At 70.7% G+C, this 113,046-nt stretch carries 105 protein-coding genes (1 of these 105 cut by a window edge); 59 read left to right on the forward strand and 46 right to left on the reverse strand.

From position 1 onward, the window contains the following. On the reverse strand, positions 1-490 hold the beginning of the coding sequence (locus tag AB0H54_RS13455) for an ATP-binding protein (protein ID WP_357345401.1). Its footprint begins 554 nt before the window's first position; only the first 490 of its 1,044 coding nucleotides appear in the window; the start codon lies at positions 488-490; its stop codon lies off the left edge, out of view. Continuing rightward, entirely contained in the window at positions 487-1,188 is a 702-nt protein-coding gene (locus tag AB0H54_RS13460; protein WP_357345403.1) for a response regulator transcription factor, read from the reverse strand. The genes AB0H54_RS13455 and AB0H54_RS13460 overlap by 4 nt, the downstream gene beginning before the upstream one ends. Positions 1,189-1,459: 271 nt before the next feature. Here AB0H54_RS13460 and AB0H54_RS13465 point away from each other — a divergent pair, with 271 nt between their 5' ends. Continuing rightward, positions 1,460-2,479, forward strand: a complete 1,020-nt coding sequence (locus AB0H54_RS13465; RefSeq protein WP_357345405.1) for a DMT family transporter — start codon at positions 1,460-1,462, stop codon at positions 2,477-2,479. On the opposite strand, the gene AB0H54_RS13470 is transcribed toward AB0H54_RS13465, so the two are convergent. Next, positions 2,440-3,120, reverse strand: a complete 681-nt coding sequence (locus tag AB0H54_RS13470) for a TetR/AcrR family transcriptional regulator (protein ID WP_355275705.1) — start codon at positions 3,118-3,120, stop codon at positions 2,440-2,442. The two genes, AB0H54_RS13465 and AB0H54_RS13470, sit on opposite strands and share 40 nt — an antisense overlap. Before the next feature lie 144 nt (positions 3,121-3,264). Between AB0H54_RS13470 and AB0H54_RS13475 the strand changes: the two genes are divergently transcribed. Then, on the forward strand, positions 3,265-4,839 hold the full coding sequence (locus tag AB0H54_RS13475) for a succinic semialdehyde dehydrogenase (protein WP_357345407.1): 1,575 nt from the start codon (positions 3,265-3,267) through the stop codon (positions 4,837-4,839). A 34-nt stretch (positions 4,840-4,873) separates the two neighbouring features. Continuing rightward, a complete protein-coding gene (locus AB0H54_RS13480) occupies positions 4,874-5,701 on the forward strand; it encodes an SDR family oxidoreductase (RefSeq protein WP_355275702.1) in 828 nt (275 codons plus the stop codon). A gap of 84 nt (positions 5,702-5,785) precedes the next feature. Here the strand turns inward: AB0H54_RS13480 and AB0H54_RS13485 are convergent, their stop codons facing one another. Next, the gene (locus AB0H54_RS13485; protein WP_357345409.1) at positions 5,786-6,589 is read right to left on the reverse strand and encodes a putative protein N(5)-glutamine methyltransferase; all 804 of its coding nucleotides are present in this window, start codon (positions 6,587-6,589) and stop codon (positions 5,786-5,788) included. Positions 6,590-6,635: 46 nt separating this feature from the next. Next, positions 6,636-7,508 (reverse strand): YdcF family protein, encoded by an 873-nt coding sequence (locus tag AB0H54_RS13490; protein WP_357345411.1) that lies wholly within the window; start codon positions 7,506-7,508, stop codon positions 6,636-6,638. A 169-nt stretch (positions 7,509-7,677) separates the two neighbouring features. Between AB0H54_RS13490 and AB0H54_RS13495 the strand changes: the two genes are divergently transcribed. Further along, positions 7,678-8,529 (forward strand): bifunctional 5,10-methylenetetrahydrofolate dehydrogenase/5,10-methenyltetrahydrofolate cyclohydrolase, encoded by an 852-nt coding sequence (locus AB0H54_RS13495; protein ID WP_357345412.1) that lies wholly within the window; start codon positions 7,678-7,680, stop codon positions 8,527-8,529. A gap of 25 nt (positions 8,530-8,554) precedes the next feature. On the opposite strand, the gene AB0H54_RS13500 is transcribed toward AB0H54_RS13495, so the two are convergent. The 3 genes from AB0H54_RS13500 to AB0H54_RS13510 form a co-directional block, all read right to left on the reverse strand. Continuing rightward, the gene (locus tag AB0H54_RS13500) at positions 8,555-9,640 is read right to left on the reverse strand and encodes a hypothetical protein (protein ID WP_357345414.1); all 1,086 of its coding nucleotides are present in this window, start codon (positions 9,638-9,640) and stop codon (positions 8,555-8,557) included. A gap of 108 nt (positions 9,641-9,748) precedes the next feature. Next, a complete protein-coding gene (locus AB0H54_RS13505; protein WP_357345416.1) occupies positions 9,749-10,501 on the reverse strand; it encodes a L,D-transpeptidase in 753 nt (250 codons plus the stop codon). Between the two features lie 160 nt (positions 10,502-10,661). Further along, positions 10,662-11,099 carry a helix-turn-helix domain-containing protein gene (locus tag AB0H54_RS13510; protein WP_357345418.1) on the reverse strand — a complete coding sequence of 146 codons (438 nt, stop codon included), beginning with the start codon at positions 11,097-11,099 and terminating at the stop codon, positions 10,662-10,664. Positions 11,100-11,165: 66 nt separating this feature from the next. Between AB0H54_RS13510 and AB0H54_RS13515 the strand changes: the two genes are divergently transcribed. Next, entirely contained in the window at positions 11,166-12,056 is an 891-nt protein-coding gene (locus AB0H54_RS13515) for an NADP-dependent oxidoreductase (protein WP_357345420.1), read from the forward strand. A gap of 1 nt (position 12,057) precedes the next feature. On the opposite strand, the gene AB0H54_RS13520 is transcribed toward AB0H54_RS13515, so the two are convergent. Then, positions 12,058-12,717 carry a cyclodeaminase/cyclohydrolase family protein gene (locus tag AB0H54_RS13520; RefSeq protein ID WP_355275687.1) on the reverse strand — a complete coding sequence of 220 codons (660 nt, stop codon included), beginning with the start codon at positions 12,715-12,717 and terminating at the stop codon, positions 12,058-12,060. Positions 12,718-12,867: 150 nt separating this feature from the next. On the opposite strand from AB0H54_RS13520, the gene AB0H54_RS13525 reads away from it, so the two are divergent. After that, the gene (locus AB0H54_RS13525; protein ID WP_355275685.1) at positions 12,868-13,905 is read left to right on the forward strand and encodes an LLM class F420-dependent oxidoreductase; all 1,038 of its coding nucleotides are present in this window, start codon (positions 12,868-12,870) and stop codon (positions 13,903-13,905) included. Between the two features lie 67 nt (positions 13,906-13,972). Here AB0H54_RS13525 and AB0H54_RS13530 read toward each other — a convergent pair whose 3' ends face one another. Further along, entirely contained in the window at positions 13,973-14,308 is a 336-nt protein-coding gene (locus AB0H54_RS13530) for an STAS domain-containing protein (RefSeq protein ID WP_357345423.1), read from the reverse strand. A gap of 182 nt (positions 14,309-14,490) precedes the next feature. Between AB0H54_RS13530 and AB0H54_RS13535 the strand changes: the two genes are divergently transcribed. Continuing rightward, positions 14,491-15,018 carry a pyridoxamine 5'-phosphate oxidase family protein gene (locus AB0H54_RS13535; RefSeq protein WP_357345425.1) on the forward strand — a complete coding sequence of 176 codons (528 nt, stop codon included), beginning with the start codon at positions 14,491-14,493 and terminating at the stop codon, positions 15,016-15,018. Positions 15,019-15,023: 5 nt separating this feature from the next. Here the strand turns inward: AB0H54_RS13535 and AB0H54_RS13540 are convergent, their stop codons facing one another. Genes AB0H54_RS13540 through AB0H54_RS13550 form a run of 3 tightly spaced genes read right to left on the reverse strand, consistent with a single transcriptional unit; the run spans position 15,024 to position 18,841 of the window. Further along, the gene (locus tag AB0H54_RS13540; RefSeq protein WP_357345427.1) at positions 15,024-16,745 is read right to left on the reverse strand and encodes an aldehyde dehydrogenase family protein; all 1,722 of its coding nucleotides are present in this window, start codon (positions 16,743-16,745) and stop codon (positions 15,024-15,026) included. Then, positions 16,742-18,202 carry a flavin monoamine oxidase family protein gene (locus tag AB0H54_RS13545; protein ID WP_357345429.1) on the reverse strand — a complete coding sequence of 487 codons (1,461 nt, stop codon included), beginning with the start codon at positions 18,200-18,202 and terminating at the stop codon, positions 16,742-16,744. The genes AB0H54_RS13540 and AB0H54_RS13545 overlap by 4 nt, the downstream gene beginning before the upstream one ends. An 18-nt stretch (positions 18,203-18,220) precedes the next feature. Continuing rightward, complete coding sequence (locus tag AB0H54_RS13550) at positions 18,221-18,841, reverse strand: TetR/AcrR family transcriptional regulator (RefSeq protein ID WP_357345430.1); 621 nt, start codon at positions 18,839-18,841, stop codon at positions 18,221-18,223. 99 nt (positions 18,842-18,940) lie between these two features. Here AB0H54_RS13550 and AB0H54_RS13555 point away from each other — a divergent pair, with 99 nt between their 5' ends. From AB0H54_RS13555 to AB0H54_RS13570, 4 genes are read left to right on the forward strand one after another with little or no spacing between them, the layout of a single operon-like run. Further along, on the forward strand, positions 18,941-19,540 hold the full coding sequence (locus tag AB0H54_RS13555; protein ID WP_357345432.1) for a DUF1345 domain-containing protein: 600 nt from the start codon (positions 18,941-18,943) through the stop codon (positions 19,538-19,540). A gap of 56 nt (positions 19,541-19,596) precedes the next feature. After that, a complete protein-coding gene (locus tag AB0H54_RS13560) occupies positions 19,597-20,076 on the forward strand; it encodes a TrkA C-terminal domain-containing protein (protein WP_355275672.1) in 480 nt (159 codons plus the stop codon). A 60-nt stretch (positions 20,077-20,136) separates the two neighbouring features. Next, complete coding sequence (locus AB0H54_RS13565; protein WP_355275671.1) at positions 20,137-20,619, forward strand: TrkA C-terminal domain-containing protein; 483 nt, start codon at positions 20,137-20,139, stop codon at positions 20,617-20,619. A gap of 5 nt (positions 20,620-20,624) precedes the next feature. Further along, positions 20,625-21,824, forward strand: a complete 1,200-nt coding sequence (locus AB0H54_RS13570; RefSeq protein WP_357345435.1) for a cation:proton antiporter — start codon at positions 20,625-20,627, stop codon at positions 21,822-21,824. 50 nt (positions 21,825-21,874) lie between these two features. Here the strand turns inward: AB0H54_RS13570 and AB0H54_RS13575 are convergent, their stop codons facing one another. Both AB0H54_RS13575 and AB0H54_RS13580 read right to left on the reverse strand, forming a co-directional pair. Next, the gene (locus tag AB0H54_RS13575; protein ID WP_357345437.1) at positions 21,875-22,528 is read right to left on the reverse strand and encodes a response regulator transcription factor; all 654 of its coding nucleotides are present in this window, start codon (positions 22,526-22,528) and stop codon (positions 21,875-21,877) included. Beyond that, a complete protein-coding gene (locus AB0H54_RS13580; RefSeq protein WP_357345439.1) occupies positions 22,525-23,511 on the reverse strand; it encodes a histidine kinase in 987 nt (328 codons plus the stop codon). Before AB0H54_RS13580 ends, AB0H54_RS13575 begins: the two co-directional genes overlap by 4 nt. 181 nt (positions 23,512-23,692) lie before the next feature. On the opposite strand from AB0H54_RS13580, the gene AB0H54_RS13585 reads away from it, so the two are divergent. From AB0H54_RS13585 to AB0H54_RS13595, 3 genes are read left to right on the forward strand one after another with little or no spacing between them, the layout of a single operon-like run. Continuing rightward, positions 23,693-23,962, forward strand: coding sequence for a hypothetical protein (locus tag AB0H54_RS13585; RefSeq protein ID WP_357345441.1), 270 nt, complete (start codon positions 23,693-23,695; stop codon positions 23,960-23,962). 6 nt (positions 23,963-23,968) lie between these two features. Then, the gene (locus AB0H54_RS13590) at positions 23,969-24,427 is read left to right on the forward strand and encodes a CBS domain-containing protein (RefSeq protein WP_357345443.1); all 459 of its coding nucleotides are present in this window, start codon (positions 23,969-23,971) and stop codon (positions 24,425-24,427) included. Positions 24,428-24,436: 9 nt separating this feature from the next. After that, positions 24,437-25,720 carry an ArsB/NhaD family transporter gene (locus tag AB0H54_RS13595; RefSeq protein WP_357345445.1) on the forward strand — a complete coding sequence of 428 codons (1,284 nt, stop codon included), beginning with the start codon at positions 24,437-24,439 and terminating at the stop codon, positions 25,718-25,720. A gap of 10 nt (positions 25,721-25,730) precedes the next feature. Here AB0H54_RS13595 and AB0H54_RS13600 read toward each other — a convergent pair whose 3' ends face one another. The 7 genes from AB0H54_RS13600 to AB0H54_RS13630 form a co-directional block, all read right to left on the reverse strand. Beyond that, the gene (locus AB0H54_RS13600; RefSeq protein WP_357345446.1) at positions 25,731-26,747 is read right to left on the reverse strand and encodes an iron-siderophore ABC transporter substrate-binding protein; all 1,017 of its coding nucleotides are present in this window, start codon (positions 26,745-26,747) and stop codon (positions 25,731-25,733) included. Between the two features lie 61 nt (positions 26,748-26,808). After that, positions 26,809-27,621, reverse strand: a complete 813-nt coding sequence (locus AB0H54_RS13605) for an ABC transporter ATP-binding protein (RefSeq protein WP_357345448.1) — start codon at positions 27,619-27,621, stop codon at positions 26,809-26,811. Then, a complete protein-coding gene (locus AB0H54_RS13610; protein WP_357345450.1) occupies positions 27,618-28,637 on the reverse strand; it encodes an iron ABC transporter permease in 1,020 nt (339 codons plus the stop codon). The genes AB0H54_RS13605 and AB0H54_RS13610 overlap by 4 nt, the downstream gene beginning before the upstream one ends. Next, complete coding sequence (locus tag AB0H54_RS13615) at positions 28,634-29,644, reverse strand: iron ABC transporter permease (protein ID WP_357345452.1); 1,011 nt, start codon at positions 29,642-29,644, stop codon at positions 28,634-28,636. Before AB0H54_RS13615 ends, AB0H54_RS13610 begins: the two co-directional genes overlap by 4 nt. A 198-nt stretch (positions 29,645-29,842) precedes the next feature. Then, positions 29,843-30,757, reverse strand: coding sequence for a formimidoylglutamase (gene hutG / locus AB0H54_RS13620; protein WP_357345454.1), 915 nt, complete (start codon positions 30,755-30,757; stop codon positions 29,843-29,845). A 10-nt stretch (positions 30,758-30,767) separates the two neighbouring features. After that, positions 30,768-31,943 carry an imidazolonepropionase gene (gene hutI / locus AB0H54_RS13625; protein WP_357345456.1) on the reverse strand — a complete coding sequence of 392 codons (1,176 nt, stop codon included), beginning with the start codon at positions 31,941-31,943 and terminating at the stop codon, positions 30,768-30,770. Between the two features lie 13 nt (positions 31,944-31,956). After that, on the reverse strand, positions 31,957-33,393 hold the full coding sequence (locus AB0H54_RS13630) for a cytosine permease (protein WP_357345747.1): 1,437 nt from the start codon (positions 33,391-33,393) through the stop codon (positions 31,957-31,959). A 246-nt stretch (positions 33,394-33,639) separates the two neighbouring features. Between AB0H54_RS13630 and AB0H54_RS13635 the strand changes: the two genes are divergently transcribed. Together AB0H54_RS13635 and hutH are read left to right on the forward strand one after the other, a co-directional pair. Next, on the forward strand, positions 33,640-35,052 hold the full coding sequence (locus tag AB0H54_RS13635) for an amino acid permease (protein ID WP_357345457.1): 1,413 nt from the start codon (positions 33,640-33,642) through the stop codon (positions 35,050-35,052). A gap of 41 nt (positions 35,053-35,093) precedes the next feature. Then, positions 35,094-36,668, forward strand: coding sequence for a histidine ammonia-lyase (gene hutH / locus AB0H54_RS13640; RefSeq protein WP_357345459.1), 1,575 nt, complete (start codon positions 35,094-35,096; stop codon positions 36,666-36,668). Between the two features lie 232 nt (positions 36,669-36,900). On the opposite strand, the gene AB0H54_RS13645 is transcribed toward hutH, so the two are convergent. After that, positions 36,901-37,488, reverse strand: coding sequence for a TetR/AcrR family transcriptional regulator (locus AB0H54_RS13645; protein ID WP_357345461.1), 588 nt, complete (start codon positions 37,486-37,488; stop codon positions 36,901-36,903). Positions 37,489-37,543: 55 nt separating this feature from the next. Here AB0H54_RS13645 and AB0H54_RS13650 point away from each other — a divergent pair, with 55 nt between their 5' ends. Then, positions 37,544-38,062, forward strand: coding sequence for a GNAT family N-acetyltransferase (locus tag AB0H54_RS13650; protein WP_357345463.1), 519 nt, complete (start codon positions 37,544-37,546; stop codon positions 38,060-38,062). A gap of 59 nt (positions 38,063-38,121) precedes the next feature. After that, positions 38,122-38,619 (forward strand): NUDIX domain-containing protein, encoded by a 498-nt coding sequence (locus tag AB0H54_RS13655; RefSeq protein ID WP_357345465.1) that lies wholly within the window; start codon positions 38,122-38,124, stop codon positions 38,617-38,619. On the opposite strand, the gene AB0H54_RS13660 is transcribed toward AB0H54_RS13655, so the two are convergent. Then, on the reverse strand, positions 38,616-39,536 hold the full coding sequence (locus AB0H54_RS13660; protein WP_357345467.1) for a MerR family transcriptional regulator: 921 nt from the start codon (positions 39,534-39,536) through the stop codon (positions 38,616-38,618). The two genes, AB0H54_RS13655 and AB0H54_RS13660, sit on opposite strands and share 4 nt — an antisense overlap. 68 nt (positions 39,537-39,604) lie before the next feature. Between AB0H54_RS13660 and acpM the strand changes: the two genes are divergently transcribed. Continuing rightward, positions 39,605-39,910, forward strand: a complete 306-nt coding sequence (gene acpM, locus AB0H54_RS13665) for a meromycolate extension acyl carrier protein AcpM (protein WP_357345469.1) — start codon at positions 39,605-39,607, stop codon at positions 39,908-39,910. Between the two features lie 51 nt (positions 39,911-39,961). Here the strand turns inward: acpM and hutU are convergent, their stop codons facing one another. Then, positions 39,962-41,641, reverse strand: a complete 1,680-nt coding sequence (hutU, locus tag AB0H54_RS13670; protein ID WP_357345471.1) for a urocanate hydratase — start codon at positions 41,639-41,641, stop codon at positions 39,962-39,964. Between the two features lie 146 nt (positions 41,642-41,787). Between hutU and hutC the strand changes: the two genes are divergently transcribed. The 3 genes from hutC (at position 41,788) to AB0H54_RS13685 (ending at position 43,809) form a co-directional block, all read left to right on the forward strand. Continuing rightward, a complete protein-coding gene (hutC, locus tag AB0H54_RS13675; RefSeq protein ID WP_357345473.1) occupies positions 41,788-42,561 on the forward strand; it encodes a histidine utilization repressor in 774 nt (257 codons plus the stop codon). Between the two features lie 369 nt (positions 42,562-42,930). Continuing rightward, positions 42,931-43,188, forward strand: a complete 258-nt coding sequence (locus tag AB0H54_RS13680) for a hypothetical protein (RefSeq protein WP_355275632.1) — start codon at positions 42,931-42,933, stop codon at positions 43,186-43,188. Positions 43,189-43,197: 9 nt separating this feature from the next. Next, positions 43,198-43,809 (forward strand): hypothetical protein, encoded by a 612-nt coding sequence (locus tag AB0H54_RS13685; RefSeq protein ID WP_357345475.1) that lies wholly within the window; start codon positions 43,198-43,200, stop codon positions 43,807-43,809. Here the strand turns inward: AB0H54_RS13685 and AB0H54_RS13690 are convergent, their stop codons facing one another. Beyond that, positions 43,810-44,307: a diadenosine tetraphosphate hydrolase gene (locus AB0H54_RS13690; RefSeq protein WP_357345477.1), complete on the reverse strand. Its 498-nt coding sequence runs from the start codon at positions 44,305-44,307 to the stop codon at positions 43,810-43,812. Between the two features lie 895 nt (positions 44,308-45,202). On the opposite strand from AB0H54_RS13690, the gene AB0H54_RS13695 reads away from it, so the two are divergent. The 12 genes from AB0H54_RS13695 (at position 45,203) to AB0H54_RS13750 (ending at position 58,927) form a co-directional block, all read left to right on the forward strand. Next, positions 45,203-46,228 (forward strand): polyprenyl synthetase family protein, encoded by a 1,026-nt coding sequence (locus AB0H54_RS13695; protein ID WP_357345479.1) that lies wholly within the window; start codon positions 45,203-45,205, stop codon positions 46,226-46,228. Beyond that, positions 46,225-47,496, forward strand: a complete 1,272-nt coding sequence (locus AB0H54_RS13700; protein WP_357345481.1) for a hypothetical protein — start codon at positions 46,225-46,227, stop codon at positions 47,494-47,496. The genes AB0H54_RS13695 and AB0H54_RS13700 overlap by 4 nt, the downstream gene beginning before the upstream one ends. A 58-nt stretch (positions 47,497-47,554) precedes the next feature. Further along, on the forward strand, positions 47,555-48,547 hold the full coding sequence (locus tag AB0H54_RS13705) for a fatty acid desaturase (RefSeq protein ID WP_357345483.1): 993 nt from the start codon (positions 47,555-47,557) through the stop codon (positions 48,545-48,547). Beyond that, positions 48,538-49,347 carry an isoprenylcysteine carboxylmethyltransferase family protein gene (locus tag AB0H54_RS13710; protein ID WP_357345485.1) on the forward strand — a complete coding sequence of 270 codons (810 nt, stop codon included), beginning with the start codon at positions 48,538-48,540 and terminating at the stop codon, positions 49,345-49,347. Before AB0H54_RS13705 ends, AB0H54_RS13710 begins: the two co-directional genes overlap by 10 nt. 77 nt (positions 49,348-49,424) lie before the next feature. Continuing rightward, positions 49,425-50,465 (forward strand): mevalonate kinase, encoded by a 1,041-nt coding sequence (gene mvk, locus AB0H54_RS13715; protein ID WP_357345487.1) that lies wholly within the window; start codon positions 49,425-49,427, stop codon positions 50,463-50,465. Next, the gene (gene mvaD / locus AB0H54_RS13720) at positions 50,462-51,514 is read left to right on the forward strand and encodes a diphosphomevalonate decarboxylase (RefSeq protein ID WP_357345489.1); all 1,053 of its coding nucleotides are present in this window, start codon (positions 50,462-50,464) and stop codon (positions 51,512-51,514) included. Before mvk ends, mvaD begins: the two co-directional genes overlap by 4 nt. Continuing rightward, entirely contained in the window at positions 51,511-52,605 is a 1,095-nt protein-coding gene (locus AB0H54_RS13725) for a phosphomevalonate kinase (RefSeq protein WP_357345491.1), read from the forward strand. Before mvaD ends, AB0H54_RS13725 begins: the two co-directional genes overlap by 4 nt. Further along, positions 52,602-53,699, forward strand: a complete 1,098-nt coding sequence (fni, locus tag AB0H54_RS13730) for a type 2 isopentenyl-diphosphate Delta-isomerase (protein ID WP_357345493.1) — start codon at positions 52,602-52,604, stop codon at positions 53,697-53,699. Before AB0H54_RS13725 ends, fni begins: the two co-directional genes overlap by 4 nt. Next, complete coding sequence (locus tag AB0H54_RS13735) at positions 53,692-54,750, forward strand: hydroxymethylglutaryl-CoA reductase (protein ID WP_357345495.1); 1,059 nt, start codon at positions 53,692-53,694, stop codon at positions 54,748-54,750. The genes fni and AB0H54_RS13735 overlap by 8 nt, the downstream gene beginning before the upstream one ends. Then, the gene (locus AB0H54_RS13740; RefSeq protein WP_357345497.1) at positions 54,747-55,919 is read left to right on the forward strand and encodes a hydroxymethylglutaryl-CoA synthase; all 1,173 of its coding nucleotides are present in this window, start codon (positions 54,747-54,749) and stop codon (positions 55,917-55,919) included. The genes AB0H54_RS13735 and AB0H54_RS13740 overlap by 4 nt, the downstream gene beginning before the upstream one ends. A gap of 9 nt (positions 55,920-55,928) precedes the next feature. Continuing rightward, positions 55,929-57,452: an NAD(P)/FAD-dependent oxidoreductase gene (locus tag AB0H54_RS13745; protein WP_357345499.1), complete on the forward strand. Its 1,524-nt coding sequence runs from the start codon at positions 55,929-55,931 to the stop codon at positions 57,450-57,452. Further along, positions 57,449-58,927, forward strand: a complete 1,479-nt coding sequence (locus AB0H54_RS13750) for an NAD(P)/FAD-dependent oxidoreductase (protein ID WP_357345501.1) — start codon at positions 57,449-57,451, stop codon at positions 58,925-58,927. The genes AB0H54_RS13745 and AB0H54_RS13750 overlap by 4 nt, the downstream gene beginning before the upstream one ends. A gap of 492 nt (positions 58,928-59,419) precedes the next feature. On the opposite strand, the gene AB0H54_RS13755 is transcribed toward AB0H54_RS13750, so the two are convergent. The 6 genes from AB0H54_RS13755 to mftR form a co-directional block, all read right to left on the reverse strand. After that, positions 59,420-61,750, reverse strand: coding sequence for a SpoIIE family protein phosphatase (locus AB0H54_RS13755; protein WP_357345503.1), 2,331 nt, complete (start codon positions 61,748-61,750; stop codon positions 59,420-59,422). 10 nt (positions 61,751-61,760) lie between these two features. Next, on the reverse strand, positions 61,761-62,384 hold the full coding sequence (locus tag AB0H54_RS13760) for a stage II sporulation protein M (RefSeq protein ID WP_355275602.1): 624 nt from the start codon (positions 62,382-62,384) through the stop codon (positions 61,761-61,763). Next, positions 62,377-62,790 carry an ATP-binding protein gene (locus AB0H54_RS13765; protein WP_355276000.1) on the reverse strand — a complete coding sequence of 138 codons (414 nt, stop codon included), beginning with the start codon at positions 62,788-62,790 and terminating at the stop codon, positions 62,377-62,379. Before AB0H54_RS13765 ends, AB0H54_RS13760 begins: the two co-directional genes overlap by 8 nt. Next, a complete protein-coding gene (locus AB0H54_RS13770; protein WP_218719716.1) occupies positions 62,780-63,163 on the reverse strand; it encodes an STAS domain-containing protein in 384 nt (127 codons plus the stop codon). The genes AB0H54_RS13765 and AB0H54_RS13770 overlap by 11 nt, the downstream gene beginning before the upstream one ends. A gap of 10 nt (positions 63,164-63,173) precedes the next feature. Further along, positions 63,174-64,079 carry an STAS domain-containing protein gene (locus AB0H54_RS13775; protein WP_218719715.1) on the reverse strand — a complete coding sequence of 302 codons (906 nt, stop codon included), beginning with the start codon at positions 64,077-64,079 and terminating at the stop codon, positions 63,174-63,176. 118 nt (positions 64,080-64,197) lie between these two features. Next, on the reverse strand, positions 64,198-64,797 hold the full coding sequence (gene mftR / locus AB0H54_RS13780; protein ID WP_355275599.1) for a mycofactocin system transcriptional regulator: 600 nt from the start codon (positions 64,795-64,797) through the stop codon (positions 64,198-64,200). A 64-nt stretch (positions 64,798-64,861) separates the two neighbouring features. Here mftR and mftE point away from each other — a divergent pair, with 64 nt between their 5' ends. The 3 genes from mftE (at position 64,862) to AB0H54_RS13795 (ending at position 67,428) form a co-directional block, all read left to right on the forward strand. Further along, entirely contained in the window at positions 64,862-65,566 is a 705-nt protein-coding gene (gene mftE / locus AB0H54_RS13785) for a mycofactocin biosynthesis peptidyl-dipeptidase MftE (protein WP_357345506.1), read from the forward strand. Continuing rightward, positions 65,563-66,780: a pre-mycofactocin synthase MftD gene (gene mftD / locus AB0H54_RS13790; protein ID WP_355275596.1), complete on the forward strand. Its 1,218-nt coding sequence runs from the start codon at positions 65,563-65,565 to the stop codon at positions 66,778-66,780. Before mftE ends, mftD begins: the two co-directional genes overlap by 4 nt. A gap of 162 nt (positions 66,781-66,942) precedes the next feature. Then, positions 66,943-67,428 (forward strand): hypothetical protein, encoded by a 486-nt coding sequence (locus tag AB0H54_RS13795; protein WP_357345508.1) that lies wholly within the window; start codon positions 66,943-66,945, stop codon positions 67,426-67,428. A 3-nt stretch (positions 67,429-67,431) separates the two neighbouring features. On the opposite strand, the gene AB0H54_RS13800 is transcribed toward AB0H54_RS13795, so the two are convergent. Then, positions 67,432-67,962 (reverse strand): MarR family winged helix-turn-helix transcriptional regulator, encoded by a 531-nt coding sequence (locus AB0H54_RS13800; RefSeq protein WP_357345510.1) that lies wholly within the window; start codon positions 67,960-67,962, stop codon positions 67,432-67,434. Between the two features lie 221 nt (positions 67,963-68,183). Between AB0H54_RS13800 and AB0H54_RS13805 the strand changes: the two genes are divergently transcribed. The 6 genes from AB0H54_RS13805 (at position 68,184) to AB0H54_RS13830 (ending at position 75,009) form a co-directional block, all read left to right on the forward strand. Further along, a complete protein-coding gene (locus AB0H54_RS13805) occupies positions 68,184-69,860 on the forward strand; it encodes a fumarate hydratase (protein ID WP_357345512.1) in 1,677 nt (558 codons plus the stop codon). 131 nt (positions 69,861-69,991) lie between these two features. Further along, positions 69,992-71,365: an AarF/ABC1/UbiB kinase family protein gene (locus tag AB0H54_RS13810; protein WP_357345750.1), complete on the forward strand. Its 1,374-nt coding sequence runs from the start codon at positions 69,992-69,994 to the stop codon at positions 71,363-71,365. Positions 71,366-71,473: 108 nt separating this feature from the next. Then, the gene (locus AB0H54_RS13815; protein ID WP_357345514.1) at positions 71,474-71,878 is read left to right on the forward strand and encodes a hypothetical protein; all 405 of its coding nucleotides are present in this window, start codon (positions 71,474-71,476) and stop codon (positions 71,876-71,878) included. Between the two features lie 103 nt (positions 71,879-71,981). Continuing rightward, the gene (locus AB0H54_RS13820) at positions 71,982-73,085 is read left to right on the forward strand and encodes a PLP-dependent cysteine synthase family protein (protein ID WP_357345516.1); all 1,104 of its coding nucleotides are present in this window, start codon (positions 71,982-71,984) and stop codon (positions 73,083-73,085) included. Then, positions 73,082-74,401: an MFS transporter gene (locus tag AB0H54_RS13825; protein ID WP_357345518.1), complete on the forward strand. Its 1,320-nt coding sequence runs from the start codon at positions 73,082-73,084 to the stop codon at positions 74,399-74,401. Before AB0H54_RS13820 ends, AB0H54_RS13825 begins: the two co-directional genes overlap by 4 nt. Positions 74,402-74,496: 95 nt before the next feature. Beyond that, positions 74,497-75,009 carry a M15 family metallopeptidase gene (locus tag AB0H54_RS13830; protein WP_355275582.1) on the forward strand — a complete coding sequence of 171 codons (513 nt, stop codon included), beginning with the start codon at positions 74,497-74,499 and terminating at the stop codon, positions 75,007-75,009. A 66-nt stretch (positions 75,010-75,075) separates the two neighbouring features. On the opposite strand, the gene AB0H54_RS13835 is transcribed toward AB0H54_RS13830, so the two are convergent. After that, positions 75,076-76,212: an epoxide hydrolase gene (locus tag AB0H54_RS13835; RefSeq protein ID WP_357345520.1), complete on the reverse strand. Its 1,137-nt coding sequence runs from the start codon at positions 76,210-76,212 to the stop codon at positions 75,076-75,078. An 82-nt stretch (positions 76,213-76,294) separates the two neighbouring features. Here AB0H54_RS13835 and AB0H54_RS13840 point away from each other — a divergent pair, with 82 nt between their 5' ends. Beyond that, positions 76,295-77,254 carry a transcriptional regulator gene (locus tag AB0H54_RS13840; RefSeq protein ID WP_357345522.1) on the forward strand — a complete coding sequence of 320 codons (960 nt, stop codon included), beginning with the start codon at positions 76,295-76,297 and terminating at the stop codon, positions 77,252-77,254. A gap of 2 nt (positions 77,255-77,256) precedes the next feature. Here the strand turns inward: AB0H54_RS13840 and AB0H54_RS13845 are convergent, their stop codons facing one another. The 6 genes from AB0H54_RS13845 to AB0H54_RS13870 all read right to left on the reverse strand — a co-directional run bounded on the left by AB0H54_RS13845 (position 77,257) and on the right by AB0H54_RS13870 (position 87,576). Next, positions 77,257-77,688 (reverse strand): hypothetical protein, encoded by a 432-nt coding sequence (locus tag AB0H54_RS13845; RefSeq protein WP_355275576.1) that lies wholly within the window; start codon positions 77,686-77,688, stop codon positions 77,257-77,259. After that, positions 77,685-78,479: a hypothetical protein gene (locus AB0H54_RS13850; protein ID WP_357345524.1), complete on the reverse strand. Its 795-nt coding sequence runs from the start codon at positions 78,477-78,479 to the stop codon at positions 77,685-77,687. The genes AB0H54_RS13845 and AB0H54_RS13850 overlap by 4 nt, the downstream gene beginning before the upstream one ends. Before the next feature lie 527 nt (positions 78,480-79,006). Then, complete coding sequence (locus AB0H54_RS13855; protein WP_357345526.1) at positions 79,007-83,410, reverse strand: TIGR02680 family protein; 4,404 nt, start codon at positions 83,408-83,410, stop codon at positions 79,007-79,009. A gap of 4 nt (positions 83,411-83,414) precedes the next feature. Beyond that, positions 83,415-84,797 (reverse strand): DUF2398 family protein, encoded by a 1,383-nt coding sequence (locus AB0H54_RS13860; protein WP_357345527.1) that lies wholly within the window; start codon positions 84,795-84,797, stop codon positions 83,415-83,417. After that, on the reverse strand, positions 84,794-86,296 hold the full coding sequence (locus AB0H54_RS13865; protein ID WP_357345752.1) for a TIGR02677 family protein: 1,503 nt from the start codon (positions 86,294-86,296) through the stop codon (positions 84,794-84,796). Before AB0H54_RS13865 ends, AB0H54_RS13860 begins: the two co-directional genes overlap by 4 nt. Before the next feature lie 140 nt (positions 86,297-86,436). Further along, positions 86,437-87,576: an XRE family transcriptional regulator gene (locus AB0H54_RS13870; RefSeq protein WP_357345529.1), complete on the reverse strand. Its 1,140-nt coding sequence runs from the start codon at positions 87,574-87,576 to the stop codon at positions 86,437-86,439. A gap of 333 nt (positions 87,577-87,909) precedes the next feature. Between AB0H54_RS13870 and AB0H54_RS13875 the strand changes: the two genes are divergently transcribed. Then, a complete protein-coding gene (locus AB0H54_RS13875; protein ID WP_355275569.1) occupies positions 87,910-88,215 on the forward strand; it encodes a hypothetical protein in 306 nt (101 codons plus the stop codon). On the opposite strand, the gene AB0H54_RS13880 is transcribed toward AB0H54_RS13875, so the two are convergent. Both AB0H54_RS13880 and AB0H54_RS13885 read right to left on the reverse strand, forming a co-directional pair. Further along, positions 88,117-90,660, reverse strand: a complete 2,544-nt coding sequence (locus AB0H54_RS13880) for an AMP-binding protein (protein WP_357345531.1) — start codon at positions 90,658-90,660, stop codon at positions 88,117-88,119. The genes AB0H54_RS13875 and AB0H54_RS13880 overlap by 99 nt on opposite strands. 72 nt (positions 90,661-90,732) lie before the next feature. Continuing rightward, a complete protein-coding gene (locus AB0H54_RS13885) occupies positions 90,733-91,617 on the reverse strand; it encodes a PAC2 family protein (protein WP_357345533.1) in 885 nt (294 codons plus the stop codon). Between the two features lie 138 nt (positions 91,618-91,755). Between AB0H54_RS13885 and metH the strand changes: the two genes are divergently transcribed. The 10 genes from metH (at position 91,756) to AB0H54_RS13935 (ending at position 104,556) form a co-directional block, all read left to right on the forward strand. Then, positions 91,756-95,352 carry a methionine synthase gene (gene metH / locus AB0H54_RS13890; RefSeq protein ID WP_357345535.1) on the forward strand — a complete coding sequence of 1,199 codons (3,597 nt, stop codon included), beginning with the start codon at positions 91,756-91,758 and terminating at the stop codon, positions 95,350-95,352. 220 nt (positions 95,353-95,572) lie between these two features. Further along, positions 95,573-97,420: a serine/threonine-protein kinase gene (locus AB0H54_RS13895; protein WP_357345537.1), complete on the forward strand. Its 1,848-nt coding sequence runs from the start codon at positions 95,573-95,575 to the stop codon at positions 97,418-97,420. Between the two features lie 77 nt (positions 97,421-97,497). Beyond that, complete coding sequence (locus AB0H54_RS13900; RefSeq protein ID WP_355275560.1) at positions 97,498-98,193, forward strand: HAD family phosphatase; 696 nt, start codon at positions 97,498-97,500, stop codon at positions 98,191-98,193. 154 nt (positions 98,194-98,347) lie between these two features. Continuing rightward, entirely contained in the window at positions 98,348-99,211 is an 864-nt protein-coding gene (locus tag AB0H54_RS13905; protein WP_357345539.1) for an arpA protein, read from the forward strand. Positions 99,212-99,223: 12 nt separating this feature from the next. Continuing rightward, a complete protein-coding gene (locus tag AB0H54_RS13910; protein WP_357345541.1) occupies positions 99,224-100,039 on the forward strand; it encodes a class I SAM-dependent methyltransferase in 816 nt (271 codons plus the stop codon). A gap of 9 nt (positions 100,040-100,048) precedes the next feature. Continuing rightward, the gene (locus AB0H54_RS13915; RefSeq protein ID WP_357345543.1) at positions 100,049-101,869 is read left to right on the forward strand and encodes a choline/carnitine O-acyltransferase; all 1,821 of its coding nucleotides are present in this window, start codon (positions 100,049-100,051) and stop codon (positions 101,867-101,869) included. A gap of 80 nt (positions 101,870-101,949) precedes the next feature. Then, positions 101,950-102,213, forward strand: a complete 264-nt coding sequence (locus tag AB0H54_RS13920; protein ID WP_043652956.1) for a phosphoribosyl-ATP diphosphatase — start codon at positions 101,950-101,952, stop codon at positions 102,211-102,213. Between the two features lie 57 nt (positions 102,214-102,270). Beyond that, positions 102,271-103,122, forward strand: coding sequence for an ATP phosphoribosyltransferase (gene hisG / locus AB0H54_RS13925; protein WP_357345545.1), 852 nt, complete (start codon positions 102,271-102,273; stop codon positions 103,120-103,122). Between the two features lie 172 nt (positions 103,123-103,294). Then, a complete protein-coding gene (locus tag AB0H54_RS13930; RefSeq protein WP_357345547.1) occupies positions 103,295-103,429 on the forward strand; it encodes a hypothetical protein in 135 nt (44 codons plus the stop codon). After that, positions 103,429-104,556 (forward strand): putative sulfate exporter family transporter, encoded by a 1,128-nt coding sequence (locus tag AB0H54_RS13935; RefSeq protein ID WP_357345549.1) that lies wholly within the window; start codon positions 103,429-103,431, stop codon positions 104,554-104,556. Before AB0H54_RS13930 ends, AB0H54_RS13935 begins: the two co-directional genes overlap by 1 nt. Before the next feature lie 37 nt (positions 104,557-104,593). Here the strand turns inward: AB0H54_RS13935 and AB0H54_RS13940 are convergent, their stop codons facing one another. Continuing rightward, positions 104,594-105,493: a PD-(D/E)XK nuclease family protein gene (locus tag AB0H54_RS13940; RefSeq protein WP_357345551.1), complete on the reverse strand. Its 900-nt coding sequence runs from the start codon at positions 105,491-105,493 to the stop codon at positions 104,594-104,596. 133 nt (positions 105,494-105,626) lie between these two features. Between AB0H54_RS13940 and AB0H54_RS13945 the strand changes: the two genes are divergently transcribed. The 3 genes from AB0H54_RS13945 (at position 105,627) to AB0H54_RS13955 (ending at position 107,724) form a co-directional block, all read left to right on the forward strand. Further along, positions 105,627-106,178: a hypothetical protein gene (locus AB0H54_RS13945; RefSeq protein WP_357345553.1), complete on the forward strand. Its 552-nt coding sequence runs from the start codon at positions 105,627-105,629 to the stop codon at positions 106,176-106,178. 77 nt (positions 106,179-106,255) lie between these two features. Continuing rightward, the gene (locus tag AB0H54_RS13950) at positions 106,256-107,089 is read left to right on the forward strand and encodes a tRNA (adenine-N1)-methyltransferase (protein ID WP_355275547.1); all 834 of its coding nucleotides are present in this window, start codon (positions 106,256-106,258) and stop codon (positions 107,087-107,089) included. A gap of 125 nt (positions 107,090-107,214) precedes the next feature. Further along, complete coding sequence (locus AB0H54_RS13955) at positions 107,215-107,724, forward strand: DUF4442 domain-containing protein (protein ID WP_357345555.1); 510 nt, start codon at positions 107,215-107,217, stop codon at positions 107,722-107,724. A 5-nt stretch (positions 107,725-107,729) separates the two neighbouring features. Here the strand turns inward: AB0H54_RS13955 and AB0H54_RS13960 are convergent, their stop codons facing one another. Then, positions 107,730-109,280, reverse strand: a complete 1,551-nt coding sequence (locus tag AB0H54_RS13960) for an acyl-CoA carboxylase subunit beta (RefSeq protein WP_357345557.1) — start codon at positions 109,278-109,280, stop codon at positions 107,730-107,732. Positions 109,281-109,430: 150 nt separating this feature from the next. Next, positions 109,431-109,955 carry a hypothetical protein gene (locus tag AB0H54_RS13965; protein ID WP_355275542.1) on the reverse strand — a complete coding sequence of 175 codons (525 nt, stop codon included), beginning with the start codon at positions 109,953-109,955 and terminating at the stop codon, positions 109,431-109,433. Between the two features lie 200 nt (positions 109,956-110,155). Here AB0H54_RS13965 and arc point away from each other — a divergent pair, with 200 nt between their 5' ends. Further along, the gene (gene arc / locus AB0H54_RS13970) at positions 110,156-111,916 is read left to right on the forward strand and encodes a proteasome ATPase (RefSeq protein WP_355275541.1); all 1,761 of its coding nucleotides are present in this window, start codon (positions 110,156-110,158) and stop codon (positions 111,914-111,916) included. Between the two features lie 307 nt (positions 111,917-112,223). On the opposite strand, the gene AB0H54_RS13975 is transcribed toward arc, so the two are convergent. Further along, positions 112,224-112,919, reverse strand: coding sequence for a peptidylprolyl isomerase (locus AB0H54_RS13975; protein ID WP_357345560.1), 696 nt, complete (start codon positions 112,917-112,919; stop codon positions 112,224-112,226). Between the last annotated feature and the right edge of the window lie 127 nt (positions 112,920-113,046).

The raw sequence follows: 113,046 nt of genomic DNA on the forward strand, positions 1-113,046 counted from the left end.
CGGGTTCGCTCACCCCGTCGACGATGTTCTCCAGCACCGCGTGCAGGGCCGTCACCGGTGTGCGCAATTCGTGCGAGACATTGGCGATGAGGTCGCGGCGCTGGCGATCGGCCGCGGCCAGGTCGGCCGCCATCTGATTGAACGCGGTCGCGAGCTGACCTACCTCGTCGCGGGAACTGGCCCTGACTCGGAAACTGTAGTCGCCGTGCGCCATCCGCCGCGCGGCCGCGGTCATCTCGCGCAGCGGACGGGTGATGCCGTGCGCGAGGAACTGCGAGGTGACCAGCGCGATGATCATGGCGGTGAGCGTGGTGAACGCCGGCAGCCAGCCGATCCGCAACCAGAAGTAGGCGAACGCGACCGCACCCGAACACACCATGAGCACGGCCAGCTTCATCTTGATCGAGCGCAGCGGATCCAGCGGCCGGGGCATCCGGTCGGCCACCCGGTCGAGGAAGGTGCGCGGGGCGTCCGCGGACAGCTCGCTCATCGCGCGTCCAGGGCGTAGCCGACACCGTGCACGGTGCGGATCAGATCGGCGCCGAGCTTACGGCGCAGGGCCTTGATGTGGCTGTCGACCGCGCGGGTGCCCGAGGCGTCCGACCAGTCCCAGATGTCCTCGAGCAGTCGCTCCCTCGCCAGGACCGCGCGGGGGCGCTGGGCGAGGCGGGCCAGCAGGTCGAATTCCAGCGGGGTCAGCTTGGCCTCGGTCGCGCCGCGCCAGACCCGCCGCTCGTCGAGGTCGATCCGCAGATCGCCGACGACGATGGCGCTCTCACCGCGCTCGGCGGCCCGGTCGACTCGCCGTAGCAGGGCGTGCACGCGGGCGGCCAGCACCCGCATCGAGAACGGCTTGGTCAGGTAGTCGTCGGCGCCGACCCCGAGGCCGACGAGCTGGTCGGTCTCGTCGGTGCGGGCGGTGAGCATGAGCACCGGGACGTGCCGGTCGGCCTGGATGCGCCGGCACACCTCGAGCCCGTCGAAACCGGGCAGCATCACATCGAGCACCACCAGGTCCGGTTCCGCCGTGGCGGCCGCGGCCACGGCGCCCGGACCGTCGTGGGCCACCTCCACGGTGAAGCCCTCCGCGCGTAATCGCGCCGCGACCGACTCGGCGATCGTCACCTCGTCGTCGACGACGAGGATGCGCCGCGCCGGCGCTCCGGTCCCGCCCCCACTGATGTCCATGGACAGACCCTAGCGAGCGGGTGTGGAGGGTTGCGTCGTCAAATGTGGAGATTCTGTGTGCAGCGCGCCGGGTACGATGACCACGTGCATCAGCGTTTCCGCTCCACGCCGCCGCCCGCCTCCTGAGCGAGGTGCCCCGAGGGCGCGTGCCACCCGCCGGGTAGGCGCGGCGCCGATCACCGCTCGGGCGTCGATGGCGTATGCCCGCACGGCCGCTGTTCGCACCTCGTTTCCGCGACCTCATCCCTCTGTCGCAGGAGCGAATTCCCTGATGTCTGTTTCCCTTTCCGTGTCCGCGCCCGCCCGGCGTGGATTGTTCCCACTCGTCGCCGCCGGTGTGCTGTGGGGTACCGGCGGCCTGCTCGGATCCCTCGTCCAGCAGCGCACCGGCCTCGCCCCGATCGCGGTCGCCACCTATCGGCTCGGCGTCGGCGGCGCGATCCTGGTCGTCGTCTCGCTGCTCGGGTGCCGCGGTGTCCCGCGGGGGCGGGCGGCCGTGCGGCGGATCGGCGCCGTCGGCGCGCTGGCCGCGATATTCCAGGCCTGCTATTTCGCCGCGATCGCCGCGTCCTCGGTCGTGCTGGCGACGCTGGTCACCATCGGCGCGGCCCCCGTCGTCGTCGCGCTGGCCGACCACGTGACCGGCCGCCGTCGGCTCGACCGCGGGCGCGGCGCGATCCTCGCGCTGGCGATCACCGGCCTGACGATCCTGGTCGGCGTTCCGGCCGAGGACACGTCGGGCATGGTCGCGGGCGTCGCGCTGGCCCTGGTCGCCGCCACCGCCTTCGCCGCGGTCACCCTCGTCACCGCCCACCCCGTTCCCGGTCTCGACGCGGTGACCGCCACCGGCTACGGATTCCTCGGCGGCGCGGCGCTTCTCGCCGTCCCGGCCGCGACGACCGGCCTGGCCATCACCCCGACCCCGGCGAACCTGTTCGCCGTCACCGTCCTCGGCCTGGCACCCACCGCCGTCGCCTACGCCCTGTTCTTCCACGGTCTGCCCGCCGCGGGCGCCGCCACCGCCGCGGTCCTCACCCTGCTCGAGCCCCTGACCGCCACCCTGCTCGCTGTCGTCCTCCTCGGCGAACGACTCACGCCCGTCGCCTGGACCGGCGCGGCCCTGCTCGCGCTCGCGCTGGTTCTGACGGCTACCACCGCCGATCGCGAGCAATCGGCTTCCGCCGGATGGCCAGGGGCCGGTGGCACGTCGGCCGGTGCGCAGCTCGGTGCGCGAGGCCGCCGGGACGAGCCTCAGGGCTCGGGGAACAGGCCGGGCAGTTCCATGGCGTAGGCGAGGTCGTCGCGGGTGCCGAGGGTGACCAGCAGGACGCGGATCATCGTGATCCGCGCTTCGGAATCCAGCACGGGATCGGGGTCGCTGCCGGGCTCGGTGCCCATCGTGAGGCGATAGACGACGTATTCGCACACGTGCAGCGCCGTGTCCATGTCCAGGGGCGTGGGCACCGGGCGGCCCAGCTCGACGAAGGTCTTGCGGACCAGGGCGCGGATGTCGTCGAGGGCGCGTTCGCGGTAGGCCGACACCAGGGAGGCGGGGTCGTGCAGCTCGGCGAAGAGCGGCCGCAGCATCGGGCCGTGGCCGCGCGCCCAGTCGATGAAGGCGTCGATCAGCCGGATGCCCAGCTGGACCGGCTCGTCGGTGCCCGACAGTGCGTCGCGGATCGCGCCGACCAGGCCGTCGTTGGACGCGGTGAGGACCACGTGCAGCGGCTCGGCGGCATTGCCGAAATAGCGGTAGAAGGTCGGCCTGGCCAGCCCGGCCTGCTCGATGATCTGGGCGACGCTGAGCCCGCGCGACCCGTTGCGGGCGAACACGGCGGCCGTCGCCTCGACGATCCGGGCGCGGACCTCGTCGGCCTGCTCCCGGGTCTGCGGTGGACGCCCACGGCGCACCGTGGCGGAATCACCGGACATCGCACCTCCTCACAACCGCGAGACGCCCACGGAAAGCTTGACACGGCACCGGCTCGAACCATTAATCTAACACTAGTGTTCAGCAAATAGCCGAACCTGCGCGATCGCTCCGCGCGACCCATCTGTTGAGGAGAAGGGCCGACAATGACGACAGCCCCCGAGCTGACCGCCGAACCAACCGCGCTGCCGACCGCGCTGGTCAAGCCCCTGTTCGACCGTGGTGTCGCGGGTGGCGCGCCGTCGGTGCCGATCTTCGCGCCCGCCACCGGACACAAGATCGGTGACCTGCCGCAGTCCTCGATCGAGGACATCGACCGCGCCTTCGCCGTGGCCCGCCACGCGCAGCGCGACTGGGCCAAGGTGCCGGTCAAGCAGCGGGTGGAGATCCTGCGCCGCTTCCACGACATCGTCCTGGCCGAGCAGGACACCATTCTCGACATCGTGCAGACCGAGACCGGCAAGTCCCGCCCGCACGCGTTCGACGAGGTCGGCGATGTCGCGCTGAACTCGCGCTACTACGCCGCCGTTGCGCCCAAGCTGCTCGCCGACCGCAAGCCGCGCGGCGTGCTGCCGGTGCTCACCTCGGTCGAGGTGCGCAACCGGCCCAAGGGTGTCGTCGCGGTGATCTCGCCGTGGAACTACCCGCTCGCGCTGTCGGCCTCCGACGCCCTGCCCGCCCTGGTCGCGGGCAACGCCGTGATCGCCCGGCCGGACAACCAGACCGCGCTGTCGGCGCTGTGGGCCATCGACGCCGCCGAGCGCGCGGGCCTGCCGCGCGGGCTGTGGCAGGCGGTCCTCGGCCGTGGCCGCGAGATCGGTGGCGACGTGATCGCCCGCGCCGACTACGTCGACTACACCGGTTCCAGCGCCACCGGCCGCACCATCGCCCAGCAGGCCGGTGAGCGCCTGATCGGCTACTCGCTCGAGCTCGGCGGCAAGAACCCGCTGCTCGTGCTCGCCGACGCCGACGTCTCCAAGGCGGCCAAGCTGGCCGTGCGCGCCTGCTTCTCCTCGGCCGGCCAGCTGTGCGAGTCGATGGAGCGCATCTACGTCGACGCCGCGGTCTACGACCAGTTCGTCGCCGAGTTCGTCGGCAACGTCAAGAACATGTCCCTCGGCGGCGAGCTCGACTACAGCCGCGACATGGGCTCGCTGACCTTCCAGCGTCAGCTCGACACCGTCACCGCGCACGTCGACGACGCCGTCGCCAAGGGCGCCAAGGTGCTCGCCGGTGGCCGCGCCCGTCCCGACCTGGGTCCGTACTTCTACGAGCCCACCGTGCTCGCCGATGTGGCGCCCGGCATGACGGTCTACCGCGAGGAGACCTTCGGTCCGGTCGTGTCGGTGTACAAGGTCGACTCCGACGAGGCCGCCATCGAGGCCGCCAACGACACCGCCTACGGCCTCAATGCCAGCGTGTGGAGCAAGGACGCCGAGCGCGGCAAGGCCGTCGCCGCCCGGATCAACGCCGGCTCGGTGAACGTCAACGAAGGTTTCATCGCGGCCTGGGGCAGCGTCGACGCGCCGTCCGGTGGTCTCGGCATCTCCGGTCAGGGCCGTCGCCACGGTCCCGAGGGACTGCGGAAGTACGTCGACACCCAGACCATCGCGGTTCAGCGGGTGCTGCCGATCGCGCCGCTGCCGGGCATGTCCGAGCAGATGTGGGCCAAGACCATGACGCTGGTCTTCGGCGTCATGAAGACACTTCGCCAGAAGTGACGCGTACGGAAAACGAAGCAGGGGTAGGCATTTCATGAAACTCGATTCGGTCGCGGGCAAGCGGGTGCTGGTCACCGGCGCCGCTATGGGCCTGGGCAGGCTGTTCGCCGAGACGGCGGTCCGCGAGGGCGCCGACGCGGTCGTGCTGTGGGACGTCAACGAGCTGACGCTGCGCGAGACCGCGGCGCAGCTGACCGCCCTGGGCGGCAAGGTGCACCAGCACGTCGTCGACGTGTCCTCGCAGGATTCGATCCGTGAGGCCGCCGAGGCGGTGCGCAAGGAGATCGGCGGGATCGACATCCTGGTCAACAACGCCGGGATCGTGCGGGGCAACACCTACTTCTGGGAAACCGAGAACCGCGCCGACATCGACAAGACCATGGCGATCAACTCGCTGGCCCCGATGTACGTCACCCTCGAGTTCCTGCCGGGCATGGTCGCCGGTGCCGGTCAGGCGCGCATCCTCAACATCGCGTCCTCGGCCGGTCTGGTGGCCAACCCGCGCATGGCCGTCTACGCGGCGTCGAAGTGGGCGGCGCTGGGCTGGTCGGACTCGGTGCGCCTGGAGCTCGAGCAGGCGGGCCACGACCACGTGAAGGTCACCACGGTCTGCCCGACCTACATCAACACCGGCATGTTCGACGGCGCCAAGGGCATCCTGTTCACGCCGATGCTCGAGCAGAACGACGTCGTCGAGACCTCGTGGCGGGAGATGAAGAACGGTGGCGCCCTGGTGGTGCTGCCGTGGACCTCGCGGATGAACCGCGCGCTGACCGGTCTGCTGCCGATCAAGGTGCGCGACTTCTACCTCAACGCCGTCGGCGTGTACCACTCGATGGATCAGTTCACCGGCCGCAAGTAGCCGCTGGACCGCGATGCCCCCGTCCGACGCGAGTGTCGGACGGGGGCATCGCGGCGTCCGGGCACGGTGTGCGCTGGCGGTCGGTCAGGCCGCGCGGGTGCCCAGCACGACCGTGGCGTAGTACTCCTCGGAGTGCTCGACGCGTGGCGTGAGGCCGTGCGCGGTCAGTACCGCGCACGCGGTATCGACCTGTCCCGTCGAGGTTTCCACCAGCACCGTGCCGCCCGGCGCGAGCCAGCTCGCCGCGCCCTCGGCGACCCGGCGGAAGACAGCGAGCCCGTCCACCCCGCCGTCCAGGGCGACGAGCGGTTCGTGCTCGCGGGCCTCCGGCGGCATGTCCGCGACCCGTTCGGTCGGCACGTACGGCGTGTTCGCCAGCAGTACGTCGACGCGTCCGCGCAGATCGGCGGGCAGCGCGTCGAACAGATCCCCGCCGAACACCGGCGCGCTCAGCGGCGCGAGATTCTCCCTGGCACACGCCACCGCCACCGGGTCGATATCGGCGGCGACGAGCTCGACCTCGCAGCCGCGCGCGGTGAGCTCGGTGGCCGCGGACAGCCCGAGCGCCCCACAGCCGCAGCACAGATCGACCACGCACGCCCGCGTCGTCCCCGGCGCCACGCCCGCCACCGCCCGCTCGACCAGGAAGGCGGTGCGCTGGCGCGGCACGAAGACCCCCGGCCGCACGCCGACCCGCAGGCCACGGAAGGCCACCCAGCCGAGCAGGTATTCGAGCGGTGTCCCCGCGACCCGCCGCGCCACGAGATCGTCGAGGCGGCCGGCGTCACCGTCGGCGGCCTCGAGCAGCAGCGCGGCCTCGTCCTCGGCGAACACGCAGCCCGCCGAGCGCAGCACGACGACGATGTCGTCGAGGGGGGAAACAGTCATGCAGCGATTGTCGCGTGCCCGACAACCGGTTTTTCGCGCCCCCGGATCAGCGCGCGCTGTCGAGCTCGAATGTGCGGGTCGCGTCCAGGTAGATCCCGCGCTGTGCGGCCCGCGCGGGCGGCGGCAGCTGCGAGACGAGCTGTTCGAGCGAGGTCATCGCGCCGACGACGTTGGTGCCCGCCACCAGGAAGTCGGCGACCGCCCGGCGGATGTGGTTCGGCGAGGTCACCACCACAGCGCTGGTCGCGCCGAGATCGCGTAGCAGGCGGGTGCTGAACAGCGCGTTCTGCACCGTCGACCCGGCCCGGTCCTCGACGTGGATCCGCTCGTTCGGCAGGCCGCGGCCCACCAGCCAGTGGCGCATCGCCTCCGCCTCGGAGATCCCGTTCTGCGGGTTGCCACCGGTGACGACGACCGGCGAGAACGGCGCGGCGACCGCCTGCAGCCACGCCGCGGTGAGCCGATTCTCCAGCTCGGGCCGCAGCGCGCCGTCGGGCAGCAGACCGTAGCCGAGGACGACGATGCCGGTCTGCGGACCGACGAGTGCGGGCAGCGGATTGGGCAGGGTCGCGGCCGCCGCGCTCACCGCGCGCAGCACGTTGCCGGTGCCCGCCGCCATGCCACCGTCGATCGCGCCGAGGCGGGCCATCGCCTCGCCGACCGCGGCGTGGTCACCGGCGTAGTGCGACCAGATCGCCTGCAGGGCCAGCGCCTCGACGTCGTTCGGGTCGGCGGCGATGAGCGCGCGCAGGTCGGCGCGGCCCGCGTTGTCGTCACCGTCGGTGAAATGCCGCTGCGCGGAGTTGTAGAGCGCGGTCACGTCGGCCTCGGCGCCGGCCGGGGGAACGGCAGCGCTCGTGATCGCGGCGGCCGCGGCGACGGCGGCAGCCAGCTGTTTCCAATGCCTCGAGATCTTCACGACAGTCGACACCCTTCCCGCGAACGGTTCGGCACGTGCTGGCAGAGCTGTGGCAGAGCTGCGGACACCCTACGGCCGGGTGCGGCGCCCGCCACGGATCCCGACGATGTTCCGCGCGTCGCCGCCCGGTGGTCGGGGTCGCGGGTAGCGGCGGATAAGCTGATGCACCGTGGATACCGCTTCGCTGACCGGCAAGGAACTCGCCGCCGCCATCAACGCCGACACGAAGGAGCGCGCCGCCGCGCTCACCGCCGCGGGCACCGCGCCGACGCTGGCGCTGATCGTGGCCAACGACGACCCGGCCAGCGCCTGGTACGTGAACTCCCTGCGCAAGGCCGCCGAGCGCCTCGGGATCGCCTGCGAGCGTATCGATCTCGGTGCCGACGCGAGCGCGAAGACGATCCGCGCCGAGCTGGCCGCGCGCAGCGCCGACCCGGCCACCGACGCGATCATGCTGCAGACCCCGCTGCCCGCCGGGGTCAGCCTCGACGACGTGAGCTCCTCGATCGCCGCGAGCAAGGACGTCGACGGCGTCAGCCCGCTGTCGCTGGGCCTGCTCGCCTCCGGCCTGGACGGTTTCGTCCCCGCGACCTCCGAGGCCGTGGTCGAGCTGCTGAAGCATCACGGCATCGCGCTGCAGGGCCGCGTGGTGACGGTCGTCGGCCGGTCCAACATCGTCGGCAAGCCGCTGGCGCAGCTGCTGCTGGCCGAGAACGCCACCGTCACCGTCGCGCACTCGCGCACCGCCGACCTGGCCGCGGTCACCACCCCCGCCGACATCGTGGTCGCCGCCGCGGGCCGGATCGGGCTGGTCACCGGCAAGCACATCGGCGACGGCGCCGTGGTGATCGACGTGGGCACCAACGAATCCGCCGACGGCGGCATCGTCGGCGACGTCGACGCGGCCACGGTCGACGGCAAGGCGGCGGGACTGAGCCCGGTTCCCGGCGGCGTCGGCCCGGTGACCACCGCGCTGCTGATGCGCCACGTGGTCGTGGCGGCCGAGAAGGCCCGCGCCTGACCGGCTTTCGCGTCCTCGATCGGGTCTAGCGGACCGGCCCGATCGAGGTGATCAGGTACTTGGTGCCGATCTTGGCGGTGCCGACCAGCTGCGGGTTGTAGATGATCGGCACCGCGTCCGGCCGGAATTCGGTGATCACCACGAAGTACTGGCCCGCGAAGGCCGCCGGCGTGATGCTCAGGCAGTGCGTGGTGCCCACCGGGATCGTGTCGATGCCCGCCTGGATGTCGGCGCCGGAGGGGAGTGCGGCGTCGCCGGACACCAGGGTCCGCGCCTGATCACCGGACCGCGCGACGTAATACGCGTGCTGGAACGCCAGGATCGCCGCGACGCCGCTGTCGGTGCCGCCCGGACCGTTGCCCTGGATCTTGCTGCCGACGAGCTCGGCGGGGCAGGTCCCGGCGACCGGGACCGCACCGGCGGGCGCGGGCTCGATCGGGCTGCTGGCCGCCGCGGATTCCGGGACGGGACCGCGCAACTGGAGATAGCCGCCGCCGATCAGCACCGCACCGGCCACCGAGGCCGCGAGCGGTCCGACCCAGCGCGGCACGCGCTTGCGCCGGGATCGATCGATCATCCGCGCGAACACCTCGTCGTCGCCGCCGTAGTCGGGCGTCGGGCGCGGTGGTAGTGAAACCGGTGCGGCGGTGACCCATTCGGGCTGGGCGTCGACGCCGTCGGGAGCCGGGGTGTCGGGGGTGATGATCGGCAGCCGGTCGGTCGCCGGGCCGTTGTCGGGCTCCGGCGGGGTGAACGGCACGTCCGGAAGGGCATGGCGCGCACCGGGATCGAACGGTCCGCCGACGATGGGTAGCCGGTCGGTGGCGTAGCTGTCGGTCGGTACGACGCGCCCGGACGACCGATCGGGTGCGGCGTGCGCGGCCGACAGCGAGATGACCGGGATACCGGCCGGTGTCGTCGGCCCGCCCTCGACGCGATGCCGGGCTCCGCGGCGGGGCTGCGGATCCGCGTCCTCGGTCAGCCGGCGGGGGCGCGGCGCACTCGGATCGCGATGGGGCCGCCACCGCGGGGGCGGGGTGAACGGATCACCAGCCGACCCCGGGTCGTGCTGCCGAGCCCCGGTCGGTCTGTGTGCATCCGGTCGATCCATCGCCCCACCTTCATCAGGCTGTCGCCGTCAGGTTCGTCTCGCAACGATTTCGTTACGGGCACGATACTGCGCTGACGGTGGGAACGCCGAATGCCACGAGGGAATTACTCACCAGTGAATGTAGACCGGGTCACCGATGCCGACGTTTTCGTAGTACCAGGCCGCGTCGTCGGGCGAGAGGTTGATGCAGCCGTGGCTGACGTTGGCGTACCCCTGCGAGTCCACCGACCACGGCGCCGAGTGCACGAACACGCCACCCCAGGTGAGGCGTTCGGCCCATTCGCCGTCGATGATGTAGCCCTCGGGGTCGTCGAGCGGGATGCCGATGGTGCGCGAGTCGAACACCACCGAGCGGAACTTCTCCAGCACCGTGAAGTTGCCGGTGGGGGTCTCGAAGCCGGGCTTGCCCATGGACGCGGGCATGTTCCGGACGACCTGTCCGCCGATGCTGACGGTGAACGTGTGCGCCGAGAGATTCGCCTCGGCGTAGACGCCGCCGTTGGTCTGGAACTCGGTGCGCTGGTCGCCGAACCGGACCGAGATCGGTGAGTTCGTGGGCAGGTGCGTACTCGGCGTCCACTGCAGGTGGGTGCTGTCGACCCAGCTGAACGTGCCGGGCAGCGCCTCGGTGGCGCGGATCGCGGCGGCGCGTTCGGCGCCGGCCCGGTCGGTGACCGGGGCCGCGAAGGTGAACGTGACCGGCGCGGCGACGCCGACGACCTGTCCGTTCGCCGGGGAGATCGCGGTGACCGTCGCGGTCGGAGATCCTCCGATCAGGGCCGCGGACGCGGCTCCGGACCAGAACGCGGCGAGCAGTGCCGCCATGGTCGCGACGAACAGGAAACGAAGTGCGTTCTTCATAAACGCCACCCCTTCGGTCACTCGTAGGCGGATTCCAAGTCTAGGCCGCCATGATCAACTAGACCTATCGAAGTGGTAACGGCCGACGGGTCTGCCGGAGTGTCGGCTTGTGTTCGCGCAGGTGAGCGCCACGGGGAATCGATCCCACATCGATACCGGTTCAGTGGACAGTGCCGAGGCGCGGCAGCGGCGTGGGCTCGATCGCCTGGGCGGCGTCGAATTCGGCTCTGGCGGCGGTGATCTCGTGCTGGTGCTCGACCACCCAGGTGCCCATGGCGTGACTGATCCGGCCCAGGTCGGCCCCGAGCGCGGTGATCGCGTACTCGACCCGGGGCGGCACCGTCGGGTAGACCGCGCGCCGCACGAGACCGTCGCGTTCCAGGTCGCGCAGGGTTTTGGTGAGCATCTTCTGGGTGATGCCGTCCAGGCGCCTGCGCAGCTCGTTGAACCGCACCGGGCCGTCGGCCGCGCGCAGCGCGCCCAGCACCAGCAGCACCCATTTGTCGGCCAGCACGGACAGCAGTTGCCGCGCCGGGCAGTCGCGGAGGAACGCCTCGACCGAGCTCGCGCGATCGTCGGCCGCGCGGGTGGTATCCATGAGGTACCACGGTATCCGAAAGGTGCCTACTTCCGTGGAGATACCACTCGGCGCAGACTTGCCCGCATGTGGCAGATGACGCAGCGCGGCTTCGGTGGACCGGACGTTTTCGAGCGGGTGGAGGTGCCGCGGCCCGCGCCGGGGCCGGGAGAGGTCCTGGTCCGGGTGGTGGCCACGAGTGTGAACGCCGCGGACTGGAAGCTGCGCGGCGGCCTGATCCGCGCACTCGGGGAGCCGCCGCTGGTGCTCGGCCTCGACGTCGCCGGTGTCGTCGTCGAGCGCGGCGACGACGCGACGCGATTCGCGCCGGGAGACACCGTGTTCGGCATGGTGTTCGGCGGGGCGAACGCCGAATACGTGGTGGCGCACCAGGATCGGCTGGCGGCGGTGCCGTCCTCGCTCGATCCGGTGCGCGCGGCGGCCCTGCCGGTCGCCGGGCTCACCGCCTGGCAGGCGCTGGCCTCGGTGCGGGCGGGGGAGCGGGTTCTGGTGCACGCGGCCGCCGGTGGCGTCGGGCATCTGGCGGTGCAGCTCGCCGCGCGCCGCGGTGCGCGGGTCGTTGGCACCGCGCGGGCCGCCAATCACGAGTACCTGCGCGAACTCGGCGTCGACGAGCCGATCGACTACCGCACGACGGATTTCACCACCGCGACCCGGGCTGTCGATCTGGTGCTCGATCTGGTCGGGGGCGACACCACCGACCGATCACTGCGCGTGCTCGGCTCCGGCGGCCGGGTGATCGCGGCGGAAGGCCCGCAGACGCACCCGGATTCGCGGGTCAGCCGGTTCCACGTCGACCCGACGACGGCCGCGCTGACCGAGCTGGCCGCCGCCGTCGACCGGGCCGAGCTCGACGTGCGCATCGCGACGGTCCTGCCGCTCACCGAACTCGCCGCCGCGCATCGGCTCGGCGAGGCCGGGGGAGTCCGCGGCAAGATCGTGCTCACCGCGGCCTGAGTCAGCCGCGCACGGCGTGCAGCACGTCGGCGTGCAGGGCGTCGGCGCGCGCGGCGATCGTGTCGACGCGCAGCAGCGCGGCGGCGAAGCCGTCGCCCAGGGCGGCGGGCAGCGAGCCGACATTGATCTCGATGTTGAGCTGCGAGCTCATCGCCGCGGCGCGGGCCGCGTCGGCGGCGGCGCCGATGTCGGTGACCACATTGGGGTTGCCGATCGGCAGCAGTTCGGCGGCCAGCGAGAGGATCTCGTCGGCCTCGTCGACCACGGCGGCGGGCACCCGGGCCGCCTCGACCAGCGCGGCGTTGATCGCCTCGGTGCGGGCGGCGACCTCGGCGTCGGTGTCCTTGGGCAGCTTGTAGGCGGCGCCGACCGCGGTGAAGGCGGCGGCGTCGGCGTCGGCCAGCGCCAGCGACCTGGCGCGCGCGGCGTCGGCGGCCTCGATGATCCGCTCGACGATCGGCTGGTGCACGGCGTCCTTGGCCCGGGTGGTGTAGCGCGCGACCATCGCGACCAGCGCCGCGGCCTGGGCGGCGTGCAGCGCGGCGACGGCGCCGCCGCCCGGTGCGGGGACCTTCGCGCCCAGCTCCGACAGATAGTGCTCCAGGGTCACCGCACCGAAGGAGGGGGCGAGCTGCTGCGGCGAGGCGGTGGGCTGCGACACGACGAGGTGGCCTTTCGATGCGGCGAGAACTGCGTGGGAATCGTTGTCAACGCTACCGGGTGCCCGCCCGCCTACCCCGCCCGACCAGCACCTGCGACGACAGACCGACCGGTCGGGGTGGCCGGGGACGGCGGGGCTATGTTGGGTGGCATGCGGATCGGATTGAGCATCAACTACTCGGGCGGGTTCAAGGAGGTCGCGGCCGAGGTCGCCGACCTGGAGCGCGCCGGACTCGACATCGTCTTCGTGCCGGAGGCGTACTCGTTCGACGCGGTCAGCGCCCTGGGTTTCCTGGCGGCCCGCACCGAGCGCGTGCAGCTGGCCTCGGGCATCCTGCAGCTCTACACCCGAACCCCCAGCCTCACCGCGATGACCGCCGCCGGTCTGGACTTCGTCTCCGACGGACGTTTCATCCTGGGCATCGGCGCGTCCGGCCCGCAGGTCATCGAGGGCTTCCACGGTGTGCCCTACGACGCCCCCATCGGCCGCACCCGTGAACTCGTCGAGATCTGCCGCCAGGTCTGGCGCCGCGAGAAGCTCAACTACCAGGGCAAGTACTACCAGATCCCGCTGCCCGCCGACCGCGGCACCGGCCTGGGCAAAGAGCTCAAGCTGATCAATCGTCCGGTGCGCGAGCGCATTCCGGTGCTGCTGGCCGCGCTGGGCCCGAAGAACGTGGAGCTGGCCGCCGAGGTCGCCGAGGGCTGGCAGCCGATCTTCTTCCTGCCGGAGAAGGCGCAGGACGTCTGGGGCGACGCGCTGGCCGCGGGCAAGGCCAAGCGCGACCCGGCGCTGGGCGACCTGGAGATCTTCGCGGGTCCGCCGCTGGCGATCGGGGAGAACGTCACCCCGCTGCTGGAGTTCATCAAGCCGCACCTGGCGCTCTACATCGGCGGCATGGGCGCCAAGGGCAAGAACTTCTATCACACGCTGGCCACCAAGTACGGCTACGGCGCCGCCGCCGACCGCATCCAGGAGCTGTACCTGGCCGGTGACAAGCAGGCCGCCGCGCAGGCCGTGCCGGACGACCTCGTCCGCGACGTGTCGCTGATCGGCCCGGAGAGCTTCGTCAAGGAGCGCATCGCGGCCATGGCGGCGGCGGGTGTCACCACGCTCAATGTCACGCCGCTGGCCGAGGACGCTGCGGGCCGGATCAAGCTGATCGAGCAGCTGCGCGGCCTCTGCTGACCGCGTAGACGACGAAACGCGCCGCCGCCCGGAGAATCCTCCGGGCGGCGGCGCGTTTGTCGTGTGGTCAGGACGTGAACGACGCCAGGGCGGCGGCCAGCGTGGTGTGCATGGCGAACACCTGGTCCAGGCTCGTCATCTTGAGCTGACGACTGGTGGCGGGCCCGTCGGCGACGACCGCGATGGCGGTGTTCTCCCCGGCCCGCTGGTGCGCGGCGACCAGGGTCGCCATGCCCGCCGACGCCAGGAACCCGACCGCGGTCAGGTCGATCACCAGCGCCGCCGGGCGGTCGGCCAGGATCGCCTCGATCGCGGCGTCCAGCGCGGGCGCCGTCGCCAGATCGACCTCGCCGGTCACCGTGAGCACCGTGACGCCGTCCTGTACCGCCGTCGTGGTGGTCATCGTGTCCGTGAGTGGATACGCGTCTCCGGATGAGTTGGTCACGACTCAACAACACACAACTTCGCCCGAATACGCAAGCCGTTCGGGTTCGGGCGGCCCGGCGCGACCGGGCTCGCGCCTATACTCGGGCACCAGTTGCGTGTCCTCCACGGGCCCCGGCGGGCCACGACGAAGGAGTGCCGATGCTGCCCGATCCCGTCGACGCCACCGATCTGAACATCTACGGCAACGACCAGCTGCCGTGGAGCCGGGTGGCCACCGCCATCGAGCAGGGTCTCGCCGCCCTCGAGACCGCCCAGTTCCTCGGCACCGTCGGCACCGACGGCAGGCCGCACTCGGCGGGGATCGGCGCGACGCTGGTCGGCGAGTACTTCTACTTCACCAGCGGCCCCGGCACGCACAAGTCGCGCTACCTGGCCGCCAATCCCGCGTGCACCCTGTCGTTCCGGTTTCCCGACGACGTCGACCTCGTCGTCGAGGGCACCGCGGCGCGCACCGTCGACCACGCCGAGATCGACCGCGTCACCGCCGCCTACCGCGACACCGGCTGGCCCGCCGAACGCGACGGCGACGCGATCACCGCGCCGTTCAGCGCCCAGAGCGCAGGCCCGGCGCCGTGGTACCTGTACCGGTTCACCACCCACGCCGCGGTGGGTGTCGCGCTGACCGATCCGCACGGCGCCACCCGCTGGCGGTTCGATCAGCGCTAGCCGGTTCACCCGCGCAGGGCCGAGGCGAACAGCGCCGGCAGCTTGCGCCACCGCGGCCGGGCGACGAAGCCGGTGAGCAGGCGGCCGGTGGTCGCGGCGGTCCGGTTCGTGACGAACCACGGCGGCACCGGCGACAGCGACACCTCCCCGTGCAGCAGCGAGCGCGGCGCCGGGCGGAACGGCCCGGTGACGACGGTGCGTTCGGCGCCGTCGAGGAGCAGGGCGTTGTGGACCACCCCGATGCCGCTGCGCACGTCGTCGAGGGTGTGCCCGGGGAAGGCGCCCCAGGTGGCGCGCGGGGTCAGGTAGCCGACACCGGTCCACGCGTTGATACCGATGGTGCCGTAGCGCAAGGTGGCCACCGCCCGGTGCAGCCGGTCGCCGAGGGCCCTGATGGTGCCGGGGTGCGCGATGATGTTGGCGCCCAGGGTGCCGTGCAGCCGGTCGTTGGCGGCGGCGACGGCGGCGTCGAGGAACGCGGCGCCGGTCCCCGGCAGCTCCGCCACCCCGAGCACCGGGCCGAAATATTCGGCGGTGAAAGCGGATTCTTCGGGATCGCTGAGGTCGAGCCCGGTCAGCAGGGTGCGTTCCGGCGTGCCGCCGACCTTGTCGGCGGTGGGGTGCAGCTCCCGCGCGGAGCGCACCCGGTCGTTGCTGCCCGGGTACCAGGCGGGCCGGGCGGGCGCGGCCGCCAGTGCCCGGCGCAGGGCGGCGAGGAATTCGTCCTTCTGCGCCCAGTCCGCGCTGAGCAGCACGATCTGCCCGGCGATACAGTTGCTGCCGCTGTTGTGCAGGCGCTGGGTCGCCACGTGTTCGGCCTGGAAGCGCAGATCGGCCGCCGACCAGTCGCCCGGCACGACGATGATGGGGGCGACACCGCCGAGCTCGCTGGTCATCGGCTTGTCGAGGATCGGGGTGCCCGCGGCCTTCGCCGCCACCCCGGCCGCGCCGGTGCCCCAGACGACGGCGTCATGGGTCGCCTCGCTGCCGGTCATGTGCACGGCGGTGATGCCCGGGTGATACGCCAGGGCGGCACCGACCTCGGGTCCGCCGGTGACGATCTCCACCAGGTCGCGCTCGATCAGCGGGGCGAAGATCGCCCGGAACACCGGTGCCAGCGCGTCGGTCGTCGGATTGAGTTTCAGGACGGCGGTGCGGTTCTCGGCGAAGAGCTGGTGCAGCACGTCCAGGGGCGCGATCGAGAAGATATTGCCCGCGCCCAGCACCAGGGCCACCCCGTCGGTGGCTTCCGGTGTGCGCTGTCCGAGTCCGATGCCCGCGCGCAGCCGCGTTTCGGTGGTGCCGGGGGTGGTCCACACCTCGGCCCGGTAGCCGTTGAGCAGCAGCTGGTCGGCGAGGCCGCCCGGCAGCACGCGGACGGTGAGCCGATCGCCGGGCGCGGTCCCGAGGCGGTAGCCCGCCAGGACGTCCGAGCCCCGGGCCAGCCGGCGCAGGGTGTCCTGGAGGGCCTGGGTGTAGCCGATCAGGGCGTACGGTCCGCTGATCCATTCCTCGCCGACCAGCGGTGAGGACGGGTCGAGCTGCTTGACGGCGGCGGCGACGCGGACCCACTCCGCGGCCTGCGCCGCCGCGGCCTCGCCGACCTCCAGGAGCAGGTCGCGGCGCGCCACCAGGGGGAGCGCGGCCCAGGTCTGCTCGCCCGCACCGAGCCTGCGGACGATCTCGTCGATGCCGGTCGACGCGGCGGTGCTGTTGTCGTTCGTCATGCGCTGCGACCCTCGGTTCGGGAGTGCGCGGTGAGCACTTCGTCGGCCGCGCGATAGCCGGAGCGGACGGCGCCGTCCATGTAGCCGTTCCAGACCGTGGCGGTCTCCGCGCCGGCCCAGTGGATCCGGTCGATCGGTGCGGCCAGGGCCGTGCCGTATTGGGTCCAGACGCCGGCGCCGAGGCGCCCGCCGTAACAGCCGCGGGTGAATTCCTCGGCGTTCCAATCCTGTTCGACCAGGTCGAACGGCTCGGCGGCCTGCGGGCCGAAGTACTTCACCAGCGCCGAGACGACGAGTGCGCGCCGTTCCCCGGCGGTCAGCAGCGCGGCGGTCCGGGCGTGCGCGCCCTCGATGAAGCCGACCAGCACGCCACAGGAACCGTCCTGCGGTGAGTTGTCCAGCACGAGTCCGAAGGCGTCGTCGACGCTGAGCGCGAACCCGTTGAGCCCGTCGGCCCGCCAGAACGGCGTCTCGTAGCCGACCTGGAACTTGATCACCGAACCGGCGGGCATCTGCTGGGTGAGCCCGTCGCGCAGGGCGGGCAGCGGCGGCACGTAGCGCAGCCGGCCCGCCAGCGTCGGCGGCACCGCGACGATCACCCGATCGGCCGTGACGCTGCCACCCTCGTACTCGACGACCACGCCGTCGGCGTCCTGCCGGATCGTCCGCACGACCGTGCCGAGCCGGACCGCGTCGCCCAGCTCGGCGGCGATCCGCTCGCTGATCAGATGGGTACCGCCGGTCACCCGGCGTTCCTGGGCGCCGCCGGTGGTCGCGACCAGGGTGGCGAGGCTGGTGCCCGACCGGAGGTAGAACAGGAAGTGCAGCAGCGACATCTCGGGCGACTCCGCCGAGAACAGCGCGGGCACCAGCAACCGGAAGAAGCGCCGGGCGAGGACGTCCTCGGTGTTCGCGCACAGCCAGGTGTCGAGCGTCTGCCGGTCGAATTCCTCGGCGCCGTCGGTCTCCCACGGTGTGTCGGTGGTGATCGAGGCGGCGAGGGTCTCCAGCTCCACCCACAACCGGCCGACTTCGGCGGCCGTCTCGTCGGGGAGGCCGAACGTCTCGTCGGTGTACCGGATGACGGCGCCGTCGACGACGGTCAGCCCCGCGCCCTCGTCGAAGGTCGCGAAGGTCGACAGGCCCAGCTCGGCGACGAGTTCGGCGATGACGTCCTGGGTCGGGCCGATCCACTGACCGCCCAGCTCCACCGGCACCCCGTTGCGCAGCGCACCGCCCATGGTCCGTCCGCCCACGCGATCGCGTGCCTCCAGCACGGCCACGGTCTTGCCCGCGGCGACCAGCGTGCGCGCCGCGCTCAAGCCCGCGAGTCCGGCGCCGATCACGGCGACATCGACCTGCTGCATTTCTCTGCCCTCGATTAAAAGTCGGTCGGTTGTATGACTGTTGTGACAGAGGTTACTGCCGGGCAGAGGGGCATGCAACCCCCAATTCATACAAGCGACCGGAAAATTTCAATCGGTGGGCGTGGTGGTCTCCCGCGCGCCGGTCAGCGCGATGAACATGTCGATGGCGACGTCGAGGTCGGCCCTGGCCCTGGCCTGATGGGGGTCGGCCACGTACTGCACGATCAGCCCGTCCACGGTCGCCAGCATGACCCTGGCGAGCCGGGCGAACGGCACGGCGCAGGTCTCGCCGGCGCGGTGCGCGGCCTGCTGGCACCAGTCGGCCACGACGCTGCCGTAGCGCTCGTACTGCCAGCGTGCGAGGGCTTCCTGGCCGGGCGTGCGCAGGGCGTAGGTGACCAGTTCGTACTGCATGAGCTGCAGGCCCGACCGGTCGACCACCAGGCGCTCCCAGAACTGGGTGAAGCCGGAGCGGATCGCGTGCGCCAGGCCGTGCTCCAGATCGGTGGTCTCGGCCAGCACCGCCGCGATCTCGTCGACGACGTCCTCGATCACCGCGCGCAGCAGCTGTTCCTTCGACGGGAACACGTACTGCAGGGTGCCGAGCGGCACCTCGGCCTCGGTGGCGACCGCGCGCAGTGACGTCCCGGCCACACCGTGGCGTTCCAGCGCGCTGCGGGCCGCGCTCACCAGCTGGGTGCGCCGGACCGACGCCTCGACATACACCATCTCGACTCCTCGAATTCGGTCAACAGACCGAATTCTCTCACGGTGCGGGTCGGCCGTGTCGCTGCCGGGAACCGGGGGCGCGTGGTAGAGCTGGCAGGCATGAGTCGCACGCTGCTGTGGGTATTGGAACTGAGCGTGACCGTGCTCGGGCTGATCTGGCTGCTCCTGCTGTCCTGGAGCGGGTCGGGGATCGGCGTCCTGGTGGTGTGGAACGTGCTGGCGCTGGCCTACGTCGCGGCCGGCTGGCTACTGCTGAGCAGGCAGCTGCCCGACTCGCCCGCCGACGATCTCACCACGGGGTGGATCGGTCCGCGCTGGTACGCGACGACGATGGCGCTGGTGGCCAGCGGCTCCGGCCTGACCGCGGGCATGATCCTGATCGCGGGGGACGACCAGCCGGTGCGGCAGGCCGTGTCGGCGGCCACGGTGCTCACGTCGTGGCTGCTGCTGCACAGCGCGTTCGCCCAGATCTACGCCCGCGCGTACTTCCCGGGCGGCGGACTGGATTTCCCCGAGTGCGCGGTGCCGGAGCTGGCCGAGTTCGTCTACTTCTCCTTCACCATCGGCACCTCGTTCGCGGTCTCGGACGTGACCGTGGTGAAACGCTCGATGCGCAGGCGGGTCACCGCGCACAGTGTGCTCAGCTTCTTCTTCAACGCGGCCGTGGTGGCGATCGCCATCGACTGGCTCACGGGGTGAACGCCGGGTAACGGGGTAGGGCTGGTGTTATTCGGAAGTCGTCGTACTGTGAGGGCGTGAACATCGATGTGACGCCTCTCCCGGGGATCGGCGTGTGCAAGGACTTTCCGCTGGTCGAGGCGCGCCGGCGGATCGGCGTGATCGAGCACCGTGACGGTTCGGTCGACCTGGTGGTCTCGCGGCCGGGTGACTACGACACCACCACCTCGATTCCGCTGTCCGGCACCGAGATCGGTGTCCTGGCCGGGCTGCTCGGGGCGCCGCAGGTGGTGCAGAAGAGCCGGGACGTCCCCGTCGTCGGTGAGCTCTCGACCAGGCAGTTCGCGATCGATCGGGGCAGCCCGTTCGACGGTCGTCCGTTGCGCGACACCGCGATGCGCACCCGCACCAAGGCCTCGGTCGTCGCGGTGGTGCGCGCCGGTGACGTGACCCCATCGCCCGGAACGGATTTCACCTTCATCGCCGGTGATCTGGTGGTCGTGGTCGGCACCGACGAGGGCCTCGACGCCGCTGGAAGGTTGCTCGACCAGGGCTGAGCCCCCGTGCGAATGGTAAAGAGAAGGTAAGGTATCGCCTAGCTGAGGTTAGGTGATCCAATGAATGTAGATGTGACTTCCCTGCCGGGAATCGGTGTCCGGAAAGAGTTTTCGCTGACGAAGGTGGACCGCCGGATCGGCGTCGTCGACCACCGGGACGGCGGAACCGACCTGATATTCACCAAGGTCGGCGACCCGGACACGACCGTGCAGGTGCCCCTGTCCGAGACCGAGGCGCGCACGCTGGCGAGCCTGCTCGGCGCGCCCCAGTTGGTGGCGCAACTGCGCGAGGAGCACCGCGAACTCGACGGAGTGAGCACCCGGTCGCTGCCGGTGCCGCCGAACTCGCCCTACGCCGGGCGGCGACTGGGCGAGACCGAGATGCGGACCAGAACCCTCGCCTCGATCGTCGCGGTCCTGCGGGCGGGTCAGGTACACGCCTCGCCCGGACCCGAATTCGGGTTCGTCGGTGGGGACATGGTCGTCGTGGTCGGCACCAACGCCGGGCTCGACGCCGCCGCCGCGATTCTCTCCGACGGCTGAGCGCGGTGCAGCTCACGGGAACCGCGCTGGCTTTGATCCAGTTGGGGGCGGTGTTCTTCGGGTTGGGGGTACTCGGGCGGATCGCGGCGAAGGTCGGCCTCTCGCCGATTCCGCTCTATCTGCTCGGCGGTCTGGTCTTCGGCACCGGCGGCCTGATCGAATTGCACGAGGTGGAGGACTTCATCCATCTCGCCAGCGAGATCGGTGTCGTCCTGCTGCTTCTGCTGCTCGGCTTGGAGTACACCGCCGGTGAACTCGTCACGGGCATGCGCAAATCGTGGACGGCGGGTCTGCTCGATCTGGTGCTCAACGCGACGCCGGGGGTGATCGTCGCGCTCATGCTCGGATTGGGTCCGACCGGGGCGATCGCGATGGCGGGCGTCACCTACATCTCCTCGTCCGGCATCGTCGCCAAGGTGCTCAACGACCTGGGCAGGCTGGGCAACCGTGAGACGCCGACGATCCTGTCGATCCTGGTGTTCGAGGATCTGGCGATGGCGATCTACCTGCCGGTGCTGACCGCGGTGCTGGCCGGTGTCGGCTTCGTGGCCGGCCTGACCACGGTGGGGATCGCGCTGGTCGCGGTGACGGTGGTGCTCGTCGTCGCGCTGCGCTACGGCAAGTACGTCTCCGCGATCGTGGCCAGCGAGGATCGGGAGATCTTCCTGCTCAAGCTGCTCGGTTCGGCGCTGCTGGTGGCCGGGGTGGCCTCGGCGGTGCAGGTGTCGGCGGCGGTCGGGGCGTTCCTGCTCGGTATCGCGATCTCCGATTCCACCGCCCACGACGCCACCAAGATCCTCGAGCCGCTGCGTGATCTGTTCGCGGCCATGTTCTTCGTGCTGTTCGGTCTGAGCACCGATCCGCGGACGATTCCGCCGGTGCTCGGCTGGGCGGTGCTGCTGGCCGTGGTGACGACCGCGACCAAGATCGCCACCGGCTGGTGGGCGGCCAAACGCGCGGGCGCCTCGCAGCTGGGCCGGGCGCGGGCCGGTACCGCGCTGGTCGCGCGCGGTGAGTTCTCGATCGTCATCGCCGGTCTGGCCGTGGCCGCGGGCGCGGTGCCCGACGAGTTCGCCGCGCTGGCGACGACCTATGTGCTGCTGATGGCGATCATCGGCCCGATCGCGGCGCGCATCGTGGAGCCGGTCATGCGGGTCACCGTCGCGCGCAAGCAGGCGCTGCGGGCGGACCCGGTCACCGAGTGAGCGCTGTCGTCGGCCCTCGCGTCTGTCCGGCGCGGGGGCCGTCGGCGTTCTCACGGCTCGATCAGCCCGGCCCGGATCGCGTATCTGGTGAGCTCGAGCCGGTCGCGCAGCCCCAGTTTCTGCAGGATGTTGGCCCGGTGCCGGTCGACGGTCTTCGCGCTGATCACCAGGGTGGCCGCGATATCGCGGGCCGAGTGCCCCTCGGCGATGAGCTTGAGCACCTCCTCCTCGCGCGGGGTCAGGATCGCGTCCGGCAGCGTCGCGCCCTGCCGGGCCAGCTGCAGGTAGTCGCGCACCAGGGCGGTGACCGCGCCCGGGTAGAGGAAGGACTCGCCGCGCATGGTGGCCCGGCACGCCTCGATCAGGTCGCGGTCGGCCACCGACTTGAGCACGTAGCCGGACGCGCCCGCCTTCAGCGATTCGAAGAAGTACTGCTCGTTGTCGTACATCGACAGCATCAGGATCCGCACGCCCGGCCGGGTGCGGGCGATCTCGCGGGCGGCCTGGATGCCGGTCATCCGCGGCATGGCGATGTCGAGGATGACCAGGTCGATCCCGTCCTGCGCGAGCGCGGTCACCGCGTCGAACCCGTTGGCCGCCTCCGCGACCACCCGCAGGTCCGGTTCGTTGTCCAGGATCATCCGCAGGCCGCTGCGGACCAGGGCGTGGTCGTCGGCCAGCAGGATCCGGGTCGGCGCGGTCATGTCGACGCTCCGTTCCGCCGCACGGGAACGGCGAGTTCGACGGCGGTCCCCCCGGCGACCGGGGACGTGATGGTGAGCGTCGCGTCGATCAGCATGGCGCGCTCGCGCATGCCGCGGATGCCCGCCCCGTCCTGGACGACGCCGCCGCGCCCGTTGTCGGAGACCCGCAGCAGCACGGTGCCCGCGCGCGGGGTCAGCCGCAGATGGACCTCGTCGGCGCCCGCGTGCCGCAGCACATTGGTCAGGCTCTCCTGGGCGATCCGGTAGCAGACCAGCTCGACGTTCGGGTCCAGCCGGGAGATGTCCGGGTCCAGGTGCCGGTGCACGGGAATGGCCGCGGTGCGGGTGAATTCGTGACAGAGCGCGTTGATCGCGCTGTGCAGTCCCAGGTCCTCGAGCACGTCGGGGCGCAGCCGCGAGGCGATCCCGCGGACCTCGTCCAGGCATCCGCGCACCGTCTCCTGCGCCTCCTCGACCTCTTCGCGCAACTCCGCGGGCGCCCGGTCGAGCACTCGTTTGAGCCGCAGGAGCGCCACGGTCAGGCTCTGCCCGATCTCGTCGTGCAGCTCACGGGCGATGCGCTGACGCTCGCCCTCCTGGGCGGCCAGCGCCGTGGCCCCGGCGACCGAACGCTCGGCCTCGAGCCGGTCGAGCATGGCGTTGAACGTCTCGATCAGGTGGTGGAAGTCGCCGCTCGCGTGCCGGTCCAGCCGGTCGCTGCGGTGCGGCGGGTCGACCCGCCGCATCGAGGCGACGAGTTCGTCGAGCGGGGCGAAGCTCCGGCGCAGCGCGATCGCGTTGGCGGTGAGGATCACCGCCAACCCGATCAGCAGCACCGGGATCTCGGTCAGCCGGACCCGCGCCGAGACGGTGGCGGGGGAGAACGCCAGGACCAGCGTGCCGAGGGTGAAGACGACCCCGTTGAGCAGGCACACCCGCCAGAACAGGGCCGTCACCGGAGTTCGGGCTGCTGAACGGCTCATACGACCCAGCATGCTGGCGCGCCCGCGCTGTTGTCCATGGGGTCCGGCACCCATTCCGCGCTCGGCTGGTCGATACCGCGGCGCCGGGAAATGGGTGTCACGGCCGATGGTGGCGCCAGGCCCGGCGCCCGAGACTCGGTGGTGGACGCATTCCACCAGGTCAGGAAGGACTCGCTCGCCGATGGACACCGATCGCACGACGATCCCCGGCACCGGCGTGCTGTACGGCTTCCGCACCCGGCGCGGCACCCGCTTCGCGTTGCTGACGGAACCGACCGGCACCCGGCACCTGCTCACCTACGCCCCCGGCAGCGACGAGCCCGCCGCCGACATCGCGCTGGCGCCCGACGAGGCCGACCAGGTCGCCGAGCTGCTGCACAGCAGTTCGGTCCGCGACCGGCTCGCCCGGCTCGAACGGCGCCTCGACCACCTGAGCACGGACCGGGAGTGATCCGCCGTGCGCGCCAGGGACATCGCGATGAACCTGCCGACGGTGCGGCCCAGCGACCCGGTCGCGCGGGCGGTGCGGCTGATGGTGGTCAACCGGCTGCCCGGTCTGATCGTCGTCGACGCGGCCGACCGGCCCGTCGCCGTGCTGCCCGGCACCCAGGTGCTGCGCCTGGTGATCCCGGGCTCCTACCAGAGCGATCCGTCGCTGGTACGCACGATCGACGAGGTGCACGCCGATCTGTTCTGGCAGGAACCCGGCAGTCTCACCGTCGGTGACTGCCTGCCCGACGGCGCGGTGACCCCGGCGACCGTCACCCCGGACGCGACCCTGCTCGAGATCGCGATCCTGATGGCGCGCAAGCACAGTCCGCTGTTGGCCGTGGTCGACCGCTCGCGCACCCTGTGCGGGGCGATCACGCTGGAGCGGCTGCTGACCAGCCTGGCCGTCGTCGGCCCCGGCGACTGAGGCGCGACGATGGCCGCCGCCCTCGCCGTGCTGATCTTCGTGGTCGCCTTCTTCTTCATCGCCACGGAGAAGGCCGACAAGGTCAAGACCGTGCTCATCGCGGCGGGCTTGATGGCGGTGTTCGGGCTGATCCCCGGCGAGGAGGTGTTCTTCTCGCCGCACGAGGGCATCGACTGGAACGTCATCTTCCTGCTGCTCGGGATGATGATCATCGTCGGGGTGGTCAAGCAGACCGGGCTGTTCGACTACCTGGCCATCTGGTCGGCCAAGCGCTCGCGCGGCAACCCGTACCGGCTGATGGTGATGCTCATGCTGATCACCGCGGTGGCCTCGCCGTTCCTCGACAACGTCACCATCATCATGCTGGTGGCGCCGGTGACGCTGGTGGTGTGCCGCAGGCTCGGTATCGCCGCGCAGCCGTTCCTCATCGCCGAGGTGCTGGCCGCGAACATCGGTGGCGCGGCGACGCTGATCGGCGACCCGCCCAACATCATCATCGCCAGCCGGGCCGGGCTGAGCTTCAACGACTTCCTGGTGCACATGGCCCCGATCGTCGTGCTCACCTTCGTAGTGTTCGTCGCGCTCACCCGGCTGCTGTTCCGCTCGGCGCTGCGCACCGATCCCGGTTCGGTCGACGCGGTGATGGCCCTGCGGGAACGCCGCGCGATCCGCGACCCGAAACTGCTGGTCCGATCGCTGATCGTGCTGGCCGGGGTGATAATCGGATTCTGCCTGCACAGCGTCGTGCACGTCGCGCCCTCGGTGATCGCGCTGGTCGGCGCGGGCACCATGGTGCTGGTCTCGGGCCTGGACATCGGCGAGATCCTGCACGAGGTGGAATGGCCGACGCTGGTGTTCTTCATGGGCCTGTTCGTCATGGTCGCCGGGCTCGTGCACACCGGCGTGATCGCGGCCATCGGCGCCGCCGCGATCGACCTGGTCGGTGACGACTACTTCCTGGCCGCGACCGCCCTGGTCTTCGGGTCGGCGCTGCTCGGGGCCTTCGTCGACAACATCCCCTACACCGCCACCATGGCGCCGGTGGTCGAGGACATCGTCGCCGGTGCCCCCGACCCCGAGACCGGGCGATCGCTGTGGTGGGCCTTCGCCCTCGGCGCCGACTTCGGCGGCAACGGCACCGCCGTCGCGGCCAGCGCGAACGTCGTCGCCCTCGGCATCGCCGCCCGCGCCGGCCAGCGCATCTCCTTCTGGCAGTTCACCCGATACGGCATCCTGGTCACCGTGCTCAGCACGACGATGGCCTGGATCTACGTCTGGGTGCGCTACTTCTGATCCGGCGAGCTCACTCGGCGGGCAGCGGCACGCCGGTCGCCTGGGCGATGTCGGCCAGCATCCGCTGGGCCGCCTGCACGCCGATGCCCGACATCCAGGTCTCGTCCGGCACCTCGAACACCTTGCCGTTCTTCACCGCGGCCAGATCGCGCCACACGGGGCTGCTGGTGACGGCGTTCTTGGGGGTCTTGCCCGGATCGTCGATGGTGGCGACGAAGATCAGGTCGGCGTCGGCGCCGTCGATCTGTTCCGGGCTCACCTCGAGCATGGTCTTCTTGGCGTCGGTCGAGACCTGGTTGGCCGGGCGGTTCAGGCCGACGTCGGTCAGCACGACACCGCTGAACGACTGCGTCAGGTAGAGCCGGGTCGGACCGGCCAGGAAGCGGACCACCGAGGCCGACGGCGCGGTCCCGTTGTTCTTCGCGGCGATCGCCGCGCCCAGCGCCCGCGCGCGGGCCTCGTACTTGCGCAGCGCGTCGGCGGCGGGCTGGTCCAGGCCGAGGGCCTTGCCGTGCACGGCCAGGTTGGCCTTCCACGGGCCGCCGGTGGTCTCGGTGAACACCGTCGGCGCGATGCCGCTGAGCTTGTCGTAGATCTTCTCGTGCCGGATCTTCGAGGACAGGATCAGATCGGGCTTCAGCGAGGCGATGCGCTCGAGGTTCGGCTCCAGCAGCGGGCCGACGTCGGTGACGCCGTCCAGGCCCGCTTTCAGGTAGTCGGGGAAGCCGCCCGCGGTCTTGGTGTGCGGGATGACCGCGCCGACCGGGGTCACGCCGAGCAGCGTGGTCGAATCGAGTTCGGCGGTGTCGAGGACGACCACGCGCTGCGGGACCCGCGGGATGGTCACCTGGCCCATGACGGTGTCGAGGGTGCGCGGGAAGCTCGCGGCGTCGGCGGCGGTGTTCGTGCCACCGGTGGTGGCGGTGTCGGTGCCGCAGCCGACGAGCGTGCCGAGCGCGAGCAGCGCGCCCGCGGCCACGGTGCCTGCCCGGCGGACTCCGCGGGCGCGGAGACGTCGAAGGGACATGACGGTCCTCATTTCTGGTGGGGGACAGGGCGACCCGGAACGGGGTCGCCGGGGCGGGAGGTCAGACGCGGGCGCGGGCGGCGCGGCCGAGCGGAACCACCAGGGGGGTCCCGGTTTCCGGATCGGGGATCACCCGGCACTCGACGTCGAAGACGGTGCGCACGAGGTCGGCGTCGAGGACCTCGGCGGGCGGTCCGGCCGCGGCCAGCGCGCCGTCGCGCAGGACCACCAGGTGGTCGGCGTAGCGGGCGGCCTGGCCGAGATCGTGCAGCACCATGATCACCGTGCGGCCCGCGTCGGCGTTGAGGTCGGCGACCAGATCGAGCACGTCGAGTTGATGGCGCAGATCCAGGAAGGTGGTCGGCTCGTCGAGCAGCAGCAGATCGGTGTCCTGGGCGAGTGCCAGGGCGATCCAGGCCCGCTGGCGCTGGCCGCCGGAGAGCTGGTCGACGGGCAGGTCGCGCAGCGCCGTGGTGCCGGTGCGCGCCATGGCCTCCTCGACCGCCGCCTGATCACTCGCCGACCAGGGCCGCAGCATCTTCTGGTGCGGATACCGGCCCAGGCGTACCAGCGCTTCGACGGTGATCGCCTCGGGGGTGATCGGCTGCTGGGGGAGCAGGCCAAGCCGCAGGGCCAGGGTGCGCGCGGACATCCGGTGGATATCGGCACCGTCGAGGGTGACGGTGCCGCCCGCCGGACGCAGCAACCGGGTCAGGCCGCGCAGCAGCGTCGACTTGCCGCAGGCGTTGGGGCCGACGATCGCGGTGACGGCGTGTCCGGGCAGCACCAGGTCGAGCCCGTCGATCACGGTGCGCTCGCCGTAGCGCAGCGCCAGTGCGCGGGTGGCGAGTTCGTTGCTCGGTCGCTCGGTCATGCGTTCCTCCGATTCGCCGGGTTGCTGTCGCGCACGAGCAGCCACAGCAGCCACGGTGCGCCGACGGTCGTGGTGACGACGCCGACCGGCAGTCCCCGCACCGGCAGCAGGTTCTGCGCGACGAAGTCGGCGGCGGTGAGCAGGGTCGCGCCCGCCAGTCCGGTGACGGCGAGGGTCGCCGCCGTCGGCGGCCCGCACAGCAGCCGCACCAGCTGCGGGACCGCCAGCGCGACGAACACGATCGGCCCGGAGATGGCCACCGCCAGCGCGGCCAGCGCCACGGCGGTGCACAGCAGCCGCAGCCGCGCGCCGGAGACGCCGACCCCGAGTCCGCCCGCCGAGTCGTCCCCGAGATCGAGCACCGCCAGGGTGCGGTACTGCACGACCAGCGCGACCAGCACGACGACGGAGCCGAGGGCAGCGCCGGTGACCTCCGGCCAGGTCCGGCCGTAGAGCGACCCGGCGGTCCAGTGCATCGCCGAACCCGCCAGTTCCCTGGGGAAGCGCACGATCACCAGATTCACCGCGGCGGCGAGCCCGGCCTGGATCGCCAGGCCGACCAGCACCAGCCGGGCCGTGGACAGCTGTGAGCGCCAGCCGATCGCGCCGAGGGCGACCGCGGCCACCATGCCGCCCGCCAGCGCGGCGAGCGGAATCGAGTACTGGCTCGCGCCGGCGGCCAGCACGACCACCGCGCCGAGCGAGGCGCTACCGGTCACGCCGATCACGTCGGGGGAGGCGAGCGGATTGCGGAACAGTCGTTGCAGCACGCCGCCCGCGACGGCCAGGCCGGCGCCCGCGACGACCCCGGCCGCGATCCGGGGCGCCCGGAACTCCTGCACCACGTAGACGTCACCGCGATCGCCGAGGCCGACCGCGGCCCGCAGGGCGGTGATCGCGTCCATCGGCACCTCGCCGGTGGCCAGCGCGATGGTCACGAGCGCGAGCAGCGCGACGGCCAGGACCACGGCGAGCAGCCGGACCCGCGCGGTCGTCGAGGTCATCAGGGTGGTCATCGGCGCACCTTCCGCGTCGCGAGCACCGCCAGCAGCGGGGCGCCGAGGAACGCCGTGACGATGCCGACTTCGACCTCGGTCGGGCGCATGATCATCCGGCCGACGATGTCGGCGCTCAGCAGCAACAACGGCCCGGCCAGCAGGCAGCCGGGCACCAGCACCCGGTGATCGGTGCCCGCGACCAGGCGCACCAGGTGCGGCGCGGCGAGCCCGACGAACGCGATCGGCCCGGCCACCGCCACCGCGGTACCGGCCAGCAGGACCACCGCGACCATGCCCGCGACCCGGATGCGGGTGACGGGCACGCCCAGCGCCTCGGCCGCCTCGTCGCCGAGGGCCAGCGCGTTGAGCCCGGTGGTGATCGCCAGCCCGACGACGGCGCCGACCGCGAACAGTGGCAGCAGCGGAACCAGTACCGACAGTTCGCGTCCCGCGATCGAACCGACCAGCCAGAACCGGGCCTCGTCGAGGGTGCGCTCGCTGAAGAGCAGGACCGCCGAGGTCCACGAGGCCAGCACCAGCTGCACGACGGTGCCGCCCAGCACCAGCCGGATCGGGTCCAGGTCACCGGCCCGGCGGCCGAGCGCGAGGGTGGTCGCCGCCGCGGCGGCGGCACCGGCGAAGGCGAACCAGACGTACTGTCCCGGCTGGCTCAGGCCCAGCGCGTAGATGGCGGTGACCACCGCGAGCGCCGCGCCCGCGTTGATGCCGAGCGTCGTCGGCGCGGCCAGCGGGTTGCGGCTGACTCCCTGCACGATGGCGCCCGCCAGTCCCAGCGCCGCCCCGACCACCAGTCCGACCACCGTTCGCGGCCACCGCATTCCGGTGACCACCGCCGCGTCGCGATCGGTGCCGTGGCCGAGGATCGCGTCGACGACGGTGCCGACGGGCACCGACCGCGAGCCGAGCGCGAGGCTCAGCACGACGCACAGCGCCAGCGCGGCGGCACCGAGCGCGAAGAGCGCGAGATTGCGCAGCGCCGGACTGCGCAGAGCGGGAGTGGACACGGTGGGCATTCCTCATCGCGCACGACCGAGCGCGCCTGGCCGTCGGGCAGGCGGAAGACGCTGTGGTGCATGCGGATCGGTCGGCGGGCGGGTGCGGGACGACGGCGCGGTCGTCACCACCGCCGAGATGCGAAGGTTGCGAACCGGATCGCGGCAGACTTTAGGGTAGGCAAGCCTTAATGTGCAAGACCGTCGATCTCAGCCACGGACGTGCCGGGTGACCAGACGGTGCAGCAGCCGGGCCGCGGTCCGCGCGGTGCGCTGGTCGATGTCGAGGTCCGGATTGAGTTCGGCGACATCGACGACGGCGAGTTTGCCACTGGCGGTGACCTGGTCGCAGACGGCCTGGATCGTCGGCAGCGGCACGCCGAACGCGGCGGGGGCGCTGACTCCCGGCGCGACCGCGGCGGGCAGGACGTCGAGATCGATGGTCAGGTAGAGCAGATCGATCCCCGCCAGGAACTCCGCCACGAACGCGGCGGCGCGGTCCGGCGCGCAGTCGTCGTCGAGCAGATACCGCACGCCGAACCGATCGGCGGTGTCGAACAGGATCGTGGTGTTGCTGGGCTGACTGATCCCGAGCACCGCGTACCGCACGTCGGGATCCTGGTCGAGGATCTGCCGGAACGGCGTCCCCGAGCTGGGCACGGGATCGGGGCGCAGGTCGAAATGCGCGTCCAGGTTGAGGATTCCGACGACGGTGCCGGGTGTGCGCCGGGCCGCGCCCGCCACGCCGAGATAGGTACCGTAGGCGACTTCGTGCCCGCCGCCGAGCACGATCGGGAAGGCACCGGCGTCCAGCAGGTCCGACACCGTCGCACCGAGCAGGCGCTGGCCGTCTTCGAGCCGGCCGTCGGTGACCGCGACGGTGCCCGCGTCGTAGGCGCGCAGGGGTGCGCCGAGCGCCATCGGCGACAGCGCGCGGCGCAATGCCTCCGGGCCCCGGGCCGCGCCCGTTCTGCCCTTGTTGCGCCGCACCCCTTCGTCACTGGCGAAGCCGACGAACACGCACGCGCCGGGATCGGCGCCCGGCGCGTAGGGTGCCACGGCCTGATGCCAGCGCAGGTGCTCGGGTGTGGCGCCGTCGATCCGGCCGGTCCATGCGGATGTCATCGGGCAGACCTCATTTCGTCGCGGCGAGCGCGCCCGCGCGCCACACCCGGTCGATCAGCGGGACACCGGGGCGATAGGCCAGGTGCAGGTGGGAGGGCGCGTCCAGCGCGATCGCGTCGGCGCGCGCACCGGGCGTCAGCGCGCCGATATCGGTGCGGCGCAACGCACGCGCGCCGCCCGCGGTCGCCGCCCAGACGGCTTCGTCGGGCGTCATGCGCAGGTCACGCACAGCCAGCGCGATACAGAACGGCAGGCTCGTCGTGTAGCTCGTGCCGGGATTGCAGTCCGCGCCCAGCGCCACGGTGACGCCCGCGTCGAGCAGGGCCCGCGCGTCGGGATAGCTGTTGCGGGTGCAGAAGTCGGCGCCGGGCAGCAGCGTGGCCACGGTCTCGCTGCCCGCCAGGGCGTCGATGTCGGCGGCGGTCACATGCGTCACGTGATCCACCGACGCGGCACCGAGTTCCACCGCCAGCCGCACACCGGGACCCTGGTGCAGCTGGTTGCCGTGCACCCGCGGCACCAGGCCGTGCGCGATGCCCGCCGAGAGCACGGCGTGCGCCTGGTCGCGGTCGAACGCGCCCTGCTCGCAGAACACATCGATCCACCGGGCGTGCGGCGCGCACGCCGGGATCATCTCGGCGCACACCATCGCGACGTAGTCGTCGGCGCGACCGGCGTACTCCGGCGGCGGCACGTGCGCGGCGAGCAGGGTCACCTCGTCGGTGAACCGGCCCGCGATCCGCACGCTGCGCAGTTCGTCGGCCACGGTCTGGCCGTAGCCGCTCTTGCATTCGACCGTGGTGCTGCCCGCGCGCAGCGACTCGTCCATCAGCCGCGCCACATTCGCGGCGAGCTGCTCGTCGGTCGCCGCGCGGGTGGCCGCGATGGTGGTGCGGATGCCGCCGGCGCCGTACGGGCGCCCGGCCATCCTGGCCGCGAACTCCTCGGCGCGCTCGCCCGCGAACACCAGGTGCGAATGGGTCTCGACGAAGCCGGGGAGCACGGCGCGCCCGCCGAGGTCGACGCCGGTGTCGGCGGCGGGCGCGGCGGCGCTGTCGCCGACCCACACCACCGTCGCGTCGTCGAAGACGACGGCGGCGTCGCGGCGCAGGCCGAGCGGGCCGTCACCCAGGGCGGGGTCGTTGGTGACCAGGGTGCCGATGCCGGTCAGTGCGGTGGTGGGCACTGGGGGAGTCCTCCTAGGTGCGGGTGTCGACCATGTCGGTGTGCGCGGGGTAGATCATCCGCGCGGGCGGGTGGGCGGTGCGGCGCGCGACCGGGTAGTAGATCGCCGCGGTGAACACGATGCCGACGATCCAGGAGATGTCGGCGCCGCCGAGCAGATCCGTGATCGGACCGGTGTAGAGCTTCTGCGCCAGGAACGGGATCTGGGCCACCACACCGAGGCCGTAGCAGGCCAACGCGGGCACGTTCCAGGCGCCGTAACGGCCGTTCGGGTCGTAGAGCGCGGGCAGGTCGACCCGTTCCTTCGAGATCAGGTAGTAGTCGATCAGGTTGATCGCGCTCCACGGCGTGAACACCATCAGCAGCACGAGCACGAAGTTCTTGAAATTGTTCAGGAAGTCCGCGCTGGCGGCGATCGCGATCACCATCGACACTCCGACGAACCCGACGATGTAGAGCGTGCGGGCGCGGGTGGAGATCTGCGAGCGCCCGTCGAACGCGGTGACGGTGGTCAGGATGGACATGAACCCGCCGTAGGCGTTGAGCACGTTGACCGTCAGCTTGCCCACCACGATCACCAGGTACACGCAGAACGCGAGCACGGCGGGCCCGGCCAGGTGCCCGAGGAACCCGACCTGGTCGGCGAGGAAGGCCTTGCCCGCGACCGCGGCCACCAGCGCGCCGAAGGTCATCGCCCACTGCGAGCCGAGCACGCTGCCCAGGAACGTCGACCAGAAGGTGGTGCGCTCGCTGGTGCTGCGCGGCAGGTAGCGGGAGTAGTCGGCGACGTACGGGCCGAAGGTCAGCTGCCAGCCCGCGCCGAGCGAGATGGCGAGCAGGAAGGTGACGATGTCGAAGCCGATCACCCCGACGAAGTCGCCGACCGGGTACTCCGCGAACAGCCGCACCGTCAGGTAGGTGAAGCCGACGATCCCGATCACGGTCGCGATCCGCCCGACGACATGGATCAGCCGATACCCGGTGACCGCGACGAACGCCGTCAGCGCGCCGAAGATCACGATGCCGATCACCGGATTGTCCACGTGCAGCATGTTGTTCACCGCCTGCCCGGCCAGCACCGTGCCGGTCGCGGCGAAGCCCAGGTACATCAGGATCACCAGCACCAGCGGCACGACCGCGCCCTTGACCCCGAACTGGGCCCGGCTCGAGATCATCTGCGGCAACCCCATCCGCGGGCCCTGCGCCGAGTGCAGCGCCATCACCACGCCGCCGAGGACGTTGCCGAGCAGCAGCCCGACGATCGCCCACAGCGCGTCGGCTCCGAACACCACCGCCAGCGCGCCGTCGACGACCGCCGTGATTTGCATGTTCGCCCCGAACCAGAGGGTGAACTGACTGCGTGGCGTGCCGTGCCGTTCGCTGTCGGGGACGACGTCGATGGTGCGGCGTTCGGGGGTGAGGAGGTCCTCGGAACTGCCGGAGCTGGTCATAGCGGCCTGTCTTTCTGCGGTGACGCCGTCGAGCGTGGGACCGGCGCGTGTGCGCTGGATCACGTCCGATATGTATATGCCTGTATAGACAGGTACGTCAAGCGCTAGGCTGCCCGGCGACCGGCCGTGCGTTGACATAGCTGTATATACAGGTTTATACATGTAACGGTCGTTGTGACCGGCCCCACAGGCGAATCCGCCGGGTATCACCCGATCCGTGCGCCTTTCCGATCCCGGGAGAATGGTTTGAACAAGCCCGTTGCTGTGCTGACGCGCGGACTCACCGCGCGTCACATCCGTTTCATCGCGCTCGGCTCGGCCATCGGCACCGGCCTGTTCTACGGCTCGGCGGAGGCCATCCACCGGGCGGGCCCGTCGGTGCTGCTCGCCTACCTGATCGGCGGCGCCGCGATCTACATCGTGCTGCGCGCGCTCGGCGAGATGGCGGTGAGCAACCCGGTCTCCGGTTCGTTCGGCGAGTACGCCAGCAAGCACCTCGGCCCGCTGGCCGGCTTCGTGACCGGCTGGACCTACACCTTCGAGATGCTCATCGTGTGTCTGGCCGACGTCACCGCGTTCGGCGTCTACATGGGCTTCTGGTTCCCCGACGTGCCCCGGTGGATCTGGGTGCTGTCGATCATCTTCTTCATCGGCGCGATCAACCTGCTCAGCGTGAAGGTGTTCGGCGAGGTCGAGTTCTGGTTCAGCCTGGTCAAGATCGTCGCCATCGTGGCCATGATCGCCGGCGGCATCGCCATCCTGATCTTCGGCTTCGGCATCCACGACACCAGCGGCGGCGTGCAGAACCTGTGGGCCGACGGCGGCTTCTTCCCGACCGGCTTCGGCGGCTTCGTCGCCTGCTTCGCGATCGTCATGTTCGCCTTCGGCGGCACCGAGATCATCGGCATCACCGCGGGCGAGGCCGAGGACCCGCAGCGCACCATCCCGCGCGCGATCAACACGGTGCCGGTCCGGATCATCCTGTTCTACGTCCTCACCCTCGCGGTGATCATGGCGATCAATCCGTGGCAGACCATCGGCGACGAGGGCAGCCCGTTCGTGCAGATCTTCCAGAGCCTGGGCCTCGGCCCCGCGGCCGCCGTGCTGAACGTCGTGGTGATCACCGCGGCGCTCTCGGCCATCAACAGCGACATCTTCGGCGCGGGCCGGATGATGTACGGCATGGCCCAGCGCGGTCAGGCGCCGGCGGTCATGCGGCGGGTCTCGCGCAACGGGGTGCCGTGGATGACGGTGGTCATCATGACCGTCACCCTGCTGGTCGGCGTGCTGCTCAACTACCTGATCCCGGACAAGGTGTTCCTGGTGATCGCCTCGATCGCCACCTTCGCGACCATCTTCGTCTGGTTGATGATCCTGTTCTCGCACTACCGCTCGCGGCAGCGGATGTCGGCCGCCGAGGTCGCCGCGCTGAAGTTCCCGGTCCCGCTGTGGCCCTACGGCCAGCTGATCACCATCGGCTTCCTGGTGTTCGTGATCGCGGTGATCGCCTTCGACGCCGACAGCCGGGTGGCGCTGGTCGTCGGCGCGGTCTGGCTGGTCCTGCTGTGGGTGGCCTACCGGCTCTGGGTCCGTCCGGCCCCGGCGCCGGAGGTGCCCGAACCGGTCGCGGCGCCGGATCCCGTCGCCGATATCGCCTGAGAAACCTGGTCCCGCACATCGTTCGGAATGGAGAAAACATAGTGAGCATCGACTCGGACCGGACCGCACCGGTCGCGGTGGAACCGGTCGTCGTCGGGACGGGGCCGGTGGCGCCCCTGGACGTGGTGCGGGTCGCCAGGGACGGCGCCGCGGTGCGGCTGTCGGCGGAGGCACTCGCCGCGATCGGCACGAGCCGCAGGCGGATCGAGGCGCTGGCGGCCGACCCCAAGCCGGTCTACGGCGTGTCGACCGGCTTCGGCGCCCTCGCCGTCCGGCACATCCCGCTCGAGCTGCGTAAACAGTTGCAGCGCAGCCTGGTCCGTTCGCACGCGGCCGGGTCGGGCGCCGAGGTGGAGCGGGAGGTGGTGCGCGCGCTGATGCTGCTGCGCCTGTCGACGCTGGCCACCGGCCGGACCGGGGTGCGTCCGGTGGTCGCCGAGACCTACGCCGCGCTGCTGTCGGCGGGGATCACCCCGGTGGTCTACGAGTACGGCAGCCTCGGCTGTTCCGGCGATCTCGCGCCGCTGGCGCACGTGGCGCTGGCCGTCCTCGGCGAGGGCACGGTGCGCGACGCCGACGGCGAATTGCTCCCCGCCGCCGAGGCGTTGGCCGCCGCGGGCATCGAGCCGGTCGAACTGGAGGAGAAGGAGGGGCTGGCGCTGATCAACGGCACCGACGGCATGCTCGGCATGCTGGTGCTCGCCTGCCACGACCTGCGGCAGCTGTTGCGCCTGGCCGATGTCACCGCGGCCATGAGTGTGGAGGGCTTGCTCGGCACCGACAAGGTCTTCGCCGCCGACCTCCAGGCGCTGCGTCCGCAGCCCGGGCAGGCCGTCGCCGCGGCCAATATGACGCGCCTGCTGGCCGATTCGGCGATCGTCGCCAGCCACGCGACCCCCGACTGCACGGTGGTCCAGGACGCCTACTCGCTGCGCTGCGCCCCGCAGGTGGCCGGCGGCGCCCGCGACACCCTGGCCCATGCCGAACGCGTCGCCGGCTACGAATTGGCCAGTGCCGTGGACAATCCCGTCGTCACCCTCGACGGCCGCGTCGAATCCAACGGCAACTTCCACGGCGCCCCCGTCGCCTATGTTCTGGACTTCCTGGCGATCGTCGTCGCCGATGTCGCCAGTATCAGCGAGCGTCGCACCGACCGCTTCCTGGACAAGGCCCGCAACCACGGCCTGCCCCCGTTCCTGGCCGACGATCCCGGCGTCGACAGCGGTCACATGATCGCCCAGTACACCCAGGCCGCCATCGTCTCCGAACTCAAGCGCCTGGCGGCCCCCGCCTCGGTCGACTCGATCCCGTCCTCGGCCATGCAGGAGGACCACGTCTCCATGGGCTGGTCGGCCGCCCGCAAACTCCGCCGCGCCATCGACGGCCTCACCCGCGTCCTCGCCATCGAGGCACTCACCGCCGCCCGCGCCCTGGACCTGCGCGCCCCCCTCACCCCGGCCCCCGCCACCGCCGCCGTCCGCGACGCCCTCCGCACCCAGGTCCCCGGCCCCGGCCCCGACCGCTACCTCGCCCCCGACATCGACGCCGCCTACCACCTCGCCACCTCCGGCACCCTCCTCACCGCCGCCGAATCCGTCACCGGCCCCCTGGCCTGAACCCGGTCACGAACTGGGGCCCTGCGAATTCGCAGGGCCCCAGTTCTGTTCCGGTGCGCAGTGATCCGTGCCCACGACGTCGAACCCATTCGCCGGGAACTGGCTCGACGTGACTGTGACGGATCGAGTTGGTGGGGCCAGGGTGCCGCGCGGCACCGAGCGTGACGTTTCTCGCGGCCGCTTCCTTGCCCGGGCGCGGTGACGCCGAACTGGCCCCGTGAGACCGGTGAGGCTAGTCGCGAGTGCCGCGGAGCGTGGTGATGTGGTGCTGGACGGCGGCGGTCGCGCGGGGTTCGTCGCCGGTGGCGAGGAGGTCGAGGAGGGCGCCGCGCAGGACGGCCAGGGCGAGGGTACGGGTGGTGCGGGCGGTGGGGGTGTCGCGGTGGGCCGGGGGTTGGAAGCGGGCGAGGAGGTCGAGCCAGTCGTCGACGGTGGTGCGGGCGAAGCCGGTCCAGGGGCCGTCGGGGTCGACCAGGGAGCGGGCGTAGGCCTCGGTCCACAGGCGCAGGAGCGGGTGGTGCTCGGGCGCGGACAGCCAGCGCCAGACCTGGTCGACGGCGGCGGCGAGGTCCGGGGGAGTGGGGTGGTCGGTCAGGGCGTCGAGGAAGGTCAGCTCGTCGGCCCTTGCCCGGGCGAGGAGGGCCCGGACCAGGCCGTCCTTGTTGCCGAACAGGAACATCAGGACCCGGGGGCTGGACCCGATGGCGGTCGCGAGCGGGCGCAGGGAGAGGTCGGCGAGCCCGTGCTCGAGGACGTACCGGTAGGCGGCCTCCAGCAGTTCGGTCTCGCGGGCGGAGGGGGTTGTCGCGGCGGTGCCCATGGCGGTAGCTTACAGCTACTGAAACAGTCGTTTCAGTGAACCGTGGAGGTGACCGATGTCCGACGATGCGCGAGTCCTGATCCGCCCGGCCGACCAGCCGGGCGACCTGGGCTGGGTGGTGATGGCTCATGGCGAGATCTACGCCGAGCAGTTCGGCTGGAACACCGACTTCGAGGCCATGGTCGCCGGCATCGTCGGCGACTACGCGACCGCGCACGACCCGGCCGTCGAAGCCGCCTGGATCGCCGAGGTCGACGGCCGACGCGCCGGCTGCGTCTTCTGCGTGCGCGGCACCGAGCCGGGAGTGGCCAGACTGCGCACCCTCCTCGTCACCCCGGCCGCCCGCGGCCTCGGCCTCGGCACCGACCTGGTCGACACGGTCATCGCCTTCGCGAGAGAATCCGGCTACCGGCGAATCACCTTGTGGACCACCGACGCCCAGTCCGCGGCCCGCCGCATCTACGAATCCGCCGGCTTCACCCTGACCACCGAGGACCCCCACCCCGGCTTCGGCCACGACGTCCTCGGCCAGGACTGGACCCTGAACCTCGCCCCGATCGCCGCGAGCCGATAGCCCACTCGCGATCGGGCATGCTGGAGGTGATCCCGCTCGTCGACAGAACAGGAATCACCGTGCCTCCGACGACCGATCGCCGCGAACCGACTGTCCGGCACTCCATCCGGCTGGTCCTGCTCGACGAGCACGACCGGCTCCTGCTGTTCTCCGGCACCGACGAAGCCGACGGCCGCACCTTCTGGTATCCGATCGGCGGCGGCACCGAAGACGGCGAGACACCGCAGCAGACCGCGGCCCGAGAGGCACACGAGGAAACCGGCCTCACCGACCTCGTCGTCGGTCCCGAAGTCTGGCGCCGCCGCGCCTACGCCACCTGGGGCGGCACCACCTACGACTGCCGCGAACGCTACTTCCTCGCCCGCGTGCCCGCGTTCGACATCGACACCTCCGGCTTCACCGAGGTCGAACGCGCCACCGTCACCGGCCACCGCTGGTGGACCCTGGCCGACCTCGCCGCCAACCCCGACCGCGTCGTCCCCGGTGACCTACTCACCCGCCTGGCGGACCTCCTGCTGAAAGGCCCACCCGCCGAACCGATCACCCTCGACGCCTAGCAGGTCGCCGCGCCCGCCGAGTCGATCAGCGCGCCACGCACCCAGTCGATCGCGCGGCCGACGGTGATCCGGTCGCCGACCAGCTGGGCGGTCAGTGTCCAGTAGTGGTCGATGCGGTGGTCGGGGGTGTCGGACAGTAGTTGCTCGCGGAAGGCCGGGGAATCGCGGAGTCCTCGGGCATCGGCGTGGGCCTCGACGAAACGGTCGAGTTCGCTGCCGCGTCGTGGCCGGACGTCGTCCGCGACCCGTGCCACCACGTCCGTCAATGCTTCGGCTACGTCGGCGTACAGGCCCTGTGGGTCGTGGATCAGGTCCGGCTCGTGCCACCAGAGGTGTTGTCGCACCGCGCCGCTCATCGTGCGATCGGCCACGAGGGCGGCCAGTTCGGCATAGGCGACGACCTCGTCGACGGTCGGGTCGGCGGGCGGCTCCGGGACATTCCAGCCCACATAGCGGTCGACCTCGTGCCGGTCGATCGGGGCGAGGATCCGCCGCCAGAACCGCACGAGATCGTCGTGGAGCGCACCGCCGTCCTGGGCGGCGGCCAGGAGGGCCAGCCGGTCGGCCCGCTGCGCCGGGTCGGCCGCCCCGACCGCCCGCAGCGAGGCCCGCCGCCATGCCACCGACCGGAATTCGCCCTCGACCCGCGCACTTTCGGCGGCGACGGCCTCGTCGATCGATCGTTCCCCGCGCAGCACCCCCGTGATCGACTCCAACCCGAGCCCGAACGCACGCAGTCGCCGGATCAGCAGCAACCGCTCGGTCGCGCCGTCGGCCTCGAACAACCGATGCCCGCCCGCGCTGCGCCGGGCGTCGAGAATGCCCTCGTCGCAATAGAACCGGATCGTGCGCACCGGGAATCCGGTGGCGCGGGCCAGTTCCCCGATGCCGATCAGCAAGCCTGTGTCGTCCGTCACAATCCCTTGAACCTCCACCCCGGTGGAGCTTTTACCGTACCGGTATCACCCACCGGACAAGGAGATTCGTGGCTACCACGCAGGAAGAGATCGTCGCAGGCATCGCCGAGATCGTCGAGGAGGTGACCGGTATCGACGCCGCGGAGGTGACACCGGAGAAGTCCTTCGTCGAAGAACTGGAGATCGACTCGCTCTCACTGGTCGAGATCGCGGTCCAGCTCGAGGACAGGTACAACGTCAAGATCCCCGACGAAGACCTGGCGAGCCTGAAGACCGTGGGCGACGCGGTCGCCTACGTCCAGAAGATGGAGGCGGATCAGCCGCACCTCGCCGCGGAGATGGAAGCGAAGTTCCGGGCGGCACAGCCGGAGTGAGCCGACACCGCCGCCCGCACCGGGGAACGGTGCGGGCGGCGGTGCGCGGGATCAGCTCTCCCGCATCGGAATACGCACCCCGCGCTCGCGGGCGACGTCGGCGGCGTGTTCGTAGCCGGCGTCGACGTGGCGGATGACGCCCATGCCCGGGTCGTTGGTGAGCACCCGCTCGAGCTTCTGGGCGGCCAGCGGCGTGCCGTCGGCGATGCACACCTGGCCGGCGTGGATGGAGCGGCCCATGCCGACGCCGCCGCCGTGGTGGATCGAGACCCAGGAGGCGCCGGAGGCGGTGTTGAGCAGGGCGTTGAGCAGCGGCCAGTCGGCGACGGCGTCGGAACCGTCGGCCATGGCCTCGGTTTCGCGGTAGGGGGAGGCCACCGAGCCGGAGTCGAGGTGGTCGCGGCCGATGGCCAGCGGCGCGGACAGCTCACCGGAGGCGACCATCTCGTTGAACTTCAGGCCGGCGCGGTGGCGCTCGCCGTAGCCGAGCCAGCAGATTCGCGCGGGCAGGCCCTCGAACTGCACCTTCTCCCCGGCCATGGTGATCCAGCGCTTCAGGTGCTCGTTCTCGGGGAACAGCTCCATGATGGCGCGATCGGTGGCGGCGATGTCCTTCGGATCGCCCGACAGCGCGGCCCAGCGGAACGGACCGAGGCCCTCCTCGAACAGCGGCCGGATGTAGGCGGGTACGAAGCCGGGGAACGCGAAGGCCCGGTCGTAGCCGCCCTTGCGGGCCTCGTCGCGAATCGAGTTGCCGTAGTCGAACACCTCGGCGCCCTTGTCCAGGAACCCGACCATCGCCTCGACGTGCTTGGCCATCGACGCCTGCGCCTCGGTGGTGAACCACTCCGGGTCCTTCTCCGCGAGGGTGTGCCAGTCCTCGAGCGCGACACCGATCGGCAGGTACGACAGCGGATCGTGGGCCGAGGTCTGGTCGGTCACGATGTCGATCGGCGCGTCCATGGCCAGTAGCTGCGGGAACACCTCGGCCGCGTTGCCGACCAGGCCGATCGACAGCGCCCGCCGCTCGTCACGGGCCGCGATCGCGAGTGCGAGCGCATCCTGGAGGGTCTCGGCCTTGGTGTCGAGGTACCCGTGGGCGATGCGCCGATCGATGCGGGCCGGATCGCAGTCGACGCAGAGCGCGACGCCCTCGTTCATCGTCACCGCCAGCGGCTGCGCGCCACCCATGCCACCGACGCCCGCCGTGAGGGTGATGGTGCCTGCCAGGGTGCCGCCGAACCGCTTGCGCGCCACCGCGCCGAAGGTCTCGTAGGTGCCCTGGAGGATGCCCTGGCTGCCGATGTAGATCCACGAACCGGCCGTCATCTGGCCATACATCATCAGGCCGAGCTGCTCGAGCTTGCGGAAGTCCGCCCAGTTCGCCCAGTCGCCGACCAGGTTGGAGTTGGCGAGCAGCACGCGCGGCGCCCACTCGTTGGTGCGGAACACGCCGACCGGCTTGCCGGACTGCACCAGCAGCGTCTCGTCGTCGGCGAGGGTCTCGAGGGTTCGCACGATCGCGTCGAAGGCCGCCCAGCTGCGGACCGCGCGACCGGTGCCGCCGTAGACGACGAGGTCGTCGGGACGCTCGGCGACCTCGGGATCGAGGTTGTTCATCAGCATCCGCAGGGCGCCCTCCTGCTGCCAGCCCAGCGTGTGCAGCCGCGAGCCGCGCGGGGCGGACACGGGCCGGGGGCCGGGTTCGGGCTGGGTGGCGGCGTCGGTCATCGGTTCACTCCTCGGAAATGGCGGCTGTGTCCTGGGTCACTGGAATCCAGACTAGTGGTATAGTCCTGTATATACAAGTAGCTGTCAAGCGTGCTGTGTCGTTCGGGCGCAACGTATTCTCTGGGCAAACTGAGGGAACGGATACCGTGGTGGCGATCGAAGTGGTCGATGCGGACCTGGCCGCGCTGTACGGCGAACTGGGCACCGAGTTCGCGGCGTACGAACGCGTCAAGCAGCTGATCATGGCGCAGATCAAGGGTGGCCGCTGGACCGAGGGTGAGCAGATCCCCTCGGAGAACCAGCTGGTCAACGCGCTGGGTCTGTCCCGGATGACGATCAACCGCGCCCTGCGCGACCTCACCGCCGACGGCGCGCTCAACCGGGTGATGGGCGTGGGCACCTTCGTCGCCCCGACCAAGGCCGCCTCGCCGCTGTTCGAGGTCAGGAATATCGCCGACGAGATCTCCCGGCGCGGTCACCGGCATCGCACCGAGGTGGTGTTCGTGCGCGCAGAGGAGGCGGGCGACCGGCATCCGGTGCTCGGGAACGCCATGAGCGGCAGGGTGTTCCACTCGCTGCTGGTGCACCGCGAGGACGACATCCCGATCCAGGTGGAGGACCGCTACGTCAACCCGGCGCAGGCGCCCGACTACCTGGCCCAGGACTTCACCACCGTCACGCCGAATACCTACCTCAGCGAGGTGGCTCCGCTGATCCGTGGCGAGCATGTCGTCGAGGCGGTGCGGGCCAGTCGCGAGGAGTGCGCGCTGCTCGATATCGATCGCGACGAGCCGTGTCTGCTGATCCGCCGCCGCACCTGGTCCTCGGGCGGGCTGGTCAGCGCGGCCCGGTTGATCCACCCCGGATCACGCAACCGGCTGGAGGGCAGCTTCGGTTCCGCGGCGAATGACGCCGAATAAGAGGTCTCGGCTCAGGCGGGTAACTCGCCACGCCATTCTCCGCAGTGTGCGCACTGTCCGGTGAAAGGTGTGACTCGCCCCGCGGTGGTCCCCGGAATTGTTATGCGATCTGAATATCCTGGAGCGATAGCAAATCTTCCGCTAATCGCAAAGATGGGCTTGACCAGGCTATCTGCCAAATAGATGGGTGGGGGCCGGTTTCGGGTTATCACTCTTTCGTGACGAACTACGCGACATGCCGGATTGGGGCTGTACGTTTAGTGGCCCATGGCTCGCTGGGTTCCATTCGGGTAACGGAGGGCGGAAATGGCTACAGTCGCGCGGCAGTCGGGGCCGCACAGGGTGAGTGCCCGGCAGAGCTTTTCCGCAGTGAAATCCACGCTGTCGCCGTCGACGCTGGTGACCGTCGGTTTGATCTTGTTGATCCCGGTGCTCGCCACCGCGGGACCGATCCTCGCGTCGGCGATGATCGCCCGCTACGCCGGGGTCGGCCGGTCGGGGGTGGTGGTGCTGGCGGTGCTCGCCGGCGTGGTCGCGGTCGCTGTGCTCGCCGCGTGCTGGGCGTTCCGGCAGGCGTGGCGACGCGGTCCGGCCGGTCGGCCCTCGTTGGGTTCCTTAGCGCGGTAGGAGATCGCCATGCAGACGTACCGACCCACCGCGGGCGCTGTCGTCCCCGCGATCGAGCCGATCAGTACCCCGGACGTCGTCGAGGAGTGTCGCCGCTTGCGCATCGTCGCCCGGATCGACGACGCCGTCGTCTGGCAGGCGGCCGCGACGCGACTGCTCGAGTGCGGTCGCCGCCGCTGGCGCACCCGCACCGATATCGCCGATCAGCCTGCGGTGCGCCGGTGGTCGCGCATCGAGAGCGCGGGGGAAGTTCCCGACCGGCCCAGCCTGCCCGCGTTGTTCGCCGCGGTCGCCGCCGGCGCGGAGATCGGCGCGGCGGACCCGTACGCCGAGTTCGCCGCCGCGATCATGCTGCTGGCGAGCTGCCCGGCCGAGGTGGTCCTGCAGTCGGATCCGCGCCACGATCCACGCGCCGTGCGCTTCTCGGTCTTCGCCTGCCGCGAGGACGATCTGCCCCTGGCGGAGGATCTGATCACCACGACGATCCTGTCCTGCGGCGCCGTTCTGGCCCGGCGCTGCTCGGTGCTGCGGCGCGGCCCGGCGGTCCGCCCGTCCGCTCCGATCGTCGACCATCCACTGCCGGAACTGCTCGTTCTCGGCAGCAGTACCGCGGCCCGCTGATCACCCCTCGGCGAGAATCTCGCCGAGGGCGGCGGTGATCGCCGCGCGCAAGTCGTCGTGCCGGGCGTCGAGCGCATGCTCGGGCGCCGTGCGTTCGGCGCCGTACAGGTACACCGGTCCGGCGCGGAGGTCGGCAGGCTCCCACTCGTACCGCGCGTGCACGTGCCCGTGCAGGTGCGTCCAGGTGTTGCCGAGCACCTCGTAGTTGATCCGCCGGAACGCGGGATCGGCTGCGCGGCAGGCCCGTTCGACCGCCTCGCCCAGCACGACGAGGTCGGTCATGAACGCGATCCGTTGCGGCCGTGGCAGATCGGTGAGCTGATCGGCCGTGCCGTCGTAGATCAGCACGCAGTACCCGGGGAGGTGCTGGGTGTCGCCGATCACGGCCCATCCGGTCGTGAGACGGCACAGTGCCGTCGGATTCGTCCCCGCGGCCGCCGTCCCCGCGCGATCGCGGCGCCAGTCGTCGTCGGCGGTGCCGACCTGATCTCCGGTCATGCTGCCCCGTTCCTGGTGTGCGCCGACGGCGCCTGTGTGAGCAGGGATTTCGATCCTACCCCGGGCTCGACGCCCGCATCGATCCGAAAACCGCGAGTGTTCCTCTTTGACATCTGGTGGTGAATTGTCAAGGGCGCCTGCATATCTCGAGCCGGGCCTGGGGCGGTTTGGGAAAAGCCCCAAAAGTTCGTCGCCCGAGTCGGCGAGATCTCACCAAGCGCTCGACCCGATTCGCGGCATCGACGGTGTGGTCGTAGAGTCGTCGCACGAGCAGTGTTCGCGTGCTCCCTCGGTGGCCGCTCGCCGGACGATGATGTCCTCGGCGAACGGTCCGGTCAGGCCGTTCCCGGCATCCCAGGGACCGGCCTCGTAGTCGGCGTGACCCTACAAGGGGGCCGTCACGTCGAATCATCTCTGCCGCAGCGTCGCGTCAGCCCACGATTTTTACGTTCACGCAACACGTTCCCGGCCATGCATGGGCTAGGGTCACGAAATCTGTTGGGGCACTGACGCTTACGACGCAAGTCCGATCGGGCGAGCGGGGTTCGTCCACCATCTTCGGTGCGCTCGTGCGCACGAGTTACTTTGCGGCACTATCGATTCCGACATATCGAACTGGAACTTGTTGTAGTGCTTGACAATTCGGCGGGGTCTCTACAAAACTACCCGTCGGTAGCCGACGATCGGGAAGCTCGGGCCCGGTAGTTGTGACAAGTCACCGCCGACGATGCCACCGCCTGAACCCCCGTGAACCCCTGTGCACCAGTCGGGGTGAACCTCACCGCCACCGTGACCATCACCAAAGGAGTTCAGCGCTATGGACAATCCCGCGCTACCCTCAGCGCACCGTCAGGATGCTCATCCGGCAGTGCACCCGGAGCACTCGGGTGATCAGGTGGCGGTCCTGCCCAGACCGTCGGTCAGCACGCCGTCCACCGTCGCCGACGACGTCAGGACCGTGGGCCCGGTCGAACTGCTTCCGCTGGTCACCGACCGATTGCGGGAAATCCTCATCACCGGTGGCGATTTCGACGACATCTACCGGCACGTTCTGGCCGCGCCAGGCAAACGCGTGCGGGCCCGCCTCGTGCTCGCGTGCGCGCGACTGCTGCCCGACGGCGCGGCCGCCCCGCGACCCGCCGCGATCGACCTGGCCTGCGCCATGGAGATGCTGCACGAGTCCTCGCTGCTGCACGACGACATCTGTGACGGGTCCCTGTTGCGCCGCGGCGCGCCCTCGGTGCCCGCCGCGTTCGGGGTGCGCATCGCCGCCAGGGCCGGCTTCCACATGGCGGGTACCGCCATGCAGGTGGTCGCCCAGGTCCTGGCCGAGAATCAGAACGTGTTCGGCGGCATCGGCGAGGCGCCGGGCGTCACCTACGCCGACCGGCTCTCCGACCTGTCCTTCGGCCAGCTCATCGAAACCCTGCCGCCCGCGGTGGACGCGACCGCGCTGCGCAGGCACTACGAACTCGTGGCCGGCGCGAAGACCGGCACGCTGTTCCGGCTCTCGTGCTCCTACGGCGGCACGGCGGGCGGCGCCGATCACGATCGCCTACAGGCCCTGATGCAGTACGCCGACCAGCTCGCGCTGGCCTTCCAGATCATGGATGACGTCCGCGACATCGAGGGCGGTCCCGAACTGGGCAAGGACGCCTGCGGCGACCTGGACCGGCGGGTGCCGACCTGGCCGGTGATCGAGTGGCTCGCGGTGCGTCCCGGCGCCAGGGAGATGTGGCTGTCGACCGAGACCGCCAGCGCGACCCTGCAGGCCGAACTGGTCGACAGCGGCGCCACCCAGGCCGCGCGTGCCGTCGCGCTGCAGGCCACCGAGACCGCGAGCGCGGCCTTGGACATCTTCCCGTCGTCGCCGGCCCGCGACGATCTCCGCGAACTCTTGCAGCAGGTGATCAACCGATGAGACAGACCAGAATCGGCTCGCTGGCCTACGGGCTGCGGCATCTGCGGCGCGCGCCCGACATGGCCGCGCTGCGGGCCGCGGCCACACCGGACGAACTGGCCCGGCTGGCCCTGATCCCCGCGGGCCGCAACCTCGGCATCTCGGTGAGTTTCCTGCCCGCGCACCTGCGCGCGGAGGCGACCGCCGCGCTGCTCGCGTGTCGCGTGCTCGACGCCTTCGAGGATCTCAGCGACCGCGCGGTCGCCAGCGGCGCCGTGCTGGCCGCGGCCGACTACCTCAACAGCACCTCCGACACGCCGCCACCCGCCCTGCCTGCGGTGACCGCCGAGGCCCGCGACAGCGAGGCCGTCGACCGGCTGCTGGCCGAGCGCATCGGTGACATCAGGGCGCTGCTGTCGGCGCTGTCGGCCGAAGGCCAGAAGCGGGTCGGCGAGGTGATCACCGACGTCGCCGGGGTGATGGCCCGCAATATCGACGGACCGCTCTCGCGCGTGGCCTACAGCGAGGGCGTGCTCGGCCGGGTCACCCACTACGCGTGTGCCCTGGTCGCCGAGGACGTGCTCTCGGAAGCGGATCTGCGCGAACTGACCGGCTGCGTCGCGGTGATCGCCCAATCGGCGAACGACCTGCGCGACAACGAGTTCGAGATCTACGGCGTCGCCGACCGCGAAGAACTGAAGCGGATGGTGATGCTCCAGCTGCTGGCGCCCGCGCTCGGTGGGTTCGCCCTGCTGGCGCGGCTGGGCCCCGGCACGCCCAGTCGCGGTGCGCGCGCGGCGATGGCGTACATGACCATCACCACCTCCGCGTTCCTGTGCTCGGTCGTCGACGCGCCGTCGCCGTACCGGCGCAAGGTCGGCGCCGCGCTGCTGGCCGCGTCCTCGGCGCGGTACTGGACCAGGATGATCGACCGCGTCCGGCACACCGCCGACCTGGCGATCCACCGGACGCTCGACGCCTCACCGGATGTCGCCGAGGGCGCAGGCGGCACCCGCGAAGTGCTCGGCGCCGGTGATCCGGCCACGATGCCGACCTCGCTGGTCCCGCTGATCGTCGACACCACCTTCGCGCTGGTGCAGACCCTGCCGGAAGCCCCGCTGACCGGCGAACTGCCCGACGCCGAGGTGCGCACGATGATGATCGCCGACCATCTCGCCTTCGGCGCGATGGAGCGGGTGCCACCGCACGAACCCGAAGCGCTGCAAGCGCTCGCCACGAGACTCCAACTCGCTGCCCTCGACACCAGCACCCAAGGGAGCCGCCCATGAGCATCCGCACCAGACCCGCGCTCACCGTCCTGGACACCACTAGCGAAGGAGCTCGACTATGAGCACCGGAACTCCCGTCGCGCCCGAACAGGCCCCGTTCAGCAAACGGGTGCTCAAGCTCGAGCACGCTTCCAATGTCGGCCCGCTCGTCCACATCGCGCTGTGGATGGGCATGACGGCCTTCGGCCTGTTCGTGCCGTTCGCCTCGAACTGGTACGTGGCCGTGCCGCTGATCATCGTGCTGGCGCTGCTGAACCTGTCGCTGACCATCGGCGTCATGCACATGCACACCCACCGGCCGCTGTTCGTGTCGTCGCTCCCGAACCGGGTCGTCGACATCCTGTGCTGCCTGCCGGGCAATCTGACCGCGGCCGAGATGCGTGAGGTGCACGTCCTCAACCATCACCGGTTCAACGACGGCCCCGGCGACGTCACCGCGACCACCGGCATGGAGAAGGGCCTCGGTGCCATCTGGTACTGGGTCCGCTACGGCGTGATCGTCAAGATCCACACCATGCGGATGATCTTCGCCGCCGATCCGGCGCCGCGCCGCCGCCGCACCCGCCACCAGTTCCTGTTCGACATCGCGGTGTACGCGCTCGTGATCGGTGGCGTCTGGTACGCCGCGGGCATGGAGAAGTTCGTCCTGTTCTACTGGGTGCCGTTCCTCATCACCCAGGTCAACGCGGGCTACTTCGCCTGGCTGAGCCACGCGCCCGCCAAAGGCTTCGAGGACGACCCGAGCACCTCGCTGAACAACGCGGGCAACATCCTCAACTTCCTGATCTTCAACCAGGGCTACCACAGCGTGCATCACCGTTACCCCGGTATCCACTGGAGCCAGATCCCGGACAAGCTCGCCTACATGCGTGATGTCAACCCCGGCGTCATCGTGCCGTATTGGATGGTCGCGCAGTCGGGGTGGCGTCTGTTCTGGCCGGGCGGCTTCCTCAACGAGGGCTACGGCACCAAGTGGAAGGCCCGGCTGGAGCGGCGCATCGAAGAGGGGACCGTGCGTAATCGGTACCTGCCGTGGTTCGCATGGATCTGATCACCCCGACGCCCACCCAGGCACGGGACGTGCTGACGAGCCGTTCGCGGCTCGTCCCGTTCCTCTTCTCCTTCGCCGTCTACGGCGTCGCCGGCATCACCGTGCCGCTGATGCTGCTCTTCGCCGGCGGCTGGTTCCTGCCGAAGACGATCGACAAGGGCCCGCACCTGTCGACCGTCCCGGCGCTCGTCATCGATGTGGCGCTGCTGGCCCTGTTCGGCCTGCAGCACTCGGGCATGGCCCGGCCCGCGTTCAAGGCGTTCATCACCCGCTGGGTGCCCGAAGCCCTCGAACGCTCGGTCTACATCGTCATGGTGTGCCTGGTCATGTGGGTGATCATGCTGGCGTGGCAGCCGATCCCGGCCGAGCTCTGGTCGGCCGAGGGCACGGTGGGCCTGGTGCTCGACGCCGGGTTCTGGCTCGGTTTCGTGCTCGTCTACGCGGCGACGCTGCTGCTGAACCACTTCCATCTGCTCGGCATCAGCCAGGCCTACCGGGAGTACGTCATCCAGGTGCCGGACGCGACCGTCGACCGGTTGCAGGTGAACGGGGTCTACAAGCTCGTCCGCCATCCGCTGATGACCGGTCTGCTGATCTCGTTCTGGTTCGCGAGCACGTTCACCGTCGGGCACCTGGTGTGGGCACTCGGGCTGACCTGCTACATCCTGCTGGGCACCTACCTGGAGGAACGCGATCTGATCGCGCGCTTCGGTGCGTCCTACCGCGCCTACGCCGCGCAGGTCCCCGCGTTCTTCCCGTCCGTGCTCCGCATCTTCGGCCGATCGACTCGGCAGCCGTAACGGCAGGCCGCCCAGCGCGTTTCCCCTCGGGGTGACGCGCCGGGCGGGCCCGGCCCGAGTTCGGGAGAGGAATCGACGTGAACGGTCATCCTGTTCGAGAGCGCATCAGACACAACTCCACCGACCCGGGCCCCGTCGCCGGCGTCGGCCACTCCTACGCCAAGGCGATCCTGCTCGGCGAGCACACCGTCGTCCACGGCACTCCCGCCATCGCGTTCCCCCTGCCCGCGCTGCCGGTGCGCGCCGTCGCCCGGCCCGCGTTCGCGGGTACCGAAGCCGATGTTCTCGCCGCGGGCCACTTCCGTTTCCGCACCGGTGAAGCGGGGTCCGCGTCCGGACCGCGCGTCGCGGTCGAGGAAGCGCTGCGGCGCTGGGGACTCGCCGACGACATCGTCGATGTCGTTGTCGAGTGCGACATTCCGCTGGCCCGCGGCCTGGGTTCCAGTGCCGCGTGCGCGGGCGCCGCAGTGCGCGCGGTCGCCGAGCTGTACGGCCGCGCGGTCGCTCCCGGCACGCTCTACGAGTTGGTGCAGTGTGGCGAGCAGGTCGCGCACGGCCGGGCCAGTGGCATCGACGCGAGCGCCGTGCTGGCGAGCGGGCCGATCTGGTTCCACGAGGGCACGGCCCGGCCGATGACGGTCGGACTGGACGCCGCGCTGGTGATCGCCGACACCGGGGTGCCGGGGTCGACCCAGCACGCCGTCGCGGGCGTGCGCCGGGTCCTGGACCGAGACCGTGCGGCCGCCGATCGGCTGCTGGCCGAGGCCACCGATCTGATCACGGCGGCCGCGACCGACCTGTCGGGCGGACACGCCGCCGCGCTGGGCACGACGATGCTGGCGTTCCAGCGTCTGCTCACCGAACTCGGGGTCAGCACACCGCATATCGACACCCTGGTGACCGCGGCGCTGGACGCGGGCGCGTACGGCGCCAAACTCACCGGCGCGGGCCTCGGCGGCTGCGTCCTCGCCCTCACCGCGACCGATCTCGCGCCCGCGGTCGGCACCGCGCTGCGCCGGGCGGGCGCGGTGCGGACCTGGACGGTCCCCACCGCGAGCCTGCGCTCGGACGCCCTGTCCCTATCCGCCTCGAGACCGGAACGCGAAACCCACCGATGACACCCACTTCCGCAGTCCCCGTCGCCGCCGCAGGGCCGGGCGAGCCCGTCCGCGATGGCGCGGCCGTCGCGGTCGCGTACCCGAACATCGCCCTGGTCAAGTACTGGGGCAAGCGCGACGAGACGCTGTTCCTCCCCGTCACGGGGAGCCTGTCGATGACACTCGACATCTTCCCGACGACCACCTCGGTGCGGCTGATCGACGGTCCGGCCGACACGGTCGAGCTCAACGAGGCCGCCGCCACCGGCACCGCCCTGTCCCGCGTCGAGACCTTCCTCGACCTGGTCCGCGCGCTGGCGGGCCGCGACGAGCGCGCCGCGGTGGTGACCGGCAATGCCGGCCCCACTGGCGCCGGCCTGGCCTCCTCGGCGAGTGGGTTCGCCGCGCTGGCCACCGCCGCGGCCGCCGCCTACGGACTCGACCTGGACGGTCGCGCCCTGTCCCGGCTGGCCCGCCGCGGTTCCGGATCGGCCTCGCGCTCGATCTTCGGCGGCTTCGTCGTGTGGCACGCGGGCGAGGGCGACGGCGAGGCGGGCGACCTGAGCTCCTACGCCGAGCCGATCGGCGGCGACGACCTCGACCCGGCGCTGGTCGTCGGCGTCGTCGAGGCGGGCGCCAAGGCGGTGTCGAGCCGGGTGGCCATGCGGCAGACCACCGAGACCTCGCCGTTCTACCGCCCGTGGGCCGAGTCCTCGGTCCTCGATCTCGCCCAGATGCGCGACGCGGTCGCGCGCCGGGATCTCCCGGCGATCGGGGAGATCGCCGAGCGCAACGCCCTCGGCATGCACGCCACCATGCTCACCGCGCGACCCGGGATTCGCTATCTGTCACCGCATTCGGTCGCCATCCTGGACGCGGTGCTCGCGCTGCGCGCCGACGGCATCGCCGCCTACGCGACGATCGACGCGGGCCCGAATGTGAAGGTGCTCTGCACCCGCGCCGACGCGCCCGTCGTCGCGGCCACCCTCGAAGGACTCGGTGACTTCGTCACCACCCGGACCGCGCACATCGGTCCGGGTGCCCGGCTGATCGGGGGCGACGACCGGTGATCAGTTGTCGCGCTCCGGGCAAACTCTTCATCGCGGGGGAGTACGCCGTCGTCGAGCCAGGGCATCTCGCGGTGCTCACGGCCGTCGACCGCTACGCGACCGCCACGGTGACCGGGGCGTCCGCCGGGACGGCCACGACGCTGCACTCGGATCTGGACGGCGGTGTCTCGCTCACCCTGGGCCGCGACGGTGACCGTCTGGTCCCGGCGACGCCCGATGCCACCGTGCCCGCCGCGTTCGCGTATGTCTTCGCGGCCGCGTCGGTCCTCGACCGGCTCCGCGCCGAACGTGGAATCGATTCCGGCGCTTACACATTGACGGTTTCCGCCGATCTCGGTGACGCCGACGGTCGCAAGTACGGCCTCGGGTCGAGCGCGGCAGTGACGGTCGCGACCGTCGCCGCCCTCGGTCGCTTCCACGGGCTCGAACTCACCGCGATGGACCGGTACCGGCTGGCCGTGCTCGCCACGATCGCGGTCAACCCCCGCGCCTCCTGCGGCGATGTCGCCGTGAGTACGTGGGGCGGCTGGCTGGCCTACGGTTCGCCCGACCGCGCGGTGGTCGCCGCGACGGCCGCCGCAGACGGCATCGACGCCGCCCTGCGCGCCACCTGGCCCGGCCTGTCGATCCGCCCGCTGCCGACCCCGACCGGACTCGACCTGCGGGTCGGCTGGACCGGAAATCCCGCCTCCACACCGGCATTGGTCGGTGCGGCGAGCCGGACGAAGGGCGACCGCACCGTCTTCAACGCGCGCAGCAACGAGTGCGTGACCCGCCTGCGCACCGCGATCGAAGCCGACGACTCGGCCGGTGTCGGCAGCGAGATCGACCGTGCCAGGGAACTCCTGCTCGACCTCGACGCGAGCGCCGGGCTCGGCATCATGACGCCGCGCCTGCGCGCGCTGTGCGCGGCGGGCGCCGCCGTCGGCGCGGCCGCCAAGCCGTCCGGCGCGGGTGGTGGCGACTGCGGGATCGCGCTCGTCGACCGCGCCCGCCCGGCCGCGAGCACCGAACTGACCGACCGTTGGGTCGCCGCCGGCATCCGGCCGCTGCCGTTGCGGACCCACCCGTTCGAAGGGGACACCGCATGATCGCCGATCGCAAGGACGACCACGTTCGCCACGCGGTGAACCAGCGCCGCGCCGACACCGGCGCCAACGACTTCGACGACGTCACCTTCGTCCACCACGCGCTGGCCGGGATCGACAGCCAGGATGTCTCGCTGGCCGTCGACATCGCCGGAAAGCAGTGGGACACACCGCTCTACGTCAACGCGATGACCGGCGGCAGCGTCAACACCGGCGAGATCAACCGCAAGCTTGCCATCGCCGCCCGCGAGACCGGCCTGCCCATCGCCACCGGGTCGATGAGCGCCTACTTCCGCGACCCCGAGGTCGCGGGCACCTATCGCGTGCTGCGCGAGGAGAATCCGCACGGCTTCGTGATGGCCAACGTCAACGCGACCGCCTCGCTGGATCAGGTGCGCCGCGCGATCGACCTGCTCGAGGCCGACGCGCTGCAGATCCACCTCAACACCGTCCAGGAAGTCGTGATGCCCGAGGGCGATCGGTCCTTCGGCGCGTGGCCCCGGCAGATCGAGCACATCACCGCCCATGTCCCGGTCCCGGTGATCGTGAAAGAGGTGGGCTTCGGGCTCAGCAGGCAGACCGTGGCCTGGCTGCGCGATGCCGGTGTCTCGGTGGCCGATGTCGGCGGCCGGGGCGGCACCAACTTCGCCCGCATCGAGAACGAGCGGCGCCCCGCCGCCGACTTCGCCTTCATCGAGAGCTGGGGGCAGTCCACCCCCACCTGCCTGCTCGACTGTTCCGGGATCGACGGCATCGATATCGCCGCGTCCGGCGGTATCCGGTCCCCGCTCGACATCGCCAGGGCGCTCGCGCTCGGCGCCGCCGCGACCGGGGTCGCCGGTGCCTTCCTGGACACCGTCGTGCGTCAGGACACCGACGCGCTCGTCGAGCAGATCCGTACCTGGCTCGACCAGTTGCGCCAGATCCTGACCGTGCTCGGCGCCCGCACCCCGGCCGACCTGGCCGGCTGCGACCTGCTGATCACCGGGGACGTGGCGGCGTTCTGCGCACTTCGCGGCATCGACGCGGCGTCCCTTGCCCACCGGAGTCCCTGGTGGCGCGAATCGAAAGATCGAGGAGGAGTCATCGATGAATGACATGTCGTACGCAGCGGTCCCGCTGCAGTGGGTGGGGCCCTTGCGCATCACGGGCAATGTCGTCGACGATGCCGTCGACGTGCCCCTGGCCACCTACGAAACGCCTCTGTGGCCCTCGGTCGGTCGTGGCGCGCGGATCTCCACCCTCACCGAGCGCGGCATCGTCTCCACGCTCGTCGACGAGCGGATGACCCGCTCGATCCTGCTCGAGGCCGACGACGCCTACACCGCGCTCACCGCGGTCCGGCAGCTGAAGGACCGCTTCGCCGAGCTGCAGGAGGTCGTCACCGGCAGCAGCCGCTTCGCCCGCCTGATCGACCTGAACCACCAGATCAACGGCAACCTGCTGTTCCTGCGGTTCGAGTTCAGCACCGGCGACGCGTCGGGCCACAACATGGCCACCCTGGCCAGCGACCACCTGATGGACCACATCCTGACCACGGTCGCCGGCGTGCGCTACGGCTCCATCTCGGGCAACTTCTGCACCGACAAGAAGGCCACCGCGGTCAACGGCATCCTCGGCCGCGGCAAGAACGTGGTGACCGAACTGCTGATCCCGCGCGAGGTGGTGCAGCAGCGCCTGCACACCACCGCGCGGCAGGTGGTGGAACTCAATATCCGCAAGAACCTGATCGGCACCCTGCTCGCGGGTGGAATCCGGTCCGCCAACGCGCATTACGCGAACATGCTGCTGGCGTTCTACCTGGCCACCGGGCAGGACGCCGCGAACATCGTCGAGGGCTCCCAGGGCGTCACCCACGCCGAGGACCGCGACGGTGACCTGTACTTCTCGTGCACGCTGCCCAACCTCATCGTCGGCACCGTCGGCAACGGCAAGCACGCGAGCTTCGTGGACGAGAACCTCGAACGTCTGGGCTGCCGGGAAGACCGGGAGCCCGGCGAGAACGCCCGCAGACTCGCCGTCATCGCGGCGGCGACCGTGCTGTGCGGCGAGCTGTCGCTGATGGCCGCGCAGACCAATCGCGGTGAATTGATGCGCGCCCACACCCAATTCGAGCGGTCCACCACGAGCAACGGAACACAACGATGAACACATCCTCGGTCGGCATCCACGACCTGTCCTTCGCGACCACCCACTACGCCCTCGACCACGCCGTGCTCGCCGAGCGGCTCGGCGTCGACCGTGACAAGTTCTACCTGGGCATCGGCCAGGAGAAGATGAGTGTCGCCGCGGCCGACGAGGACATCGTCACCATCGCCGCGGCCGCGGCCAAGCCCATCCTCGAGCGGCACGGCACCGACAACATCCGCACCGTGCTGCTGGCCACCGAGACCGGTGTCGACCAGTCCAAAGCCGCCGCGCTGTACCTGCATTCGCTGATCGGGCTGCCCAACGCCGCGCGGGTGGTCGAGCTCAAGCAGGCCTGCTACGGCGGCACCGCGGGCCTGCAGTTCGCCGCGGGTCTGATCGCGCGTGATCCGGCCCAGCGGGTGCTGGTCATCGCGGCCGACATCGCCAAGTACGACCTGGACTCCCCGGGCGAGCCGACCCAGGGCGCGGCCGCGGTGGCGATGCTGATCACCGCGAATCCGGCCATCCTGCAACTGGATCCGCATTCCGGGCTCTACAGCGCCGACATCATGGACTTCTGGCGCCCGAACTACCGCAGCGCCGCCATCGTGGACGGCAAGACCTCGGTCAACGCCTACCAGAAGGCCGCGCAGGAAGCCTGGACCGACTACCGGCGCCAGGGCGGCCGCGAGCTGTCGGAGTTCGCCGCGTTCTGCTACCACCAGCCCTTCACCAAGATGGCCTACAAGGCGCACCGCCACCTGCTGGAGAGCCAGGGCCACACCGCCGACGCCGCCGAGATCGAGGCCGCCATCGGCGACACCACCCGCTACAACCGCACGGTCGGCAACAGCTACACCGCCTCGCTCTACCTGGGCCTGGCCGCGCTGCTCGACTACGCCGACGACCTGACCGGACGGCCACTGGCCATGATCAGCTACGGCTCGGGCAGCGTCGCCGAATTCTTCAGCGGCACCGTGCAACCCGGCTACCGCGAGCACCTGCGGACCGAGGCGAACCGCGCCGCGATCGACTCGCGCGAACTGATCGGCTACGAGCACTACCGCGAGTTGCACGAGGCCACCTCGCCCAGCGACGGCGCCTACCACGCCATGCCGGAGGAGACCCGCCGTCCGTACCGGCTCGCCGCCGTCTCCGGCCACAAACGCATCTACGAATCCCGCTGAGGTCGCCCCATGAGCAGTAACAACACTTCCACGACCGTGGACGACCGGCCCGCCGGCGACACCACCCGCAGGCACGTTCAGGTCCTCATCGTCGGGAGCGGCCTGTCCGGGCTCGGCACGGCGATCCGGCTCAGCCAGCACGGGGTGACCGACTACCTGGTCATCGAGCGCGGCCCCGATGTGGGCGGCACCTGGCGCGACAACACCTATCCGGGCGCGGGCTGCGATGTGCCCTCGCACCTGTACTCGTACTCGTTCGCGCTGAATCCGGGCTGGTCCCGGTCGTTCTCGCCGCAGGCCGAGATCGAGCGGTACCTGCGCGAGGTGGCCGACCGGTACGGCGTGCGCGACAAGCACAAGTTCGACTGCGCGATGACCGCGGCGCGCTGGATCGACGCCGACGGCCGGTGGGAGGTCGACACCAGCGACGGTGCCTTCACCGCCGACTTCGTCGTGTCGGCGGCGGGCGTGCTCGCCGAGCCGAATCTGCCCGACATCAAGGGGATCTCGAGCTTCGAGGGCGAGATCTTCCACTCGGCGCGATGGAACCACGACGCGAGCCTGGCGGGCAAGAAGGTCGCCGTCATCGGCACCGGGTCCTCCGCCGTGCAGATCGTCCCGTCGATCGCGCCCGAGGTGGAGCGGCTGGATGTGTACCAGCGCACCGCGACCTGGGTGATGCCGCAGCTGAACCGGCCCTACCTGGCGCCGGAACGCTTCGCCTTCAAGCACGTGCCCGGCCTGCAACGGCTGATCCGCGCGCTGATCTACACCACGCGCGAACTGTTCGTGATCACCCAGGTGAAGTACCCGTGGACCGGCCTGCTGCTCGAGGCCGTCGGGCGGGTCAAGATGCGGCTCGAGATCCGCGACCCGGAGAAGCGGCGCAAGGTGCTGCCCACGCACCGCGTCGGCTGCAAGCGGATGCTGGTCTCGAACAAGTTCTACGGCGCGCTCGACCGCGACAACGTGGATCTGGTCACCGACGGCATCGCCGAGGTGCGTGCGCGCTCGATCGTCACCGAGGACGGCACCGAACGCGAGGTCGACGCCATCGTCCTGGCCACCGGGTTCCACGTGGCGGATTCGCCGACGTTCAACCTGTACACCGGTCGCGACGGCCGGACGGTGTCGGAGGCGGCCGACGCCGAGGGCTACCAGATGTACAAGGGCACCACGGTCGCCAACTTCCCGAACATGTTCTTCATGCTCGGCGCCAACTCCGGGCTGAACTACACCTCGCTGATCTACATCATCGAGTCGCAGATCAACTACATCGTCGACGCGATCAGCACCATGCGAGCGCGCGGTCTGCAGTCGTTCGAGGTGAAGGTGGACACCCAGCGCGCCTACAACAAGGCGCTCGAGCCGAAGATGGCCCGCACCGTGTGGGTCAACGGTGGCTGCACCAGCTGGTTCCTCGACAAGCACGGCAACAACTCCGCGCTGTGGCCGGACTTCAGCTTCCGGTACCGGAAGCTGGTGCGCCACTTCGACATCGAGGCCTACGACACCACGGCGTCGACGCGGTGACCGACACGCCTCGGCGCCACGTGCGGGTGGCGATCATCGGGGCCGGGTTCGCCGGGCTCGGCGTGGCCATGCGGCTGCGCCGGCTCGGGATCACCGACTTCGTCGTCTTCGAGCGCGCGGGCGACATCGGCGGCACCTGGCGGGACAACACCTATCCCGGCGCGGGTTGTGACGTGCCGTCGCAGCTGTATTCGTACTCGTTCGCGCCGAATCCGGACTGGACGCACTCGTTCTCGACCCAGCCGCAGATCCAGCGGTACGTCCAGGACACGGTCGACCGGGAAGGGGTGCGCGAGGCGATCCTGCTCGACTGCGAGGTGACCGACGCGCGCTGGAACCCGGCGGCGGCGCGCTGGGACATCCAGACCGCCCGGGGCGCGTTCACCGCCGACATCATGGTGTCGGCGGCGGGTCCGCTCAGCGCGCCGAAGCCGCCCGACATCAAGGGCATCAGCACGTTTCGCGGCGCGATGTTCCACTCCGCGCGCTGGGATCACGACGTCGACCTGACCGGCAAGCGGGTGGCGGTCGTCGGGACCGGCGCCTCGGCCATCCAGATCGTGCCCTCGATCGCGGAGCGGGTGGGCCGGCTCGAGGTGTACCAGCGCAGCGCGCCGTGGGTGCTCCCGCGCCTCGGTCATCGCTACACGCTGCCCGAACGCCTCTGGTACCGCCACGTTCCGGGGTCGCAGCGGCTGGCCCGCGCGGGGGTGTACTGGCTGCGTGAGTCGTTCGTGCTCTGGCAGTCGAAGTACCCGCCGCTGGCCGACATCTTCGCCGCCGGTGCCCGGCTGAAGCTGTGGTGGGTGATCCGGGACGCGGCGTTGCGCCGCAAGGTGACACCGAACTACCGGCTCGGCTGCAAGCGGATGCTGATCTCCAACGAGTACTACCCGGCTCTGGCGCGCCCGAACGTCGACGTGGTCACCGATGGGATCAAGGAGATCAGGGAGGGGTCGATCGTCGCGAACGACGGCACCGAACGCGAGGTCGACGCGATCGTGCTGGCGACCGGTTTCGAGATCACCGATTCGCCGACCTACGACCTGATCACCGGCCGGGACGGGCGCACGCTGGCGGAGGTGTTCGGCGCGGACGGGCTCAGCGTGTACAAGGGCACCACCATCGCGAACTTCCCGAACATGTTCCTGATGATCGGCCCGAACGCGGCACTGAGCTACACCTCGGCGGTGTTCACCATCGAATCGCAGATCAACTACATCGTCGACGCGATCACGACGATGGACGCGGCCGGGCTGCGCACGGTGGAGGTGCGCGCGCAGGCACAGACCGAGTACAACCGGGAGCTACAGACGAAATTCGCCGGCACCGTGTGGAACGCGGGGGACTGCACCAGCTGGTTCGTCGACGAGCTCGGGCGGCACTCCCGGCTCTGGCCGGACTTCAGCTTCCGCTTCGAGCGGATGCTGAAGACCTTCGATGTCGAGGCCTACGACACGACCGCGCGGACGTAGGACTCGCGGCGCACAGCTGATCCCGGGACGAGGTTGGGGGCGTCCCGGGATCGCTGCTGTGCTAGCCCGACAGCGTCTCGATCAGCGTGATGAAGATGTCGAGGAGGTCACCGAGAAAACCGGAAAACATGAATCTCTCCCTTCCGTCGGATGATCGGCCCGCAGGAGAACACAAAGCGGCGCAGCGCGCGGCTTCATCGATGTTGTGCAGAATGGGCGGTAGGCCCGTACTCCGGACTGCGGGAAGATCGCTGGAATATCCGGGATCACACCAGGCGCGGTGTGGAAATGCATCCACACCGTAGCAAACCAGGATTTGTGCGGACAAGGATTTGTCGGCGCACGGAAGAATCGTTATAGGGGTTTCGAACCACCAGGTCACGGCGGGTATTCGCGGCTATTCGGTGGTGTCGGGGGAAGGGATTCGCCCGCCGTTCTCCGTGGCTGCCCGAGTGACCGCGACGGCGGCCGACACGGCGCGACCGCGGGCCGTTATCGGAATGTATTGTTGGCCGCCTGCCCCGCTGGCCGGGTGGATCCGCGCAGCGGATTCGCGGTGGGAAAGGTGATCGACGGGAGCGTGACCCACATGCGGACGCGCGTCCCCTTCTCGTCGTGGCCGAATTCCAGGTCCTCGGTGAGCACCCGCATCATCTCCACGCCGCGCCCGCGGAAGCCGGGATCGGTCGGGGTGGGGACCCAGCGGCCCGAATCGGTGACCTCGATGACCACCCGGTCGCCCTCACACGTGGCGGTGAGCGTGACCCGGCCGGGCTCGGCATCGCGGTAGGCGTGCTCGACGCTGTTGCTGCACGCCTCGTTGGCGGCCGCGACGAGGTCGGCGGCCAGATCGTGCGGGACCGCGGCGGTGGCGAACCAGCGGTAGAGGTTGCGCCGCAGCCCGGTCAATTCCGCTGCGGCGGCGGGGATGTCGAGGTGCAGCGGTTCCGGCGGCTGGCGGTAGACGACCATGGCGACGTCGTCGTCGTAGCCCGCGGGCGGACACAGCCGCGACAGCACGGCGTCGGCGACGTCACGGGGCAGCGCGGCGCCGGTCTCGCTGAGCACCCCGGCGATTTTGACGAAGCCCTCTTCGATGTCGTACCCGCGCTGTTCGACCAGGCCGTCGGTGAACAGCACCAGCGTCGCGCCCGGCGGCAATGCCGTGGTGGCCTCGGGCCTGCGCGGGGTGTCGAAGGTGGCCAGCGGCACCGCCCTTCCGCCTTCGAGCACCCGGCCGGTGCCCCCGGGCGGTGCCAGGATGGGCGGCATGTGACCGGCGTTGGAGTAGCGGACCATGCCGCGCTCGGGATCGAGGACCGCCGCGCACACCGTGGTGCACATGGCGCCGGGAATCCGGGCGGCGACGGCGTCGAGCTCGGCCAGCAGCTGCGCCGGGCCCGCGCCGCGCAGCAGCAATGCCCGTGCGGCCGTGCGCAATTGGCCCATCACGACGGCGGCCGAGAGGCCACGGCCGACACAGTCGCCGACCACGACGCCGATGGTGCCGTCGCGCAGCGGCACCACGTCGTACCAGTCGCCACCGATCTCGAGCGGTGGCAGCGCCGGCTCGTAGTGCACCGAGAACCGCGGCGGCAGCTCGATCGGGCCGAGCATCGCGCGCTGCAGGGTGAGCGAGGTCGCGCGGGCCTGATCGAAGTTGCGGGCGCGCTGCAGCGCGACGCTGAGATGGCCGACCAGCAGCGAATACAGCGCCCAGTCCGCGGCGCTGATCGCGCGCGGCGCCCCGAAGCGCACCCACAGGGCCGCGTCGCCGGTCTCGCCGAGCGGCGCGACCACGGCGTCCACGCCGCCGTCCTCGCCGGTGATGGCGGACAGGCCGCGGGCGGGCTGCCTGCGGGCCCGGTCGACCAGGGCGCGGACCTCCTCGTCGAGGACGACCCGGCCCGTCGGTCCCGACACCGGCTCGGCGACGAAGTGCGGTGCGCCCTCGGTGACTTCCGGTGCGCCGGCGGGCGGTTCGCCACAGGAGTACACGTCCGGCTGCCCGGTCCGGCTCGGCCAGACCGCGACCAGCGCGGTCCGCGCGCCCATCGTCCGGCGCAACTCGTCGAGCCCGACCTCGAGCACCTCCACCATGCTGGTGGCCGCGCCGACGGCGGTCGCCAGCCGCGAGGCCGCCTGATCGCGGGCCTGCGCGTCGTGTTCGGCGGTCACGTCGCGCACGGTGCCGACGAAGATCTCCTCGTTGTCCTCCTGCTTCACCAGCGAGCTCGCGCTCACCGCCAGCCAGCGTTCGCGACCGTCGCGATGCCGCACCGGCATCACGAAACGAGATGCCTCCGTACCGATCTGGGGGTAGCCCGCCCGATCCGACAGGGCCCACGGATGCGGCACCGGATAGGGGACCGCGTCCGCGCCGTAGCCGGTGAGCACGCCGAAGGCGGAGTTCACCTCGACGATGGTGCCGTGGTCGTCGGCGACGAAGAACCCGTCCTGCAGCGACTCGACCAGCGCGGTGCGAAACGCGTCGCGACCGGCGAGATCCTCGGCGCGCGAACGCTGTTGCTCGTAGCGGCGGGTGCCGTCGAGATAGCCGCGGGTGGCGATGTCGAGCGCGGCCATCGTCTGCAGCAGGAACTCCAGCGCCACCTCGGCGCTGCGCGAATCCGCCGCCTCGTCGGTGAACGCGGCGACCGCGCGGAAGTGGTTCTCGGTGAGGTCGAGCAGGCTGATGCCCTCGACGAGGGCCCGCCTGCCGAGGTCGTAGCCCTCGGTGAGGCCCGCCTGGCCGGGCGCGGCGACGTGGCGGCGCAGGGCAGCCGAGTAGTCGTCGAGAAATGCGGCCAGGACAGCGCTCATCGGCAACCTCTCATGGACAGGCTCCACGGAAACGAGCCGCGAGGACCAGGGCGTCGTCGGTGTCCTTGGCGTCGCGCGCGAGCAGGTCGCCCGCGATCTGGGTGGCCGGACGGGCCAGATCGATCGACTCCGGGCCCACCGCGACGATCCCGTCGGTGGCCATCAGCAGCAGGTCACCCGGCCGGATCGGCAGGGTCTGGGGTTGCAGGTGCGAGGGCAGCCGGTAGCCGACGATGCCGCCGGTGAGCAGCATCGTCGCGCGTAGCTCCGGACCGGCCGGGCCGAGCGTCAGCAGGCGCGACTCGACATTGCCGACCCCGAGCCACTGCAGGGTCTCGCCCGGACCCATCAGCGCCAGCGAGACCGCGGCGCCGCGGGTTTCGACCATCGCGCGATGACACAGCACCATCAGCACGTCCAGCGGTTCGCCGCGGTTCTCGGACAGGATGACCATCGCGCGATCGGCGGCGTCGGCCGCGGCCGCGCCGTGCCCGAGGCCGTCGAGGACACCGAACAGGGCACCGCCGTCACCGGTGTCGAGGATGACCGCGCGATCGCCGGAGACGTCCTGCCCGGGCAGTGCCCGACCGGCCGTCGACCATTCCGTGCGGCCGATGATCCCGTCTTCATGCACCGTCGGGTACCCACTTCCACATCTCGATCAACGTCCCGCGGCCGGGGGCGGAATCGATGGTGAGGCCGTCCATCAGCCTGCGCGCGCCGGGCAGGCCCAGCCCGAGTCCGCGGCCGGTGGAATAGCCGTCCTCCAGGGCGCGCGCGATATCGCGGATGCCCGGTCCCTGGTCTTCCGCCTGTACGACGAGGGAACGTCGGCCGTCGCGCAGGTCGACGAGCAACCGGATCTCGCCGCTGCCCGCGTAGCTGGTGATGTTGCGCGCGATCTCCGAGATCGCGGTGGAGATCATGGTCCGGTCGGTGAGGGTGAAACCCAGGGCCGCGGCCAGCTCGTGTCCGGCCTGGCGTGCGGTGACGATGTCTTCGGAGACTTTGACCGCGATGGCCACCTGCTCAGCGGCCACTGTCACGACCGTCTCGTCGCCTGCTCGGCAGACGGTTCAGCCAGGCCAGGCCTTCCTCCAGGTCCAGCGCGGTGTGCATGTCCTCGAAGGTCAGGCCCAGCTGGACCATCGCGAACGCGACTTCGGGCTGGAGCCCGACGATGACGGTTTCGGCCCCGCGCAGCTGGGTCATGTGCGCGATGGTGCGCAGTGAGCGCGCGGCGAAGGAGTCCATCACGTCGATCGCGGTGACGTCGACGACGATGCCGGTAGCCCGATAGCGGCTGACCTGCTTCATGAGGTCGTCCTGGAGCCGCTCGGTGTCGCTGTCGGTCAGGGCCGACTGCACCGAAGCGATCAGGAACGTGCCCTGTTTGAGAATGGGTACCGGCATGGTGGCTAGCTCAGCGTCCGTCTCGTTCGCTCAGGCGCTCGGTGACCCGGGAGACCTCGTACCCGAGCAGGCGCTCGGCCTCTTCGATACCGCCCTGCAGGTCGCCGACCGCGTTCATCTTCGACAGGTCGAGGCCGATGGTCACCAGCGTGAGCGCGATCTCCGAGGACAGGCCGGTGATGATGACGTTGGCGCCCATCAGGCCCGAGGCGTCGACGGTCTGCACGAGGTGGTTGGCCACCACGGAGTCGATCGCGGGCACACCGGTGATGTCGATGACGACGACCTTGGCGCGGTTGGCGCGGATGGCGCGCAGCAGCTGCTCGGTGAGCTGACGGGCGCGCTGGGAGTCGAGCACACCGATGATCGGCAGGATGAGCAGCTGCTCGCGCACCTGGAGCACCGGGGTGGACAGCTCGCGGATGGCTTCCTGCTGCTGGCGGATGACGCGCTCGCGCTCCTGCACGAACGAGATGGCCACGGTGCTGGCGATGCGGTTGGCGGCCGGTTCGTAGGCGTCGAGGACCTGGTTGAGCAGGTCGAAATCGGCCTGGTACTTCTCGAACAGTGAGCGGGCGAGCACGTCGCGCAGCAGCAGCACGATACCGAGGACCTCGTCGGTCTCGACGCCTCGCGGAATGATGCGCTCGGACAGGTCGCGCGCGTAGGCCTGCAGGGCCTCGACGCTACCGGTGACGAGCACCTCGACGTAGTTGTCGTACATCGACGTGGCCTCGGAGAAGATCTCCTCCGGGGTCATGGCCGTCAGCAGCTCGGCCTCGGTGATGCGACGTGCCCACTCCTCGCGCAGTCCGGTGCGGTTCTGCCGGAGGTGCTCGACCAGTTGCGGCAGCAAGTTGTCTACCGGGCGCGCCGGCAGCGAATCCGCCGAAAGACTCATGGACACCTCGGACATGGAAACTCCTGCCCCTTTCGACGGGCTTTCTCTGGTGCGCACCGCGCGCTTGGCTCGAGCCTACTCATACCCCATCCCGGATGCCGCCCAAACGTGTGGGTTGCTCGGCGGGCGCTGGCTACTCCGGGGCGAACCCTCGTTCCAGCGCCCGCAGCGCGCGGTCCAGGTAGCTCGTCAGATCGGTGTCGCCGCGTTCGAGCCAGGCGTCGAACGCGGCCCGCGCGGCCGCGAGGGTGGTGCGGCCGACGGCCAGCGGGACCAGGTCACCGGCGGTGGTGCCGAGGCGGCGGGCGGCGAACTCACCGACCGCGCGTTCCCAGGCGTCGTAGTGCGCGCCCGCGCCCGCCGAGAGCGCGGGCACCCCGGAGACCAGCCGCATCCTGGTGCGCAGCTCGGGGATGTCCTCGGCGCGATATCTGTTGGCCGCCACCACGATTCGGCGCACCGCCGCCATCATCGGCTCGTCGTCGGGGACCGCGGCGAACGCGTCGCGCAGATCGGCGACCTCGTTGTCGAACTGGTGCCAGAGCACCTCGCCCTTGCTGGGGAAATACCGGAAGAACGTGCGTTCGCTGACGCCGGCCTCGGCCGCGATGCGCTCGACGGTGATGTCGTCGAAGCCGTGCTCGGCGAACAACTTCATCGCGATGACTTCGAGTTCGCGGCGCGTGGTGCGCGGCGGGCGACCGCGATGAGCGCGCGGAGACGGGGCGGACATGGATACAGAGTAGGGAATCCCGGGGCCCTTGATTATGTCAGTGACTGTCGTTAATCTCGGGATCATGTTCGTGGCCCACCTCACATGGCCCGAGGCGGGCACATGTGCCGCCGCGGGGGTGATCCTGGTCATCCCGCTCGGTGCCACCGAGCAACACGGCCCCCACCTGCCCCTGTCCACCGATACCGACATCGCCGCCGCCGTCTGCGCGCGGGTCGCCGCCGAGCGGTCCGACGTGCTGGTCGCCCCGCCGGTGCCCTACGGCGCCAGCGGCGAGCACGCGGGCTTCGCGGGCACCCTGTCGATCGGGCAGGCCGCGCTGGAACTGCTCGTCGTCGAGCTGTGCCGGTCGGCCACCGACACCTTCGACCGGATCGTGCTGGTCAACGGGCACGGCGGCAATGTCGAGGCGCTGCGGCGCGCGGTCACCCTGCTGCGCGCGGAGTCGCGCGACGTGCGCCTGTTCTCGCCCGGGTACGGCGGCGACCCACACGCGGGCCGCGCCGAGACCTCGATCCAGCTCGCGCTGGCGCCCGACCTGGTGCGCGCCGAGCTGGCCGAACCGGGGGACCGGCGCCCGCTGGCCGAGCTGCTGCCGCTGCTGCGCGCCGGCGGTGTGCGGGCGGTGAGCCCCAACGGAATTCTCGGTGACCCCACCGGGTCGAGCGCAGGCGAAGGCGCCGCGCTGCTGAACGCGGCAACCACCGCACTGCTGACCGACCTGGGCCGCTGGTGGCCCCAGGTTCCTGAGGAAGGATCACGTCGATGAATCCCTGGTTCGAGACCGTCGCCGAGGCGCAGCGCCGCGCCCGCAAGCGCCTGCCGAAATCGGTGTACGGGGCGCTGATCGCGGGCTCCGAACGCGGCCAGACCATCGAGGACAACCAGACCGCGTTCACCGAACTCGGCTTCGCCCCGCACTGCGCCGGCCCGATCGGCGAGCGCGACCAGTCGACCACCGTGCTCGGCCAGCAGGTCTCGATGCCGGTGCTGATCTCGCCCACCGGCGTGCAGGCGGTGCACCCCGACGGTGAGGTCGCCGTGGCCAGGGCGGCGGCCGCGCGCGGCATCGCCATGGGCCTGAGCTCGTTCGCGAGCAAGCCGATCGAAGAGGTCGTCGCGGCCAACCCGTCGACGCTGTTCCAGCTGTACTGGTGTGGCAACAAGGACCAGATCCTGGAGCGGATGGCCAGGGCGAAGGCGGCCGGCGCGGTCGGGCTCATCCTGACCCTGGACTGGTCGTTCTCGCACGGTCGCGACTGGGGCAGCCCGGTGATCCCGGAGTCGCTGAACCTGCGCACGATGATGAAGTTCGCGCCGCAGACCCTGGCGCGCCCGCGCTGGCTCGCCACCTACCTGCGCTCCGGCTCGATTCCCGACCTCACCGCGCCCAACATGGCCGTCGGCGGCGGCGCCGCGCCGGGCTTCTTCGGCGCCTACGGCGAATGGATGCAGACCCCGGCGCCCGACTGGGACGACGTCGCCTGGATCTGTGCGAACTGGGACGGCCCGGTGCTGCTCAAGGGCGTCATGCGGGTCGACGACGCGCTGCGCGCGGTCGACGCGGGCGTGGCCGGCATCTCGGTGTCCAACCACGGCGGCAACAACCTCGACGGCACCCCGGCCGCCATCCGGGCGCTGCCGGTGCTCGCGGACGCGGTCGGTGACCAGATCGAGGTCGTCCTCGACGGTGGCATCCGCCGCGGTAGCGATGTGGTCAAGGCCGTGGCCCTCGGCGCCCGCGCGGTGCTGATCGGCCGCGCCTACCTGTGGGGCCTGGCCGCCAACGGCCAGGCGGGCGTGGAGAACGTGCTCGACATCCTGCGCGGTGGCATCGATTCGGCGCTGCTCGGCCTGCGCAAGACCTCGATCGCCGAGCTCGACCGCGGCGACATCATCGTGCCCGCCGGGTTCGAACGGGCCCTCGGTGTGCCCGCCGACCTCGAACGACCGCTCACCACAGCGGATCTCGTCCAGCAGTAGCGAGCACCACCGGCGGCGGACCTCGGCGATCGGCGAGGTCCGCCGCCGGTGTCGTTCGCGGGACGGGGCTCCCGGTACGCCGTTAGGATCGGCCGAGTCGTCGGAATCGAGGGGGAATTCGTGCGTGGGGGAGTACCGGGCGAGGGTCGGCGTGCCCGAATCATGAAGTCGCGCAGCGTGTCCTGCACCCTGCCCGCCGTGGTCGCGATGGCGCTGGTGTCGGCGGGCTGTGGCACCGACGCGCCCGCGCACCGCGCGGCGACCACCTCGGTGAAACCGCCGGTGACCAGCACGGTCCGGCCGACCACGACCGCGCGGCCGACCACGACGACCTCGGCTCGGCCCACCACCAGCGCCTCCGCGCAGCCGACCGCGGTGGGCATCTGCGTGGACACCACCTCCTCGACCCGGGTGGCCGATGGGCAGTGCGACACCACCGACAGCCGCTACGCCAATTTCTGGTACCAGCACACCGATACGCTGGTCTACCCCGCGATCGGGGCCGCCGTGGCGCTGGCCGCGGGCAGCTTCCTCCGGCCGTCCGGCAGCGGCGTCTACGACCGTGGCGTGCCGGAGGCGGGCGGCACGGTCCAGCGCGGCGGACTCGGCACCAGCCGTCCCGACTCCGGCGGCAGCTCCGGGTCGTAGCGCTCAGGCCGGGTCAGGGGCGGGCTCGGCGGCCATGGTGGCGGCGCTGCCCCGTCCGGTCGGATCGAATCCGCCTGCCGCGCTGCGATGGTGGTTGATCAGCACGTCGTAGATCTCGGCCAGGGCGGCCAGCTGGCCGCGGTCGAGCACGTCGATCATGTGCCGTCGCACGCTGCGCACGTGCGCCGGCGCGGCCGTGGTGAGCAGTTGCCCACCCGCGGTCGTCAGCCGGGCGACGGTGCGGCGCTGGTCGTGCGGCATCGTCTCCCTGATCACCAGCCCGCGCTTCTGCATGCGGGTGATCTGATGCGAGAGCCTGCTCTGCGACCATTCCAGCGCGCCGGCCAGATCGGCGAAGGTCAGGCGCTGTCCCGGCGCGTCGGCCAGGTACACGAGCACCGAGTACTCGACCCAGCTGAGGTCGGCCGCCCGGCCCGCGTCACGTCCGATCGCCGCGGCGATCAGGTCGCGGGTCCGCACGTAGCCCAGCCAGGCGCGCATTTCGACATCATCGAGCCACTGTGGATCGGTCACGATCGAGCTCCAGATTCTCCGGTGCAGGCTTCGGATTGGAACGGTGCACGCCCCGCCACCGTTCGGGTGAATGGGTAGCACCGTTTGGGTTGAACGTGCAACCTCGATCTTGGTTCAGGCGTTTGCCTTACGTCACATAGGGTTGCCTAACCAGCAGGTGGGCGCGGGTGGTCGATAGGCTTCCGAGTGCTTTGTGACCAGCCACCCGAGGAGTGCGATTCGTGACCGCGCCGGAGTTCCGCTATTCCGATCTGCTGCCGATCGGCGCCGACGACACGCCGTACCGCTTGCTCACCACCGAGGGGGTCAGCACCGTCGAGCACAACGGGCGCACCTTCCTGCAGGTCGAGCCCGAAGCGCTGCGGCTGCTCACCGAGACGGCGATCCACGACATCAGCCACTACCTGCGCCCCGCGCACCTGCGCCAGCTGCGCAAGATCATCGACGACCCCGAGTCCTCGGGGAACGACCGCTTCGTCGCGCTGGACCTGCTCAAGAACCTCAACATCTCCGCGGGCGGCGTGCTGCCGATGTGTCAGGACACCGGCACCGCGATCGTGATGGGCAAGAAGAGCGAGGGCGTGCTGACCGGCGTCGACGACGCCGAGTGGATCAGCCGCGGCGTGTTCGACGCCTACTCCAGGCTGAACCTGCGCTACTCCCAGCTCGCCCCGATCACCATGTGGGACGAGAAGAACACCGGCTCCAACCTGCCCGCGCAGATCGAGCTGTACTCGACCGAGGGCACCCCCGACAACCCGGTCTACAAGTTCCTGTTCATGGCCAAGGGCGGCGGCTCGGCCAACAAGTCGTTCCTGTACCAGGAGACCAAGGCCGTCCTGAACCCCGAGCGCATGCTCGAGTTCCTCGACGAGAAGATCCGCTCGCTCGGCACCGCGGCCTGCCCGCCCTACCACCTCGCCGTGGTCATCGGCGGCACCAGCGCCGAATTCGCCCTGAAGACAGCGAAGTACGCCTCCGCGCACTACCTGGACAACCTGCCCACCGAGGGTTCGATCACCGGCCACGCGTTCCGTGATCTCGAGCTCGAGGAAGAGGTCTTCCAGCTCACCCGCGAGTTCGGCATCGGCGCGCAGTTCGGCGGCAAGTACTTCTGCCACGACGTGCGCGTGGTGCGCCTGCCCCGGCACGGCGCCTCCTGCCCGGTCGCCATCGCGGTGTCCTGCTCGGCCGACCGCCAGGCGCTGGCCAAGATCACCAAGGACGGCATCTTCCTGGAGCAGCTGGAAACCGAACCGGCCCAGTACCTGCCGGAGCAGACCGAGGACATCCTCGGCGGCGACGTGGTGAAGATCGACCTCAACCGCCCGATGGACGAGATCCGCGCCGAGCTGTCGAAGTACCCGGTGAAGACCCGGCTCTCGCTCACCGGCCCGCTGGTCGTGGCCCGCGACATCGCGCACGCCAAGATCAAGGAGCGCCTCGACGCGGGCGAGCCGATGCCGGAGTACCTGCGCGACATGGCCGTCTACTACGCGGGCCCGGCCAAGACCCCCGAGGGCTACGCCTCCGGCTCCTTCGGCCCCACCACCGCGGGCCGGATGGACTCCTACGTCGACCAGTTCCAGGCCGCGGGCGGCTCCATGGTGATGCTGGCCAAGGGCAACCGCTCGGCCCAGGTGACCAAGGCCTGCAACGAGCACGGCGGCTTCTACCTGGGCTCCATCGGCGGCCCGGCCGCGCGCCTTGCACTGGACTGCATCAAGAACGTCGAGGTGCTCGAGTACCCCGAGCTCGGCATGGAAGCCGTCTGGAAGATCGACGTCGAGGACTTCCCCGCCTTCATCGTCGTCGACGACAAGGGCAACGACTTCTTCGCCGAGACCTCCAAGCCGATCGCCCTGCGCGTGCGCACCCGCTCCAAGGAACGCGTGTAAACGGTCGCGGATCCCGAAGACCCCGGCCTCGCCACGGTGCGATCCGGGGTCTTCGTTCGTCCGGCCCTGCGCGGTCGCGGTGCGGTGTAGTGTGACGCGACATGCGCTGGACCGGCTCGACGGGGGTGGATATGGCGACCTCCGGAGTTCCCTCCGGCCGAGTGGCGCGCGGCGGGAAGCTGGGCAGGCTGGCCGCCGAGCAGACCGTGCGCGGGGTCGGGACGCGGCTGTCGATGATCGGGCGCACCGAGGAGGCCAGGCAGGTGCTGGCCGAGCGGTCGGCGATGAAGACCGCGCAGCAGATCGTCGCGGTGCTCGGCAGCATGAAGGGCTCGGCGATGAAGCTCGGGCAGATGCTGTCGGTGCTCGACCTCGACTTCGTCCCCGAATCGCACCGCGCGCAGTTCACCCGCCAGCTCGCGGCGCTGCGTGATCGCGCGCCCGCCGTCGCGTTCCCCACCATGCGCACGGTGATCGAGGAGGACCTCGGCCCGCTGTCGGGGATCTTCGCCGACTTCGACGAGACCGCGATCGCCGCGGCCTCGATCGGCCAGGTGCACCGGGCGACCTTGCACGACGGGCGCGTGGTCGCGGTCAAGGTGAAGTACCCCGGCGTGGAGCGCGCCGTGCACGCCGATATCGGCAACCTCGAATTCCTCAGCAAGATGGCCAGATCCGTGCTGCCGAGCATGGCCGACACCGGGGTGCTGGAGGAGATCGCCGCCAATCTGCGCAGCGAACTGGACTATCTGCGCGAGGCCAGGACCCAGCACCTGGTCGCCCAGCGCTACCTCGGCCACCCCTACATCACCGTGCCCGACGCGATCGAGGAGTACTGCTCGCACAACGTGCTGGTGACCGAATACGTGGCGGGCCACGGGTTCTCGCACCTGCAGACGCTGCCGTCGGCCCAGCGGGACCACTACGGCGAACTGATCTACCGCTTCTACCTGGGCACCCTGTTCGCCGACAACGAGTTCTGCGGCGATCCGCATCCGGGCAATGTGCTGCTCGCCGAGGACGGCAGGCTCGCCTTCGTCGACTTCGGGCTCTACAACCGGATGGACCCCGAGCACGTCGATTTCGAGCGTTCCTGCCTGCGGGCCGCCGCCGAGGACCGGCCCGAGGACCTGTACGCGGCCTGGGTCGGGCGCGGCATCATCGACCCGGACGCCGGCGTCACCGTCGAGGAGTGCCTGGCCTACGTGTGGGCGGCCTGCGGGTGGCACCTGCTCGACGAGGAGGTGACCATCACGCCCGAACTGGCCACCAGCGCCGTCCTGCTCGCCGTCGACCCGCGCTCGGTCGAATTCCAGGGCATGCGCAGGCAACTGCTCCCGCCCGAACACGTCTTCTCCCGCCGCGCCGACCTGTTCACCTTCGCCACCCTCGGCCAGTTGCGGGTGCGCGCCAACTGGCATCGGCTGGCCCGCGAATGGCTCTACGGCGAGCCGCCCGCCACCGAGATCGGTCGCGCGATCGCCCGCTGGCGGGCGGACCGGTAGCCGCCACCGCGACCGAATCGCCTGGCTCCGTGGTGCTGACCTGCGTCTACGCAATGACGTAGTAGCTTGGTCGGCGGAGGTCACCGGCGACGAGCGGAAGGAGGCGCGGTGGGTCATCCGACGGACCGTCGCTCGCCGCGCCGGGCGGGGGCGCTGTGCGCGTTCGTCATGATCGTGGCCGCCGTGTGCGCGCTCGTGATCGACTGCACCACGGTGCATCACGACGACCACCACCGCGTGGACGCGCCGCTCGACGTGGTCGCCGCCGCGGTCGTCGACGGGGCGGGGCTCGCCGTTCCCGATCATCCGCTGCCCGACCACTGCCTGGTCGGCACCGCGGCGCCCGACACCGGCCTCGTGCTCCCGCTGCTCGGTCTGCTCGGCGCGCTGGTCGTCGTTCTCCTCGCGAGCCTCGGTCATCCGGCCGCGGCCCCACGCGCCCCGCCACGCGCGTCCCTGCGGTACCGCCAGGGCCGCGACATCCTCACCCAGTTCTGCATCTGTCGACGCTGATCGGTCAGCGCCAGGCCCGCCACACCCGTGGCAGGGCCGGTGTTCGCGTGCCCGTTCTCGTCCGCGCCGTCGTCCCCGGCGGCCGACACAGGAAGCGACAGACATGCAGGAATACGTGCTCGACCGGACCGTTGCCGCGATCGCCGAGCGCCCACAGGGCCTCGTCGGCAATACCCCGGTGATGTGGGTGGGGGCGCCGCTGGCCACCGCCGACCGGGGGTTCTGGGCCAAGCTGGAAGGGTTCAACCCGGGCGGGATGAAGGACCGTCCCGCCCTGCACATGGTGCGCAGGGCCGAGCAGCGCGGTGATCTCGTCCCCGGCGCGCGGATCGTCGAATCCAGCAGCGGCACTCTCGGACTCGGGCTCGCGCTGGCCGGGTTGGTGCACGGTCATCCGGTCACCGTGGTCACCGATCCCGGGCTGGAACCGATCGTCGCGCGCATGCTCAACGCCTTCGGCGCCGAGGTCGACCTGGTCGACCGCGCCCATCCCACCGGTGGCTGGCAGCAGGCGCGCCGGGACCGGGTCGCCGAACTGCTCGCCGCCGAGCCCACCGCGTGGTGCCCGGACCAGTACAGCAATCCCGATGCCGCCGACGGCTACGCCGGGCTCGCGCACGAACTCATCGACCAGGTCGGGCGGGTCGACGTGCTGGTCTGCGCGGTGGGCACGGGCGGGCATTCCGCGGGCGTGGCCAGGGAGCTGCGCCGCCGGTATCCCGCACTGCGCCTGATCGGCGTCGACACGGTGGCCTCCACGATCTTCGGCCAGCCCGCGGGGCCGCGGCTGATGCGCGGCCTCGGCTCGAACATCCACCCGGCCAATGTCGACTACCGCGCCTTCGACGAAATCCATTGGGTCGCACCGGCGGAAGCGGTGTGGGCGTGCCGGACCCTGGCCGCGACGCACTACGCCACCGGCGGGTGGAGCGTGGGCGCGGTCGCCCTCGTCGCGGGCTGGGCCGCCCGCACCGCCGACGCGGAGACCAGGATCGTCGCCGTCTTCCCCGACGGACCGCACCGCTACTTCGACACGGTCTACAACGACGGCTACTGCCGCGAACACGGCCTGCTGACGGGGCCGCCCGCCACCGATCCCGCCACGATCGCGCACCCGGCCGAGCGGGTGGTCGAATCCTGGACGCGCTGCACGACGGTGCTCGATCCCCGCGCCTTCGCGGCCGAGCCGGGACCGGTGCGCGCATGACGACGCTGCGGACCTTCGCCGGTTTCGACACCCCGGCGCGACTGCTCATGATCAACCAGTTCGGCATCAATCTCGGCTTCTACATGCTGATGCCGTACCTGGCCGGGTACCTGTCCGGCCCGCTCGGCCTGGCCGCGTGGGCGGTCGGGCTGGTGCTCGGCGTCCGGAACTTCTCCCAGCAGGGGATGTTCCTGATCGGCGGCACGCTGGCCGACCGGCTCGGCTACAAGCCGCTCATCGTGGCCGGATGTGTGCTGCGCACCGCGGGATTCGCCGCGCTGATCTTCGCCACCTCGCTGCCGATGCTGCTGCTCGCCTCCGCCGCGACGGGATTCGCTGGTGCCCTGTTCAATCCGGCCGTGCGCGCCTACCTGGCCGCCGAGGCCGGTGAGCGGCGGGTCGAGGCGTTCGCGGTGTTCAACGTGTTCTACCAGGCGGGCATCCTGGCGGGCCCGCTCGTCGGGATCGCCCTGCTCGGTGTGGATTTCCGCTGGACCGCGGCCGCGGCGGCGGCCGTGTTCGCGGTGCTCTCGGTGGCGCAGCTGTGCGCGCTGCCGCAGCGCTCCGGGGTGAGCACCACGGCGTCGGTGTGGAGCGACTGGCGCACCATCGCAGGCAACCGGCGCTTCGTGGCGTTCGCGGTGGCGATGGGCGGCACGTATGTGCTGTCGTTCCAGGTGTATCTGGCATTGCCGCTGCACGCGGGCACCGTCTCGGGTGCGGGCGCGCAGGAACTGACCGCGCTGGTGTTCGTGGTGTCCGGGGTGGTCGCCGTCGCGGGGCAGGTGCGGATCACCGCGTGGTTGCGCGCGCGGTGGGGGATCGGGCGCGGTCTCGTCCTCGGGGTCGGGGTGCTGGCCGCGGCCTTCGTCCCGCTCGCGCTGGTCCCCGGCGCGGCGTCGTTCGGGACGGCCGCCGCGGCGGGGGCGCTGCTGCTGTCGGCGGCGGTGCTGGCGGTCGGGACGGCGGCGGTCTTCCCGTTCGAGATGGACACCGTGGTCTCGCTGAGCGACAACAGGCTGGTGGCGACCCACTACGGGTTCTACAACACCATCGTCGGGGTGGCCATCCTGGCGGGCAACCTGGGCACCGGCGCGGTCCTCGACGTCGCCCGCGCGGCCGGCGCCGACCGGCTGGTGTGGGTCGGGCTGACCCTGATCGGCCTGCTGACCGCGCTCGCGGTGCATCGCGTGATCCGGCCGGGCCCGGGCAGGCACCGGCAGTCCGGCGCGCTGCCCGCCTACACCGCGGCGCCGGGTCGATGGCCGATCCGGGCGGCTCACGAGTCCGCGGGCGAGCTGACCCGAACGCCGTGAAAAAGCCGCTCGACCTGCGGTAATCAAGTCATGGCTCCGGCTCGGGCCGACCCCGGCGGTCGGCTCGGGCCCGGGCCGGTCGATAGACTCCCGGCATGACTACTGTGCTCGGCCGGGTGGCCGACCGGATGCTGGTGACGATGACAGCCGCCGCGGCCGTGACCGCCGTCGGCCTCGGCATCGCCGGCGCCCAGCCGACCGACCAGCGTGAACAGTTCCAGTCCGCCGCCGGGACCGAGGGCCTGGACCCGGCGCTGGCCCTGGCCTACACCCTCGCCGAGCAGCAGGCGCACGCCGAGGGCGTCCCGCTGTCGATCACCTCCGGCTACCGCACCCACGAGCAGCAGGAAATGCTGTGGCAGGACGGCCTGGCCACCTACGGCACCCCCGACGAGGCGCGCCGCTGGGTGCTGCCGCCCGCCGAGTCGACCCATGTCTCCGGCCACGCGGTCGACGTCGGCCCGCAGCAGGGCGCGCAGTGGCTCGAGGCCAACGGCAACCGCTGGGGCCTGTGCCGGACCTTCGACAACGAATGGTGGCATTTCGAGCTGGTCACCGCGCCCGGCGCCGCGTGCCCGCCCCGGGTCCCGGACGCCAGCATGCGGTAGTCCACGAGACGAACGGCCGGGCAGGGCGCGGCGTGCGCCCTGCCCGGTGTGCTGTCCGGGCCCGGTTCAGCGCAGGTCGGCGAAGAAGGTCCGGATGTCGGTGACGTGGGCCAGCGGCTCCTCCATGGCGACGAAGTGATTGCCCGGGTTGCCCGAGGGCCAGTGGGTGATCTTGTGGTCGCGGTCGGCCAGCTTGCGCATCAGCGGTGAACCGCCGCCGTAGACGCCGGTCGGCACCAGGTTCTGGCCGGGCGGCCAGCCGAAGCCGCCGTCGCGCAGGCCGTCGTACATCGGCCACGAGGAGGTGCCCGCGGTCTGGGTGAACCAGTAGATCGCGGCATTGGTGAGCAGGTGGTCGCGGTCGATGACGTCCTCGGCGAGGTCGGCCATCGGGGTGAACTCCTGGAACTTCTGCATCAGCCAGGCCAGCAGCGCCACCGGGGAATCGTTCCAGCCCAGCGCGAAGGTCTGCGGCGCCGCGCGCAGCAGCGTGTGGTGATCGACGCCGCCGGTCATCCACTGCTGCATCTCCGCCCACTGGCTCAGGTCCTCCGGCGACATGCTCGGCACGTCGGCCTCGGTCGGCATGCCGATGCCGCCGTCGAGGTGGACGCCGATCACGTGCTCCGGCGCGGCCAGCGCCAGCTCCGGCGCGACATAGGCACCGAGATCACCGCCCTGGGCGCCGTAGCGGTCGTAGCCGAGCCGGTCCATCAGCGTCGCCCACATCCGGGCCACCCGCGCCGTGCTCATCCCGGTCTCGCGCGGTGCCGCCGAGAAGGCGAACCCGGGCACCGACGGCACCACGACATGGAAGGCCAGGGCCGGATCGAGGCCGTGGGCCCGCGGATCGGTCAGCGGGCCGATGGTGCGGGTGAACTCGACGAACGAATTCGGCCAGCCGTGGGTGAGCACCAGCGGCACCGCGTCCGGCTCGGGGGAGCGCACGTGCAGGAAATGCACGTCGAGGCCGTCGATCTCGGTGACGAACTGCGGGAACTCGTTGAGCGCGGATTCCTGTGCGCGCCAATCGAAATCCTCGGCCCAGTACCGCGCCAGCTCGCGCAGGTAGTCGGTCGGCACGCCGCGTTCCCAGCCCGCGCCCGGCAGCGGCGCGGCCCAGCGGGCCCGGCGCAGGCGCTCCCGCAGGTCGTCGAGGTCGGTCTGCGGGATGTCGAGGTGGAAGGGGCGAATGGTCGTCATCTGATCTCCTCGGTCGGTGTACACACCACGCTAGAAGCCATCTAGGACAGTTTCGGTCCTAGTTGCGCGGCAGAATGTGGACATGACCGATACCGCCGCTCGGCTGCTCCGTTTGCTCTCCCTGCTCCAGCTACCCCGGGAGTGGCCGGGCAGTGAACTCGCCGACCGGCTCGGCGTCACCGACCGCACGGTTCGCCGCGACGTCGACCGGCTGCGTGAGCTGGGCTATCCCGTCGTGGCCGCGCTGGGCGCGACCGGCGGCTACCGGCTCACCGCCGGGTCGGCGCTGCCGCCGCTGGTGCTCGACGAGGACGAAGCGGTGGCCGTCGCGGTGGGTCTGCGGGTCGCGGCCGGACAGGCCGTCACCGGGATCGAGGACGCGTCGGTGCGCGCGCTGACCAAACTCGAGCAGGTGCTGCCGACGAAACTCCGCAGGCGGGTGCGGGTGGTCGGCGCGGCGGTGGCGGTCGGCGCGGGCACCGGCCCCACGGTCGACCCGGACGTGCTCACCACGCTCGCCGCCGCGGTGAGCAACCGGGAACGGCTGCGCCTGCGCTATCGGGACGCGGCGGGCGCCGAGACGCGGCGGCACGTCGAACCGATCGGCGTCGCGGCGGCGGGCCGACGCTGGTACCTGGTCGCCTACGACCTCGACCGGGACGCCTGGCGCAGCTTCCGCGCCGACCGCATCGAGGGACCGCAACCGACGGGCGCCCGCGTCGTCGCCAGGGCACTGCCCGCCGCCGACGCCGCCGAGTACGTCGCGGGTCGCCGAACCGACTGGGCCACCCCGAGTTACGAGGTCGACGTGACGATCGAGGCGCCGCCGCATCGGGTCGAGGGCAGGCTCGGCGCGACGCCGGGCAGCATCGTCGCCGACGGCGCCACCGGATGCCGGTTCACCGAGACCCGCGACGACGATCCGGAATGGCTCGCCGCGCAGCTGATCACCCTCGGCGTGCCGTTCCGGGTACACGGATCACCGGAATTGCGCGCGGGGCTGCGGGGCTGCGCGTCCCGGCTCGCGCATGCGCTCGACTGAGCTCAGAGCCGACCGGTGTCCTTGAGGACCCGGCGGGACTGCGCGAAGAGCATGCCCACATTGACCGTCTTGCGGCACACCACGACGACCACCAGATCGTCGCGGCTCTCCGCGCGCAGGAACAGGTGGGTGAGATTGTTGGAGTTGACCAGGATCTCCTGGAAGTAGTGGTCGTCGCTGCGGATACCGCGACGTTCCTTCCAGATGTCCTCGATCATCACCACATTGCGGCCCTGGAACAGGTCCAGGGTGGCAGCCGCGAGCAGGTCGAGCACCTCCGGCGGGTGGTTGTCGACGGTCTCCACCGACAGCAGCATGCCGGTCGACATGTCGATGACGCCCGCCGCGACGCAATCGGGAACTTCGCCGCGCAGCGACTTGACCATGCCGGCCAGCCGTTCGCTCATGCTGGCGGGGGTGCCGTTGGTGTTCATGGGATCCTCTCGGTTCTCCGCCGTGGCGAAGAGTCGGGCACGTCCACGGCGGTCGTGGACGGGGGAGCGGCCTGCGGTGGACGCGGCCGCAGGGTGTCGTTGATGCCGCTGGCGCCCCGGCGGCGTCGCGGTAGCGCCGGATCGACCATGCCCGCCCCGACGGTGGCGGGCGGCTGGTCGGCGGCGTGCCGGGCCGGCACCGTCAGCTGGCCGCCACCGAGCAGGCGCGCGACCTCGACGGTCACCGGGTAGAGCGGACGGCCGAGCAGGAAGGCCAGGTCGCGGCAGCTCCTCGTGCCGTCGACCAGGCGCAGCAGCTCGGCGCCCTCCGCGCGCATCGAGCGGCCGAAGTCGGTGAGCGCCAGCAGATTCCGGTACGGGGAGAAGCCGGCGTGCGCGAGCGCGGCCAGCCTGCGCTCGGTTTCGCCGAGCAGCCACTCGGCGTCGTAGCCGGGATCGTCGCCGGCGAAGACCTGGGGGTGCGCGTCGATCCAGTGGCAGCGATCGATCCAGCCCGCCGCGATCGCGAACGTCCCGTCGACGGTCGCCGTCATCCGCAGCAGCCGGGTGCGGGCCGCGCCGAGCGGCTGCTCCTCGTCGCTCGGGTCGAGCTCGTCGAAACCCGGTGCGCCACCGGTACTCACGGCCACGATCCGGCCGTCGACGAGGCGGATGTCGCCGCCCGGTTCGCCGGTGACCCGCAGGATGCCGGTGAACCGGCTCGCGTCGGCATCGGTGAGCGCGGCCGCGAGTGGACGGGTGGTGTCCCGCAGGGGGACGGGGAGCTGCATGGTGGTCACATCCCGCGGTGGGCAGGGGAAGGTCGGCGCCGGATCGGTGGAACGGCGACCCCGGCGCAGGCGAGCCAGCAACGGCCGCAGACCATTTCCGGCGAATATGTCCGGCACCTTCATCGGGCTGGGTCGGCCGAGTTCCGGCGAACTCAGCGCATCGGCGCGCGCGGCGGCCGCGATGGGCCGCCGGGCACGGCATCCCGGCCCGGAGCGCTGCCGGAAAACTGCCGGTATGCCCCCGGCGGGAGGTGTTGATTCTGTCGATATCGCACGACGATCCCCTGAAGAATTGCTGACTACGTGCGGCATCGACCGCACCGTGATCGTGACGACCCGGCCGGGGCCTGCGCCGTCACGGGCAAAATCCTGGCAGCACTGAGGATTTCGAGCAACCGATTCCGCGAAATTCGACGCGGTTAATTCCGAGTAAGAAAACTGGTCGGTCTAGGGCTCCCGGCAATTGCCTGGCCACCCCGCCGCCGGTGCGGCGTGGTGGCGTCAAGACCGGTTGGCGCGGCGGGCTGTCAGCCCACCGGCGCCGGTTCGCCCGGCATGCCCTCGAGGGTGAGTCCACCCTCGATGGTGTTGGGGACCCGGCGGCGGTTGGGGGAGCCCAGTGCGGTGGTCAGGTCACCGCCGTCGTGTTCGGCGAGCAGTTCACCGCTGTCCCACACCAGCAGGGTGGCGCTGACGGTGTTCTCGGCGGTGGAGTGCGCCAGGTCGTAGTGCGCGCAGCCGGGGACGTGACCGTAGGTGATCCACAGGTCGTAACCTGTCATGAACAAGTCGAGGTCGAATTGCACACTGAGGCCGAGCAATTCGCTGCGGCCGTTGTCGTCGACACCGGCGAACGCCTCGTCCAGCGCGAGCAGGCGCGGGGCCTGCGGGTCGGCGGAGTCGAGCATCACGTGCGCGGCCGCGAACAGCGGCAGGTGCAGCGAGACCGACTGCTCACCGCCGGAGAGCGCGCTGTGCCGGGCCACGGTCAGCTTGTCCTCGCTGCCGTCACCGTTGATCAGGGTGAACGAGAACACCCGCCAGGTGCGGTAATCGAGGGTGGCGCCGAGGATCTCGGGGTAGGAGCGCTCCGGATGGGCGGTGCGGGCCGCCCGGATCTCTGCGGCGAAGTGGGCACGGACCGCGCCCAGATCCTCCGGGCTCAGCGCGGCGGTGTCGCGGTCGAGCAGTTTGCACATGGCGCGGGCGGCCTCGGACAGGCCGTCGGCCAGGATCCAGTGCACGCCGATGGTGTTGCCCGAGGACATCCGGCGCTGCTTCATCTCCGCGCCCATCCGGGTGATGAGTTCGCGTGCGTCGCTGGTGCGTTCGTGGATCTGCTGGGCCAGGCCGGTCAGCAGCGCGTCTTCCAGGATGCGGCGTTCGGCGTCGGTGAGCAGCAGTTCCTGATCGCGGCGCGCGGCGTCGATGCGCGCGGCGAAGTCGGCGAGGGCGGCCTGGCCGTTCTCGTCGTGCACGGCCACCACGGTGAGCCCGTCGGCGGCGTCCCAGTGCAGGCGGTAGTCGCGCCCCGAGGCGGTGAGCGCGGCGTCGAACTCCTGCAGCGCGCTGGTCACCGCCGACCGGGTGGACTTGCGCCCGGCCTCGGTGGCCCGCACCTGGGTGGTGGCGGTGTCCAGGTCGGCGAACAGGGCCGCGACCTCGTCGGGCAGGACGACCGGGTCGGTTTCCGGTCCGGCCGCGACGATCCGGTACTGCAGCTGCTCCGGGGTCGACCACGCGGCATCGGTGCTCGGCCAGCGGTGCTCGACGGAGGCGCCGAGCAGGCTCAGCAGGTCCGGCCGGGCGTACGGCGCCAGCGACCGCACCTCCGCCAGCACCTCGGTGAGCGCGGTGGCCAGCGCCTCGTTGGCGGTGCGGTAGGCGGCCTCGGCGTCGCCGACCGCCTCGATCGCGGCATTGGCGGCCTTGCGCGCGGCCCGCTGCTCGGCCTTGGCCGCTTCGATGGCGGCGCGCGCGGCGTCGAGTTCCCGATCGATGTCGGCCGCACTGGCGCCCAGTGCCTCCCGCAGCGTCTCGAGCTTGCGCTGCTGTTCGGTGAAGCCGAGCCGGGCGGCCTCGGCCTCCTCGGCGAAGGCCTCGGCCAGCGCCCGCGCCTCGTCGTGCCGGTCGGCGCCCTCGCGTTCGCGCTCGTGTTCGCGCTCGTGCTCGGCGCGCAGGCGCAGCAGTCCGGTGCCGGTGTTCTCGAAGTGCCGGATCGCGGCGGCGAGGGCGTCGAGTTCGCGGGCCTCGGTCGGGGTGCGATGCGCCTGCGCGGTGGCCCGCAGCTTCTTCTCCATCGCGGTGGCCTCGCCGACCGCCTGGTCCAGATCGCGCTCGGTCTGGGTGACGGCCTCGGAGCGGGACCGCATGAGACCGGCGGTCTCCGCGACCGCGCGCAGGGCGGCGGTGATGGCGGACGGGCGGGGCAGGACCTTGACGGCCGCGCTGATACTCGCCAATTCGGCCGTGGCCGTGGCTTCTTCGGCCTTCGCCGCGTCGGCCTCGGCCGTGGCGGCCTCGATGGCCGCGTCGAGTTCGGCCTGCCGCAGTTCCCGGCGGCGGGCGCGAGCGGTTGCGCCGAGGAATTCGGCTTCGGGCTTGGTGTGGCGTCCGGCCTGGAGGCCGTGACGATAGGCGCCGGAGGTGCCGATGGTGACGGGGGCCGCGTGGGCCACCGAGACCAGCGGGTGGAGCCGGCCGGATCGCGCCTCGGTTGTCGCGGGGTCTCCCACTGTCGTGTCGGCGAGTGCGATCGAGGCCAGCACATCGGCAACGATGCCCGTCGGGACAGACAGATCATCGGAGTCGTCCTCGACGACGAGGATGTCGGCGAGGGAGCGACCCACCGGGCGATCGGCGGCGGGCAGCGGGAGCAGATAGCGGACCCCGTCGACTTCGGGGACGAGTGCCGGGTCGCAGATCCAGGCGTCGAGGAGCCCGCCAGCCTGGAGGGCGGCCTCGATACCGGAGGCTTCGGCCGGGGTCACCGCATCCGCGAAGCGCACCGCGCGCCAGAAGGGCACACCGGGAAGGTCTTTCGGCTCGCGGGCGTCGGTCGGATGTACCGGGGGAGCGTCGTCCCGTTCGGCGGCCACCTCGGCGCGCTCGGCGACCAGCGTGTCCCGGCGTGCGGTCGCTGCGGCCGCTCGCGCCTTGGCTTCCTGACGGCGGGTGCGGATCTGTTCCTGCCGGGGCTCGCAATACTCGGCCAGCACCTCGTGCACGGACGGGACGTCCTCGGTGCCCGCCGCGGCGACGGCCGATGCCAAGGCGTCGAACAGGCCGGGACGCTCCGAATCGGCGATGCGCGGTACGTCTTCGGAGCTGTGGCCGTGGCCGGAGCCGGAGTCAGTGTCTGAGCTGAGGTCGGAGTCGACCGAATGACCGCTCGGGTCGGTGTCATGCCCGGTCGGCGTGCCCGCGGCGATCGGTGCGAGCACGGCCGCGTTGGCCTGCCACCAGGTACGCAGGGCGGCCGCGGATTCGGTGCGGGCCAGCGCGACGGCGGCTTCGGCGTGGGCCACCTCGGCGGCCGCCGCGTCGCGCAGTTCCACGGCGCGTTCGGCCAGGCGCTGGGCGCGGGTGCGGTCGGCGGCCAGGGATTCCCAGCGGCTCAACGCTTTTCGCACGGCGCGGACATCGGCGTCGCGTTCCTCGGCGTGCCCGCGGACCGCGGCGGTGATCTGATCGCCGCGGCCGTCGGCGCCCGGCGCCGTCCACTCGATGCCCGCTTCCTCGGCAGCGGCACGCAGGGCGTCCTCGCCGCGGACCAGCGCGGCGGCGGCGGTGCGCACCGCCTCGGCGGCCCGCTCGGCCTCCTCGGCGCGGCGCTGCAGGGTCTGGCCCGCCTCGGCGGCCTTGTCGCGGTGCACGGCGGCGGAGGTCTCCAGCCTGCGGACCGCGTCGGCGAGGTCGTCGAGCTGCTGTTTTCCCTCGTAGGCGCTGGAGCGTTGCAGGTTCTCGCGGTCGGCGATGGCCTGCTCGTAGGCGCGGTCGGCCTCTTCGGCCCTGGTCTCGGCCTCGGTGCGGTCGGCCTCGCGCCGCGTGCGCAGCGCGGTGGCGGCGAACAGGGCGGTCGAGGCGTTGGTGACCGCGTCGAGGCGGGTGCGGACCTGGTCGACATCGGTCTTCGCCTGCACGGCAAGATATTTGCGGTACACGTCGACGAAGCGGCGGGTGGCGGTGTCGGCCTGGACGAGCCCGTCGAGGGTGCGTCCGACCTCCTCCATATCGCTGAAGGACCGGGCCGCGTCCAGGATCAGCTGCTCGTCGAGCGGGCGCAGGCCGTCGGTGAGCGCCTGTGAGAGACCGCGCGGATCGAGGTTCTTGGCCAGCTGCGGCCTGCGCAGGGTGAGGATCAGGTTGATCAGCTGGTCGTAGCGCTGTACGCCGAGCCCGAACATCCTGGCGTCGATCGCGGCCCGGTACTCCACCGGCCGGTCGACGATGGCGTCGCTGCCGATCTGCTCGGCGAGCTGCTTGCGGGTCAGCGGCCGGTCGTCGGGACCGATCAGGGAGAAGTCGACGCCGGCGCGCCCGTCGGCGACGAAGTACCAGCGCGTGACCTTGTCCGAGGACCGGGTGGCGCGCATGCCGATGCCGACGGTGACGACCTCCGGGTCCGCCCAGCTACCGCGCGCGAACTCCATCCACACATACGAGTAGGCCGATTCCTGCTTGCGGTACAGCAGATTCGACTTCATGGTGCGCTCTTCACCGGCGAACGGATTGAGCCTGCGCGGCTCGATCCGCCCGTCGAGCACGAACGGGAACAGCACCTCGAGTGCCTTGGTCTTGCCCGATCCGTTCGGCCCGCGCAGCACGAGCCGGCCGTCGGCGAAACAGAACTCCTGGTCGCGGTAGTCCCAGAGATTGACGATGCCCGCGCGGGTCGGGACGAAACGCACTCCGCCGTGAATGAGCGACATCTCCTCAGTTCCCTCCCGTTCCGGTGCTGCTGCCGTCGGTGTCGGCGGCGGTGACGAACAATTCCTCGGCCTGGCGGACCCGCACGGTGACCACCGCGCCCCGGTACCTTGCCAGCGCGGGCAGGATCAGCAGCCCGTCTTCGACCGGCCGGACCAGCCGCAGCTTGGCGAGCAGGGCGACGACCTCGGTGGTGAGCCCGCCGACATCGGCCTGCCACTGCGCGGCGAAGGTCGCGCCGTAGCGGTCGGTCAGGGCGGTGACCGTGGTGCGCACCCAGGCGTCGTCGAGGAACGGATAGGTCACCGGTTCGGTCTCGGCGAGCTCGTCGTCGACGGAATCCGCCGGGGCGTCGAGTGTTTCGGCGTCCTCGGCGAGCGGAGCGAACACCCCCGCCGCGGGGATGGCCGCGTCGAGCTGGTCGAGCAGTGCGTCCTCGTCGGCCGGGGCCGGGCGCGCGGGGACGGGATTGTCGATGTCGAGGACCACGTCGGCGATCTCGCCGATGAGCAGTAGGGCCACCTGGGCGAGCGTGCCGGTGCCGGGGAAGCGGGTATCGGAGAGCCTGCCCGAGGTATCGATGAGCGCGACCCCTTCGGCGCGGCGCTCGGCGCGCAGGCCGGTGCAGTACTCGACCTCGTCGACCACGCGGTCCTGACCGAGCAGGGCGCGCTCGGCGGGCGAGAGGTCCTCGAGGTACACGACCGGACGTTCCACCAGGGCGCGACGCACCCGGCGGGCCTGTTCGGCGGGCGCGTGCTCGGTGTCCTCGGCCAGCAGGCCGCGCACGCTGTGCAGATGCTGGAGCGCGCGCGGCGGCCGGAACAGCGCGAACACCACCGGCCGGTCGATGTCGTAGAGGGCCTCGCCCGCTTCCGGGTCGCTGGCCCAGCCGCCCGCGTCGCCGTCGGCCAGGGTCAGCGCGCCCCTGGCGCCGAGCCAGCCGACCGCGTCGACGAACGCGTCCCGATCGGCGGCCCGGTCGGTGGACAGCTCGAGGCCGTCGATCCGGCTCGCGTAATCGGCCACGTGCTCGGCCAATTCGGACAGGGTGATCTGATCGCCCGCCCGGCCGAGCGCCGCCAGGGCCAGGGCGAGATAGGCGTAGCGCCGCCGGTCGAAGACCCGGTCGTTGACGCTGCGCGCGGGCAGGGTGTCGTCGAGCCGGTCGTGCACCGGATAGAGCCGGGCCGTGGTCTCGGTGACCTCGAGCCGGTAGCCGAACAGCTCGGCGAGGTCCTCGCGCAGTTCGGTGGCCCAGCGCCGGATCAGCGGCAGCGCGATCCGGTCGGGATAGACCCGGGTGACCAGGTGGTTGGCGAGCATCACGCGGGCGGCGCGCTGATAGCTGTCCAGGGCGAGGGCGTCGATGCGGCGCTGCTGTCTCATCCTCGCGTCCCCCGTCGCGTCGTCGCGGTGACCTCGAGGCGGCGGTTGTTCAGGTGCAGCAGGCCGGCGGCGGTGCGGATGACGGTCGATCCGTCGCACGGGCGCACGGTCAGGGTCACGCCGTTGTCGGAACCCGTTGTGCCGTCGACCCGTCCGCTGACCGGCACCCACGCGGTCGACGCGGCGTCGAGCAGGCGTAGCAGCACCTCGGTCTCGCGCTGGTCCAGCACCCGCTCGTGCACGGCGCCGGTGGCCAGCGAGGCCGCGGCCGCCGCCCGCTCGCGCTGGGCCGCCAGCTGGGCCTCGCGCAGCCTGCGGATACCGGCGTCGTTGCGGGCGATCCGGGCGGGGGCGCCCGCGGTGGGCGCGCGGCCGGTCTCGGCGAGGGTCCGCGAGATCTCCAGCGGCGGTGCCTCCCACCAGGACCGGCCCGCTGGGATCACCTCGGCGTCGGGATGCTCGAGCGCCAGGTGCCGGGGCCTGCCCAGGCCGAACACCGCGTCGTAGAGCGCGTGCGCGCTGCCGGTGGTGGGGGTGTCGACGAACCAGGCGGCCAGATGCCGCAGCGCCGATTCCCGGCTCACCCCGCCGCGGCGGGTCTCGGTGACCCGGCGCAGCAGCGACAGCACCGCCGCGATCGCGCTCATCGTCGCCTCGCGCAGCCGGTCGGCCTCACACGACTCGTTCGCCTCGCCGCTGCCCGCGGCCACGAACCAGGTGCGCAGACCGTCCCAGCGCGACCGCCAGTCGGCCTCGCGTTCGGCCGGGCTGAGCAGCACCCGCTCGTCGCAACTCGCCGCGCGGCCGATCAGCTGCTCGACGCCGGTGTCCTCCACCTCGCCGATCGCCGCGGCCAGCCGGGGCGCGAACCGGGCCAGGTCCATGCTGAACTCGCGCATGTGCGCCAGCAGCGCGTCCTTGTGCGCGAGAAAGGATTCCGGGGTGATCTCGGTGGTGCGCACCAGGTCGCCCAGCGACAGGTAGAAGTGCGCCGCGCGCGCGGCCATGTCGGTGAGCGCGGCGTCGAGTCTGCGCAGCGTGGTGTAGACCCGCTCGGCGTCGCCGTCGCGATTGGCCGCGGCGAGGGTGCGCAGGTCGGTGAGCAGCTCGGGCAGCACCAGCCGCGACAGCGACGCGTCGTCCATCCTGGCCGTCAGCACGCCGGCCACCGCCCGGTACGCCTGGAAGCCCGCCTGCGCGAACTGGTAGACGTAGTGCCGGTTGCGGTACTCCGCGAGGGTGGCCGCGCGGGTGCCGTCGTAGCTGCGTTCCAGCACGCCCCAGCGGTGCAGTTGCTCGAGCAGCGGGCCGATCTCGACGGCGGGCAGCGGCACCCCGGCGGGCCCGGCGTTGGCGCCGGTCTCGGCCCTGGCGATCCACTCGGCGACATCGTCGGCGTGCAGCAGCACCACGTAGGCGGCCCTGGCGCTGTCGAAGGCACGCAGCACCCGCAGGTAGTCGGCGCGCTTCTCCGCGGTCGCGAACGAGAACAACCGCAGACGCTCGTCCCACAGGGCGGGTACGGCGCTGGGCAGGCCGTCGGCGAGGTCGGTCACCGTAGAAAGGGTAGTGGTGGCTGCTCCCGCCACCGGGGGACCCGTCCCGGATCGGCGTGCCCCCGCCGTCTGGTAGGCCCCGCTCACCCGACGTTGAGCGAGCGCAGCTGCTCGAGGAACGACTGGGTGCGCGGGTCTCCTGGATAGCGCTCGATGATCTCCCTGGCGGCCTCGCCGGCGATCCAGGCCAGCGACGGCAGCGAGCGCCTGCCCGCCGTGAACGCGGCGACACCCTCCTCCACCGCGCGCTCGAGATCGCGGTCGCGGACGGCGACCACGGCCAGCGTCAGCCGGGCCTCGGAGACCCGCATCGGATTGCGGACCGAGCCGTCGGGCCTGGTCGAGTCGCTGATCACCTGCTGGGCGTAGCGCTCGGCCAGCCGGTCCTGGCCCGCGACGCGGCAGCAGTCCATCGCGTAGAAGTCGAACTTCGTCGCGTCGACGACGAAGTGGTTGTCCAGATCGGCCGGATGACCCATCCGCGACAGGATCGCCCTGCCCTCGTCGAGCGCGGTCTGCACGGCCCGGCGATCACCGAGGCGGGCCCAGCCCTTGGCCCGCTGCGCGGCCAGCTGCACCCCGACACTCATCGACGCGGTGCCCGGCATGGCCTTCTCCGAGACGTCGATCGCGCCCCGGAAATTGCCCTGCGTGAGCGCGAACCAGGCCGACATCTCGGCCGCCCACGCGGCGATCTCGACGTTGCCCGCCTCGCGGCCCAGCGAATCCGCGGCCCGCCGGGTAGCCTCGGCGCCTGCCCGGCGGCCGAGGTCGTAATCGACGCAACCGACCAGCAACGCCACCCAGCCCGCCAGCACGAGGATCTCCCGATGCTGGCTCAGGGTGAGCCTGCCGTCGAGCAGCGAGGTGATCCGGCGCAGCCACGCCGTGCCCTCGGCGTGCAGCGCGTGCGGATCGGCGTAGGCGTACTCGCAGCACAGCCGTTCGGCGGTGATCCGCACCGCGTCCAGGGTTGCGCTGTTGACGTCGGACATCCGGAGCCTGCCGATGAACTCCAGGGTGTCCATACCCGTCGCCGATAACAGCTCGTCATCCCGGTTGGGCCGGGACTTGGGGAAGAACGCGGCGGGGACGGTGTCGAACGCGGCCGCGATGATCGGCGCGTAGAACTCGTCGGGGCGCGATTCCCCGGACTCCCAGCGCCGCCAGTTGCGCAGCAGGGTACTGTCCGTCGGCAGGTTGTGGGAGGACTTGGCACGCATCGCGCGGACGGCATCGGCTTGCGACCAACCCCTCGCGTCACGTTCCGAACGCATCCGAACAGCCCAGACGGGTCGATCATCAGTTGCGGTCACGGCGGTAGTATCCCACCAGTTAACGTTCGGCGTCCCGAATAGGGCATGTAGATGTCATCGGCTTGACATCTGCTGCGCCGGGCCGCGAATACGCATGCTGTAAGTAGGTGCTCGGCCCGCAGACCGGACACCCGCTTTGCAGGAGAGCTTGCAGGGCAACGCAGTACCCCCGCGCGGCGCACGGCGTCGCGCGGGGGGATCCGACAACAGAACAGCGATCCCAATCCAACGGAGGTTCGGGTGGAAGCGTTGATCTATGGATACTTGCGGGACGACCTGGCCGAGGGCCGGGGCGACCAATTGGAGGATGCGCTACGCAGCCTCGCGCGTACCGCGGGGATGTGTTTCGCCGCGACGTTCCATGAATCGACCGCGGGTGACGGTGCGGCGTTCGCCGAGCTCACTCAGGAATTGAAGCGGGCCGACGCCCACCACGTGGTGGTGCCGTCACTCGATCACCTTGCCGGCCAGACGATTCCGCGTGACCTGCTGATCGCGAAGCTGGCGCACGAGGCGGCCGCCCAGGTACTGACCCTGGAGCGCTAGCCGTGTCCGGTTCCGCCGGCACAGAACCACCATCCTGGTAGCGGCCGCACCGGCCGCGAGCGAGGCGAACAACGCGAGCAGTCGCTGGTCGCCGAACGCCGGGTACACCTGCCAGTGCAGCAGGTACGCGAACAGTGAGCTGTCGGCCACCGCCACCGCCACCACGGCGACGACGGCGGGCACGCGCAGCGCGGGCAACCACACGAGCAGCAGGATGCCTGCCATCACCAGGCGTTCCCGATCGGTGACGCCGAAATACCCGGGCACACTTGCCAGCAGCACGGCGCTGACGATCAGCCGCTGCCAGACTGCCGTCGCCTTCGCTCCGGCCCAGCCGAGAACGAAGTACCAACAGGCCAGCGGTGACAACGGGATGTCGCGCTCGGGATAGAGCCCGAACGAGTGCCAGCGCAGTACCAGCGTGAGCCCGAGCAGGGCCAGGGCGAACCAGAACGGCCCCCGCCGCTCCCAGCGGTCCAGCCACGGGATCCGCAGCAGCAGCGCGGCCGCGACCGTGCAGTAGACCAGCACCTCCAGGAACCACAGATGCCCCGCCGTGTCGTTGCGCGGGCCGAGGATCTTGTTGAGCAGCAGCACATTCTGCCAGCTGTAATAGCCGGGCTGCCACACCATCGTGATCAGCACCCACAGCGCCGTCGGCACCGCGATCATCGCCACCGTCCGCGCGGTGTGCCGCAACCGCCGCGCCGGGGGAGCCGAACTCACCGAGAAGCGCGCGAAGTTGTAGCCGGCCACCGCGAGCAGCACATGCGCCGCGCCCCACACCTCGAACAGCTGGATGTGCGAGCCGAGGACCAGCACGATGCCGATGGCGCGCAACGCGGTCGAGGTGTCCAGTGCCCGCCCGAGACCGCCGCGCGCCGGCGGTGTTCGCTCGAGCCGGTCGATCGACTGCTGCGGCCAGTCGGCGGGCAGCCTGCCGATGACCCGTTCCAGCCGCGCGGCGGTGGTGACATAGCTGAGCGAATTGCCGCCCAGCTCCACGAAGCTCTGCTCCCGCGAAACCTGCTCGACGGGCAGGGCCAGCGCGTCGGCGTAGATCGACCGCACATCGTCGCCGGGGTGCTGCTCGGCCGGGGGCAGCGCCCGAATCGCCGGGTAGTCGATCTTGCCGTTGGCCAGCCGGGGCAGCTCGTCGACGGCCGTCACGGCCACCGCCGCCGCGGGCAGACCCGCGACGCGCGCGATCAGCGCGGCGGGATCGCCCCGGCCCCGGCCGGTCACCGCCGCGATCAGGCGGGTGCCGTCGTCGGTGCAGGCCGCGCCGAAACCGGCTGCGGCGAGCTCGGATTCGATCCGGCCGAGATCGATCCGCAGGCCGAACAGCTTGGCGAAGCGGCTGCGCCTGCCGATCACCTGGTAAAGGCCGTCGGCGGTGCGCCGGGCCAGGTCACCGGTGCGCAGGGCGGTGACGGTGCGGCCCAGCGCGAGTTCGGCGGGGTGGGTCGCGTAGCCGAGCATGACATTCGGGCCGTGATAGACCAGTTCCTCGGCGGCGCCGTCGTCGACCGGTTCGAGCGTGAAATGTCCACCGGGCACCGGTATCCCGATGCATTCGGGGTGCTCGGCCACCAGGTCAGGGGGTAGATACGCCATCCGGGCGGTCGCCTCGGTCTGGCCGTACATCACGAAGAACCGCCAGCCCGCGGCCGCGCCGAGCCGCGCGTAGGCCCGCACCCGCGCGGGTTCGAGCTTGCCGCCCGCCTGCGTCACGTACCGCAGGTCGGGCAGGGACAGCTCGGCGAAGCCGATCCGGTCCAGCAGGTCCACCGTGTACGGGACCGCCGCGAACGAGGTCGCCCGGTGCGCGCGGAACTCCGCCCAGAACTCGGGGTCGAGGACCGACCGCTCGGTGAGCAGCAGGCTCGCGCCGCGCAGCAGATGGCTGTGCACCACCGACAGCCCGTAGCAGTAGAACAGCGGCAGCGTGGTCGCCGCGCGGTCGTGCGGCCCGATCTCGAGATAGCGGGCGATCGAGTCGGCATTGGCGAGCAGGTTCGCCGCCGAGAGCCGGACCAGCTTCGGCGAGCCGGTCGACCCGGACGTGCTCAACAGCAACGCGAGCTCCGGATGCAGCTCGTGCGCCGGTTCCGCGCGCTCGGTGACGATCCGGCCGTGGTCGAGGACGACGTCCGGATCGTAGATCGCGGCGAGCTCACCGGAGAGTTCGCCGGTCAGCAGCACCACGCAGCCCGCGTCGAGCGCGCCCAGGTAGGCGACGAGGGAGTCGAGGTCGTTGCCCGCGGTCAGCGCGACGAGCCGGCGCGCCGGGCCGAGCCGTGCCGAGAACGCCGCGACGCGGTCGGCGAGCTGGGCATAGGTGACCCGGCACAGGGTGTCGGCGGGCGCCGTCGGGTGCCGGTGCAGCACCGCGATCCGGTCGTCGAATCCCCGGAGATGAGCGACGATCGGGTGGTTCGGCACGCGAAAAAGTCTAGGTGGCGTGCCGCCGATTTCCGGGAGGTGCTCGCGTGGCGAATTCCCGGTGAACGCGGGTCAGAGCCCGAAACTGCCCGGGCCCCGCCTGCGCAGGTACTTCTCGAACTCCGCGGCGATGGCGTCACCGTCGATCTTGGCCATCGTCTCGTTGAGGTCGATCGCCGCGTCGCCGCGCTCCTCGAGCGAGCGCACGTACTCGTTGATCTCCTCGTCGCCGACGGTCATCTCGTTGACCGCGGACTCCCACTCCTCGGCCTGTTTGGGCAGCTCACCGAGCGGAACCTCGATGTCGAGGACGTCCTCGACCCGGTGCAGCAGGGCGATCGTGGCCTTCGGGTTCGGCGGCTGCGACACGTAGTGCGGCACCGCCGCCCAGAACGACACCGCGGGCACCCCGGCCTTGACGCACTGGTCCTGCAGCACCCCGGTGATCCCGGTCGGGCCCTCGTAGCGGGTCTGCTCCAGGCTGAACCGCTCGGCGGCCTCGGGGCTGTAGGCCGAACCGGTCACCGGCACCGGGCGCGTGTGCGGCGTGTCGGCCAGCAACGCGCCGAGGATGACCACCGTCTCCACCCCGAGCTGCTCGATGAACTCCAGCAGGTCGTTGCAGAAGCTGCGCCAGCGCATGTTGGGCTCGATCCCGCGCAGCAGGACGACGTCGCGGTCGCTGCCGGGGGGCGAGCACACCGACAGCATGGTCGAGGGCCACTGGATCTCCCTGGTCACCCCGTCGACCTGGCGCACCGTCGGGCGGTTCACCTGGTAGTCGTAGTAGTCCTCGGAATCGAGTTCGGCGAGCGGCTCGGCGTCCCAGATCAGCTCCAGATGTTCGACCGCGCCACTGGCGGCGTCACCGGCGTCGTTCCAGCCCTCGAAGGCCGCGACCAGCACGGGATTGCGCAACGTCGGCAGTTCCGTCTCGGGGGTTTCACTGGCATCCACCCGGTCAGCCTAGTGTCTTCGGCGAATTGTTTTGCGGTGACCGGCGCTGTTGCGTGTTTCCCGTGCGGGCTGTGTCCGGCGCCACTCGAATCACCCGCAGTGGTCTTGCGCGTCGGGGCCGCCCATTAGTCTTGAATCATGTCTGCGTCCTTGCCCACCGGGTTCGATACCACGCTCCTCGACACGCTCCGACGGCGTGTCGTCATCGGCGACGGTGCGATGGGCACGATGTTGCAGGCCGCGGATCTGACGCTCGACGATTTCCGCGGCCTCGAAGGATGCAACGAGATCCTCAACGACACCCGCCCGGATGTCCTCGCCGACATCCACCGCGCCTACTTCGCGGCGGGCGCGGATGCGGTGGAGACCAACACCTTCGGCTGCAACCTGCCCAACCTGGCCGACTACGACATCCAGGACCGAATCCGCGACCTGTCCGAGCGCGGCACCCGGATCGCGCGTGAGGTCGCCGACGAGATGGGGCCGTCCGCCGACGGCACCCCGCGCTACGTCCTCGGCTCGATGGGCCCCGGCACCAAGCTGCCGACGCTGGGGCACGCGCCGTTCGTCTCGCTGCGCGACGCCTACACCGAGGCCGCCCTCGGCATGCTCGACGGCGGCGCCGACGCCATCCTGATCGAGACCTGCCAGGACCTGCTGCAGGTCAAGGCGGCGATCACCGGCAGCAGGCGGGCCATGCTCGCCGCGGGCCGCCGGATCCCGATCATCACCCACGTCACCGTGGAGACCACCGGCACCATGCTGGTCGGCAGCGAGATCGGCGCGGCGCTGACCGCGCTGGAACCACTCGGCATCGACATGATCGGCCTGAACTGCGCGACCGGTCCCGACGAGATGAGCGAGCACCTGCGGCACCTGTCGCGGCACGCGCAGATCCCCGTCTCGGTGATGCCGAACGCGGGCCTGCCGGTGCTCGGCGCGAACGGCGCGGAGTACCCGCTGACTCCGGAGGAGCTGGCCGTCGCGATGAGCGGCTTCGTCTCCGAATTCGGCCTGTCGCTGGTGGGTGGCTGCTGTGGCACCACCCCCGAGCACATCCGCCAGGTCGCCGAGGCCGTGCGCGCGGTCGAGATCACGCTGCCGCCGATCGAGCAGCGCCGCACGCCCGCGCACGAGCCCGCCGTGTCGAGCATGTACACCGCGGTCCCGTTCGAGCAGGACGCCTCGATCCTGATGATCGGCGAGCGCACGAACGCCAACGGCTCCAAGGCATTCCGTGACGCGATGCTGGCCGAGGACTGGCAGCGCTGCCTCGAGATCGCCAAGGACCAGACCCGCGACGGCGCGCACATGCTCGACCTGTGCGTCGACTACGTCGGCCGCGACGGCACCAAGGACATGAACGAGCTGGCCTCGCGCCTGGCCACGTCCTCGACCCTGCCGATCATGCTCGACTCCACCGAGCCGCCGGTCCTGCAGGCCGGTCTGCAGCACCTGGGCGGCCGCTGCGCGGTGAACTCGGTGAACTACGAGGACGGCGCGGGCCCGGATTCGCGCTTCCAGCAGATCATGCGGCTGGTGTCCGAGCACGGCGCCGCGGTGGTCGCGCTGACCATCGACGAGGAGGGCCAGGCCCGCACCGCCGAGACCAAGGTCGCGATCGCCGAACGGCTGATCGACGACATCACGACCAACTGGGGTCTGCTGGAGTCCGACATCATCGTCGACACCCTGACCTTCACCCTCGGCACCGGCCAGGAGGAGTCGCGCAAGGACGGCGAGGAGACCATCAAGGCCATCCGGGAGCTCAAGCGCAAGCACCCGGAGGTGCAGACCACCCTCGGTCTGTCCAACATCTCCTTCGGCCTGAACCCCGCCGCCCGGCAGGTGCTGAACTCGGTGTTCATGCACGAATGTGTCGAAGCCGGACTGGATTCCGCGATCGTGCACGCGTCCAAGATCCTGCCGATGAGCCGGATCCCCGACGAGCAGCGCCAGACCGCACTGGATCTGATCTACGACCGCCGCACCGAGGACTACGACCCGCTGCAGAAGCTGATGGCGCTGTTCGAGGGCGTGTCGACCGCGTCGTCGAAGGCCTCGCGGGCCGAGGAGCTGGCCGCGCTGCCGCTGTTCGACCGGCTCGAGCGGCGCATCGTCGACGGCGAGCGCAACGGCCTCGACGTCGACCTGGACGAGGCGATGCAGACGGTGCCGCCGCTGCAGATCATCAACGAGACCCTGCTCTCGGGCATGAAGACCGTCGGTGAGCTGTTCGGTTCCGGCCAGATGCAGCTGCCGTTCGTGCTGCAGTCGGCCGAGGTGATGAAAACCGCGGTGGCGCACCTGGAACCGCACATGGAGGCCACCGACGACTCCGGCAAGGGCCGGATCGTGCTCGCCACCGTCAAGGGCGACGTGCACGACATCGGCAAGAACCTGGTCGACATCATCCTGTCCAACAACGGCTACGAGGTGGTCAACCTCGGTATCAAGCAGCCGATCGCCACCATCCTCGACGCCGCGCAGGACAAGAAGGCCGACGTCATCGGCATGTCCGGGCTGCTGGTGAAGTCGACCGTGGTGATGAAGGAGAACCTCGAGGAGCTCAACGCCAAGGGTGTCGCCGAACAGTTCCCGGTGCTGCTCGGCGGCGCCGCGCTGACCCGCGCCTACGTGGAGAACGACCTCACCGCCGCCTACGAGGGCGACGTGCACTACGCCCGCGACGCGTTCGAGGGCCTGCGGCTGATGGACGAGATCATGACCGTCAAGCGCGGCGGTGGCCTCGATCCCGACAGCCCCGAGGCGATCGCGGCCAAGGAGAAGGCCGCCGAGCGCAAGGCCCGCCACGAGCGCTCCAAGCGGATCGCCGCCGAGCGCAAGGCCGCCGAGGTGCCGATCGAGGTCCCGGAGCGGTCCGACGTCGCGGCCGACCTGCCCGTGCCGACCCCGCCGTTCTGGGGCACCCGCGTGGTGAAGGGCCTGCCGCTGCAGGAGTATTCGGGCCTGCTCGACGAGCGGGCGCTGTTCCTGGGCCAGTGGGGCCTGCGCGGTCAGCGCAGCGGCGACGGGCCGTCCTACGAGGAACTGGTGGAGACCGAAGGCCGCCCGCGGCTGCGGGCCTGGCTCGATCGGCTGGCGACCGAGGGCGTGCTACAGCACGCCGCGGTGGTGTACGGGTACTTCCCGGCCGTGTCGGAGGGCGACGACGTCATCGTGCTCACCGAGCCCGACGCCGACGCGCCCGAGCGGTACCGGTTCACCTTCCCGCGCCAGCAGCGCGACCGCTTCCTGTGCATCGCCGACTTCATCCGTTCGCGCCAGCGGGCGCGCGAGACCGGCCAGGTCGACGTGCTGCCGTTCCAGCTGGTCACCATGGGCCAGCCGATCGCCGACTTCGCCAACGCGCTGTTCGCGGCCGACAACTACCGCGACTACCTCGAGGTGCACGGCATCGGCGTGCAGCTCACCGAGGCGCTGGCCGAGTACTGGCATCGCCGGGTGCGCGAGGAACTGACGCTGGAGGGCCAGTCGGTCGCCGACGACGATCCCGCCGACATCCTCGACTACTTCAAGCTCGGTTACCGCGGCGCGCGGTACTCCTTCGGCTACGGCGCCTGCCCGGAGCTCGAGGACCGGGCCAAGCTGGTCGACCTGCTCGACGCGGGCCGGGTCGGGGTGACGCTGTCGGAGGAGCTGCAGCTGCACCCGGAACAGTCGACCGACGCGTTCGTCCTGCTGCATCCGGAGGCGAAATACTTCAACGCCTGAGACACTGACAGGCGACGGCAGATCGGACCGGTCCCCGCGGGGCCGGTCCGATGCCGTTGTGCCGGTTGTGAGTCTGGTCACGAAGCGGCCGGGAGTCCATGGACCGGGGCCGTCGGGGACGAGGGCAAAGCAGTTCAGCACGTAGGATTTTCGGAAGTTTCATCCCGCTGTGGCGCGGAGGGCTGGACGACTCGGCGGTATTGCAGGAGGGGCACACGTTATGACATCGGATCGGTTGATCGCGGGACGCTATCGACTCACCGACCCGATCGGCACCGGCGCGATGGGGGTCGTGTGGCGTGCCACCGACGTCCGGCTGCGCCGCACCGTCGCGGTGAAGCAGTTGCTGCTCGCACCGGGACTCACCGGATCGCAAGCGCTGGAAGCGAAGCTGCGCGCCATGCGCGAGGGCCGCATCGCCGCCCGCCTGCACCACCCCAACGCCATCACCGTCTTCGACGTCGCCGAGGAAGACGGCCAGCCCTGGCTGGTCATGGAGTACATGAACGCGCCCAGCCTCGCGGTGAAGCTGGCGGGCGGGGCGACGCTGCCGCCGCTCGAGGTGGCCGGGATCGGGGCCCAGGCCGCGGCCGCGCTGTCGGCGGCGCACGACGCCGGGATCATGCACCGCGACGTGAAGCCGGCCAACCTGCTCGTCGGCGACGACGGCACCGTCAAGCTCACCGACTTCGGGATCTCGCACGCCACCGGCGATGTCACCGTCACTGCCACCGGCTTCCTGGCGGGCACGCCCGCCTACCTGGCGCCCGAGATCGCCCGCGGCGACGACCCGAAGCCCGCCGCCGACGTGTTCGCGCTGGGGTCGACCCTGTACGCCGCCGTGGAGGGCGCCCCGCCGTTCGGCGAGGGTGACAACCCGCTCGCGGTGCTGCACGCCGTCGCCAGGGGCGTGGTGCCGCAACCGCAGCGGGCGGGATCGCTCGGTCCGGTGCTGATGTGGCTGCTGACCGCGTCGGCCGAGGACCGGCCGACCATGGCGCAGGCGCGCACGGCGCTCGAAGATGTCGCGGCGGGCCGGGTTCCGGCACTGCCCGCCACGGCGACCAAGGTGCTGCCGCTGAGCGAGGCGGCCACCACGCTGCTGCCCCAGCCCGCCACGCCGACGACGGCCAAGTCCGGCGCCGCGGGTCTGCTCGGCGGCGGACTGGCGCTGGCGAAGGCGGCGAAGTCCGCGATCACCGGCGGATCGCCCGCCACGGGAACGGGGGGAGCGGCGGGCGTTTCGCCCGCGGCGCCGTCGGGACCGGACAGTGGGGCAGCGGCAGCGGGCGCCGACGCGGGCCGGGCAGGCGCGCGACAGGACCGGCCACAGGACGCCGCGTCAGGCACCGGCGCCGAACGAAACGGGACCCCGTCCGGACCGCCGCCGGTCGGCCCGACCCCGCCCGCACGCACCGACGGGCCGAACAACAGCCGGGCCATTCTGCTGCTCGCCGCCGCCGTCGCCGCGTTCACGGTGATGCTGGTCGTGCTCGTCGTGACGCGGGACCGGGGCGCGGACCCCACACAGCAGGCGCTGGACCCGGTCACCGTCACCACGGTGGTCGACGGCAAGGTCAGCACCGTCGTCATCGTCCCCGAGCAGGAGACGGTCACCGTGTCCGCACCGCCGGGCCCGGCCCAGACGGGGCCGACGACCCCCGGCGCCACGTCCACTCCGTCGGCCACGAGCACCTCGGGCAAGCCGACCGTCACGCCCAGCCCGACCAGCACCACGATCACCACCACCCCGTTCGGCCCGCCGAGCCCGGACCGCATCGGCCAGTTCATCGCCGGGTACTACGGCATGCTGCCCGGCAATATCGGCGGCGCCTGGGCGCAGCTGGCCCCCGGCTATCAGGCGCAGACCGGTGGATACGGCCAGTACTCCTCGTTCTGGTCGACGGTGCGGTCGGTGACTGTCGGCTCGATCACGCCGAACGGGGAGAACCGGGCGGTCGTCTCGCTCACCTACCACCTCACCAACGGCACCGTGACCTCGGAGAATCGCTGGATCCAGGTGAGCGGCACCGGCAACAGCCTGCAGATCGCCGGATCCGGTGTCTGATCCGCACCGGCTACCCTGAACGCGGCCCGGCGTCCGCCGGTCCGATCCGACGCGGAAGAGAACGAGGCGAGAAACAGGTGAGCGCGCGACCGGCCGCGGTGCTGTGGGACATGGACGGCACGCTGCTCGACTCGGAGAAGCTGTGGGATATCGCGGTGCGCGAACTGGCTCGCGAACACGGCCGTGAGCTCACCGACGAGATCCGCCACGCGCTGATCGGCGCCTCCGGCCCGAACGCGCTGCGCATGCTGTTCGACGGCATCGGCGTCGAGGCGACGCCGCGGGTCCTCGCCGAGGCGGGGGAGTTCCTCGAACGGCGGGTCACCGAGCTGATGCTCGGGCCGATCCCGTGGCGGCCCGGTGCCAAGGACGCGCTCGCCATGGTGCGCGCGGCGGGACTGCGCTGCGCGCTGGTGACCAACACCAAGCGCTCGCTCACCGAATACGGTCTCGACACGCTGGGCCGCGATTTCTTCGACACCTCCGTCTGCGGTGACGAAGTGGCGCACGGCAAACCCGATCCGGCCATCTATCGCAAGGCCGCCGACCTGCTCGGACTCGACCCGGCCGACTGCGTGGCGATCGAGGATTCGCCCACCGGCGCACTCGCGGCACAGGGCGCCGGGTGCGGCCTGATCGTGATTCCGTGCGAAATCGCGGTTCCCGAGGCGCCGGGGCGGGTATTCCGGGAGTCACTGGTGGGTTTGTCGGCCGCCGATCTGGGGGCCGCGCTCGCGGTGCGCGACGAACATTTCGGCAGCGCAGCGAGATAGGGCGAATAGCCTACCGTGATAATTCCGGTATCGACAGAGATTGTTCGAAAACTGTTGTCGCACAGTTGATTTCATGACGCTGTGATCTGCCCGGGATAGGCCGGATTTGCCGAAACCCTGGGCGTGTCGGCGAAAGTTACCGCAAACTGAAGCCATGACAGGGACGCGGGGGCTTGACGAAATCGTCGACATCGCACGGTATCCGCTCACCGATCTCGGTGGTCCGGGCCGGCGCGCCGCGGTCGAGGCCGCCCGCGCGGAACTCGCGCAGGACGGCTGTACCGTCCTGCGCGAGTTCCTCCGCCCGGAGCTGTGGGACACGCTGCGCGCGGAGGGGGAGCGGATCGCCCCGCACGCCCACTACAAGGTGGAGCGGGTCAACGCCTACAACATCCCGCTCGACACCGATCTGCCCGCCGACCACCCGGCCCGGATCGTGCTCGACCGCGGCAACGCCTTCGTCGCCCGCGACCGCATTCCCGCCGACGCGCTGATCGAGCGCCTCTACACCGACCCGATCTTCCAGCGTTTCGTCGCCGACTGTTTCGAACTCGACGAACTGCACGAATTCGCCGACCCGCTGGCCGGTCTGTGCCTGAACGTGGTCGAGCCGGGCATGTCGCACCCCTGGCATTTCGACACCAACGAGTTCACCGTCAGCATGCTGACCCGCCGCCCCGAAGCCGGCGGTGTCTTCGAGTACTGCCCCAATATCCGCGATCCGCACGCCGAGCATCTCGACGACGTGCGCGCCGTGCTCACCGGCGAGGGCGAACGGTTCATCCGCGCCCTGGAACTGCGCCCCGGCGATCTGCAGCTGTTCAAGGGCCGCTTCTCGCTCCACCGGGTCACCGAGGTGGCCGGTGCGGGACAACGACATTCGGCGATCTTCGCCTACACGGACCGGCCCGGGGTGATCGGCACTGTCGAACGCACCAGGCAGCTGTTCGGCCGTGTCCTGCCCGACCATGTGGCCGCCGCGGCCGACGCCGTCCGAGGTGACCGACTGCTCGACTGAGAGGAACCGCCCATGTCCGTTCCGTTGCACACCACCGGCAAAGCATCCTTCGACGACATCTACGAAAGTCCCGATCCGCGTGCCTACTTCGCGCGGATGAACGAGCTGGACTACCGGATCCCGGAGCTGGCCAAGCCGCATTTCCAGGAGCAGTTGCGCCAGCTGCGGGCGGCGCGGCCGGACCGGATCCCGACGGTGCTCGACCTGGGCTGCTCCTACGGGGTGAACGCGGCGTTGCTGCGGACCGGCACGACGGTCGAGGAGCTGGCCGGGCACTATCGCGACCACGCCGAGACCGACAAGGTCGGGCTGATCGCGGCGGACCGGGAGCGGTTACGCGCCGACCTGATGCCCGACGTACGCTTCGTCGGGATGGACGCCGCACGCCCGGCGCTGACCTACGCCCACGCCGCCGGATTCCTGCACGACTACGTGCACGCCGACCTCGAGGCCACCGAGCCGACCGAGGCCCAGCGGCGTGTGCTCGCCTCCGCCGATCTGGTGATCTCCACCGGATGCGTCGGCTACATCACCGAGAAAACCCTCTCCAGGGTCGCCCAGGCGGATCCCCGCACGCGGCCGTGGATGGCGCATTTCGTGTTGCGGATGTTCGATTTCGGCCCCATCGCCGCGGAACTCGCCGCGCTCGGCTATCGCAGCGAGCAGCGTCCCGGTATGTTCCAGCAGCGGCGCTTCGCTTCGGCCCAGGAACGTGCACAGGTGCTGGAAGCGTTGGCGGCCAAGGGAATCGACACCACCGACCACGAAGCCGAAGGCTGGCTCTACGCCAACCTGTTCGTGTCCCGCCCGCATCCCATCGAGACCTGAGGATCTGGATTGAACCAACCGACGTTCGCCGCCGAAGACAGCCTGCCCCGGGTACCGCTGCCGACACTGGACGACAGTTGCGCGCGGTTCCTGCAGTGGTGTCAGCCGCTGCTCGGCGCCGAGGAACTCGCCACCACCGAGGCCGCAGTCGCCGAACTGCTGCGGCCCGGTGGGGCAGGCCGGACCCTGCACGCCGCGCTCGCCGAGTACGACGCCACACCGGGGGTCGGCAGCTGGCTCGACGAGTTCTGGCCCTCGCGGTACCTGGGCCGCCGCGACCGGATCGCGCTGAACGCCAACTTCGTCTTCCTGTTCCGCGACGACACCCCGCTGGCCGCCTCCACCGTGGCGGGCCAGGCCGAGCGGGCCGCCGCGATCATCGGCGCCGCCGTGGACTACAAGCTGGCGCTGGACGCCGAGCGGATCCCGCCGGTCACCCAGCGCGGGCAGCAGCTGTCGATGTGGCAGAACGAGTACCTGTTCTCCGAGACCCGGATCCCGGGCGAAGAGCAGGACACCGTGCGCAAGCCCTACAGCCCGGAATGGCCGGGTCCCTCGGACGCGCGCCACATCGTGGTCTTCTACCGCGGCAACATCTTCCGGATGGACGTGATCGGCCCGGACGGCGCGCCGTACGCGTTCGAGGACGTGGTCGACGGGCTGCGGGCGGTCATCAAGGGCGGCACCAAGCCCGCGGCCACCGACACCTCGATCGGGCACCTGACCACCAAGGCCAGGGCGGAGTGGGCCCGCAGCCGGGCCACCCTGCGCGCCGAGGCGGCCAATGTCGCGGCGTTCGACGAGGTCGAGACGGCGCTGTTCGCGGTCTGCCTGGAAGACTTCACGCCCCGTGACGAACTGCACGCCTGCGATCAGCTGCTGCACGGTGACAGCGCCAACCGGTACTTCGACAAGTCGGTGTCGTTCATCGTCTTCGCCGACGGCCAGGCAGGCATCAACATCGAGCACTGCGGTCTCGACGGCACCACCGTGCTGTCGTTCGTGGACACCCTGCTCGAGCGGACCGCGCAGGACCATGCCGCCACCAGCGGCGCGCGGGCCCAGGGGCTGCCGCAGGTCGAGCCGATCGAGTTCGTCCTCGATTCGGCAGCCCGGGCCGACATCGCGGCGGCGGGCGCCGACTTCGCCCGCTTCGCCGCCGACACCGCGACCGCGCTGGTCTCGTTCGACGACTTCGGCACCGGCGCGGCCAAGCAGCTCGGCATCTCGCCCGACGCGTTCGCCCAGCTGGCCTATCAGCTCGCCCACCGGCGCAGCAAGGGCCTGACCGGCGCCACCTACGAGTCCATCGCGACCCGGCAGTTCCGCAACGGCCGCACCGAGGCCATGCGCGTGGTGACCCCGGAGATGGTGGCCTTCGTCGACGCGATGGTCGACGATTCCGTCGAGCGCGACGGCAAGCTGGCCGCGGCCCGCACGGCGGCGTCCGCGCACGTCGGCCGGGCCAAGGAGTGCCAGGCCGGTCAGGCGCCCGAGCAGCACCTGTGGGAGCTGCAATGGATCCAGCGCCGCCGCGGCGCGGAGCTGGGCGTCGCCGACGAGCGGATCGCGCTGTTCGACAGCCCCGGCTGGACGATCATGCGCGACGACTACCTGAGCACCAGCTCGGCGCCGTCGGTGCACATCCGCTACTTCGGTTTCGGCTCCACCAGCCCCACCTGCATCGGCATCGCCTACGTGCTGCTGCCGGACCGCTGGAACATCTACCTGGCCACCCCCAAGTCGGTGGCCGACCAGATGTACGCCTTCGCCGACCACCTGCGCACCGCGGTCGCCGACCTGCGCGAACTGCTGGCCGACCCGTCCTGACGGTGACCCGCGCACCGTGGCCGCCGGTGGCCACGGTGCGCGGGAAAACCGGTGTACACGGTGTGAAACAATCACTCATCGTGAAGAACTTCGAATCCCTGTTCGCCGAGCTGCAGGATCGTGCCCAGACCCGTCCCGAGGGGTCGGGCACCGTGGCCGCGCTGGACGCAGGCGTTCATTTCCAGGGTAAGAAGGTGCTCGAGGAAGCCGGTGAGATCTGGCTGGCCGCCGAGCACGAGAGCGACGAAGCGCTCGCCGAGGAGATCTCCCAGCTGCTGTACTGGGTCCAGGTGATGATGGTGGGTCGCGGGCTGAAGCTCGAGGACGTGTACCGACATCTGTGACGGCTGATCCGTCCCGGTCGACACCTCCACTTCCGCTCCCCGAAAGGACCCCTTCCCATGTTGCGCGTCGCAGTTCCCAACAAGGGCTCGCTGTCGGAATCCGCCGTCTCGATCCTGAGTGAGGCCGGTTACCGCAAACGCACCGATTCCCGTGAGCTGACCGTCTTCGACCCCGCCAACCAGGTCGAATTCTTCTTCCTGCGGCCCAAGGACATCGCCATCTACGTCGGCTCCGGTGAGCTCGACCTCGGCATCACCGGCCGCGACCTGGCCCTGGATTCCGGGTCGCCGGTCAGCGAGCGCCTCTCGCTCGGCTTCGGCCGTTCCTCCTTCCGCTACGCCGCGCCGGCCGGTGAGGACTGGAAGGTCGAGGATCTGGCGGGCAAGCGCATCGCCACCTCGTACCCGAACCTGGTCCGCGCCGACCTGGCCCGCTTCGGCATCGAGGCCGAGGTCATCCGCCTCGACGGCGCCGTCGAGATCTCGATCCAGCTGGGCGTGGCCGACGCGATCGCCGATGTCGTCGGCTCCGGCCGCACGCTGCGTCAGCACAACCTGGTCGCCTTCGGCGACTCGCTCTGCGATTCCGAGGGCGTGCTGATCGAGCGCACCGGCTCCGACCAGGACGACCGGGCTCGCAACCAGCTCATCGCGCGCATCCAGGGTGTGGTGTTCGCCCAGCAGTACCTGATGCTGGACTACGACTGCCCCAAGTCGCTGCTCGACGAGGCCGTCGCCATCACCCCGGGCCTGGAGTCGCCGACGGTCTCCCCGCTCACCGACCCCGACTGGGTCGCGGTGCGCGCCCTGGTCCCGCGCAAGCAGGGCAACGACCTGATGGATCGCCTCGCCGATCTCGGTGCCAAGGCCATCCTCGCCACCGACATCCGGTCCTGCCGCGCGTTCTGACCGATTCGTCCCGAATGGCCCGGCGGCCGTGCTCGGCTCGCCGGGCCGTTTCGCGTCTCCGGCCGTGCGTGCGGCGCGGCGCGAGATCGGTTCAGGGTGAGCGCAATCGGTGTGTGCCGGGGGAGGGCGTTGCTACCTTGCGGTTTCTCGATGAGGAACACAAGGAGTCACCGTGTCCCAGACACAACCCGAGCCGCGGCCGGGTAGCGCATTCACGTGGAACGAGGACTGGCTGGCCACGGTCGTCGGTCTCGCTCTGATCGGTCTCGTCCTGGTCGGGGCGATCCCCGCGTGGCTGGTGCCGTGATGAGCGAACCGAAGACCACGACGGAAACCGCCGCGCTGCAGGCCAACCCGCGTCCCACGAGCACCGACATCGCGGCCGGGATCCTGCTGGTGCTCGCGCTCGGCGCGCTGACCCGGTTCTTCGACACCCAGGTGCCGCAGTGGGCGGCCGATACGCCGTTCACGCGGATCGCCAAGTCGGTCGAATATCCGGTGTACGCGATCGCGATCGGCTTGCTCGGCAATGTGGTGCTGAGCAAACTCGGCCTGCGGGAACGGCTTTCGGCCGGGTTCCGGACCGAGTTCTTCATCAAGACCGGTGTGGTGCTGCTCGGCGCGTCGATCAATCTGAAGATCCTGGTGACGGCGGCCGCGCCGTCGATCGTCCAGGCGCTGGCGCTGATCACCATCGTGTTCGGCTTCACCTGGTGGTTCGGCGGCAAGCTCGGCCTCGACGACAAGCTGCGGGCGCTGCTGTCCTCGGCGGTGTCGATCTGCGGGGTGAGCGCCGCGATCGCGGCGGCCGGGGCGGTGCAGGCGAGGCGCGAGCAGATCGCCTACGCGGCCTCGCTGGTGATCATCTTCGCGCTGCCCTCGATCTTCCTGCTGCCCTGGCTGGCCGACGCCTTCGGCCTGTCGGACGCGGTGGCGGGCGCCTGGATCGGCGGCAATATCGACACCACGGCCGCGGTGGCCGCGGCGGGCGCGCTCGCCGGGGAGGACGCGCTGAAGATCGCCACGATCGTCAAGACCACGCAGAACGCGCTGATCGGTCTCGTCGCCATCGCGCTGACCGCCTGGTTCGCGTTCCGGGTCGACCGTACGCCGGGCGCGGCCCGGCCGAGCATCGGCGAATTCTGGTCCAGGTTCCCGAAGTTCGTGCTCGGCTTCCTCGCCGCCTCGATCATCGGCACCCTGTACCTGCAGTCGGTCGACAAGAAGACCGGTGCGGCGCACATCGCGATCATCAACGACCTGCGCACCTGGTTCCTGATCCTCGCCTTCGTCTCCATCGGCCTGGAGTTCTCGCTGCGCGGACTGCGTGAGGCGGGCTGGCGGCCGATCGCGGTCTTCGGCTCGGCGGTCGTGGTGAACCTGGCGGTCGGGCTCGGACTGTCGGTGCTGCTGTTCCGCGACTTCGCGGTGTGAGGGTGACGCGGCCGTCGCCGGACGGGCGACGGCCGGCTCAGACGTCCTCGGCGGGGCGCGCGTCGGGCAGTCCCAGCTCGACCGGCGCCTGCCGCGGCCAGCCCGGATACGGCGGCGGCGCGCCACCGAACTCCGGGCACAGGTGCTGGAAGTCGCAGAACCGGCACATCGCGGAGCGCGAGGGCGGGAAGTCGCCGGTGCGGCCCGCCTCCAGGATCGCCTGCCACAGCGCGATCAGGATCCGCTCGAAGCGGTCCAGCTCGTCGCGGTCGGGGGAGTAGGTGAGCAGCACCTTGTCGGCCAGGTAGATCAGCCGCAGCTGGGCGGGCACGATATCGCGGGTGCGCAGGATCATCAGCGCGTAGAACTTGAGCTGGAACAGCGCCCTGGCCTCGTGCAGCGGGCCGGGGGCGCGCCCGGTCTTGTAGTCGACCACCCGCAGCAGGCCGTTGGGCGCGATGTCGATCCGGTCGACGAACCCGCGCAGCGGAATGTCACCGGCCAGCTCGACCTCCACCCGCTCCTCCCGCGAGTCCGGCTCGAACCGGGTCGGATCCTCGAGCTCGTAATAGCTCTCGACCAGCCGCCGCACCTCCGCGAACAGCGCCTCCGGGCCGCCCTCGGCGACCAGTTCGTCGATCCCGTCCCGGTCGGCCCGCACCCGATCCCAGGCGCCGGGCACCAGCTCGGCCGCGCGCTCGGGGTGCCGCTCGGCGGCGGGCAGCCCGAACAGATCCTCGAGCACCGCGTGCACCACCGTGCCCCGCACCGCGGCCCGGGTCGGCGGCTCCGGCACCCGATCGATCGCCCGCAACCGGTACTTGAGCGGGCACTGCTTGAAATCGCTTGCCCGCGAAGGCGACAGCGCCGGCCGCGACCGCTGGGCCGGACCATCGGCGGTGTCGTCGGCGAGCGACGCGGACACGGGCACTGACATACTTCGCAGGGTATCGGCACCCACCGACATCGACCCGCGCTACCTGCGCCACCGGCAGCGGCGGTGGTCGCGGTGGCGGCGTCGGGGAAGCGCAGGACGCCGTGGACGAGCCACTACGCCGTACCGCGACTACGTGGTGTTCACCAGGGTGATGGGCGGTGCGCAGCCCGAGCGCGCGGCGACCATCACACGGGCGCTGGAACGGCAACGGCCACTGCTGGATTCGTTCACCGCGACACCCGAGGGCGAGCTCGCCCGGCTGCCGCACGACCCGGACGGGATCTTCGCGTTGTCGATCGATGACAGCGGCAGCGGCCGCGGGGCCTACCGGCAGCACGCCGCGCTGCTGTTCGCCGAGGACCAGCAGGCCGCGGTGACGCTGTACCGCAAGGTGGGAGTCAGCGCGCTGGCCACCAAGGGCAGCACCGTCTATCGCGCGGCGGACCCGGCGGGGGCGACCGAGCTCGCGGCCGCCACCACCGCCGCCGCACGGGGTATGGCGACCGCGCCGGCGCCCGCCGACGTGCCCGGCGTGTCCTGTCTGACCGACGGCGGGGAGCACGCCAATGCCTGGGTCTGCCTGGTGACCAGTGGACGCCACGTCGCCGAGGTCTGGGCGAAGACCCAGGACGCCGCGCACACCGGTGCCCGTGACCAGCAGCGGGTGCTGGCGGCCGCGAAGTAGCGCCCGGTGTCACCCCGTTCGGTGGGTGATCGCGCCGACCTGGCAGGCTGGAGGCTTCACTCGAAGAACGGAGATACATGACGGCCAGACGGACCGGTCCATTCACCATCGGGGACCGGGTGCAGCTGACCGATGCCAAGGGGCGCCTCTACACGGTGGTGCTGGAGGAGGGGAAGGAGTTCCACACCCACCGCGGCGGCATCAAGCACGACGACCTCATCGGCACCGACGAGGGCACCGTCGTGAAGTCCACGAACGGCACCCCCTACCTGGCGTTGCGCCCCCTGCTGGTCGACTACGTGCTGTCGATGCCGCGCGGCGCGGCCGTCATCTACCCGAAGGACGCGGCGCAGATCGTCCACGAGGGTGATGTGTTCCCCGGCGCGCGGGTGCTCGAGGCGGGGGCCGGCTCCGGCGCGCTGACCTGCTCGCTGCTGCGCGCGGTCGGCCCCGAGGGCGAGGTGATCTCCTACGAGATCCGCGACGACCACGCCGAGCACGCCATCCGCAATGTCGAGACCTTCTTCGGCGAACGCCCGGCGAACTGGTCGCTGACCGTCGCCGACGTCGCCCAGTACGAGGGTGAGCAGGTCGACCGGGTGGTCCTGGACATGCTCGCCCCCTGGGACGCGCTGCCCGCCGTGTCCAAGGCGCTGGTCCCCGGCGGTGTGCTGGTCGTCTACGTCGCCACGGTGACCCAGCTGTCGAAGGTCGTCGAAGCGCTGCGCGAGCAGGAGTGCTGGACCGAACCGCGCTCGTGGGAGTCGATGGTGCGCGGCTGGCACGTCGTCGGCCTGGCCGTGCGGCCCGAGCACCGCATGCAGGGGCACACCGCTTTCCTGGTGAGCGCGCGCCGCCTCGCCGAGGGTACGGTCACCCCCAAGCCGCAGCGGCGGCCGTCGAAGGGCTGACGAGGTTTCGGCTCCCCGGATCCGGGGCAGCTTTCGAGGTGGGCGCGCGCGTGCCCACATCGTGAGCCGCTCCCCGGGGAGCGGCACGGAACCCGGCCCGTCGGCCGGGTCAGGGAGGGAACCCCATGCCGAGTACCGAACCGTCCGCGACGAAGGACCCGTCCGCCGGGATGCTGTATCCCGGCGATTCCCCGCGCCTGTATCGCGCGGTGTTCAACGTCTTCCCGCCCTACCTGTTCGGCGGGGCGCGGGTGAAACACATTGCCGCCGACTGGACGTCGGTCCGCGTCGACTATCGGGTCCGGCCGTGGAACCGCAACAGCCCGAACCGGGCCGCGTTCGGCGGCACGCTGTACTCGATGACCGACCCGTTCTTCGCGATCATGGCCTACGGCCAGCTCGGGCGCGGCTACCGGATCTGGAACATCACCGGGTCCATCGAATTCCTCCGTCCCGGCCGCGGCACCGTCACCGCCACCATGGGGCTCTCGCGCGACCAGGTCGCCGAGATCCGCGAGGCGACCGCGGCGGGCGCGAAATCGATCACCGAGCACAGTGCCGAGATCGTCGACGCGAACGGCACCCTCGTCGCCCGCGCCGCGCAGCAGCTCTACGTCCGGCGGCTGCCGGACTGAGCGGTTCAGACCGGGAACAGGCTGTGCTTGCGCGGATTCGGTTCCGCGGACTGCTCCTTCTCCCGCAGCAGGCGCAGCGCGTGCCGGATCTCGAGGCGGGTCTGCGACGGCTCGATGACGGCATCGATGTAGCCGCGCTCGGCGGCCACCCACGGGGTGGCGACGGTGGCGTTGTAGTGGTCGATCATGGCGTCGCGGACGGTCGCGCGCTGCTCCTCGGGGACCTGCTGGAGTTGTTTGCGGCCGATCAGGTCGACCGCGCTCTCGGCGCCGATCACCGCGATGCGCGCGGTCGGCCAGGCGAAGCTGACATCGGCGCCGATCTGCTTGCAGGCCATGAATCCGTAGGCGCCGCCATAGGATTTGCGCACGACGAGATTGACGATCGGCACCGTCGCCTCGATGATGGCGCGGAAGACCCGCCCGCCACGCACGATCACCCCGTTGCGTTCCTCCTCGACGCCGGGCAGCACGCCGGGCGTGTCGGCGACGAAGACCAACGGTAGCCCGAACGCATTGCACAGGCGGATGAAATGGGTCGCCTTGTCGGAGCATCGGGCGTCGATCGCCCCGCCGAGGACGAGCGGCTGATTGGCGACGACCCCGATCGGCCTGCCGTCGACCCTGGCGAAGCCGGTGATCAGGTTCTGGGCGGTGCCCGAACGGATCTCGTGGAAGTCGCCGTCGTCGAAGATCCGCAGCAGGATCTCGTGCATGTCGTAGCCTTCGCGATCCGAATCGGGGATGATCGCGTCGAGTTCCCGGTCGCTGACGGTGGTCTCGGGTTCCAGCCCGGGATTGACGATCGGCGGCTGCTCCAGGCAGCTCGACGGCAGGAAGCTCAAATACGCTCTGGCCCAGGCGAAGGCCTCCTGCTCGGTGGCGCTGACGTGATGGATCGTGCCGTTGCGGACCTGGTTGTGCGCGCCGCCGAGCTCCTCCATGCTGACGTCCTCGCCGGTGACCGCCTTGATCACCTCGGGCCCGGTGACGAACATGTAGGAGTTCTCGGTGGCGACGAGGACATCGGTGTTGACCGGCCCGTAGACCGCGCCCGCCGCGCACTTGCCGAGCATGATCGACACCTGCGGCACGAACCCCGACAGCCGCTCCTGGCGCCTGCTCATCTTGGCGAACCAGGCCAGCGAGGTGACCGCGTCCTGGATCCGCGCGCCGCCGGAGTCGTTGATCGCGACCACCGGGCAGGCCTTGTCGAAGGCGAACCGCAGCGCGTTCTCGACCTTGCGGCCGAACACCTCGCCCGCCGTGCCGCCGTACACGGTCTGATCGTGGGCGACGACCACCACCGGCCTGCCGTCGATCAGTCCGCGCCCGGTGACCACCCCGTCGCCGTAGAGGGCGTTCGGGTTGCCCGGCTGGCGGGCCAGCGCGCCGATCTCGAGGAAGCTGCCGGGGTCCAGCAGCGAACGCACCCGTTCGCGGACGCTCGGGATGCCCTTGGCGGCGCGCTTGGCGACCCCGCCCGCGCCCGCGGGTTCGGCGGCCTGCGCCAGCGACTCCCGCAGTCGTTCCAGCTTCTCTCGCGTACCCGGCATCGCATCCAGCCCTTCGCCCACACGGTCATGTCTCGCGACACGCTAGGGACGGAGGTCACCGGGAACCGGCTACCGCGGGTTCTCTGTGCAGTTCACAGCGAGCGAACGGCCCCGGCTGGACACCCGGACAGCGCGGGGCCGTGACGGGCGTCAGGCGGGCGTGCAGGGGGCCTGGGCGAAGCCGAGCAGCAGGCAGCCGCTGGCGTCGGAGATCTTCCAAGTGCCGTCGACCTGCTCCCAGGTGACTGGGAAGGCGGGCGCCGTGCCGTGCGGGGAGGTGATGGTCACATCGGCGGTCGCGGTGTTTCCGCTGGTCACGACGTTGTCGACGGCAAAGGTGAGGGTGTAGCCGGCGAGCATGCCGTTCATCTGGTCGATGTTGGACTTGCGCGCGTCGCCGTTGACGATCAGCTTCGCCTTCTCGTCGGTGGACAGCGCCGGATCCGAGAACTTGATCAGCGTCGCCTTCAGGGAATCGGCGGTGGGGGCGGCGGCGTTGTCACCGGACGGAGTTGCCGAAATGCTGGACGGAGCGGCCGCGATACTGGTACTGCTGCTGGTGGCCTTCGTCGAGGAATCGTCGGAGCCGCCGCAACCGGTCAGTCCGACGGTGACGGCGAGCGCCGCAGCGGCGGTAGCGACGGTGACACGGATCGTGCGGGTAGGAAGGAGCATGCTCGGCAACCTTTCGGCTCGATGGGCGAGGGCACTCGCCTGCTGCCCGGATCGGAGTGTTAGGGGAGCCTAACACGCAGAATTCGGCGGCCGATGTCGTACCTGCCGTACAAGATGTGATCACGACGAAACCATGTCGGAAAGCGAGAACGGACCGCGCCCGGTAGCGTTGAAAGACCGGGACTGGGAGGAGCAGCATCATGAGCCCCAACGAGAATTCGGATTCGGCGGCCTGGCGAGAGCTCGAGGCGGTACGCGCCGAGGCGGCTGCTCTTCGCAGACAACTCGCCGACTCGCCGGATCGCGCACGCGAATTGGAAGCACGGATCGATTCGCTGACCATCCGCAACGGCAAGTTGATGGACACGCTCAAGGAAGCGCGCCAGCAGCTGATCGCCCTGCGTGAGGAAGTCGATCGCCTGGGTCAGCCGCCGAGCGGCTACGGCATCGTCATCCACACCTACGAGGATCAGACGGTCGACGTCTTCACCTCCGGTCGCAAGATGCGCCTCACCTGCTCGCCCAACATCGACGTCGCGACGCTCGAATACGGCCAGACCGTGCGCCTCAACGAAGCGCTCACGGTCGTGGAGGCCGGGAACTTCGACGCCATCGGCGAAATCGGCACGCTGCGCGAGATTCTCGACGACGGCAGGCGGGCCCTGGTCGTCGGCCATGCCGACGAGGAGCGCGTGGTCTGGCTGTCCGGCCCGCTGTCCAAGATCGCCGAGTACGACGACGTCGACGACCCGGATTCCCCGATTCGCAAACTGCGCCCCGGTGATTCGCTGCTGGTCGACACCAAGGCCGGCTTCGCCTTCGAGCGGGTGCCCAAGGCCGAGGTCGAAGACCTTGTGCTGGAAGAGGTTCCCGACGTCGACTACACCGACATCGGTGGCCTCGGTCGGCAGATCGAGCAGATCCGCGATGCGGTGGAACTGCCCTTCCTGCACAAGGATCTGTTCCGCGAGTACGCGCTGCGCCCGCCCAAGGGTGTGCTGCTCTACGGTCCGCCCGGGTGCGGTAAGACGTTGATCGCCAAGGCCGTTGCCAACTCGCTGGCCAAGAAGATCGCCGAAGCCCGTGGTGAGGACGCCAAGGAGGCCAAGTCCTTCTTCCTCAACATCAAGGGCCCCGAGCTGCTCAACAAGTTCGTCGGTGAGACCGAGCGTCACATCCGGATCATCTTCCAGCGGGCGCGGGAGAAGGCCTCCGAGGGCACCCCGGTGATCGTGTTCTTCGACGAGATGGACTCGATCTTCCGGACCCGTGGTTCGGGTGTCTCCTCCGATGTGGAGACCACCGTCGTGCCGCAGCTGCTCTCCGAGATCGACGGTGTCGAGGGTCTCGAGAACGTCATCGTGATCGGCGCGTCCAACCGCGAGGACATGATCGACCCCGCGATCCTGCGGCCGGGCCGCCTGGACGTGAAGATCAAGATCGAGCGGCCGGACGCGGAGTCGGCGCAGGACATCTTCTCCAAGTACCTCACCGAGACGCTGCCGCTGCACGAGAGCGATCTGCGCGAGTTCGACGGCGACAAGGCCGCGTGCGTGGAGGCGATGATCGAGAAGGTCGTCGAGCGGATGTACGCCGAGAGCGACGACAACCGGTTCCTGGAGGTCACCTACGCCAACGGTGACAAGGAGGTCCTGTACTTCAAGGACTTCAACTCCGGCGCGATGATCCAGAATATCGTCGACCGGGCGAAGAAGTACGCGATCAAGGCCGTGCTCGACACCGGCAACCCGGGCCTGCGGATTCAGCACCTCTTCGACTCGATCGTCGACGAGTTCGCCGAGAACGAGGACCTGCCCAACACGACCAACCCGGACGACTGGGCTCGGATCTCGGGCAAGAAGGGCGAGCGAATCGTCTACATCCGCACCCTGGTCACCGGCAAGAACGCCTCGGCCAGCCGCGCGATCGACACCGAGTCGAACACCGGTCAGTACCTGTAGGGCCGATCAGCGGAAGGCCGCGTTCCCTCGGGACCGCGGCCTTCCCGCGTACCGGGACAGTGTGAGTTTTTTTCACGAAAACGCCACGCGACACAGAGTGGATAGGGCACGCTTCAGATGTTCGTTACACCTGATGAGGACCCGTAAACGAGGAGTGTTGTCATGGCCGGTTCCGCCGCTGATCTGCTGACCGAGATCATCCTGCAGACCATTCAGAACCTGTTCAGCTCGATCAGCGCCGGCTGATCACAGCCGTCCGACGAGGGCCGCGTCTCCCACTCCCGGAGACGCGGCCCTCGGTCGTTGATCAGCCCTGTGCGGTGGTCACCGCGTTGAACACCACATCGGCCACCGGGGTGCCGTCGGCCCCGCCACCGGCGACGCCGGCGTTCGCGATGGTGTTCAGCGCGTCCATCCCCGCGGTGATCCGGCCGAACGGGGTGTAGTTCGGCGGCAGCTGGGTGTCGCGGTAGACCAGGAAGAACTGGCTGCCGTTGGTGCCAGGGCCCGCGTTGGCCATGGCCACCGTGCCCGCCGGGTAGACCGCGCCGGCCAGGTTCTCGTCGCCGAACTTGTAGCCGGGGCCGCCCATGCCGGTCGCGGTGGGATCGCCGCACTGCAGGACGTAGATGCCCTGGGTGGTCAGCCGGTGACAGCGGGTGTGGTCGAAGTAGCCCTCGTTCGCCAGGAACGCGAAGGAGTTCACCGTGCGCGGCGCCGCGGCGGCGTCGAGCGCGATCGAGATGGTGCCGCAGGTGGTGTCGAGCGTGGCGGTGTAGGCGGCCGCCGGGTCGATCGTGAGGGCGGGTTCGGTGGTCCACTGCTTGCCGTTCGGTGCGCCGGGCGCGGCCAGGAGGGCGCAGCCGGGGACGAATCCCTGATGGGCGGGCACGGCCTGGGCGACGGGGGCGATCGCCACCACTGCTGCCACGACGGCGCCGAGGCCGAAGGCGGCTCGCCGGGTGGTGCCGACGACGGAACGGTCCTGCGAATGACTGCTCACCTGGACGGTGTCTCCTCGGAATGGGGTGCTGCCGGACGATGTACCGCGCATCCTGCCAGTCGCGGCCGCGCTGTGGGAGCGGACCACCGAACTCGCTTCCGTGCCCGCGTTCCGTCACCGCCCGGGT

It is taken from the genome of Nocardia sp. NPDC050718, assembly GCF_040654235.1.
Lineage (GTDB): Bacteria > Actinomycetota > Actinomycetes > Mycobacteriales > Mycobacteriaceae > Nocardia.

What these genes read in the sequence shown, in the direction of transcription:
- AB0H54_RS13460 (WP_357345403.1), bottom strand. Translation starts at nt 1,188, where the DNA reads ATGGACATCAGTGGGGGCGGGACCGGAGCGCCGGCGCGGCGCATCCTC.
- AB0H54_RS13465 (WP_357345405.1), top strand. Translation starts at nt 1,460, where the DNA reads ATGTCTGTTTCCCTTTCCGTGTCCGCGCCCGCCCGGCGTGGATTGTTC.
- AB0H54_RS13470 (WP_355275705.1), bottom strand. Translation starts at nt 3,120, where the DNA reads ATGTCCGGTGATTCCGCCACGGTGCGCCGTGGGCGTCCACCGCAGACC.
- AB0H54_RS13475 (WP_357345407.1), top strand. Translation starts at nt 3,265, where the DNA reads ATGACGACAGCCCCCGAGCTGACCGCCGAACCAACCGCGCTGCCGACC.
- AB0H54_RS13480 (WP_355275702.1), top strand. Translation starts at nt 4,874, where the DNA reads ATGAAACTCGATTCGGTCGCGGGCAAGCGGGTGCTGGTCACCGGCGCC.
- AB0H54_RS13485 (WP_357345409.1), bottom strand. Translation starts at nt 6,589, where the DNA reads ATGACTGTTTCCCCCCTCGACGACATCGTCGTCGTGCTGCGCTCGGCG.
- AB0H54_RS13500 (WP_357345414.1), bottom strand. Translation starts at nt 9,640, where the DNA reads ATGGATCGACCGGATGCACACAGACCGACCGGGGCTCGGCAGCACGAC.
- AB0H54_RS13505 (WP_357345416.1), bottom strand. Translation starts at nt 10,501, where the DNA reads ATGAAGAACGCACTTCGTTTCCTGTTCGTCGCGACCATGGCGGCACTG.
- AB0H54_RS13510 (WP_357345418.1), bottom strand. Translation starts at nt 11,099, where the DNA reads ATGGATACCACCCGCGCGGCCGACGATCGCGCGAGCTCGGTCGAGGCG.
- AB0H54_RS13515 (WP_357345420.1), top strand. Translation starts at nt 11,166, where the DNA reads ATGTGGCAGATGACGCAGCGCGGCTTCGGTGGACCGGACGTTTTCGAG.
- AB0H54_RS13525 (WP_355275685.1), top strand. Translation starts at nt 12,868, where the DNA reads ATGCGGATCGGATTGAGCATCAACTACTCGGGCGGGTTCAAGGAGGTC.
- AB0H54_RS13530 (WP_357345423.1), bottom strand. Translation starts at nt 14,308, where the DNA reads ATGACCACCACGACGGCGGTACAGGACGGCGTCACGGTGCTCACGGTG.
- AB0H54_RS13535 (WP_357345425.1), top strand. Translation starts at nt 14,491, where the DNA reads ATGCTGCCCGATCCCGTCGACGCCACCGATCTGAACATCTACGGCAAC.
- AB0H54_RS13540 (WP_357345427.1), bottom strand. Translation starts at nt 16,745, where the DNA reads ATGACGAACGACAACAGCACCGCCGCGTCGACCGGCATCGACGAGATC.
- AB0H54_RS13545 (WP_357345429.1), bottom strand. Translation starts at nt 18,202, where the DNA reads ATGAATTGGGGGTTGCATGCCCCTCTGCCCGGCAGTAACCTCTGTCAC.
- AB0H54_RS13550 (WP_357345430.1), bottom strand. Translation starts at nt 18,841, where the DNA reads ATGGTGTATGTCGAGGCGTCGGTCCGGCGCACCCAGCTGGTGAGCGCG.
- AB0H54_RS13555 (WP_357345432.1), top strand. Translation starts at nt 18,941, where the DNA reads ATGAGTCGCACGCTGCTGTGGGTATTGGAACTGAGCGTGACCGTGCTC.
- AB0H54_RS13565 (WP_355275671.1), top strand. Translation starts at nt 20,137, where the DNA reads ATGAATGTAGATGTGACTTCCCTGCCGGGAATCGGTGTCCGGAAAGAG.
- AB0H54_RS13575 (WP_357345437.1), bottom strand. Translation starts at nt 22,528, where the DNA reads ATGACCGCGCCGACCCGGATCCTGCTGGCCGACGACCACGCCCTGGTC.
- AB0H54_RS13580 (WP_357345439.1), bottom strand. Translation starts at nt 23,511, where the DNA reads ATGAGCCGTTCAGCAGCCCGAACTCCGGTGACGGCCCTGTTCTGGCGG.
- AB0H54_RS13585 (WP_357345441.1), top strand. Translation starts at nt 23,693, where the DNA reads ATGGACACCGATCGCACGACGATCCCCGGCACCGGCGTGCTGTACGGC.
- AB0H54_RS13595 (WP_357345445.1), top strand. Translation starts at nt 24,437, where the DNA reads ATGGCCGCCGCCCTCGCCGTGCTGATCTTCGTGGTCGCCTTCTTCTTC.
- AB0H54_RS13600 (WP_357345446.1), bottom strand. Translation starts at nt 26,747, where the DNA reads ATGTCCCTTCGACGTCTCCGCGCCCGCGGAGTCCGCCGGGCAGGCACC.
- AB0H54_RS13605 (WP_357345448.1), bottom strand. Translation starts at nt 27,621, where the DNA reads ATGACCGAGCGACCGAGCAACGAACTCGCCACCCGCGCACTGGCGCTG.
- AB0H54_RS13610 (WP_357345450.1), bottom strand. Translation starts at nt 28,637, where the DNA reads ATGACCACCCTGATGACCTCGACGACCGCGCGGGTCCGGCTGCTCGCC.
- hutG (WP_357345454.1), bottom strand. Translation starts at nt 30,757, where the DNA reads ATGACATCCGCATGGACCGGCCGGATCGACGGCGCCACACCCGAGCAC.
- AB0H54_RS13630 (WP_357345747.1), bottom strand. Translation starts at nt 33,393, where the DNA reads ATGACCAGCTCCGGCAGTTCCGAGGACCTCCTCACCCCCGAACGCCGC.
- AB0H54_RS13645 (WP_357345461.1), bottom strand. Translation starts at nt 37,488, where the DNA reads ATGGGCACCGCCGCGACAACCCCCTCCGCCCGCGAGACCGAACTGCTG.
- AB0H54_RS13650 (WP_357345463.1), top strand. Translation starts at nt 37,544, where the DNA reads ATGTCCGACGATGCGCGAGTCCTGATCCGCCCGGCCGACCAGCCGGGC.
- hutU (WP_357345471.1), bottom strand. Translation starts at nt 41,641, where the DNA reads ATGACCGACGCCGCCACCCAGCCCGAACCCGGCCCCCGGCCCGTGTCC.
- AB0H54_RS13685 (WP_357345475.1), top strand. Translation starts at nt 43,198, where the DNA reads ATGCAGACGTACCGACCCACCGCGGGCGCTGTCGTCCCCGCGATCGAG.
- AB0H54_RS13690 (WP_357345477.1), bottom strand. Translation starts at nt 44,307, where the DNA reads ATGACCGGAGATCAGGTCGGCACCGCCGACGACGACTGGCGCCGCGAT.
- AB0H54_RS13700 (WP_357345481.1), top strand. Translation starts at nt 46,225, where the DNA reads ATGAGACAGACCAGAATCGGCTCGCTGGCCTACGGGCTGCGGCATCTG.
- AB0H54_RS13705 (WP_357345483.1), top strand. Translation starts at nt 47,555, where the DNA reads ATGAGCACCGGAACTCCCGTCGCGCCCGAACAGGCCCCGTTCAGCAAA.
- AB0H54_RS13710 (WP_357345485.1), top strand. Translation starts at nt 48,538, where the DNA reads ATGGATCTGATCACCCCGACGCCCACCCAGGCACGGGACGTGCTGACG.
- mvaD (WP_357345489.1), top strand. Translation starts at nt 50,462, where the DNA reads ATGACACCCACTTCCGCAGTCCCCGTCGCCGCCGCAGGGCCGGGCGAG.
- fni (WP_357345493.1), top strand. Translation starts at nt 52,602, where the DNA reads ATGATCGCCGATCGCAAGGACGACCACGTTCGCCACGCGGTGAACCAG.
- AB0H54_RS13735 (WP_357345495.1), top strand. Translation starts at nt 53,692, where the DNA reads ATGAATGACATGTCGTACGCAGCGGTCCCGCTGCAGTGGGTGGGGCCC.
- AB0H54_RS13740 (WP_357345497.1), top strand. Translation starts at nt 54,747, where the DNA reads ATGAACACATCCTCGGTCGGCATCCACGACCTGTCCTTCGCGACCACC.
- AB0H54_RS13745 (WP_357345499.1), top strand. Translation starts at nt 55,929, where the DNA reads ATGAGCAGTAACAACACTTCCACGACCGTGGACGACCGGCCCGCCGGC.
- AB0H54_RS13755 (WP_357345503.1), bottom strand. Translation starts at nt 61,750, where the DNA reads ATGAGCGCTGTCCTGGCCGCATTTCTCGACGACTACTCGGCTGCCCTG.
- AB0H54_RS13770 (WP_218719716.1), bottom strand. Translation starts at nt 63,163, where the DNA reads ATGCCGGTACCCATTCTCAAACAGGGCACGTTCCTGATCGCTTCGGTG.
- AB0H54_RS13775 (WP_218719715.1), bottom strand. Translation starts at nt 64,079, where the DNA reads ATGTCCGAGGTGTCCATGAGTCTTTCGGCGGATTCGCTGCCGGCGCGC.
- mftR (WP_355275599.1), bottom strand. Translation starts at nt 64,797, where the DNA reads ATGTCCGCCCCGTCTCCGCGCGCTCATCGCGGTCGCCCGCCGCGCACC.
- mftE (WP_357345506.1), top strand. Translation starts at nt 64,862, where the DNA reads ATGTTCGTGGCCCACCTCACATGGCCCGAGGCGGGCACATGTGCCGCC.
- mftD (WP_355275596.1), top strand. Translation starts at nt 65,563, where the DNA reads ATGAATCCCTGGTTCGAGACCGTCGCCGAGGCGCAGCGCCGCGCCCGC.
- AB0H54_RS13795 (WP_357345508.1), top strand. Translation starts at nt 66,943, where the DNA reads ATGAAGTCGCGCAGCGTGTCCTGCACCCTGCCCGCCGTGGTCGCGATG.
- AB0H54_RS13810 (WP_357345750.1), top strand. Translation starts at nt 69,992, where the DNA reads ATGGCGACCTCCGGAGTTCCCTCCGGCCGAGTGGCGCGCGGCGGGAAG.
- AB0H54_RS13820 (WP_357345516.1), top strand. Translation starts at nt 71,982, where the DNA reads ATGCAGGAATACGTGCTCGACCGGACCGTTGCCGCGATCGCCGAGCGC.
- AB0H54_RS13825 (WP_357345518.1), top strand. Translation starts at nt 73,082, where the DNA reads ATGACGACGCTGCGGACCTTCGCCGGTTTCGACACCCCGGCGCGACTG.
- AB0H54_RS13830 (WP_355275582.1), top strand. Translation starts at nt 74,497, where the DNA reads ATGACTACTGTGCTCGGCCGGGTGGCCGACCGGATGCTGGTGACGATG.
- AB0H54_RS13835 (WP_357345520.1), bottom strand. Translation starts at nt 76,212, where the DNA reads ATGACGACCATTCGCCCCTTCCACCTCGACATCCCGCAGACCGACCTC.
- AB0H54_RS13840 (WP_357345522.1), top strand. Translation starts at nt 76,295, where the DNA reads ATGACCGATACCGCCGCTCGGCTGCTCCGTTTGCTCTCCCTGCTCCAG.
- AB0H54_RS13845 (WP_355275576.1), bottom strand. Translation starts at nt 77,688, where the DNA reads ATGAACACCAACGGCACCCCCGCCAGCATGAGCGAACGGCTGGCCGGC.
- AB0H54_RS13850 (WP_357345524.1), bottom strand. Translation starts at nt 78,479, where the DNA reads ATGCAGCTCCCCGTCCCCCTGCGGGACACCACCCGTCCACTCGCGGCC.
- AB0H54_RS13855 (WP_357345526.1), bottom strand. Translation starts at nt 83,410, where the DNA reads ATGTCGCTCATTCACGGCGGAGTGCGTTTCGTCCCGACCCGCGCGGGC.
- AB0H54_RS13860 (WP_357345527.1), bottom strand. Translation starts at nt 84,797, where the DNA reads ATGAGACAGCAGCGCCGCATCGACGCCCTCGCCCTGGACAGCTATCAG.
- AB0H54_RS13870 (WP_357345529.1), bottom strand. Translation starts at nt 87,576, where the DNA reads ATGCGTGCCAAGTCCTCCCACAACCTGCCGACGGACAGTACCCTGCTG.
- metH (WP_357345535.1), top strand. Translation starts at nt 91,756, where the DNA reads ATGTCTGCGTCCTTGCCCACCGGGTTCGATACCACGCTCCTCGACACG.
- AB0H54_RS13895 (WP_357345537.1), top strand. Translation starts at nt 95,573, where the DNA reads ATGACATCGGATCGGTTGATCGCGGGACGCTATCGACTCACCGACCCG.
- AB0H54_RS13905 (WP_357345539.1), top strand. Translation starts at nt 98,348, where the DNA reads ATGACAGGGACGCGGGGGCTTGACGAAATCGTCGACATCGCACGGTAT.
- AB0H54_RS13910 (WP_357345541.1), top strand. Translation starts at nt 99,224, where the DNA reads ATGTCCGTTCCGTTGCACACCACCGGCAAAGCATCCTTCGACGACATC.
- hisG (WP_357345545.1), top strand. Translation starts at nt 102,271, where the DNA reads ATGTTGCGCGTCGCAGTTCCCAACAAGGGCTCGCTGTCGGAATCCGCC.
- AB0H54_RS13935 (WP_357345549.1), top strand. Translation starts at nt 103,429, where the DNA reads ATGAGCGAACCGAAGACCACGACGGAAACCGCCGCGCTGCAGGCCAAC.
- AB0H54_RS13940 (WP_357345551.1), bottom strand. Translation starts at nt 105,493, where the DNA reads ATGTCAGTGCCCGTGTCCGCGTCGCTCGCCGACGACACCGCCGATGGT.
- AB0H54_RS13950 (WP_355275547.1), top strand. Translation starts at nt 106,256, where the DNA reads ATGACGGCCAGACGGACCGGTCCATTCACCATCGGGGACCGGGTGCAG.
- AB0H54_RS13955 (WP_357345555.1), top strand. Translation starts at nt 107,215, where the DNA reads ATGCCGAGTACCGAACCGTCCGCGACGAAGGACCCGTCCGCCGGGATG.
- AB0H54_RS13960 (WP_357345557.1), bottom strand. Translation starts at nt 109,280, where the DNA reads ATGCCGGGTACGCGAGAGAAGCTGGAACGACTGCGGGAGTCGCTGGCG.
- AB0H54_RS13965 (WP_355275542.1), bottom strand. Translation starts at nt 109,955, where the DNA reads ATGCTCCTTCCTACCCGCACGATCCGTGTCACCGTCGCTACCGCCGCT.
- arc (WP_355275541.1), top strand. Translation starts at nt 110,156, where the DNA reads ATGAGCCCCAACGAGAATTCGGATTCGGCGGCCTGGCGAGAGCTCGAG.